Genomic DNA, 112659 nt, shown 5'->3' with positions numbered 1-112659 from the left:
CTTCGTCCAGACCTTCGGTCCGAGCGCCATGAACGGATTGAGCGAGGGCGCGGAGAATACGCCGAGCGGCCCGACATCAAGCCGGCAATCCTGCTCGAGCGCCCAGAGATCGAACACGTAGTTGCCGATCGCGACACCGACGCGCGGCGTCGGATTGGCCGAGGTCGAGAACACGCCATAGGGCAGGTTCTGGATCGGGAAGTCGGAGGCGGGATCGACCTCGATGAAGGATCGGAGGCTGGGGTCGTTGGGGTGGGGCATGTTTCCTGCCATACGAATTCTGGTGCTGAACTTCTGTCACCCTCCCCTGGAGGGGGAGGGTCGGCTCATATTGAGCGCAGCGAAATATGAGACGGGGAGGGGTGATCTCTCAACACGGGCAGTGTTCCTTGCGGAGAGACCATCACCCCACCCCGCTACGCATTCCGCTTCGCTGCATGCGTAGCGACCCTCCCCCTCCAGGGGAGGGTAAGCAAGACTACGGCTTGTTCGGATCGAATCGCTTCTCCAGGCCCGTCCAGCAGTCCGCGTAATTGTCCTGCAGCGTCGACGACTTCGCGGCATGCGCTGTCACGCGCTGCGGGTAGCGGGTCTCGAACATGAAGGCCATGGTGCCGGTCAGCTTGACCGGTTTCAGCTCGCCGTTGCTGGCGTGCTCGAAGGCATCGCGGTCGGGACCGTGCGGCAGCATGCAATTGTGGAGTGAGATGCCGCCCGGGACAAAACCCTGCGGCTTGGCGTCGTAGACGCCGTAGATCAGGCCCATGAACTCGCTCATGATGTTCATGTGGTACCACGGCGGACGGAAGGTGTTGTCGGCCACCATCCAGCGCTCGGGGAAGATCACGAAGTCGATGTTCGCGGTGCCCGCGGTCTCCGACGGCGAGGTCAGCACCGTGAAGATCGAGGGATCGGGGTGATCGAACCCGATCGCGCCTACGGGAGAGAAGGTGCGCAGATCGTATTTATAGGGCGCGTAATTGCCGTGCCAGGCGACAACGTCGATTGGCGAATGCGGCAGCGTGGTCTTGAACAGCGAGCCGCCCCATTTCACGTAGAGCTCGGTCGGCGTGTCCTTGTCCTCGTAATACGCGACCGGGGTGAGGAAGTCGCGCGCGTTGGCGAGGCAATTGGCGCCGATCGGCCCGCGCTCCGGCAGCGTGAAGGCGCCGCCGTAGTTTTCGCAGAGATAGCCGCGCGCAGGACCGTTCGGAATCTCGACGCGGAATTTGACGCCGCGCGGGATCACCACGATCTCGCCGGGCTCGGCGTCGATACGGCCGAATTCGGTGACGACGCGCAGATTGCCCTGCTGGAGCACGAACATCAGTTCGCCGTCGGCATTGTAGAAATGCTGATCCACCATCGACTTGGTGATGAGATAGACATGCGCGGCCATGCCGGCCTGCGTGTTGACATCACCAGCCGTCGTCATGGTCTGCACGCCCTGGAGGAAGGTCATGTCCTCCTTCGGGATCGGCGCCGGGTCCCAGCGCAGCTGCGCGATCGGCAGATCGTATTCATGGCAGGGCGCCGAGCGCCACAGGCCGGCATCGGCCTTCTCGAAGCGGCCGGAATGCTTCACCGAGGGGCGGATGCGATAGAGCCAGGAGCGCTCATTGGTGCCACGCGGCGCGGTGAAGGGTGAGCCGGAGAGCTGCTCGGCGTAGAGCCCGTAAGCGCAGCGCTGCGGCGAGTTGCGCCCGATCGGCAGCGCGCCCGGCAGCGCCTCGGTCTCGAAGCTGTTGCCGAAGCCGGACATGTAGCCCGGCGTGACCTGCGCCGAGCTCCGGATGATCTGATCAGGCGAGGTGTTGACGTTCATGACTATCCTCCTCCTTGCAGGGCGGCCCACATTTCCTGGTCGCGCTTGTCGGTCCAGATCACGGGGTCGTCGATCCCCGACGCCTCGTCATAGGCGCGCGACACGTTGAACGGCAGGCAGTGCTCGTAGATGGCGAAGCTGTGGAACTTCGGATCCATGACTTCGCGCGTCGCCGCCATCGATTCCTTCAGCGTACGCCCCCTGGCGACCGAAATTTCGGCCGCGCCATAGAGCGAGGTAACGAAGTCACGCGTCATCGCGATGGCTTCGCGCACCGTGGCCGTGCCCTTCAGCGCATCGCCGCGGCCCGGCGCGATCGCCTTGGGATTGAAGTTGCGGATCTCGTTCAGCGTCAGCGGCCATTCGCGCAAATGCGCGTCACCGCAATAGCAGGCCGAGTGATATTCGATGAGGTCGCCGGAGAACATCACTTCGGCATCCGGCACCCAGGCGACGATGTCGCCGGAGGTGTGGCCTGCGCCCAACTGCATCAGGCGCACCTCGCGCTTGCCCAGATAGATCGACATCTCGCCTTCGAACGTGAGCGTCGGCCAGGTCAGGCCTGGAATGCTCGCGGCATCCTGGAACAGCCGCGGGAAGCGGCCATATTCGGAATCCCAATCCTGCTGGCCGCGTTCCTCGATGAGGCGATAGGTCTCCTGCGAGGCCACGATGCCCTGCGCCTTGTAGGCGGAGGCGCCCAGCACGCGCACGGCGTGATAGTGCGACAGCACGACATATTCGATCGGCTTGTCGGTGACGGTGCGGACGCGCTCGATCACCTTGTTGGCCATCGCCGGCGTCGACTGCGCGTCGAACACCAGGCAGCCGTCGTCACCGACGATGATCGCGGTGTTCGGATCGCCCTCCGCGGTGAAGGCATAGAGATCGGTGCCGATCTCTGAGAAGGTGATCTTCTTCTCGGAGAGATCGCCGGTGGATGCGAAGTTCTTCGCCATCAATTCGTCCTCAGGTCTTGGGGTTATTGTTGTTGCTGTTGTTGCTGCTGGCCGTCGGTCATGCGCCGCTTCGCGAGCACGATCGCTTCCCGCAACACGTCGATGTCGCCGATATGGTTGGCGAGGATCAGGACCAGTGCCGCGTCGAAATCGGCGCTCTGCTCGTCCGTGAAGCCGCGGTGCGCCTCGACGATGGCACGAAAGGCATCGTCGGGCCGCGCGAAGTTGGAGCTGATTGAAAGCGGCATGCGAATCCTCAATTCAAGCCTTGGGCCCGCGACAACGCGGCCGCGATCGCCGCACGCGTCGGATGGCGGAAGCGGGCCGCAACGTAGCCGTCGGGCCTGAGCAGATAGGCTGTATCAGGCGCGGCGTCATAGCGCTTTGCGACAAGGCCCGAGGGATCGGCAAGCCCGCCCTCGCCACCAATGCGGATATCCTTGACACCATCGGGCGCATCGACCGCCGCGCCATTGCTGAACGACAGCAAGGTGAAGTCCGTTCCACCCTGGCGGAATGCATCGGTCAGATAGGCCTGCTCGCCAACGGGCGCGTCGAGCATGGAACAGCCGGGCAACGGTCCGCCGCGCCACGCCTCCGCGTCGGGCGATGACAGCGGCGAGTCGTAGCTGCACGGCACCGAGAGCCGCCCGCCATTGACCATGCGCTTGCCGAATTCGGTCTCCTTAGCCAGCGACAGCACTGCCTTGCGCAGCCGCGCCTCCTGGTGCGAGTTCGGCGCCATGAAATCGGTCGAGCGGGTCGATTCGCGGATGTTCTCGTCGGCCGCGAGACTCCGCTCGACATGGTAGCTCTCGAGCAGGCTCGCCGGCGAGGTGCCGCGCAACACACGATCGAGCTTCCAGGACAGATTCTCGGCGTCCTCTAGCCCGGAATTGGCACCGCGCGCACCGAAGGGCGAGACCTGATGCGCGGAATCGCCCGCAAAAATCACCCGGCCGTGGAGGAAGCGATCCATCCTCCGGCACTGGAATTTGTAGAGCGAGATCCACTCGAACTCGAACTTGTCGTGACCGAGCATGCGCGCGATCCGCGGCCGCACGTTCTCCGGCTTCTTCTCGACGACGGGATCGGCATAGCGATTGAGCTGGAGATCGATGCGCCAGACGTCGTCGGGCTGACGGTGCAGCAGCGCGGAGCGGCCGGCATGAAACGGCGGATCGAACCAGAACCAGCGCTCGGTCGGGAACTCCGCGGTCATCTTGACGTCGGCGATCAGGAACTGGTCCTCGAACACCTGTCCCGCGAACTCGGCGCCGACCATCTGCCGCAGCGACGAGCGCGCGCCGTCGCAGGCGACGACATATTGCGCGTGCAGGCGATAGGCGCCCTCCGGCGTCTCGATCGTCAGCGCGACGGAATCGTTGCGCTGTTCAAGCGCCGTCACCTTGTTGCGCCAGCGCAGATCGATCTCAGAGAGATCGCTGATGCGATCGACCAGATAGGCCTCGGCGTAATATTGCTGGAGATTGATGAAGGCCGGCCGCTTGTGACCGTCCTCGGGCAACAGGTTGAACTGGTAAAGCTGCGACTCGCCATGGAAGATGCGGCCGACGCTCCACACCACGCCCTTCTCGACCATGCGGTCGCCGACGCCGAGCCGATCCCAATATTCGAGCGACCGCTTGGAGAAGCAGATCGCGCGCGAGCCTTCGCCGATCCGGTCGGCATCATCCAGAAGGACGACGCGCTGGCCGCGCTGGGCAAGGTCGATCGCGAGCGACAGCCCCACCGGCCCCGCGCCGACGACCACCACGGGATGCTCGGCCGCACTCTGGCCGGGACGATCCTGGTCGGGATGGCGGCGATAGCCGAACTGGGTTTTGGCCTGCTGCGTATTGGCCTGCGCCATGCGCTAACCTCGGCTCTGGTCAAGAGAGGACTGATCTGCTAGATAGTCTCACGTGCAACTATTTTGGACCGGAGCCGGCCGGCCGTCAACTGGAATTCGGAGCGCAAGCCTTGGCGAGGACATCCAGCGACATCGCGCTGAAGGCACGTGAGGCCGACGAGGCTTCATTGCGGCCGAATGCGCGGCTCGATTTGTTCAAATTCGTGCCGTTCCGCCTCAACCGGCTGGCCGCCGAGGTGAGTTCCGCGCTTGCGGTCGAATATCAGGAGCGTCACGGCCTCGACATTCCGGCCTGGCGCGTGATCGCCACGCTCGGCTTCCGCAACGATGCCTGTAGCGCGCAGTACATCTCGCAATGCACCCGCACGCACAAATCCACCATCAGCCGCGCCGTGACCGCGCTGCTGCACCAGGGGCTGATCGAGCGGGTCGAGAACGAAGCCGACCGCCGCGAATTCCGCCTGCAACTGACGAAGAAGGGTCGCGCGCTGTACGAAGAGCTGTTCCCGCAATTGCTGCGGCGGGAAGACGAGATCCTCGCCTGCCTCTCTGCGCAGGAGCGCAAGCAACTGTCGGCCCTGCTCGGCAAGATCGAACAGAGCCTCGACCTGATCCAGACCAGCGAAGAGGCCGACGCGAAAGAGGCGTATTAGGGCGCGTACTCATAGAGGTGCAGACGTCGGCTTTTGGGAGGCCGATTGAGAAAGCTTGGCAGGTCCGTGACGGCACTGGCTTATATAACGGCGCTACTTGCGGCGTTTGCCGTAACTCGCGCATACGCCGCTGACATAGGTTATCTGGCTTCCCCCGGAGTCGCTGCAAACGAGTTTCCCTCACCACAGCGCCCTGTTGCACGGATCGTCAGCCCGCGCCGTGCCGCCGAAGAGCGCCGAGACGCCCTCAATGAGGCCGGTCAAATCGCACGTGCTCTTGAACTGAAACCAGGTATGACAGTGGGCGACATTGGAGCAGGCAGCGGCTACCACACGGTCAGGCTCTCGCACGTCGTCGGCCCCGCCGGTTCTGTCGTTGCCCAGGACGTCACGCGGGATTACCTCATCGAGCTCGCCAGGCGAACAGAACGTCTGAAGTTGACGAACGTGCAATTCGCGCTCGGCGAACCACACGACCCGCGTCTGCCCGCTTCCTCGCTGGATGCTGCAATCCTCGTGCACATGTATCACGAGATAGCCCAACCCTATGCCTTCCTCTACAATCTCGCGGCCGCTCTAAAGCAGGATGCGCGGGTCGGAATTGTCGATCTTGAGCTTCCGACGTCGAAGCATGGCACGCCAATTGAGCTCTTGCGCTGCGAATTGACCGCCGTCGGCTATCGCGACGTTGCCACATATGAGCTCGCAGGGGACGGAGGATACCTGGCGGTATTCTCTCCGCCGGAGGTAGCGGCTCGAAAATCTCCCCGCGACATCGTTGCTTGTGCGGATCCTGCCGGCACTCGCTGACACCACGCCCCGGATTCCGTCATTTCGCAAACGACCGCGACGGCGGCAAATGCAGCGCCCAGGCATCGACCTTGTCGCTGGCACGCGGATAGATCTCCGTCACGATCGGATCATGGCCGGGAATGAACCTGTCAGGATGTCCGGCGAGGCGTTCGATCGTCTCCCAGCCCTGCGCCATGTCACCGATATTGTAGACGATGGGGAACGGGCTCTTGCGCTGCAGATTGGCGTAGTAATGCGCGGCATCGGACGCCAGCACCACCGGCCCGCGCGCGGTCTCGACCTTGACCACCTGCAAGCCGTCGGAATGGCCGCCGACACGGTGCACGGTGACGCCGGGCGCGATCTCGCCGTCGCCGGAATAGAAATTGACGCGCTCGCCATAGACATGGCGCACCATCTGCGTGACGTGCTCGACCGAGAACGGATGTCGCAGCAGTCCGTTGCACATGCAGCGTCCCGTCGCGTAAGCCATCTCGCGCTCCTGGAGATGGAAGCGCGCGTTCGAGAAGCGATCGAGATTGCCGGCGTGGTCGTAATGCAGATGCGTCACGATAATGTCGCGAACGCTCGACGCCGCGACGCCAAAGCGCTCCAGCGCATCGACCGGATTGAGCGTCAGCTTGCGCGCCCGCGCGCTCGCCTCCTCGGCGTTGAAACCGGTGTCCACCAGGATCTCGCGGCCCTGCCCTCGGATCAGCCAGACGAAATAGTCGAGATCCTGCGCCGCGCTGTCATGCGGGTCGGGCTGAAGGAAGTTCATGTTGGGGGTGCGTGGCGACATCGTCGCATAACGCAGGGCGTAGATTTCGTAGGCGTTTCCCATGGTTTTCTTTTCTGAGTTGGACCTTCGGGGACGATCGAGCGCACCAAGCCATTGTCCGCAGCAAAGGTCAAACACCGGAGGGCTGCGACAGCGTCCAGCCTGCTATGTGAGACCCCTCACATCTTCTTTGTCGCGGCCGCTCCAGCATCCTGCCGCAGAGTCGAACCAGATGGCGCCGAGCACAACCGTGACAGTCCGTTTATTCCCCTCCCGGCGCGCCCATGCATCGCGGTCAATTGTCGCGATAATGCCGAATCTCCAAGCGGTTGACGCCCCCCTTCCGCGGTTTGATAATGCACATTGCGTAAGTTAAGGTCGCCGCGGCGCAAGCTGGTAACGGCGCCTTTTTGGCTGGACCGCGCTGATTATGAAAATTCGCTTCCTTTTTCTTCTGCCCTTGCTCGTTTCGCTCGTCCCGGTTGCGCCATCCCTGGCCGCCGGCGACCGTTATGCGTTGGTCATTGGCAACGCCAAATATCCAGACGCGGACGCCCCGCTGAAGGAACCGCTCAACGACGCGCGCGACGTCGCCGACGAGCTCAAGCGCGACGGCTTTTCCGTTGAAATCGGCGAGAACCTGACCGGCGACGGCATGCGCCGCGCGTTCGACAAGCTCTATGGCAAGATCAAGCCGGGCTCGGTGGCGCTGATCTTCTTCAGCGGTTTCGGCATCCAGTCGGCGCGCCAGAGCTACATGCTGCCGATCGACGCGCAGATCTGGACCGAATCCGACGTCCGCCGCGACGGTTTCAGCCTGGAGACCGTGCTCGGCGAGCTCAATACCCGTGGCGCGGGCGTCAAGATCGCGCTGGTCGACGCCTCCAGGCGCAATCCCTTCGAGCGCCGGTTCCGCAGCTTCTCGGCCGGCCTGACGCCGGTCATCGCGCCGAACGGCACGCTCGTGATGTACTCGGCGGCACTGGCCTCGGTGGTCTCGGACGCGGGCGGCGATCACAGCCTGTTCGTCCAGGAGCTCCTGAAGGAGATCCGCGTCCCCGACCTGATGGCCGAGGAGACGCTGAACCGCACCAAGATGGGCGTCACCCGCGCCTCGCGCGGCGAACAGGTGCCGTGGATCTCCTCTTCCCTCGCCGAGGATTTTTCGTTCATTCCAGGCGCCGGCGGATCGCGCCCGTCGATGACGGCACCGCCGCCATCGCCGCCGCCGGTCGTCGCCAACAATCCGCCGCCGGCTCCGCCCGCACCGCCTCCGCCGCCGAAGCCGGCGGACACGGCAGCGGCACCTGCTCCAGCACCTGCTCCTGCACCGGCGCCCTCACCGAAACCGCAGGTCGAGGCCGCCTTGCCGCCGGCGCCACCGCCGGTGAAACCAGCCGAGACCACCCCCGCACCGAGCATGGATAGCGGGCCGAGCGCGGCCGCGCTGGCGGAGGATCCGACCATCAAGGGCCTGACGGCCAAGATCGCCGCCAATCCTGATGACGTGAATGCGCTGTACCGGCGCGGTCAGGTCTATGCCAGCAAGGGCGCCTACAATTTGGCCATCAAGGATTTCGACGAGACGCTTCGGATCAACGCGAAGGACGTCGAGGCGCTGAACAACCGCTGCTGGACCCGCACCGTGGTCGGCGACCTCCAGGGCGCGCTGAAGGATTGCAACGAGGCGCTGCGGCTGCGGCCGAATTTCGTCGATGCGCTGGACAGCCGGGGGCTCGTCAATCTGAAATCGGGAGCGGTCAAGAACGCCATCGCCGATTTCGACGCAGCCCTGAAGATCAACCCGCGCCTGACCTCCTCGCTCTTTGGCCGCGGGATTGCCAAGCAGCGCAACGGCTCGGCGCAGGAAGGCGCGCTCGACATCGCCAATGCCAAGGCGATGGACCCGAACATTGTTCAGGAGTTCGCAAGCTACGGAGTACGCTAGTATTTTTTTGAGTTGAGGCGGCAGACGCCTCGAACCCTCGGCGGCTCAGGGAAGACTAACGGACGGATGCCGCAGGCGGCCTTTCCCGGGGGGCCATTGCAGGAATTTTGGAACCGCGCGGTCAGCTGCGCAGGAGGGACTGGCAATGAGATTGGCTGCAAAGGGATTTAGCGCGATGCTGTCCATCATCACGGTCGGCGTCGCTCTGTCGCTGACGACCCCGCTCGCATTCGCGGGCGACGACGGCAACAGCAAGAACGTCACCGAGGACGAGATCGTCCGCGCACTGGCGCCGCCGCCGAAGAAGCCGTTGACCCGCGGCCTCTCGATCGCCCCGCAGGCCGATCCCGCACCCAGTGCGACGGAAACCAAGCTGATCCAGTCCGTGCGCGGCCGCTCGACGCGCTCACTTTCGTCGACCGAGCGCGAAGAAATCGCCTCAGTGGCCAAGGACAAGCCGAACATCGATCTTGAAATCACGTTCGACTACAACTCGGCCAATATCAGCGCCAAGTCGCTCGCCTCGGTACAGGCGCTCGGTCGCGCGCTGACCAGCCCCGACCTGAAGGGCTCGACCTTCGTGGTGGCCGGCCACACCGACGCCGCCGGCGGCGAGGGCTATAATCAGGACCTGTCGGAGCGCCGCGCGGATTCGATCAAGCGCTACCTCGTCGACAAGTACAGCATCTCCGCGACCGATCTCGTCACCGTCGGCTACGGCAAGAGCAAGCTGAAGGACCCGGCCCAGCCGATGGCGGAGGTCAATCGTCGCGTCCAGGTCGTCAACATGGAAAACAAGACCACCGCATCGAAGTGAGAGCACGACGTAATCCTTTGAAGTGCCAAATCCTTTGAAGTGCCAAGTCGTGATGTGGTGTAAAGTCTTGCTTCAAAAGCGCGTCCCGCAGCCTTGTGGGACGCCGCTTTATTTCAGGGAAACGCTCTCAGCAGGCCTCGTGCGGATGGCCGTGAGCCAGGCCAGGACAATCCGGCGATGAACGCCTCCGAATATCTCAAGCCTGCCGGAACCGTGGTGTTCGTCGTTGCGCTCGGCGTCGGCTATTATCTGTTCGAGCATCGGCATCGCCCCGAGGCGAAGGAAACGCCGAGCGAGGCGCTCGTCATCGTGACGAAGTCGACCAACGCCTGCTTCTCCGACCTCGTGCGGGTGACCGGCTTCTTCGTGCCGCGCCGCGAGGCCGTGGTCGTCGCCGACCAGGAAGGCTCCAGGGTCACCGACCTCTTCGTCACCGAAGGCGCCATGGTCACCGACAATCAGGAGCTGGCGCGCCTGACGGCGCCGCCGCAGATCCCCGGCCAGCCGCAAAGACCCGGCCCGCAAGGCCCGATCTCGCTGAAGGCGCCCGCGCCGGGCCTCGTCACCGAAGTGCGTACCGTCGTCGGCGCGCCCGCCTCGCCGCAGGCCGGCCCGATGTTCCGCATCGCCGTCAACAACGAGATCGAGCTCGACGCCCAGGTCCCGGCGGTGCACATGCCCAAGCTCAATCCCGGCGCGACCGTGCGCATCAGCCGCGATGACGCGCCCGATTTGATCGGCCGGGTCCGGCTGGTCGCGCCCGAAATCGACCGCACCACGCAGCTCGGCCGCGTCCGCATCAGCGTCACCAACAATCCATCGCTCAAGGTCGGCGTGTTTGCCCGCGCCTCGATCGACGCCAAGCGAAGCTGCGGCGTCTCGATCCCCAAGACCGCGATCGACCATCTCACCATTCAGGTCGTCAAAAACAATATTGTCGAGACGCGCAAGGTACGGGTCGGGCTGTCGTCCGACAGCGCGACGGAAATCCTGGAAGGCCTCGAGGTCGGCGAAATCGTCGTGGCCGACGCCGGGTCTTCGCTCCATGACGGCGACCAGATCAAGACCATGTTCGCCGATGAACTCGATCGCACGCGGGTACGCTGATGGCTCTCAATATCTCGGCTTGGTCGATCCGCAATCCGCTGCCGTCGGTCGTCTTCTCGATCATCCTCCTGGTCCTCGGCTGGGTGTCCTTCACCAAGCTCGCCGTGACGCGGCTGCCTTCGGCCGACATTCCCGTGATCTCGGTCGTGGTGTCGCAGTTCGGCGCCGCACCCGCAGAACTCGAATCCCAGGTCACCAAGACGGTTGAAGACGCCGTCTCCGGCGTCGAGGGTGTCAGGCACATCACCTCCTCGATCACCGACGGCGTGTCAGTGACCACCATCCAGTTCGCGCTGGAAACCAACACCGACCGCGCGCTCAACGACGTCAAGGACGCGGTGACGCGGGTACGATCGAACCTGCCGCAGAACGTCACCGAGCCGCTGATCCAGCGCGTCGACGTCATCGGCCTGCCGATCGTCACCTATGCCGCGATCTCGCCCGGCAAGACGCCGGAGCAGCTCTCCTATTTCGTTGACGACGTGGTCAAGCGCGCGCTGCAGGGCGTGCGCGGCGTCGCCCAGGTCGAGCGCATCGGCGGTGTCGAGCGCGAGATCCTGGTCTCGCTCGATCCGGACCGGATGCAGGCGATGGGGCTGACCGCGGTCAATGTCAGCCAAAGCCTGCGCGGCACCAATGTCGACGTCGCCGGCGGCCGCGCCGAGATCGGCAAGAACGACCAGGCGATCCGCACGCTTGCGGGCGCGAAGACACTGGGCGATCTCGCCGGCACCATGATCCCGCTGTTCGGCGGCGGTGAGGTCCGGCTCGACGATCTCGGCACCGTCACCGACACCATCGCCGACCGCCGCACCTTCGCCCGCTTCAACGGCGAGCCGGTGGTCGCGCTCGGCATCAAGCGATCCAAGGGCGCCAGCGATGTGAAAGTGGCCGAGGCCGTGCAGAAGCGCATCGACGCGCTGAAGGCCGCCTATCCCGACGTCGACCTGAAGGTGATCGACACCTCGGTCGAATATACCAACGGCAATTACCACGCGGCGATCTCGACCCTGTTCGAAGGCGCCATCCTTGCCGTCATCATCGTGCTCCTGTTCCTGCGGGACTTGCGCGCCACCATCATTGCCGCGATCTCGCTCCCGCTGTCGATCTTCCCGGCGTTCTGGGCGATGGACCTTCTCGGCTTCTCGCTGAACCTCGTCAGCTTCCTCGCCATCACGCTGTCGACAGGTATTCTCGTCGACGACGCCATCGTCGAGATCGAGAACATCGTCCGGCACATGAACATGGGCAAATCGCCCTACCGTGCCGCGCTCGAGGCCGCCGACGAAATCGGCCTCGCGGTGATCGCGATCTCGCTGACGATCATTGCGATCTTCGCGCCAGCGAGCTTCATGTCGGGCATCGCCGGACAGTTCTTCAAGCAGTTCGGCATCACCGTCTCGGTGCAAGTGTTCTTCTCGCTGCTCGCGGCGCGCTTCGTCACGCCGGTGCTGGCCGCCTACTTCCTCAAGCACCATGCGCACGAAGAGCCGCCGCCCGGCCGCGTGCTGCGGGCCTATCACAGGATCGTGGCCTGGTCGGTGAAGCACCATTTCATCACCGTGCTGATCGGCTTCGGGGTGTTCGCCGCCTCAATCTGGAGCATCACGCTGCTGCCGCAGGGCTTCCTGCCGGCGCAGGACAGCGCGCGCTCGCTGCTGGCGCTCGAGCTGCCGCCGGGCACCCAGCTTGCCTACACCGAGAAGGTCACCGAGGACATCGTCGCACGCCTGCGCAAGCGGCCGGAGGTGAAGAGCATCTTCGTCGATGGCGGGCGCGTCCCGCCGGGCACCCAGGAAGTCCGGCGCGCCTCTCTGATCATCAACTACACGCCCAAGGACAGCCGCGACATCACCCAGCGCGAGCTCGAATTCTCGATCAGCCAGGAGCTGGAGAACGTTCCCGACATCCGCTTCTGGTTCCTCGACGAGAACGGCCTGCGCGCCATCTCGCTGGTCGTGACCGGCGTCGACGCCAACATCGTCAACAACGTCGCCAGCGAGCTCGCGACGCAGATGAAGCGGATTCCGACGATCTCCAACGTGATCTCGGAAACCACGCTCGAGCGGCCCGAGCTGCGCATCGAGCCGCGCGCAGATCTCGCCGCGCGCCTCGGCGTCTCCACGGAAAGCCTGTCGCAGACCATCCGCGTCGCCACCATCGGCGATGTCGGGCCCGCGCTCGCCAAGTTCGACGTCGGCGACCGCCTGGTGCCGATCCGCGTTCAGCTCGAGGACGCCGCGCGCGGTAATCTGAGGACGCTCGAACAGCTGCGCGTGCCGCTCGGCGAGCGCGGCGAGAAGGGCGGCGTGCCGCTCTCGGTCATCGCCGACGTCAAGCTCGACCAGGGTCCGACCAGCATCAACCGCTACGATCGTGAGCGGCAGGCAACCGTCGCCGCCGACCTCGTCGGCTCCGCCGCGCTCGGCGACGCGACCAAGAAGATCTACGACCTGCCGGTGATGAAGAGCCGGCCGAAGGGCGTGAAGGTCTCGCCCTCCGGCGACGCCGAAAGCCTGAACGAGCTGTCCGACGGCTTCGCCACTGCAATCACCGCGGGCCTGATGATGGTCTACGCCGTGCTGGTGCTGCTGTTCGGCACCTTCCTGCAGCCGATCACCATCCTGTTCTCGCTGCCGCTCTCGATCGGCGGCGCCATCGCCGCACTGCTCATCACCGGTAAGCAGCTCACCACGCCGGTCTGGATCGGCATCCTGATGCTGATGGGTATCGTCACCAAGAACGCGATCATGCTGGTGGAATTCGCCATCGAGGCGATCCGCGCCGGCAAGCCGCGCGAGGAAGCGATGATCGACGCCGGCATGAAGCGCGCGCGCCCGATCGTGATGACCACGATCGCGATGGCCGCGGGCATGACGCCGAGCGCGCTCGCGGTCGGCGCCGGCGGCGAGTTCCGCTCGCCGATGGCGCTCGCGGTGATCGGCGGCCTGATCTTCTCGACCATCCTGTCGCTGGTGTTCGTGCCCGCGATGTTCATGGTGATGGACGATCTCGGCGCCCTGATCTGGCGATTCGCAAAGCGCCTGATCGTGCACAGCGAGGATGCCGACACCGCCGATCATCACGGCACGGCGCCGGATAAAAAGGGCATGGTACACCCCGCGGCGGAGTAGCCGTGATACGGACGTCGACAGCTCAAGCTGGTTCAGCGAGCGGCGTCAGCGAACCCGACGTCGCAGGAGATCGTCTCCGCTACGAAGCGTTCAAGCGCACCGGTCGCGCCGTCCGAACGACGAAGCGGTTTAGCCGATCCCCTACTCGTTCCGCGCGATGGCCGTCAGCTTGGTCATGTTCCGCAGCAGGATGCGGCCGCGCTGGAGATCGAGGATCGCCTCCTTGCGCCACGCCTGAAGCTGGCGGTTGACGCTCTCGCGGGCCGCGCCGACGAAGATGCCGAGCTGCTCCTGCGAGATGTGGACCTCCGAGCCGAAATCGGCGGCGAGCGCGCAGAGCCGCCGCGCCAGCCGCACCGGCAGCGGTTGCAGCATGGATTCTTCCATGCGCTCGCTCTGCCAGCGGATGCGCTGGCACAGCAGCGCGATGATTTTGATTGCGACCTTCGGCTCGCGTTCGAGGAAGCTGAGAAAATCTTCGCGCCGCAGCACGAACAATTCACTGGCTTCGCCTGCGGTCGCATCCGCAGTCCGGCTCTGGCCGTCCAGCACCGCGACCTCGCCGAACAGGTCGCCCGACCCCATGAAGTTCAGGGTCAGACGGCTGCCGTCGGAGACGCCGGTCTCGATACGGACCTGGCCCCGGCGCACGCCGAACAGCGCGTCCCCCGCATCGCCCTTCTGGAACAGCACCTCGCCGTTCCCCAGATGCTGGGTGTGGCAGAGATTCGACAGCCGCTGGAGCTCGTCTGCGCCGAGATCGGCGAACATCGCGTTCATCTTCAGGATGACCGCAAATTCGGCCTGCTTGCTCATTTCAATGTCCTTGTGAATTTCCTTAGCCAGTTTCCCTGGCAAATCGCTTGGAACCATCAAATCAGGATCGCGTAATACCGCGCCGGGGAAGTGTGTCATAAGTCACATAACTTTGCAGCACCCCCTGACTATTTTTACGTGCTTGGAGCCGCTTCCCGTCCGGGGATAAACTCAGGCGCAAAGGACGGATGCATAGGACGGTCATCTGCGGGATTCGCCGCCGATTGTCCGTCGTTGGAAAGTCGACATGAGAGCAGTGAAATTCGCCGGCGCGGCGATAGCCGCCGTCATCATCGTGATCGGGCTTCTCCTCGTGATCGGGATTCCCTCGGGATTCCTGACCACGACGATTGCCTCGCGGGTCGAGAGCGCGACCGGCTACCGCCTGTCCATCGACGGCACCACGAAGATCAGCCTGTGGCCGACGCTGAACGTCACACTCAACGATCTCACGCTTCAGGACCCGAAGGACCGCAGCGGCATCACGCGCCTGACGGTCGACAGCGTGCAGGCCGACATGTCGCTCTCGAGCGTATGGTCGGGCAGCCCGAAGATCAGCGAACTCGTCGTCACCCATCCCGTGCTCCACCAGCCGCTGCTGCGTGAGCGACTGCCGAATGCCGGCACCGCGTCGAAGCCGCTGGCGCTCGACACCGGTGGTGCGACCATCGACCGCGTCAAGGTCGTCGACGGCGAAGTCGCGTTCGCGCGCGTGCGCGACCGTGTCGAGGGCCGCATCAGCGCCATCAACGCCGACGCCGTCGTTGGCCGCGACCGCAAGGTCGACATCGCCGGCACCGCGCGGGTCGGCGATCACCCGACCAAGTTCGACATCAAGGCGTCGACGCCGGCGCCGCCGGCCGACCGGCCGACCATTCCGGTGGATTTCGCCATCGACATGCCTGATGTGCTGAAGTCCCAGCTCACCGGTCATGCCGAGATGCGGCTGAGCGGCGATGTCGTGATGATCAACGGCGTGAACGGCAGGCTCGGCGACGGCGCCTTCAACGGCTGGGCCTCGGTCGATATTGCGAGCAAGCCCCTGGTCAAGGTCGATCTCGACTTCCAGCGGCTCGCGATTCCGGTGGCGAAATCGCCGGAGGGCACGTCGGGACAGCCCTGGAGCAATGCACCGATCGACGTGTCCGGGCTCAATTATGTCGACGCACAAATCAGGATCTCCGCGAACGAGGCCGTGATCGGCGATGCGCGCCTCGCGCCGCTGGCGCTCGATGCGAAGCTCGCCGGCGGCGTGCTGAAGGCCGGCACCGCCAATCTCGGCGCCTATGACGGCCAGGTCTCGGGCGAGGTGATCCTGGATGCCACAAGCGGCGCACCGAGCTTTGCCATGCATTCCGATCTCGTCGGCGTGCGCGCACTGCCGCTGCTCCAGGGCCTTGCCGAGTTCGACCGGATCGACGGCAAGCTGCAAGCCAAGCTCGCGCTGCGCAGCGCCGGCACCAGCCAGCGCGCGCTGATGGCGAACATGCAGGGCACGGCCTTCGTCAATTTCCAGGACGGCGCCATCCGCGGCATCAATATCGCGCAGATGATCCGCTCGCTGACGTCGGGCACGCTGTCGGGCTGGCAGGACAGTGAGGCCCAGAGCACGGATCTGTCGCAGCTCTCGGCGTCCTTCCGCATCGACAAGGGGCAGGCGGTGACGACCGATCTCAATCTGATCGGACCGCTGGTGCGCGTGACCGGCGCCGGCACCATCGCCCTCGACACCAAGATGATGGGTTTTCGCGTCGAGCCGAAGCTCGTGATGACGACCGAAGGCCAGGGCCGCACGTCGGAGCCGGTCGGCTTCGGCATTCCCGTGATGATCCAGGGCAGCTGGTCGCAGCCGCGGATCTACCCTGACATGGCCGGCATGCTGGACAATCCGGATGCCGCCTATGCCAAGCTGCGCGAGATGGGCAAGGGCCTGTTCGGCCCTGATGGCGCAGGGCTCGGCAATCTCCTGGGCAGCCTCGGGTTGGGCGGCGCCGCAGCGCCGGGCGGCGGCAACGCGGCCGGCAATGCCAATCCGCAAACCCAGCAGCCGGGACAGAACAACCCGCTCGGCGGCCCGCTGGGCGAGGCGATCGGCAATTTGATCCAGCAGGGGCTCTCCAGCGGTGCGGGGACCAGCACTGGCACCGGCCGCAGCCGCGGCCTGCCGGCGACACCGTCCACCCCCGCTCCGCAGGCCTCTCCCGCGCCCCCGGCCCAGGACGACCCGGCGGTGGTGCAGCAGGACAGCCAGCCGATGAACGACGTGCTGCGACAGCTCTTTAATCGATGATTGGCCGACCAACGCACTGGACTCCACGCCAATCCCTACATCGGCCTCCCCGTCCGCCGCTTCATCCAAAGGGATGAGGCCGCGACAATTCACGACCCCTTCGGCCGAGCCCCGGCCTCGACAGCGGTAACCACGCCGGCCGGTCCACAGGTCGCTGGACGGCCCGCTGGCCCGAATTGTGGTAGAAGGGCGCCTGGACCGGTACGGCCCGTAGCGTCGGCGTCGATGACGGCGCGAGAGGATCTGGATGGCGGGAGCGAAAGACAAGACACGGTTTCTGCGCGAGGGCCTGTTCGCCAAATACGTCGTCTCCCTCGTCGGCCTCGTCGTGTTTGTCCTCGCCGTCAACGGCGCGATGGAGACCTGGATCTCCTATCGCGCCACCAAGACCCAGCTGACCGACGGGCTCGACGACAAGGCGCAAGGAGCCGCCCGGCGGATCGAGCAGTCGATCTCCGAGCTCGAGCGCCAGATCAGCTGGGTGACGCGGGCAAGCCAGGACACGCTCGAGAAGCGCCGCGCCGACTACGCATCGCTCCCTGCACCAGGTCTCGGTCGTCAATCAGCTGTTCCAGCTCAACGGCGAGGGACGCGAGGTGCTGCGCGTCTCGCGCCAGTCGACCACGACCGGCGGCAATGCCGACCTCTCCCGCGACATGCGCTTCACCGACACGGTTGCCCGCGGCGTCAGCTACGCGCCGGCCTGGTTCTCCGACCGGACGCCGATGATGTCGATCTCGCTGGCGCATTCCGGTTTCAATGCCGGCGTCACCGTGGCCGAGATCGACCTCAGCTTCCTCTCCGACTTCCTGTCCGACGCCCAGGTCGGCAAGGCCGCGTTCGCCTATGTGGTCGATCCGCGCGGCCGCGTGCTGGCGACGTCGTCGAAAGGGCCCGATGTCGGCAAGGACCTGTCGAAGCTGCCGCAGGTGGCGGCGGCGATTGCGCCCGGCCGCGAGCCGGACACCTCGGGCACCGACTTCAACGGCCATGCGGTGATGAGCGCCGCGAGCACCGTACCGAAGCTCGGCTGGAACGTGATGTTCGAGCAGCCGACCACGCAGGCGTTGATGCCGATCCGCGACCAGCTCGTGCGCATCGCGCTCTTGATCGGCATGGGCCTGATGGTCGCGATCCTCGCCGGCACGCTGCTCGCCCGCCGCATGATCATCCCGATCACGGCGCTGCGCGACGGCGCGCACAAGCTCGGCGAAGGCGATTTCAGCCACCGCATCGACGTCCACACCTCCGACGAGCTGGAAGACCTCGCCGGCCAGTTCAACCGCATGGCCGGCCAGCTCCAGGAAACCTATTCGGACCTGGAGACCAAGGTCGAGGAGCGCACCCGCGATCTCGCGCAGTCGATCAACGAGCTCAAGGCGCTGGAAGAGGTCGGCCGTGCGGTCGCCTCCTCGCTCGATCTCAACGCCGTGCTGCCGACCATCGCGGCGCGCGCGATCGAGATCACCCATGCCGATGCGGTGCTGATCTATGGCTTCGATGCCGAGACTCGCCGCTTCAACCTGATCGAATCCAACGGCATCGACAAATCGGCCGACGGCGCGCATGTCACGATCCAGCAGGGCGCCAACATCCTGAGCGATGCCGCCGATAGCGGCGAGCCGATCGCGATCGCCGATCTCGACCGGGCCTCCGAGCAGCCGCTGCGCGACGTCGCGGTCGATGCCGGCTTCCACTCGGTGCTGGTGGTGCCGCTGGTGGACCAGCAGGGCACGCTCGGCTCGCTGGTGGTGCTGCGCCGGGCCGGCGGCGAGTTCGGCGGAAGCCTCACCGGCCTGATGCGCACCTTTGCCAACCAGGCCGTGCTGGCGATGCGCAACGCGCGGCTGTTCACCGAGGTCGATCACAAGGGCCGCGAGCTCGCCGCGGCACATAACACCGTGCAGCAGCAGGCGGCCAAGCTCCAGGAGCAGACCGAGCAGCTTCGCAACTGGAACCGCTCACTGGAAGAGCGCGTCGAGAAGCAGCTCGGCGAGATCAGCCGCATCAAACGGCTCGAACGATTTCTCGCGCCGCAGGTCGCCCAGCTCATCGCTTCGTCGGATGGTCATGACTCGCTGCTCGACAGCCATCGCCGCGAGGTCACCGTGCTGTTCTGCGATTTGCGCGGCTTCACCGCCTTCACCGAGGCGACCGAGCCGGAAGAGGCGATGAACGTGCTGCGCGAATATCACGCAGCGCTCGGCAAGCTGATCTTCAAATACGAGGGCACGCTCGACAAATATGCCGGCGATGGCGTGATGATCCTGTTCAACGCGCCGATCCAGTTCGAGGACCACACGCGGCGCGCGGTCCAGATGGCGGTGGAGATGCGCGACACGATCGGCCCGCTGACCGAGAAGTGGCGCAACCGCGGGCACACGCTCGGCTTCGGCATCGGCATCGCGCTCGGCTATGCCACGCTCGGCCAGGTCGGCTTCGAGCAGCGGCTGGAATATGCCGCGATCGGCAGCGTCACCAACCTCGCCTCGCGTCTCTGCGACGAAGCCAAGGCCAACCAGATTGTGGTCAGCCGCCGCGTCTACGGCATCGTCGAGCCCTGGGTCGAAGCCCGCGCGCTCGACGACCTCGTGCTCAAGGGGTTCAATCACCCGGTGCTGGCGATGGAGATTTTGTCCTGGCGCGAGCAGGTGGAGAACGTGGTGGATGCGTCCGCAGCGCGGCGGAGAGGGTAGCCAACAACAAAAAAGTCGAAAACAACCCCATGCACAGTAGACGGGGTCCGCAAGATCAATGACTTACGCGGGTGCGGGAGTGGTTTGACACGTCGGGCAAAACACCGGCGGAATGGTATCATCTCCCACACCCTCCCACGAACCACATCCCTCCTCCCTGCGACTAACGATCGCCTCGGGGTCGAGGCTCGATTTCGGATGGAGACGATCGTGGCGTTTGCCTTGCCTTCGCGCGCGTATGATTTGCAGATGCTGGACCGTCCCGCTGATCGTGCGCGCGATCACGGTTGGGTCTATGGCCTGCCGCCGGGCATCAGCAGCGAGCAATGGCCGCTCGATCTCGTCACCGGCTTTCCGCTGATGCACGGCTTCACCTTGAAGCTGCCGGAAGACTATCGCGTGCATGGCGAGGACATCGTTGCGGTCTCGTTCTTCGCCACCGCGCCCGACCACAATGACGGCGGTGCGCCCGATGATCCCGAGATTCGCGAGGCCGTGGCGGCGCGACCAGCGCATCCGCGGCTTTCGCGCATGACCGATATTCTCGACTACGAATATGCAGCGTTGCTGCTGACCAAGGCCGAATATGAGGGCGCATTCGCGGCGCCGCCGGCACCGCTTCCGCTTGCGACAGCCGATCGGCCGCGCTGGCTCGACGTCGGCGGCGCCAGTGCCTTCTTCGAGGCCGCCGCGCCTTACGCAAAAAAGATGTTTGCCGCGCAGCTGCGCGCCGATCTCAGCGAGACCCGCGCGATCGCGCTTGTGCCACGCGCGACCGATCCCAATGCCGGCAAGGGCCCGCAGGACGAGCACACCCGACAAAACCCGCCGACTGGTTATCAGCCCTACTATTACTATGTCGGCGGCGTGCCGAGCCGCGACAATTTCCGCCTGCATGACTGGGGCAAGGATCACGCGCACAACCATCTCGGCGGCACCATGCGGCCGTGCCAGGCGGTGCCGGAGATGAGCCCGTTCTACATCGAGTTCGAGGAATATTTCGGCGGCTACAATTTCGGCGGCGGCAACGCGCAGCTCGACTTCAAGGACATGAAGTTCGACTGGGCGTGCGGCTGATCACGCCCCGCGCTTCGGCCCGATCGCCTCGAAGCCGACCTTCTGCTCGTCGCTCAAGTCTGCCTCGAAATCGTCGAGCGCGTCGCCGACGCCCTTCACTGCCTGCAGCATCGTCTCCAGCCGCGCCTTCACGGCCGTGAGGCGGGCCTGCGGCGTTGCGGCCGCATGGGTCGGGCAGGCGCTGAGCGTCTCCATGGTGCGCAGCGTAGTGTCCTGGAGCACCTCAAGCCGGGCGCGAGCGGTGTCGTCGAGCCTCAGCGTGGACGCGATCTCGCCGGCGGGCCATTGCTGCTGCACGAGCTGCTCGTATTGCCGCTGCGCCTGCACATCATAGCGGGGATCGTAGCCGGCCTCGCACGCGGCTGGCGTCTGCGCATCCTTGCGCTGGCCGGCCGCAAGCGCGGCACGGCGCTCGTTGGCCAGCGCGTCGAGCTTTGCCTTCTGGCCGGCATCGAGGAGATCGACGAATTTTGCGAGCGGCGGCGCGATTGCGTCCGTCGCCTTGATCATGGCCGCGAGGCGCGTCTGCATCAGGCCGAGGCGCTCCGCGGCGGTCGCGGGGACCTGCGTCAGGCAGGCCGTGCGAATGGTGTCGCGCGCAGCGACCCAGGCGGTCGCGAGCTCATCGAGCGCTGTGCGCTGCAATTCGTTCGGCTGCACCAGGGCGACGATACGGTCGACCGGCAGGCCGCCGGTGTCGCTGGCATCGCAAACGGCCTCGACCGAAGGGACCTTTCGCGCGCGCCTGCCTTGCGGCGCTGTGTAGGCGGCGAACTCCGTGGCCGCATAGGGCGCGAAGATCGCGGCGTAGATGTCGCCATAGCCATAGAGCGAGAGGCTGGTCGTATCGCCCAGGATGATCGCGGTGGTGAGGTCGTCATGCGCGAACGGCCAGAACACCGGGCCCGCCCAGCCATAGCTGCCATCGGGGTGGCGCCACCAGCCCTGCGGGCGACGGCCACCGTGCCAGCCCGACAGCGCAGCTTGCGCCGTAAGCGCCGCACGCAGGATGTAGGGGTTGGCCGGCTGGCCGCGTTCGGCGCCGCGAGGATCCTGCGACCTCAGCGCGGCGGAGCGGTATCGGCCGCCCCGTACCGCCATGCGCGCATGGCGCAGGCGAGTCATGCCGATCACGTGGCCGACGGCAAAGCGCGCGACACCGAGCGGACCACCGCGCAATCCGAACTGTGCCTCGGCCTTATTCGGCAGCAGCACTGCCGCAATCACAAGAGTAGCGCCCGCCAGCGCCAGTCCCATGCGTCCGGACATGAAAGCGGACCTGACCACCTTGGCCTCCTCCCAGCGGCAAGCGCGCACTACGACGCATCACAATGACGCGCTGGGGAACCGAATGTTCCGGAGAGACGGAGGGCAAAGCGTCGCAACGCGCACCGGCGTTGCCGATGCGGTCTCACTCCGCCTTCCGCGGCACCACAAAAGTCTGGCCGGGATAGATCAGGTTGGGGTTGTGGATCTTGCCCCGGTTGGCGTTGTAGATCACCGCGTAGCGGGCGCCGTCACCGTAAGCGAGCCTGCTGAGCGCCCACAGGCTGTCGCCGCGGGAGATGACCCGGTTGCCGCCTGCTTCGGCCGGTGCGCCGCTGATGGCGTCCGCCGGCGACGCCGATGCAACGGTCGTGGCCGCGGGCGCTCGCGCCATCACCCTGGGTTTCGGTGCACCGATAAATCTCGGCTGAACCGTGGGCCTGTCATGCGCCGATGCCTGGCGCGCCGATGCCGACGGCAGGGATGCCACGACATCAGACTTGTCGTCGGACTTCTCGGCCTGCTTCAGCTCCAGCTTCGCGGCCGGTGCCGGGCGCGCGGGCGGCGGCGCGGCTTCGGCGATGGTCACCGGCATGCTGCGGCCCGACTGCGTCACGGTACCGTCAGGCGCTTTCGCCCGCAGGGTCAGCTCATAGGAGCCGGCGGGAAGCTGCGGCGGGGTCATCACGAACTGGCCCGAGGCATCGGCGACAACCGTATCGAGCGGCTTGCCGTCGCGCAGCAGCTCGACCTGTGCACCCGGCGCGGCCCGACCCGCGATCACCGCCGCCTCGCCGTGATCGTCGACGCGCGCGACGTCGAACCGCGGGCCGGCATCGGTCGTGGCCGCCGGCGGCTTGGCCGGCACGAGATCGGCCAGCGCCATGGCCTGCTTCTGCGTCTCGGCCAGCGCATCGACCTTCGGCGCGGAGGCTGGGGGCGCCGATGGTGCAGGCGGCGCGGCGGCGGCGAGCTTTGGCTCGTCCGGCTTCGGCTCTGGCTTGGTCTCGGCCTTGGCTTCGGGCGTTGCCTCCGGCTTGGCGGCGACGGCGATCTCGGTCTGCGCGCCGCCCGGCAGCAGGCGGCGCAGCTCGGTGGGACCGATCACCAGCAGGGTGCCGCCCACCGCGAGCAGGCAGAATGCAATGAAGGCCTTGGAAGCGGTGATCATCAGACAATGAACCCTTGGATCGCAAATCAACCGAAGCCGGCAAATTGCGCCGATTTGGCTGCGTCAGCAAGTCGATCATTGGGATGATGCACCTTTCGTTCCGGCACGCCCGGCATGAACCGGCGGGGCACCGACGGCGTCAAATCACCGAGGCCGCATCGCGGTCATTTCTTGAGGATTTTTTTCCGTGACCGCATTTTGCCGTCCTGCACCATGGCTGGCGCTTGTCTTGACACTGGCCGCCTCTCCGGCGCTCGCCGCATCCGGCCCGCCGCCGGACTACATCCTCACCAACAATGCCGGCCTCGCCTTCACCTCGCCCGATGGCGCCACCAGGATCGAGCAGTACATGAAGGACGGCGGGGATTGGGACGTCAAATGGCAGGTCTGGGCTCGCCGCGGCGAGCAGATGACGGAGCTGAAGCCCGAGCAGGGCTACGGGGCCGGCTTCCGCTTCACCGGCGACTCGCAATGGCTGGTGCGGATGCAGAAGACCGGCTCGGGCGAGCAGGACCTCTATCTCTACCATGTCGAGAAGGGCGCCTTCGCGAGCGCGACGAAGAAGCCGCTCAGCGATCTCGCCTGGGCCTATTTCTACGGCCGGCCGGAGACGAAGAGGTTCGCCAAGCTCGACTTCCACATCTCGGCCAATCTCATGGAGGGTACGGAAGAGGCCTATCGCTCGCTCGGCATGGACTGGCCCAACAACCGCTACCTCGTGATCTCGCTGTCGGGCGAATATGACAATCATCCCAAGAACGTCGCCATGAAGGGACTGGGCGGCTGGCATTGCCGCTATGATCTCGAGACCGGAAAGTTCGACGTGCCCGAGACGTTCGCCAAGAAGAATGCGGAAGCCTTGAGGTGGGAAATCCGCCGGTGATCCCCCGGAATCGCGTCACCGTAAATCCAGCCAGCGGAGCTCCCGCCGATCGAGGGAAATCAACCCTCTGATTCCGTTCCGATTCATGTTTTCCTAACCCTTACTGGTAACGGGCTCTTGTCGGTTTTGCTGCATCTTGCATCCCACGGGAGGGCTGGATGGGCACATCAATCCGATGGACCACGCGCATGCGCGCGTTGCTCCGCCGTTGGCAGGGCGCGCCGCTGACGTGGCTGATCGCCGGCGGCTTCGTGCTGATGGTCGCGATGGCCATCGGCACCGCGCTCACCGTCGATCGTTTCCGGCAAAATGCAATCGAGAGCGGCCGCGACAGCCTGGAAAACTCCGTGCGCATGCTCGCCCGGCATTTCGACCGCGAATTCGCCGACTTTGCGGTGCTCCAGAAGAGCGTCATCGCCGAGCTTGAAAGTCACGGCATCGCATCCGCCGATCTCTTCCGCAGCGAGATGGCCACGCTGGCCATGCACGAGGTGCTGCGCGCAAAGGCCAGCGGCTGGTCCGACGTCGCCGGCGCCAACGTGTTCGATTCCAACGGCGTGCTGATCAACTCGTCGCGGCGCTGGCCGGTCGCCGATATTTCGGTCGCCGACCGCGGCTACTTCAATCGCCTCAGGAACGATCCGGCCTCGCAGGAAGAGATCGAGGTCGTGCCCGGCCGGCTCGGCAACGGAGCTGCGATCGTGTTCGCGCGGCGTGTCTCCGGTCCCCACGGCGAATTCCTCGGCATGGTGTCGCGGGCCATTTCGCCGGAGCAGCTCGAATCCTTCTTCGCCTCGGCCGGGCTCGGCGAGGAATCCTCGATCGCGATGCACCACCAGAATGGCCAGCTGCTCGCGCGCGTTCCGCATGTCGACACGATGATCGGACAGAATTTTCGCAACGGCACGCGCGAGCAGATGGCGGTGTTCGAGCGCACCTTCGTCACGACGCAGCTCGCCAGCCCGATCGACGGCAAGGACCGCATCGTCGCCGCGCGCCTCCTGACCGGTGAGCCGCTGGTCGTGGTCGCGACCAAATCGCTGGACGCGACGCTGGCCACCTGGCGGACGCAGACAAAATTCTTCGTCGCCGTCGCCGTGCTGTCGATCGGCCTGCTCGTGCTCACGCTGTTCCTGATCTTCCGCCAGATGACGCGCAGGCTCGCCGCGGAGAAGCAGCAGCTCGACACCGCGATGAACACCATGACGCAAGGCCTGTTGATGTTCGACCAGGACGAGCGCCTGATCGTCTGCAACCGGCGCTACATCGAGATGTACGGACTGTCGGCCGACGTGGTGAAGCCCGGTGCCTATTTCCGCGACGTGATCCAGCATCGCTATGACACCGGATCGTTCCACGGTGACGTCGCGTCCTATTGCGACGACATTCTGAGCAATACCGGGCGAACCCAGAGCGCCGTCGTCGAGACCGCGGACGGCCGCCTGATCGAGATCAAGAACCAGCCCGGCGCCGCCGGCGGCTGGCTCGCGACCCACGACGACGTCACCGAACGCATCCGCGCCGACGAGCGCATCGCGCATATGGCGCATTACGACGCGCTGACCGACTTGCCCAACCGCGTGCTGATGCGCGGCCATCTGGAGCGCCGCATCGCGGAGCTTGCCCAGGGCCAGCCGTTCGCGATCCTCTACATCGACGTCGACGAATTCAAGGGCGTTAACGATTCGCTCGGCCACGAGGTCGGCGACGAGCTGCTCCGCCAGGTCGCCAACCGCCTGCGCGCCTGCGTCAGCGGCAACGACCTCGTTGCGCGCCTGGGCGGTGACGAATTCGCCATCGTCAAGGCCGGCACCAGCGACCGGACCGAGCTGACGGCGCTGGCGGAAAATATCCTGAAAGCGCTGCGTACGCCCGTGGACTGCAAGGGCCAGGAGATCCCGACCGATGCCAGCATCGGCATCGCGATCGCGCCCGATCACGGCGACAATCTCGACGATCTGCTCAAGCGCGCCGATCTCGCGATGTATGCCGCGAAGTCCGAGGGCCGCCGCACCTTCCGCCTCTTCGTGCCCGAATACGACGCCAAGGCGCGGCTGCGCCGCCAGCTCGAGCTCGACCTGCGCCAGGCCCTCGCCCGCGGCGAGTTCGAGGTGCATTACCAGCCGCTGGTCGATCTCGCGGCCAATGTGGTCAACGGCTGCGAGGCGCTGCTGCGCTGGCGCCATCCCGAGCGCGGCATGATCTCGCCCGTCGATTTCATTCCGGTCGCGGAAGAGACCGGACTGATCGGCGAGATCGGCGAATGGGTGCTGAAGCAGGCCTGCACCGAGGCCGCGAGCTGGCCCGGCGATATCCACATCGCGGTCAACGTCTCGCCAGTGCAGTTCCGCGCCAGGACGCTGGCGCTCAAGGTTGCAGCCGCGCTCGCGGAGTCAGGACTTGCGCCCGGACGGCTCGAGCTCGAGGTCACCGAGACCGTGCTCATCCGCGACGACGAGGAGGCGCTGACGATCCTCCAGCAACTGCGCGAGCTCGGCGTACGCATCGCGCTCGACGATTTCGGCACCGGCTATTCGTCGCTGAGCTATCTGCACCGCTTCCCGTTCGACAAGATCAAGATCGACCGCAGCTTCATCAGCGACATCGGCCAGTCCGAGGATTCCTCTCCGATCGTGCAGGCGGTGGTGCACATGGCGGCCGCCCGCCACATGGCGACGACGGCCGAAGGCGTCGAGACCGAAGCCCAGCGCGAGGTGCTGCGGCAGCTCGGATGCAGCCAGATGCAGGGCTGGCTGTTCAGCCCCGCCGTGCCGGCGGCGAAGCTGAGGCAGCTGTTGTCGGCGCAGGCGGTGGCGGCTTAGATCGGCGATATTGTTCGGGTGCGGCACGATTTCGCAACAAACCCTGTCGTGCCTGAAGCGATCCGCCAACCCACCTCAGCCTCGACGTAACACCGAGCAAACACACCAGAGAGCGCGGCGCATCAACATCTCTCGGCTGCCCCTTGCGCACGATTGCGTGCACAAATCCTTCAAGACGCAATTTAAGGTTCAGTCACGAGGCAGACCAAATTGATCCTCGTCATGTCGGCGTCAACCGACAGGCTTCTTATGCAAAGGGGACGACAGTATAGGAGCAAAACGATGAAGCAGACAGCTTTCAGAACTTTTGCAATTGCAACTTCGACTATCGCCTTTGCAGCACTGTTCACCGTTGACTGGTCTGAGCAGCGCGGGATTTCGCTCTCAGTTGAGAGTGCCCAGGCGAGGCGACTCTATGTCAGCCCGTATCCCTACAGTCACTACATACCCGATCAAACCGGTCTGCCCTGGTACGCAGTGCGAACCTACTATGCTGGCGGCCCCTGGTGTGGGGCCGGCGGCGGGACCGGGTACGGCACGACGGTTGGAGTCTTTGGCCGTGCTTCCTATACCTGCTACGACGGTTGGGATAGCTATGCGAGGCTCAACGGCATTGGTTGCACGCCCGGCACATTGATCAAGGGCGGTGACGGAATCATGTACGTCTGCCAGTAAGCACGCGGACTGCAACGAGAGGCGGCGCGAGCGCCGCCTCTTTCAATTCGAAAACGCTGTGCGTTCTTGCCGTCACGGGCTCGCGCACCATCGAAGAAAAGTCGTTGGTAGCGTCAGAGTCTCTGCCTCATCCGAGGCTCGCAAGCTCCCTCGTCCAACTTTGATCTAGCGCAATGCCGACCCGACGGTGAGGCAGCATCTTTTCAGCATGGGGCAAGCCAGTAATGGAGCAAGTTCATGAGACAGATGCTTCTAACAAAACTTGCAATTGCGGGCTCAACTGTCGCATGCGCGGCACTGTTCTCGTTTAGCTGGTCTGAACAACACGGCGTCTCCTTGTCGATGGAGAGTGCCCAAGCACGGGTCGGTCGACCGCTGACCCCAATGAGCGTTGCAGGTGTTGCTCGCCGGCAAAATCGGCGGGCTGCGTACGGGTATGGTGCCGGGGTGGTCGGCGCCGGCGTCGCCGGCGCGGCCGCCGTAGGCACAGCCGCTGCAGTGGCGGCCACATCCCCCAACTGGGGATGGGGAGGCAGCCCTTACGACACAGGTGTCGACAACTATGGAGTTACGGGCGTGAGTCCCGCCAGAGGTGGGCCTTCCTACGGTGGTGGAGCCTTGGGAGCTAATGCCTACTATCCTGCGTCCACAGCCGGCGACAGCAGTGGCTGGTACATAACGCCCGCCGGCATGGCCTGCACATCGGGGACTTTGGTCACAGGCGCCAACGGCTTGCCGTTCCGCTGTCCGTAAAACACAGACGAAGGCCGGTGAAGCGGACAAGGACTTCGGCCCGTCAGGGTATCAGCGACGTTATGGCATCCTGATCTAAAGGGTCGCGCTAACAAGTGATTGTGCGCAAAGCAACGGAATTTGTTGCACGCCCGGCACACTGATCAAGGGCGGCGACGGAACCATGTACGTCGGCCAGCAAGGAAACACGCAGCGACCAGGAGGCGGTCCAAACGGCCGCCTCCAGATAAAACTCTTCCTGGTCCTGCATGCGGATTGATGTTGCCTTCGAAGGGCACCAACCTTGCTTTGCGTGATTTCAAAAGGAGAGTGACGATGATCAGGCTATTTGCTGTTGCAGGTTTTGCGTTGGCCATCGCGTCATCGACGCAGGCAATGCCACGCGCGCCGATTCAGTCGGACGATCTCATCACGCAAGTCGCTGCCGGCTGCGGGCCGGGTAGGACGATGGTCAACGGCGTGTGCGTAGCCAGAACCACAATCCGCCAGACCCGCCGGGACGTCCGCAGATGCGTACGATGGAATGCAGGCGTTTGCGCGCTGTACCAGTGAACCACCATCGAGCTAGCATCTGATCGGCCTCGCGCAGTTCAATCGCGAGAAAACGTACTTCCCCGCGCCTGCTTCGCGTCGGGAGAGCTAACACTTGCGAAGCTACGCAGGCATCGCCTGTTACCGCTGCTTCCCTTTCGGACAATGGTGCGAGCGGCAATTTCAAGCTCCAAATCAGCGGCCGACCTCAGGAGCAAGTGTGCACCCGTAGGTCAGCTTGGAGCGCTCCAGAGCGGTACAAGGTCAATCATGCTTGTCCGGGGATGGCGACAATTGTGTTCTCTGCGGGGTGAGCGTCCGCGCACCAGTGTGCGCGCGTGGCTCACGGCGGACCAGCGATCTCGTTCGTCAAAGGAGTGTTCTCTTGATCCGCTCACGTCCCCAATCGTCATGGGTTGGATGAAGAGCAGTTTGCATCCGCCTGAGGACGATCGGCACGGCGTCAAGGCTGTTCTCAAAACAACGATCGGTCTTGATGGAGAGGCGATGCTGTAAGCCAGTCATGCCTGGCATCTGCAGGCTTCGAGCCCGCCCTTGAGGCTCGCGAAGGGCTGAGATGGCGACGGCATCGTCACTCCACTGTAATTAGAAAGGAGGTGACGGCAATTTGGTACGTGACCTTTGAAGTTCGCAGAAGTGGCCTGCTTCCGAAACCGCGAAGTCCCCATGAAACGAGGACGTTTGCAACCGAGGCCGAGGCCAAGGCGTTCGCTCGCTCAAAGCTTGAGGACGGCTTGGTGCTGTTGGCTGGCACCATCAATCCGCATTCTCCCAAGCAACTCATTCCGGCGTCCCGCATCCAGTCCTGGCTGGCTGACGATCAGGAAGGAGGCCCCACTAATGCCGCCTGTCCCGACTAGGCGCGCAAACGGCTCGCACAGCATTCTGCCGGGGAAAGCCATTAAGACGATGTATCGCACCGGCAGAGCCGAAGGCCATGCGAGCGTTAAGCCATGAGATGCTTGCCCACGAAGTTCATGAGCAACATGACGATTATCAGGACACCCATCACCACCACCGCGACGTTTGCGACTCGTCGCAACGGCCCGCCAAGGGGGTTCAACTCGATCAGGAAGCGCAATAGCCAGATCACGAGACCGACGACAACGACGTTGATGACTAGATAGATCAGACCTTCGAGCATGGCAGGCGCTCTCAAATCTCGGGCGGCATGCGCCGTTTCTCCGCCTTCTGTCGAGAACGCACCCGCCTCGGAGAAGGCTTCGCTGCGTCGATAGCGCAGCATAGCTCCGAGAGCACGAAGGCTCGGGATTGTATCGTGCACTATGCAGCTTTTGCCAAAGTTCCGAATAGCAACCTCGTCCAAGATAGCTCCTCGCCATTGACGTGGATCAAGCGACGCGTTCGCCATCGGGGAAGTATCGACAGGCAAGGTACACACTGACCACAAGGAGGCTCATGATGAAGCGGATTGGCGGAATGCAGCTCGCATTCGTAGCAATCGGGCTGGCGTGTGGATTTGGCACGATTAATTGGTCGGAGAGCGACGGCCTGTCGCTTGTACAAGGCGCAGAAGCCAGGGTCGGACGACCGGCGACGCCGATGAGCGTCGCAGGCGTTGCGCGCAGACAGACGCGACGGGCAGTCGTAGGGGGGGCTGCGGTCGGCGCGGCGGCCGCCGGTACAGCCTGTGTGCGCGTACTGGTGAATGGTTCCTACGTGTGTCGTTGAGTCTGGACCTCAGCTTCGATGTCGCGGTCCCCAACAGGTGGCTGGTTGCGGCCCTAGTCACCTTGTGATCTTGGGAAACGGAATCGCAGCGGCGGTCGTTGGTCGCGCATGCTGCCTGGGGATGTCGGCCCTACCAAAGGGGACATCGCCCAGGCTTAAAGTTAGTTTGCCGCGCAGGTTCAGACCATCACGCGGCCGGTATGAATCAACACCCTGCTTCAGTCCTCGTCCTCGGCCTGCGCACGACGTCGTTCCACGACATCACTCATATCGTGAAGGACAAGGACCGCGAGGGCTCCCATGCGCTGCCTCTGTTCGGGACTGAGGGTCTTGTAGAGTGGCTGCCACGCCTCGGCGAGTTTATCCAAATCGGCTGATCGTTGAGCCAATGCCTCCGAGCGTCGTTGCAAGAAGGCGATGGGGTCACGATTGCGCATGGTTTCGACGGCATTTTGGTCGGCCCGTCTACCCACTGTTTCCGAGATTTTTGCAACACGGGCCTTCCGATCTTCCGCCCTGGCACGAATGGCGCTCTCGACAGGCGGCCAGAGTTTTTCCTGGTCAGGTGTAAGCTGCAACGCGGCCTTGGTCAGATCGATCCGCATGTCCATCAGTGTACTCCGGTCCACTGTGTTCAGCCGTTCTGGCGTCGCAGGGGACGGAGATTGCGCGTTGGCAATCGACGGTGCGGCAAGAAGGAGCGCAGCTGTTCCGATCACTACTGCTTTCATCATCGGGAACCTCCAAGGTGAGCGGCCCCCAGGCACCGCGCAGACAATGGTCGGCAGCGCGATGCCGCATTGATTCAAATCAAGGGAATTGGAGAAAGAATTGTGGCGCGCGGGCCGAGCGAGACCTGCGACATGTCCGTTCTTGCGCCGCCATTCTGACGAGCGGACGTCAACCCTTGATCGCAGCACAGCGCGACGCGGCGTTCGTCAGACCAGCAACAAATAGACCGCCCCGGGCGGCTTCCCCGGGGCCAGGTTGCTGGGGACCGAGATTGAACTAATAGCGCGCCGTGATCGGCGTCGTGTAGCAGCCGAAGCCGTAGTTGAAGCGCAGGGTGATCATGTCGATTCCGCGAGCTCGGCGTGCGCATCGCGCTCGACGATTTCGGCACCGGCTATTCGTCGCTGAGCTATCTGCACCGCTTCCCGTTCGACAAGATCAAGATCGACCGCAGCTTCATCAGCGACATCGGCCGGTCCGAGGATTCCTCTCCGATCGTGCAGGCGGTGGTGCACATGGCGGCCGCCCGCCACATGGCGACGACGGCCGAAGGCGTCGAGACCGAAGCCCAGCGCGAGGTGCTGCGGCAGCTCGGATGCAGCCAGATGCAGGGCTGGCTGTTCAGCCCCGCCGTGCCGGCGGCGAAGCTGAGGCAGCTGTTGTCGGCGCAGGCGGTGGCGGCTTAGCGCGGCCAGTCACCCCATCCCTCGCCGACGCCTCGCTACTTCTTCTTCGCCGGTCCGAAATCCGGTTGCCAGGCGGCTTCCTTGCGGCTCGGCGCCGCCGCGATCACCTTGGATTTTTCCTTCTTCGGCTTCTTGGTTTCGCGATTACCGCGTTGCTGACCCTTTGCCATGTCGCTCTCCGTTGGTTCGAGCTCGTCGAGCTCATCCGATTGCAGCAGCCGTCCACGAGGGGTGCAGACCCTGACGTCCATGTAGCCTTCGCGCAGCAGTTTTCGAGCGAGGCGCAGCGCGAACGTCGCCTTGCCGCGACCGAGATTGGAGCTGCCGTATTCGTTGGTCCCGCTGACCAGATACGGCACAATTGTTGCCCTAGCCATTGAAGATGGCGGCCGCGCCGACGAGAAGCAGAAGAAACCGCGGAACCATCACCGGCGGCACGATCCGATCCGCGAAGCGAACGCACGCCATCGAACGCTCCTGCGAAGCCTTCGGCGGGAGCACACGTGCCCCTCAGTCACCGGTCGAAGCCGTTGAGACGTGCGGTGATGGCAGCGACCCTACGCCCGCACCGAGCCAATAGCGAGGGTTAAAATGCTGCGGAAACAATGGCTGCTGTGACATCGTCGCTTGCCGGCCCGGCGACGATAGTACTGGCTATTGCCGCGGCGAGCGCGCATGGTCGTGACGGCCGGCACCGGTTGGGGCTTCACTTGCGAAAGGCAGGCGTGCATGACCATCCGCTCGCGGCGTGAAACCGTCACCTTCAGGCATCCGTTCCGCATCCGCGGCGTCGAGCGCATGTTGCCGGCCGGCGCCTATGAGGTCGTCACTGACGAGGAGGCGATCGAGGGCCTGACCTTCGCGGCCTATCGCCGCGTTGCCACGATGATCACCGTGCCCGCCGAAGGCCCCCGCGGAACCTTGGAGATGCTGTCGATCGGCTCGGTTGATCTTGCGAACGCGCAGGCCGCAGACGCGAGCGTGGCGAATGACTGACCGCACCGTCGATCTCGACAAGCACCGGGGCATGGCCGCGCAGAAGGCGACCGACCTGCGCCGCGCGCTGGCGGAGGTCGAGGCAAATGTCAGGGAACTGCGCGAGCGCGAGGCCGATCTCGAGAACCGTATGATGACGGTGCCCGCCACGTCCTGGCCGGAAGCGGCGGTGAAGGCGCGCCATCTGCTCAACCTCTATGCTGCGAGCCTGCCCGCCGAGGACACACGCCACCGCGCGCTGGTGGCGGCGCTGTTGGACGATTTCGTCCGGCTGTCGGGTGATGACTGAGACAAACGACGGCCGCCTGCAGTCTCGACGTGCGCCACGTTCCGGCCAGCCGGGAATCGGCGGCGATGATTTGAGGGGCATCGTGCCAAGCAGCAATCAGGTGACGGAGTAAGCCATGACATTGACCAGCGGCCGCTTTATCGGCCACGAATACGATCGGATGATCGTCCGGTTCTCGATGCATGACGGTGCCAGGGAGATTCCTTGCGCAATCTCGACCTCGGCGATGGACTACCTCGAGCCCAGCCCGCAGGTCAGGCCCGAGCAACGTGAGGCCCAGTTCACTCGCCTGCGGGATCGCATCGAAGCACGCGCGGCGAGCAAATATCGCGCGACGGAGTTCGAAGGCACGCCGCCCGGCATCGTGCTGCGAGGCATCGACTTCAGGCTATAGGGACCCGAGCCTTGACATCCGGCAGGGGCGGCTTGCGCTCAAAAGGCTTCTTCTTCGGCGGCGCGGGCAGCAATCCTTCGCGGATTGCCTGCTTCCGCGCGAGCTTGCGGGCGCGTCGAACGGCCTCGGATTTCTCGCGAGTCTTTCTCTCCGAGGGCTTTTCGTAGGAACGCCGCTGTTTCATTTCGCGGAAGACGCCCTCGCGTTGCATCTTCTTCTTGAGAACACGGAGTGCCTGCTCGATATTGTTGTCTCTGACGAGTACCTGCAATCGATCCTCCTCCTCGCTTGGGGCTGCAAATGCGACACGCCCTGCATGGCAGCCAATTGCGCAGGAGCTTCATTGCGAATTTTGAGGATAGCGCTGCGACATTCGTCGCCAGCTTCGGACAAGTCGATGCGCTTGTCACAGCGATGCAACTTCGCGCTGGCACGTGACCACTCCAGTGCAGCCCTGTCAATCGATAAAGCCTTGGCTGCACGTCGGCCGGATCGCGTGAAGCCTCTCGATCGAGGCGCCGGAGCTGCCTGGCTGAGCCAAATCGGCCTTGCCGTCCTTGCAGAAAATCGAACGAGACATATATCGGGGGCGTTCGATCAGCCGCTGTGCCTCGTTGAATGCGCCCGCGGGCACCTTTTCCAAAGACATCGACCGAGTTGAAAGCGTTCGCGCGATTGTCGCGCGCCAGCCCGTTCGATCCCCGGATCGAGCGGGTTTTGCCGGTTGCACAACGGAGTGAAGCATGAGCGCCAGGAAATCCGCCGAGCTGTCACCCGAAAGCATCGCGCGCTCCAATCGCAGGCGCCTCGCCGCCGAAGAGGGAGCACTTGCACTGGCAGACGTCGAAAGGCAGTCCATCGAGATTCGCAAGAACATGGCGCGGCTTCGAGAGGCGCGCGAAGCCAAGCAAGCGGCTGACGCAGCCCTTCAAGCGGCGTTGCCGGCACCCGCGGTCAAGAAGCGCTCGAGCAGAGCGGCGCGAAAGCCGTCTTCAACGCCGCCGACGGAGCAGCCATCGCTACCCGCGAACGGTTCATAGCCCCGGAGATCGGGCCTCAGGCGCGCGGGCTCACTTCGCCTGCTTTGCCGCCCGGATCTCGGCGAACTCGGCGTCGGGATGGGTGACGATGGTGGTGAACATGATGCCGCTGATGATGAGCGACCAAGCGGTGTTCCAATAGATCCAAAACACGTGCCAGCCTCCGGTTCGACCTCGTCCGCTTGCGGGATCAGCATAACGGCAAGGCGAGGCTGATGTTCCCGGCGCGAAATACAGCGCTATTTTTGTTTGGTCGGCGGCAGCGTGCGATCGGTTTGGCCGGTGTGGCGCTTTGCCACGACGTCCTCATCGTGCGGACCCTCGCGCGGGCGCGGCGGCGGCTTGGGCTGGCCTTTCTGGCCGCCATGCTTGCCGCCCATGTCGGGCTTGCCTTCGAGGTCATTTTCACGCGGCATATGGGTCAATGCACTCCCGCGGCATTGGTTCGCAATGCCGATGCGATGTTGTGCCTGTGAACGAGTTCATAGGATCGTCGCCGTTTGCAGTGCACGATCATGTGCGGGCCCCGGGGTTTCAAACAACGGATGGACTTGGCTTGATGCGGAAACGATTGGTCGCCTGGACCATTTTGACCTGCGCGCTGCTGGCGGTGGCCGTGTGGGGCCTGCTCGGGGCACCCAACACTGCGTCCGGCCCGCATCTGCCCTCCCGCAGCCAGACGGCCGCAGTGCGGTAGCCACCGCGCGACCGATACAATTTCGGCATCGATCGATCTTCAACCGGAACTTGGTAAGGCGGCACGGCTCCCGCTATCCTCCGGACAAAACGACAAGGCCGTAACGCTGTAAGGAGGAGCCCCATGCCGAGACCGACACGCCGCATCGCGCCACGCGCTGCGATCGCCACCACCCTCGCCTTCCTCACCCTCGTTTCTGGAGTCCGCCCCGGCATGGCCGAGACCTTCGCCTATGTCGGCAACGCCGACAGCAACGACATCAGCGTGTTCAAGCTGGCCGAGAGCGGCGAGATGACACCGGTGCAGACCGCCGCCTTCACCGGCGTCGACAAGCCCGGCTCGTCGACACCGCTCGCGATCACACCCGACCACCGCGTGCTGATTGCCGGCGTGCGCTCGCAACCATTCCTCGCGGTGAGCTTTGCGATCGATCCCAAGACGGGCCAGCTCAGCCCTCTCGGCAATGGTCCGCTTGCCGACAGCATGGCGAACATCGCCGTCGACAGCACTGGCAAATTCCTGTTCAGCGCCTCCTATGGCGGCAACAGGGTCGCGCTGAATCCGCTCAGCCCGAACGGCGTCGCCGGCGAGCCGAAGCAGGTGATTCCGACCGGGCTGAATGCGCACGCCTTCCTGCCCTCGCCCGACAACCGCTTCGTGTTCGCGACCAATCTCGGTTCGGATCAGGTGCTGACCTTCGCGTTCGATGCAGTCGCGGGCACGCTGGCGCCGAGCGATCCGCCGGTGACCAAGGTGCCGGAGAAATCGGGACCGCGGCACTTCGTGTTTCATCCCAACGGCAAGTTCGTCTATCTCGTCCATGAGCTGAACGGCGACGTCGCGGCGTTCAGCTATGAGGCCAAGAGCGGCGCATGGGACGAGATCCAGCGCACCACCGCGCTGCCGGAAGGCTTTACTGGCAAGCCCTGGGCCGCGGACATCCACATCACCCCGGACGGCCGCTTCCTCTACGCCTCCGAGCGCACCACCAACACGCTCGCCGGCTACAAGGTCGACGCAACAAGCGGCAAGCTGACCACGATCGGCAGCGTGCCGACGGAGAAGCAGCCGCGCGGCTTCCACATCGATCCGTCGGGGCGTTACCTCGCCGCAGTCGGCGAGCTCTCCGACAGCATGACGGTCTATGCGATCGACCAGAGCAGCGGCGCGCTCGCCAAGCTGAAATCCTATCCCACCGGCAAGAAGCCGAACTGGGTGGAGTTCTTGACGCTGCAGTGAGGCTACTTTCCTACCCTCCCCTGGAGGGGTCCGAGACGAGCGTAGCTCGCTCGTGGGTCGCTAGGCATTGAGCGAAGCGAAATGCGTAGCGGGGTGGGGTGACGGCCTCTCCGCCTCGCACACTGCCCGAGTGGAGAGATCACCCCACCCCGCTCGCGCTGCGCGCGATCGACCCTCCCCCTCCAGGGGAGGGTAAGAGACGGCGAACCTCTTCGTCCTTGCCACGACTAATCCAACAAGCGGCATCGCGCCGCCTGCGCTGCGGCATTCTCATCCGGCCGGCCCATGGTCCGCCGCGGTTGCTTCTGCTAACGATGAGGCCGTCAAGGCCCCAACCGGAATGACCGATGCGTTCATTGCCTGCGCGTTCCTTTCCTAAAAAACTCGTTGCTCTCGCCGGACTGGTTCTGCTGTCCGCCCAGCCCGCGCGCGCCGCCGATGACGACGCGCCCAAGGGGCCCGCGGTCACAGTGCTGAAGGTCGCAAAATCCTGCTTCTCCGACATCGTCGAGGCCACCGGCACGATCATCGCGCGCGAGGAGACCTCCGTGCGGCCGGAACGTCCCGGCCTGAAGGTCACGGACGTGCTGGCGGAAGCCGGCGACACCACCACGGCCGGCCAGGTGCTGGCGCGGCTGGCGCTGCCCGAAGGCGGCACGCTTCAGGTCACCGCCCCCGTGGCGGGCGTGATCGCGACGTCGACCGCGCAGATCGGCAACCTCGCCTCGGCCAAGGGCGAGGCGCTGTTCACGATCGTGGCGCGCAGCGAATATGATCTGGTCGGCCTGGTCGCGACCACCGATATTCGGAAGCTCGCGGTCGGCCAGCAGGCGACGGTGCGCATTGCCGGCGCGGGCGATCTCGACGGCAAGGTGCGCCGCATCGGACCGACCGTCGAGCCGAACATCCAGCAGGGAATGGTCTATATCGGCATCTCCTCGCAGAAGCGGCTGCTGCTGAACGCGAGCGGGCGCGCGCTGATCAAGACCGGGCAGAGCTGCAACGTCGCGGTGCCGCTGACCTCGGTGCAGTATTCCACCGCCGGCACCGTGGTGCAGGTGATCCGCCGCAACCGCGTCGAGACCAAGCGGGTTGAGATCGGGCTGATGTCGGGCGGCAATATCGAGGTTCGCGACGGCCTCAACGAAGGCGATATCGTCGTCGCCCGCGCCGGCGCGATCCTGCGCGAAGGCGATCCGGTGCGCCCGGTGATGGCCACGGAAGCCGCGAAGTAGGGCTCGCCTCAACCGTCATTGCGAGCGAAGCGAAGCAATCCAGAATCTTTCCGCGGAGAGACCCTGGATTGCTTCGCTTCGCTCGCAATGACGATGTGGGGGCAGTGGTGCGTTACACACGCAGACCGTAGGGTGGGCAAAGCGACTTGTCCGCCGTAGCTCGGCGAGCGAAGGCGGAAGCGTGCCCACGTCTTCTATTGAAATCTCGAAAAGATGGTGGGCACGGCGCTTTGCGCTTTTGCCCACCCTACAATTTGCGGCTAGCCGCCGGCTGCTTCGCCGAAATGGACGTCCTCGAGCAGCGAGGAGGAGATGGTCGGGACCTGGTCGCCTTCGGAGGCGCGGGAGATGGCGACGCGGGTCTTGTTGAAGACGCTTTCGGCGCTGCCCTGCGCATTGAGGTTGGTGAGGAACTCGCCGACCAGCACGCTGTACTCGCCCTTGCCGTCGTCGACGACCTTGCCGGGCGAAGCCGAGGAAAGGATCAACGCGTTGTCCGTCGCGCTGATCGGTGCAAGACCATGGCTGTAGGAGCGGAAGCGGCGCTCGTAGGGGTTACGGCGGGAGGCGTCGACGACGACGAGCTTGGCCTTGGCGCCCTGCTCCTTCATCATGTCGAGCACGCCGTCGATGGACACGCCCTGGCGGCGGACGTCGCTTTCCTTCCAGATCACCGCATCGACCGGCAGCATGTAGCTCTCGCGGCCGGCCTGCACGCCGTAGCCGCCGAAGAACAGCATGACGACGGTGTCGCGCTTGATCCGGGACTTCAGGCGGTTGACGGCGCGGACCATGTCGTCCTTGGTCGCGTCTTCCACCATATCGACGTCAAAGCCGTTCTTACGGAGCGACGAGGACAGCGCGCGGGCGTCGTTGATCGACTGCGTCAGCGGCGCGCTGGCGTCGGGATAATGTCCATTGCCGATGACGAGGGCGAGGCGGGACGACTGGCCGATCGAGCCGGTGACCTCGTCGGTCGCCACGGCCTTGGCGGCATCGATCGCGCGCATGTTGAGGGCAGCATGGGCGCCGATCACGAGCGACACCGTGCCGATGAGGGCTGCGGCCACCGCGATCGTGCGTCTGGAAAGCTCGAGCTGCCTTACATTCATCTCGGTTCGTTCCTGTGCCAAAGACCAGCCAAGCGCGCGCACAATGTTTGAGTAGCGCGATGGTGGCTTCAGGTTTGAGGGATTGGCCGGGGATGTGCCCCCGAACTGCGCGCAATTTGCGGCGCCGCACCAAACAAAGCCTTAACCGGATATCTCCTCCCCGGCAATAGATCGCCCAAAATTTGAGCTAAGTGACTGAAGATATTGGTTAATCCTCCGAGCAGAATTTGCACGTCTTTTCGTCGCGAGCCCCTTGTAACGGCCTTAATCATGCAGCTCCCGTGCCGGATTTTTCCGTGACCGCCATCACATTTGAATTTCCCGCGAATCCGGGTAGCTTTTTCAAAGACTTGCAGGGGGTGGCGCGCAGATGGGAGCGTGCCGGCCGGCCCCTGGCCAAGACCCCGCGACCAGGTATTTCATGAGCTTTCATTATTTTGCCGGCGCTGCCTGCCGGGCGCTGACGGCGCGAAAAGACGGCCCGTCGCTTTATGACGTCTGCGATCCCGTATTGTCGGGCCCAGCCAGCGGCGATCCGCATCTGGCCAAGTTCTACAAGACCGCGCTCGGCAATCCCGCATTGCGGATCCTGCTCGGTCGCGCCGGGCTGCCCGAGTTGCGCGACGAGGCGAAGCTGACCCGGCTTCGCACGGCACTGGTGCGGGCACGCGACGACGCCGAGCCCGACTGGGCGGCGATCGGCCAGCCCGTCGCCGATCTCGTCGACAGCATCGCGCTCGACCATCCAAAGCCGCCGCCGGCGATATTCACGGGCCTAGCGCCGCAACAAGCGCAGATCGACGGCGTGATCCGCGACTGCGCGCAGCATCTGCTCGGCTCGTACCGCAAGAACGGCTTCCTGCCGACCTATGCCGCCTTCAACCTGATCGGCGACCCCGATGTCCGCGGGCGCGAGCTGACCATGGCGCTGACGGGGCTGAACGCGCGCGGCTACAAGAACTCCTCGCTGCTGTTCAACCTCGCCCGCGTCTTCATCGCGCGTTCACAGGCAGCAGCCGTCGTCAATCCGCCCTGGAGCGGCATTGCCGAGCCGATGTGGGAGCCGGTGCAGATCCGACACCGCTCGGCCTATTACGACGCGTTCTTCATCGAGGCGCTGCTGAGCTATGTCGAGACCGGGCTCGCTTCGCCGGCCGACAAGATTGCAGCCGAGCGTGCGATCGCCGACATGGTCGATTTCTGCGTCAACATCAGCCGCGAAGAGGTCGAGGGTATCGACGGCACACGCTTCAACGTCATCACCGCGCTCGCGCCGGCGCCGCATCCGCGCTTCTCCCGCTTCTTCGCCCAGATCAAGCAGGACCTCGGCTTCGGCGTCTACGTGCCGGATTGCGACACCACGGCGTGCTCGATCTCGGCAGCGACGCAAGCCGGCTGCACCGATCCGATCATCGACCAGCCGCTGCTGGACTTCTATTCGGGCTATCAGGTGCTCGCCGGCGTCAACGAACCGCGCGTGACCGTGCCGCTCAACGACAACATCGACTACGAGGGCGGCGTCGCGACCTGGATCGATAACCTCAAAGGCGAGCGGCCCTACGGCAACGATCTCGATCCGACGCTCAATCTCGACATTCTCGAGGTCAGCTTTCGCAACCTCGCGCGCTGGAAGATTTTGGAGACGCCGGCGCGGCTGGCGACCGTGCATCGCATCATCGGCTTCCAGAAGCGGCTCGCCGCCAACGGCGCCTTCGCCAATCCGCGCTCGCACATCTATTATCTGCCCGAGCTCTACAGCGCCTATTTCGGCCGCTGCTATGCGGCCTTCCTCGCACTGCCGCTGGCAGCACAGGCCGCGATCGACCCCGACGGCGATTTCGATTTCATCCGCCATCGCGTGCTCTCCTACGTCAAGGGCGAGCTGATGGCCGCGGAGATGAACGTGTTCGACGCGGCGCTGGCGCTGATCGCGCTCGGCCATCTCGGCGCCGACCCGCGCGCCTTCGCGCCGGCGCTGAACGTGATCGTCGCGAGCCTCGGCGAAGGCGGTCGCCGCGGCCCGTTCCGCGCCTATGAATGGAACAAGATGAAGACGCCGACGCGGATTCTGGTCGGTGGTCCCGAGGTGACGTCGGCCTTCGTGCTGATGGGGCTGGCCGTGGCGAAGCGGGCGATGGCGGGGCGGGGGTAGGTCTCGTAGGGTGGGCAAAGGCGCGCTCTTCGCGCGCCGTGCCCACCATCCGCCACCGCGCTGGACATGGTGGGCACGCTTCGTTTTGCCCACCCTACGAGACCGTCGTGCAATGACGGGAAGTTGAAAGCTCAATCGTTGGGCAGGCGCTGGCCGGGCGGCCAAAAGCCGACCACAATTGCGACGTCTATCGAGATTTTCCTCACACGCGGACCGGCATGTTGCGAAAATTCCTGATTGCGCTGTCTTTGCTCGCCATCCCCTCGCTGGCCCAGGCCGCCGACATCACCGGCACCGCAAAGGTCCGCTCCGGCGATTCCGTCCTGATCGGGAACACGCGGGTCCGGCTTGGCGGCATCGACGCGCCCGCGGTCGACCAGCTCTGCCTCAATACAAAAACCGAACGCTGGACCTGCGGCATCGCGGCGCGCGACGAGCTCGCCAAATACACCGAAGGCAAGAGCTGGGTCTGCCACGCCCGCGCGATCGACCGGCGCGGCCGCACCGTGGCGCGCTGCGAGGTCGGCGGCGAGGACATCCAGAAATGGCTGGTGCGCAGCGGCTGGGCACTCGCCTACACCCGCGTCTCTCACGACTACGAACCCGATGAGGCCGCCGCGCGCGAGGCCAAAGCCGGCATGTGGCAGGGCGCCTTCATCGCGCCGTGGGACTGGCGCGTCCGCAACAAGAAAACCACGATCCTGGGCGCCACCAAGCCGCCCGAGGGCGCGCATGCGGTGCTGCTCGCCTCGGCCTCCGGGCCGGTCGCGCCCTCGCCGGACTGCACCATCAAGGGCAACGTCAACACCGCCGGCGAGTGCATCTATCACCAGCCGACCAGCCGCTGGTACACCCAGATCAAGATGAAGATCAGCAAGGGCACCCGCTGGTTCTGCTCGGTGGAAGAGGCCGAAGCCGCCGGCTGCCGCGAGACCAAGAGATGAGTGCATGGTCCTGAAAAGTGTGAGGCGGTTTTCCGACAAGACCATGCTCGAAACAAAAACCACCCCAGACCTGCGTTTTGCGTGCTTTTCTTGGGCTTCCACGGCGCGTAGAACGTGAGTCAGCGACCCACCAGCCTGTTCTCAAGCAACAAGGACCAACAGCAATGACCGTTCGCGCGGGCCGGGAATTTCTGGCCATCCCCGGGCCCACCACGATGCCCGACGAGGTGCTGCAGGCGATGCATCGTCCGGCGATCGACATCTACTCCAAAGAGATGCACGAGCTGACCGATACACTTCTCGCAGACATCTCGAAGCTGTTCGCGACCAAGGGCAAGTCCTACATCTACATCGCCAACGGCCATGGCGCCTGGGAAGCCGCGCTGAGCAACGTGCTGTCGCGCGGCGACAAGGTGCTGGTGCTGGAGAGCGGGCGCTTCGCGATCGGCTGGGGCAACGCCGCCGCCCTGATGGGCGCCGAGGTCGAGGTGCTCAAGGGCGACTGGCGCCGCGCGGTGCGGCCGCACGAGGTCGAAGAGCGCCTGCGCCGCGACAAGGAGCACACCATCAAGGCCGTCGTCGTCGTCCAGGTCGACACGGCATCGGGCGTGCAGAACGACATCGAGGCGATCGGCAAGGCGATCAAGGCCAGCGGCCATCCCGCGCTGTACATGGTGGACACTGTCGCCTCGCTCGGCTGCATGCCGTTCGAAATGGACAAATGGGGCATCGACGTCGCGATGTCCGGCTCGCAGAAGGGCCTGATGACGCCGCCCGGCCTCGGCTTCGTCGCGGCGAACGCGCGCGCACTCGAGGTGCAGAAGAAGGCCAACATGTCGACGCCCTATTGGAGCTGGAGCGAGCGCGAGGGCAGCGAGAATTATCGCAAATATGCCGGCACCGCGCCGGTGCATCTGTTGTTCGCGCTGCGCAAGGCGATCGACCTGCTGCACGAGGAAGGGCTCGAAAACGCGTTCCGCCGCCACAGCCTGCTCGGCGAAGCCGCGCGCCGCGCCGTCTCCGCCTGGTCGGAAGGCCAGGTGCTCGGCTTCAACGTCGCGGAGGCGAGCGAGCGCTCCAACACCGTGACCACGGTGACCATGAGCAATGGCCACGATCCGGCGCTGCTGCAGCGCTATTGCAAAGACAAGTGCGGCGTCGTGCTCGGCACCGGCATCGGCGATCTCTCCGGACAAGCCTTCCGCATCGCCCATATGGGCCACGTTAATGCGCCGATGCTGCTCGGCACGTTGGGGGTGGTCGAGATCGGGCTGAATGCGCTGAAGATCCCGCACGGCAAGGGCGGGCTGGAAGCCGCGGTCGCGTATCTCGGCGAGCAGGTGGCGGTCTAGACGCGCTTTCTTCCTTCTCCCCTTGTGGGAGAAGGTGGCGTAGGCGGCCTTCGGCCGCCGTTCTTAGGAACGCCGAAGCGAAGCTTCGGCTATGGCGCCGGATGAGGGGTTGTCTCGGCGAACTCAATTGCGAGATGGACTCGCGGATAGATACCCCTCACCCGTCTCGCCGCTACGCGGCGAGCCACCCTCTCCCACAGGGGGCCTGTTGCGTAATTCGTCAATTGTGATTCCCTAGGGCAAAGCCTTGGAGGGTAGCGATGGCGGTCAAGCGGACGGGACAGCCGAGCTTTGTGGAAGCGCTGATGCCGAAGGGGGCCGGCGCCAATGCGGCGCTGGATCGGCTGGCTGGCCTGGTCAAGTGGTACCGGTTCGAGAAGCTGATCGGCCATTTGCGGGATGAAGGGAGCCCCGGTCGACCAGGCTATCCGGTGCTGGTGCTGTTTCGTGCTGTGCTGTTGCAGTCGCTGTATGGTCTTTCGGAGCGCGAACTCGAGGAAGCGCTGGGCGACCGGTTGTCGTTCAAGCGCTTCGTCGGTTTGAGCCTTGAGGATGCGACGCCCGACCATACGGTCCTGAACCGCTTTCGGAACCAGCTTGTCGAACAAGGCCTGCTGGAGAAGCTGTTTGGTGAGCTGGATCGTCAGCTTGAGAATGCCGGCGTCATCCTCAAGCGCGGCACGATGCTGGATGCGACCTTGATCCAGGCGGTGTCGGCTCCTCCGAAGGAGGATCGCCCCTCAAACGATCCCGACGCCCGCTTCACCAAGCGGCAAGGCAAGAGCGGCACGACGTTCGGTTACAAGGCCCATGTGGGTGTGGACGAAGGATCCGGCTTGATCCGCACGGTACTGACCACACCGGCCAACATCAACGACACGACACCGGCGGACGCTTTGATCCGCGGCGATGAAGCTGCGGTGTGGGCCGATGCGGCTTACGACACCCATGCCCGACGGGCCCGGCTGAAGGCGGAGGGCAAGAAACCCCGCATTGCTCGTCGGCCCAACCGGCATCACCCGGAGTTGCCGCCGAGGCTCAAACGCTACAACCTCCTCATCGCGCGCCGCCGAGCCCAGGTCGAGACCACCTTCGCTACTCTCAAACGCCGCATGCGGCTGACCTGCATCCGCTACGTCGGTCTGATCAAGGCGACCGGGCAAGTTCTGCTCGCCTCAATCGCCTTCAACATGAGGCGGTGGGCCACGATCGCCGCGTGAGCTGCCCGCTGAGGGCAACAACTACAGATCTTCGCAGGCATTGCCAGGACCAAGGCCTTCTCTCCTGACGTCTTCAGCCTCAAAAGCCGATAACGCAACAGGCCCACAGGGGGAGAGGGGGAAAGGTCAGCGCTCCACGCGATAGGCCTCGACCTGAGCTTTCAGCGCATCCAGCGACGCGAGCGGCGCCTCAGGATCGACGCGATACTCTCCACGCGCCAGCCAATTCAGCACCTTCGCATCGACCGCCGGCGAATGGTGGATGACGTCGCTGTAGTTATCGAGATCGTGCGTCACCGCCCTGATCGCGCGGAAATCGTACAGACGCACATTCGGAAGCTGCGTCAGCCGCTCGGCGATGCGCGCGGTGAGGTCGGTGACGATCTTCAGCGTCGCAGGCGAGGCATCACGCATCGCCACGAACTGCAGGATCGAATAGGGCGGCAAGTAGATGTCGAAGGTCACGTCCGGATGACGCGTGATCAAGCCGACGGCGTCGCGTTCGAAATGCCGGAGCATGGCGTCGTAGCCATAGCCTTCGCCAAGGAAGCGGCTGCGCACGGGGCTCGTGATGTAAGCGAACGAGGCAAGCGTCTTCTTCGCATTGTAGTCACGCGCGACGTCGAAATCGCGCGGCAGCGCGTAGATGTCGTCGACGTCGGACAGCGCGAACTTGACGGGGAGAAACGGCGCCGCCTGGGTCAGCTTCTGCTGCAGCGGCGGGATCGACCGCAGCAGCACGAACAAGGATTCCTTCGCCATCGCGGCGCTGAACAGATAGGACGCGATGCCCTTCGTTGTCTGGCGATAGAGATCGACGGACAGAAAGGGATCGGCCTCGATATCCGCCGCATCGACAAAGATGAAATCGTCCATCGCCCAGATCACGCGCCGGGCGCCGCGCTCGATCGCCCGCTCCAGCACAAAGCCCTGCTGGCGCGAATTGGACCCGGTCATCGCCAGCTTGAGCGAGTGGACGCCGAGCGCGCGATCGATGTCGCTCTGGCGGAAACGGATCGCGAGCGAGGTGCCCATGAAGGCGGTGTCGAACGACTGGCTGCGGATCAGCCCGGCATTCTGCACGCGCGTGTCGTCGGAATAGAAGGCCAGTCGCGACGGGCGAAACAGTTGCAAGGGATCGACGAGATAGGTGAGTACCGCCGCGCCCAGCACGCAGGCGATGCTGGCGAGCAGAAGACGTCTCAGATGTATGAAATTGCCTCGCATCAGAACCGGAAATAGATGAATTCGCTGTGGCTCTGGATGCCGAGAATCCCGAGAGCGAGCACCAGCGCCGCGCCGTAAAGGAACAGCGGTCGCATCCGTCCTGCCGGCAGGGCCTCGCCGACCCTGCGATTGTCGTGATCGTATCCCATGATCGCTTGCGTGTTCGGCGACATCCACACCAGCGCGGCGTAGATCGACACCAGAACCAATGCGGCGATCTCCTCGCGGCCGAGGACGATATTCGACGGATCGGCCATCGCGTGGAGGACACGCAGCGCCCAAGTAACGCTCTCGGCGCGAAAAAAACCCAAGCCACGACGACGGCGAGGAACGTCAGCACGGCTCCGACGATGCGGACCGGACGCACGAGCAACGTCGGGACGTTGGGCACCAGCGCGTTGAAGGCATGATTGACGCAGAGATAAGCGCCATGCAGCGCGCCCCAGGCGACAAAAGTCCAGGCCGCGCCGTGCCAGAGCCCGCCGAGCAGCATCGTGATCATCAGATTGACGTAGCGCAGCACGCGGCCGCGGCGATTGCCGCCGAGCGAGATGTAGAGATAGTCGCGCAGGAACTGCGACAAGGTCATGTGCCAGCGGCGCCAGAACTCGACGATGCTGGTGGCCTTGTAGGGTGAGTTGAAATTCACGGGCAGGAAGATGCCGAACATCAGCGATATCCCGATCGCCATGTCGGAATAGCCGGAGAAGTCGAAATAGAGCTGGAACGTGTAGGCGAGCGCACCACACCAGGCCTGATCAAAGCTCGGCGAGCGCGCCTCGAAGGCGAGCGCCACCAGGGGCTGGATGCCATCGGCAAGGCAGGTCTTCTTGAACAGGCCGATCGCGAAGATGACGATTCCGCACAGGATCAGGTGTGCGTCCGGATACTTGGTCTCCTTCCGCTCGAATTGCGGGATCATGTCCTTGTGGTGGAGGATCGGCCCCGCGATCAGGTGCGGAAAGTAGGTCACGAACAGCGCGTAGTGCGGCAAGGCGTAACGCGCGACCTGGCCACGATACGCATCCACCAGGAACGCGATCTGGGTGAAGGTGTAGAAGGAGATGCCGACCGGCAGCAGGATGTGGACCGCAACATGCGTACCGGCCAGCGCATTGATGTTCTCGGCGACGAAGCCGGCATATTTGAAGATGCCGAGCACCAGGAGGTCGCCGACGACGCCGAGCGCGAGCGCCGCCTTTCGTTGCATTGGGGCGAGCTTCGCCGCGATCAGGAGATAGCCGACGCCGTAGTTGAAGGCGATCGAGACCAGCAGCAGGCCCACGAACTGCCAGCTGCCGAAGGCGTAGAAGGCGAGCGAGGCCAGCGCCAGCCAGATCACCGGCGCCAGATTGCTGCGCCGCCCGAGCCAGAAATAGCCGGCCAGCACGGCCGGCAGGAACAGCAGGATGAACGGGTAGGAATTGAACAGCATCAGGCTGGACCGGCGGCGGGGGGTATCGCCCCTAAAGCATACAAGGGGGCGATCAACAACCCGGCGACTTGGCGCAGTCCTTGGCGCAGCGGCGCTGGCAATTCGCGGAATCGGGACGATATAAGGTGGAATACGGCGAGCGATGCGGCGCGCCTTTCTTCTCCCTCTCCCCGTTCTTACGGGGAGAGGTAAAGAGGGAACGCAGCGCGAGTACGAGATGATGAGGACCGAGTGACACAAGCCAAGACACCTTCCCAGCCCCCCGTCGCCCCGCGCCGGCCGCATTCCTTCACGCGGCACGGGATCACCGTGGCCGACGACTATGCCTGGCTGAAGGACGAGAAATGGCAGGAGGTGCTGCGCGATCCCGCCGTGCTCGATCCCGACATCCGCAAATATCTCGATGAAGAGAACGGCTACACCGAGAGCCTGCTCGGCCACACCTCGTCGCTTCAGAAGACGCTGGTGCGCGAGATGCGCGGGCGGATCAAGGAGGACGATTCCAGCGTGCCCTCGCCCGACGGACCGTTCGCCTATTTCCGGAGGTTTCGCGAGGGTGGGCAGCACGAATTGTTCGGCCGCATGCCGCGCGACGGCGGCGAGGGCCAGATCGTGCTCGACGGCGACGCGCTCGCCAAAGACCACAAATACTTCAAGTTCGGCGGCAGCCGCCACTCGAACGATCACAAGCTGCAAGCCTGGAGCGCCGACACCAAGGGCTCGGAATATTTCTCCATCCGCGTCCGCGACTGGGCCACGGGCAAGGATCTTGACGATTTGGTCGAGGAGACCGACGGCGGCATCGTCTGGAGCAAGGACTGCAAGAGCTTCTTCTATGTGAAGCTCGACGACAACCATCGCCCGATGCAGGTGTGGCTGCACAGGCTCGGCACCAGGCAGGCCGACGACTCGCTCGTCTACGAGGAGCAGGATTCCGGCTGGTTCACCCATCTGCATGAGAGCACCAGCGGCCGCTTCTGCGTGATCGCGGGCGGCGATCACGAGACCTCGGAGCAGCGGCTGATCGATCTCGCCCACCCCGAAGCGCCGCCGCGCCTGGTCGCGGCGCGCGAGGACGGCGTGCAATATTCGCTGGCCGACCGCGGCGACGAGCTCTTCATCCTCACCAATGCCGATGACGCCATCGATTTCAAGATCGTCACCGCGCCGCTTGGCGCACCCGAGCGCAAGAACTGGCGCGACCTGATCCCGTATCGTCCCGGCGTCTACATCATCGACCTCGATCTCTATGCCGGCCATCTGGTGCGGCTGGAGCGCGCCAATGCGCTGCCGTCGGTCGTGATCCGCGATCTCGCGACCAGGGACGAGCACGCCATCGCCTTCGACGAGGCGGCCTATTCGCTCGACACGATGGGCTCCTACGAATTCGACACCACGAACTTGCGCTTCGCCTATTCGTCGATGACGACGCCGTCGGAAGTCTACGATTACGACATGGTCAAGCGCACGCGGACCTTGCGCAAGCGCCAGGAGATTCCGTCCGGTCACGATGCGGCCGACTATGTCACGACGCGCATCATGGCCAAGGCGCATGACGGCGCCGAGGTGCCGGTGTCGATCCTCTATCGCCTCGGGCTGAAGCTCGATGGCTCGGCGCCGCTGCTGCTCTACGGCTACGGCTCCTACGGCATGGCGATGCCGGCCTCCTTCAACGCCAACCGCCTCTCGCTGGTCGACCGCGGTTTTGTTTACGCCATCGCCCATATCCGCGGCGGCGCCGACAAGGGCTGGGGCTGGTATCTCGACGGCAAGCGCGAGAAAAAGACGAACAGCTTTGACGATTTTGCGGCCAGCGCGCGGGCGCTGATCGATGCGAAATACACCAGCGCAAAACGCATCGTCGGCCATGGCGGCTCGGCCGGCGGCATGCTGATGAGCGCCGTCGCGAACCGCGCCGGCGAATTGTTCGCAGGCATCGTCGCCGAAGTGCCGTTCGTCGACGTGCTCAACACCATGCTTGACGACACGCTGCCGCTGACGCCGCCGGAATGGCCCGAATGGGGCAACCCGATCGAGAGCGAAAAGGATTTTCGCACCATCCTGTCCTACTCCCCGTACGACAATGTCGCGGCGAAGGACTATCCGGCGATCCTCGCGATGGGCGGCTTGACCGATCCGCGCGTGACCTATTGGGAGCCGGCCAAATGGATCGCGCGCCTGCGCGCGACCATGAGCGGCGGCGGCCCGGTGTTGCTCCGCACCAACATGGGTGCCGGCCACGGCGGCGCATCGGGGCGGTTCGACCGGCTGGACGAAGTCGCGATCGTCTATGCGTTCGCGCTTTGGGCAGCGGGGATGCCGGAGGCGTGACCTTGTAGCCCGGATGGAGCGCAGCGAAATCCGGGATTCGTGCAGACGGCAAGACCGCCCCGGATTGCGCTGTGCTCCATCCGGGCTACGGGCCTCTCCCCGCACGCGGGGAGAGGCGAAGGAATTCGGCAGCTCTGTAGGGTGGGCAAAGGCGCATCGCGCCGTGCCCACCATTTTTCAGCAATTGCGACGAGAGCGGTGGGCACGCTTCGCTTTGCCCACCCTACGGCAGCTTAGCTGGTCAGCTCTGCCTCACACCGCCCCATGCGCCTCGACGTACAGCGCATACACCGAGTGGCTGCTCGCCATATAAAGCCGGTTGTTCTTCGGGCCGCCGAAGCAGAGGTTGGCGCAACGTTCGGGCAGCTTGATGAAGGCGAGCGGCTTGCCGTCCGCGTTGAACACCATCACGCCGTCGAGATCTTCCGACTTGCCCCTGAGCTGAAAGACCTTGCGGCCGCCGATGTCGGTGGGTTCGGATTGCAGCGCGCCGTTGGAGCCCCAGCCGCACCAGAGATTGCCGTCGCGATCGACGCGAAAACCATCGAGCGAGGCCTGGTCGGCGGCATCGATCAGCTTGGTCTTGCCGCTCAAGCTGCCGTCGTCGCCGACATTGTAGCTCCAGATGCTGCGGTTGGGCGTGCCCTTCCATTCGACGATGTAGAGCTTCTTCTCGTCCGGCGAGAAGGCGAGGCCGTTGGGATTGACGAGGTCGGTGAGGACGGCGCTGATCTTGCCGTCCTTGGCGATGCGATAGACGTTGGTGGTGGCCTGCTCGGACTTCTCCTTGTTGCCTTCCCACTCGCCGTTGATGCCGAACAAGGGATCGGTGAACCAGATGCTGTCGTCGGACTTCACCACGATGTCGTTCGGCGCGTTCAGCCGCTTGCCCTCGAACTTGTCGGCGAGAACCGTGATTTTGCCGTCCTTCTCGGTGCGGGTGATGCGGCGGGTGACGGAGTGCTCGCAAGTGACGAGGCGGCCCTGGCGGTCGCGCGCATTGCCGTTAGCGTAATTGGCGTTGGCGCGGAACACGCTGGTCTGCCCGGTCTTCTCGTCGAACTTCATGATCCGGTTGTTGGGAATGTCCGAGAACAGGAGATAACCGCCCTCGGGGAAATAAGCGGGGCCTTCGGCCCAGCGCATGCCAGTCGCGACCTGCTCGACCGTTGAGGAATAGAGCCGGTATTTTCCAAAGCTCGGATCGAGGATCTGGACGGCGGGATCGGGGTAGCGCTGGTTGGGCGTGAACGGAAACGACTGGGCACCGGCGGTGCGGGCGAGAAGTGCGGACGCCGCCGCCGCACCGGCGCCGGCCATGAGACTACGTCGCGTGAGATTCATAAGTATCCTCCCTGCTCGATAAAAGGCCGGCGCTTGATGCGCCGGCTCGTTTCTTGACGTGACTTAGCTTCGACCTAGCGGCCGTTCTTCTTCCGCCATTCCGCGAAGTCGGTGAGCGTCTGCGGATCGGTGGCGGGATAGAGCCCAAAAATGCCGCGGCCGTTGCCGACTTCCTCGGTGACGAAATCCTCGAACGCCGTCATCTCAAAGGTTTCGTTCGCGATCTCGTCGGCGAGATGCGCGGGGATCACGATGACGCCGTCGCTGTCGCCGAGAATGACGTCGCCCGGAAATACCGGCGCATCGCCACAACCGATCGGTACGTTGATCTCGATCGCCTGGTGCAGCGTGAGATTCGTCGGCGCCGAGGGGCGATGGTGATAGGCGGGGATGCCGAGCTTGGCGATCTCGGCGGAATCGCGAAAGCCGCCGTCGGTGACGACGCCGGCGACGCCGCGCTTCATCAATCGCGTCACCAGGATCGCACCGGCCGAGGCCGCGCGCGCGTCCTTGCGGCTGTCCATCACCAGCACGCTGCCGGGCGGACAATCCTCGATCGCCTTGCGCTGCGGGTGGGAGCGGTCCTTGAAGACGTCGATGGTGTTGAGATCCTCGCGCGCCGGCATGTAGCGCAGCGTGAAGGCCTCGCCGACCATGGTCGGCTGGTCGGCGCCGAGCGGGTGCACGTCCTGGATCATCTGGATGCGCAGCCCGCGCTTGAACAGCGCGGTGGCGACGGTGGCGGTGGAGACGGATTTGAGTTTTGTGCGGGTGGCTTCGGTGAGTTTTGTCATGTGTATCCTCTTGTCATTCCGGGGCGCCGCGCAGCGGCGAGCCCGGAATCCATCGGGCCGCACGCAACGCGGTGAAATGGGTTCCGGGTTCGCGCTACGCGTGCCCCGGAACGACGGTCAGTAAATCGACGGCTCGCCGATCGGCGCGCCGAAATCGGTCTCCAGGAAGTCGAAGTCGCAGCCGTCATTGGCCTGCTTGATGTGTTTGGTGAACATCCAGCCATAGCCGCGCTCGAAGCGGCGCTCGGGCTGCTTCCAGGCGGCGCGACGCTTTTCGAGCTCGGCTTCGGACACATCGAGGTTGATAGTGCGCGCGGCGACGTCGAGCGTGATGCGGTCGCCATTCCGCACCAGCGCCAGCGGGCCGCCGACATAGGATTCGGGCGCAACGTGCAAAATGCAGGCGCCATAGCTGGTGCCGCTCATGCGCGCGTCCGAGATCCGCACCATGTCGCGCAGGCCCTGCTTCACGAGCTTGGTCGGGATCGGCAGCATGCCCCACTCCGGCATGCCCGGCCCGCCCTGCGGCCCTGCATTGCGCAGGATGAGGATGTGATCCTCGGTGACATCGAGGTTGGGATCGTCGACCGCCTTCTTCATCGACGGATAGTCGTCGAACACCAGCGCAGGCCCGGTGTGCTTGAGGAAGCGCGGCGCACAGGCACTCGGCTTGATGACGCAGCCATCGGGCGCGAGATTGCCCTTGAGCACGGCGAGCGCGCCTTCCTTGTAGATGGGGTTATCGACGCCGCGGATGACATCGGCATTGTGCACTTCGGCGCCTTCGATGTTTTCGCCGACCGTCTGGCCGGTGACGGTGATGCAGTCGAGATGCAGATGCGGCTTGATCTGGCTCATCAGCGCCGGCAGGCCGCCGGCATAGAAGAAGTCTTCCATCAGATAGGCATCGCCGCTCGGTCGGACGTTGGCGATCACGGGCACCTTGCGGCTCGCCTTCTCGAAATCGTCGAGGCCGATGTCGAGGCCGGCGCGGCGGGCCTGCGCGATCAGATGGATGATCGCGTTGGTCGAGCAGCCCATCGCCATGGCGACCGCAATCGCGTTCTCGAACGCCTTGCGGGTCTGGATCGTCTTCGGCGTCAAATCCTCCCACACCATCTCGACGATGCGCCGGCCGCATTCCGACGCCATGCGGATGTGGTTGGCGTCGGCGGCCGGAATCGAGGAGGCGCCGGGCAGCGTCATGCCGATCGCCTCGGCAATCGCGGTCATGGTCGAGGCGGTGCCCATGGTCATGCAGGTGCCGTAGCTCCGCGCGATGCCGGCTTCGATATCGAGCCAGTCCTTGTCGGAGATCTTGCCGGCGCGCCGCTCGTCCCAGTATTTCCAACCGTCGGAGCCCGAGCCGAGCGTCTTGCCCTTCCAATTGCCGCGCAGCATCGGACCCGCGGGCAGATAGATCGCGGGAATGTTCATCGAGGTCGCGCCCAAGAGCAGCGCCGGCGTGGTCTTGTCGCAGCCGCCCATCAGCACCACGCCGTCCACGGGATGGCTGCGCAACAGCTCCTCGGCATCCATCGCCAGAAGGTTGCGGTAGAGCATCGTGGTCGGCTTCAAGAGCGATTCCGACAGTGACAGCGCCGGCAGCTCCAGCGGGAGGCCGCCGGCCATCAGGATGCCGCGCTTGACGTCGTCGACGCGCGACTTGAAGTGCATGTGGCAGGGCTGCGCGTCCGACCAGGTGTTGAGGATCGCGATGATCGGGCGGTCCTTCCACTCCTCCGGGGCGTAGCCCATCTGCATCGTGCGGGAGCGGTGGCCGAACGAGCGGAGGTCGTCGGGCGCGAACCAGCGCGCGCTGCGGAGCTGGTCGGGCGTGATTTTCTTCTTGGTCATGATTGGGTGCCCCATTTCTGGACGGTATTCCGCTCGATGGCGCGGAAGATCAGGTTCTCGACAAAAAGCCCGATGATAATCACCGTCAAGAGGCCCGCGAACACTGCGGGTATGTCGAGGAGATTGCGGTTCTCGAAGATGAACCAGCCGAGCCCGCCCTGCCCCGAGGACACGCCGAACACCAGCTCGGCCGCGATCAGCGTGCGCCATGCAAAGGCCCAGCCGATCTTGAGGCCGGTGAGGATCGAGCCGAACGCCGCCGGGATCAGGATTTTCGCGACATAAGGCAGCCCGCGCAGGCCGTAATTGCGCCCGACCATGCGCAGCGTGTTGGACACGCTCTTGAAGCCGGAATGGGTGTTGAGCGCGACCGGCCACAGCACCGAATGGATTAGCACGAAGACGAGGCTGCCATTGCCGAGCCCGAACCAGATCAAGGCGAGCGGCAACAGCGCGATCGCCGGCAACGGGTTGAACATCGCCGTAACAGTCTCGAGGAAATCGGTGCCGATCCGCGTCGAGATGGCGAGCACGGTGAAGATCGCGGCGAGCACGATGCCGGCCGAATAGCCCATGAAAAGGACTTTCAGCGAAGCCCAGGCGCGCATCGGAATGGTGCCGTCTTTCACGCGGTCCCAAAGCGTCACGATGGTGTCGTGCAGCGTTGGAAACAGCAGCGGATTGTCGAGGGCGACGCCATAGGCTTCCCAGACCGCTGCCAGAAACAGGATGATGACGGTCTTGCGGACAAAACCGTCGTTCCACAACAGCTCCGGCACGCTCAGCTTGCGCTCGACCTCGCCCGCACCGCCGGTCGCGGCAACCGACGCGTCGCGCAGCAATATTCTCGCCTCGCCCATGACAGGCTCCCTCAATGCGCCACAGCTTCGGCCGCGAACAGGAGATCGTGGATCTCCTTCTCCAGCCGGCCGGCGCTGCCGTCTCCATTCGAGACCTTGTCGACGTCGACCACCTCGGCCTTGACCCGGCCGGGATGCGGCGACAGCAGCAGGATGCGGTTGCCGATGCGGATCGCTTCCGCGATCGAATGCGTCACGAACAGCACCGTGAATTTGGTCTCGCTCCAGAGCTGAAGCAGCTCGTCCTGGCAGGTGCGCCGTGTCAGCGCGTCGAGCGCGGCGAACGGCTCGTCCATCAGCAGGATATCGGGCTCCATCGCCATGCCGCGCGCAATCGCGACGCGCTGCTTCATGCCGCCGGACAGCGTGTGCGGATAGGCGTCGACGACGCGGGTGAGGCCGACCTTCTCGATATAGGCCCGTGCGCGGGCCTCGGCGTCCTTGCGCGACAGCTTTCGCGCGGGCAGCAGCGGGAACATCACGTTGGCAAGCACGCTCTTCCAGGGCAGCAGCTGGTCGAACTCCTGAAAGATCATCATGCGGTCCGCGCCCGGACCATGAATCTCGCGATCGTTGATGGTCATGCGGCCCTCGCTCGGCGTCATATAGCCGCCGACGGCCTTGAGCAGGGTCGACTTACCGCAGCCGGACGGCCCGAGCAGCACGAAGCGGTCGGACCTGTCGACCGTGAAGCTGACCCTTTCGGTGGCGGTAACGACGGCGCTGGAGGTCTTGTAGCGCAGCGTCACCCCGTTGACGTCGAGCAGCGCCATCAGTTGCCTTTCAGGTCGTGCGCGACGGGGAGGTAATAGTCGGTCCAGGCCTTGGGCTGCATCTTCAGTGTGCCGGTCTTGAACAGATGGGCTGCGAATTTCATCGTGCCCTGCGGCTCGAGATTCCATTCCATCATGCCGGGCTCCTTGAGGAGATCGAGCAGCTCTTCCACCGAGGTCTTGTCGCCGGTGATCTCCTTGTAGATCTCGACCGCCTGCTTGGTGTCGCTGCGGATCAGATCCTGCGCTTCCTTGGTGGCATCGCGCACCGCCTGGATGATCTTCGGATTGGCGTCGGCGAATTTCGTCGTGGTGAAGAACTGGGCCTGGCTCAGCGGGCCGCCCATTACGTCCGGCGAGTTCAGCACGACATGCGCGCCCGGCACGTTCTTCAGCTCGAGGAAGGTGAAAGGCGGGATCGAGAAGTGGGTGTGGACCTCGTGCTTCGAATTGGACAGCGCCGCATAGGCGTCGGGATGGCCAAGCTGCACGGTGTTGGCGTCCAGCTTCGACCATTGGTCGGCACCGAAGGCCTCGGCGGCCGCGATCTGAAGCACGATCGCCTGGGTCGAGACTTTTACGGTCGGCACCGCGATCTTGTCGCTCGGACCAAGATCCTTGATCGACTTGATGTTGGCATCGCGGCTGATCAGCGTCATCGGCTGCGCCGAGGTCGCGACGATGCCCTTCACGCCGCCGCGGGTGCGGTCCCACAGCAACAGAAGATTGCCGGTGCCGGTGTTGAGGATGTCGACGCCGCCGGCGAGCAGCGCATCGGTCTGCGCGCCGCCGCCGGAAAAGGTCACCCATTTGGTGGTGACGCCGGGTACGCCGAGCGAAGCTGCGTGCTTCTCGATCAGCTTCTGCTTTTCCATGATGTGGCTCGGCATGTAGAAAATGCCGGGCTGGCGCGACAGCGAGATCTCGGATTTCTGCTGCGCATGCGCCGCGGATACCGGCAGGACGGTTGCGGCGATCAGGGCGGCAGCCGCAAGCTTGCTACGAAGATGCTTGATCATTGTTGTGTGTTTCCTCCGGCCAGCGTCGAGCTGCGTTGACCCTGCTGATGCACTAATATATTAGTGCATCAAAGGCAAGCCCGCGGGACCCGACATGGAAGCAACCCATACCGCGCTGCGCGCGGCACGACCCGCCCGGCTCGATCGCGCCCGCCAGGCCGCGCCGCAGGTGTTCGAGCGGCTGCGCAATGCGATCATCGCCCTGGAACTGCCGCCGGGCGCCCCCCTGTCACGCGCCGAGCTCGCCGGCCAGTTCGGCGTCAGCTCGACACCGGTGCGCGATGCGCTGATGCGGCTGGAGGAGGAAGGGCTCGTCGACGTATTTCCGCAGCACGCGACCGTGGTCAGCCGAGTCGACGTCGGCCGCGCCGAGCAGGCCCATTTCCTGCGCCAGGCGCTGGAGCTCGAAATCGTCCGGATGCTCGCGGAACAACATGACCAGGCCCTGGTCATCCGTCTTGACCACGCGATCGCGCTCCAGCAGCAATTCGCCAAGGCCGGGGACTTCGAGAGCTTCATCGCCGCCGACAATGATTTTCACGCCCAGCTCTACGCCGCCGCCGGAAAGCAAGACCTGTGGACGCTGGTGCGCAGCCGCAGCGGGCATATCGACCGGCTGCGCCGGCTGCATCTGCCCTCGCCCGGCAAGGCCCAGAACATCGTCCGCCACCACAAGCTGATCACGCGCGCGATCGAGGCCGGAGAGGCCGATGCCGCGCAACAGCATCTGCGCAAGCACCTGTCGGGCACGCTCAGCGAGCTCGACAAGATCCGGAGCCACCATCCCGAATACCTGACCGATTAGGCCCGCGACACGATCCGGGCGTGCGTCAGGGACCGCATGTGCACGTAAGCATGCATATGACCGACCTCGCCGAAATCGCGCGAGGCGGACAAGGTGTCGGCCGCGAAGTGCTTGCAGGCCGGACGGAAACCGCGCAACAATTTCGCATTTGATGCTTTGATTTGGGGTCGCTGGAACGTCCCATCCGGCCCGGAGGGTTTCAGACGTGGCCAACATCCTGATTGTGGATGACGACCCGGCCGTGCAGATCACGATCCGGCTGATCCTGGAGAGGGCCGGCCATCACGTCACCGCCGCCGGCGACGGCCACACGGGGCTTGCGCTGTTCGAGGCGAGCCGGTTCGACCTCCTGTTCCTCGACATATTCATGCCCGGCATGGACGGACTGGAGACGATGCGCCACATCCGGGTGCTGCAGCCGACCCTTCCGATCATCGTCATTTCCGGCCGCGCCGTCGCGCCAGACGCCTATGCCGAGCCGGACTTTCTGAAGATGGCGACCAAGCTCGGCGCGGTCGCAAGTCTGCAGAAGCCGTTCCGGCCGGACGCCCTGCTCGCCGCTGTCGACGGCTGCCTCACATCCGCGCCGCTAGCCAATGCCGCCTCCGGCAGCCGATGACGGGGCGATCCATGTTGCAGCGTAGCAGGACATTCGGGACCGCTCGCGACGCAGCGCGAAGGCCGAAATGACCCTCGCGACCCGGCTGGCCATCGCAATGATCCTGCTGGTCGCGGCTGCGGTCGCCGCTGTCGGATGGCTGAGCCATTACAGCCTGGAGCAAGCCTTCCTGCCGCGCGTGCTCGACCGTATCGAGGGCCACTCACGGCTCCTGGCCTCGCAACTCGAAGCGCATGTGAACGGCGCCCGCGCCGACGTTGCGACGTTCCGCTCCCGTGCCGCCGCGCGCGGCATGATCGATGCCCATTTCAACGACGGGGTCGATCCGGTCGATCACCTCTCGGAGAAGACCTGGCGCGACCGCTTGCTGACGCGCCTCGTGGCCGACGTCGGCGCCAACCCGGCCTACGCAAAATTCCGTATCATCGGTGCCGACGGCGTCGAGTATCTGCGCGTCGACCGCTCCGGCCCGAACGGAGCGGTGCGAGCAGTTCCCGACGATGCCTTGCAGAACAAGGGCGAGCGCTCCTTCTTCCAGGCGGCGATCAAGCTGGCAGAAGACCAGGTCAGCGTCTCCCCGGTCGAACTGGACGTCGACGACGGCGTGGTTCAGATGCCCTATGTTCCGACCTTGCGCGTCGCGGCGCCCCTGTTTGGGTCCGATCACCGGCTGTTCGGCATCGTCGTCGTCAATGTCGACATGCGCCAGGTGTTCGACCGGATCAGGATATCGATCCGGAACGGTGAAGCGGTCTATGTGGTCGGCCGCAACGGCGATTATCTCGTGCATCCGGATCGCACCCGCGAGTTCGGTTCGCAACTGGGGACACCAACACGCTGGCAGGACGACTTCCCCTATTTCGCAGCCATCACCGGATCGACGCTGGGTGCGACCCAGGTCGTGCCGGGCAGTGACGGCAAGCCGAGCGGCACCGCGATCGCGCCCGCAATCCTGGCCGAGGACCAGTGGGTCGGTGTCATCCGCGTCGTGCCCAACGCCGTCTTCATGGCGCCGGCCGTCACCATCGAGAAATCGACCATCACGATCGGCCTCATCGCGGTGCTGGTCGCCGCCATACTGGCCGTGCTGCTGGCGCGGTCGTTGACCCGGCCGATCGGGCAGCTCACTGCGGCGGTCGAGTGGCTCGGTCGGGACAATTCCATCAGAATTCCAACCGACGCCCCCGGCGAGACCGGTGTGCTGGCGCGGGCATTTGCCCGTCTGATCGATGAAATGCGGGCGAAGACGGCAGCGCTGGAGCATGAGGTCGAAGAGCGGCGGCGCACCGAGGCCGCGCGCGACCAGCTTGCCGTCCGCGAACGCCTGTTCAGCGCGGCCGTCGAATCCTCCGACGATTCGATCGTGATGCAGACGCTCGACGGCATCGTCATCGGCTGGAATGCGGCGGCCGAGCGCCTCTACGGCTATACGGCCGAGGAAGCGGTCGGACAGCCGACCTTGATCCTCCTGCCACCCGATCGCCGCGAAGAGGGCAAGGACTATCTGCGGCGGATTGCGACGGGCGAGCGGATCGAGCACTTCGAAACGGTGCGCCTGCGCAAAGACGGCAGTCCGGTCGAAATCTCGGTGAGCCTGTCACCGATCAGGGACGATTCGGGCGAGATCATCGGCGCGTCCGGCACGGCGCGCCGCCTGACCGATGCGCGACGGACCGAGCGCGCGCTGCAACAGCAGATCGAGGAACGGCGGCAGCTGTTCGACGCCTCGGAAGATCTGATCATGATCATGGATTCGCGGGGCCATATCGTGCAGGTCAGCCCGAGCAGCCAAGCCGTGCTCGGCTACCCGCCGGACGAGATGATCGGCCGCAGCGGCGTCGATTTCATCCATCCCGCGCATCTCGAGCAATCCCGCGAGGAGATGCGCGCGCTGCGGCGCGGCGGGCACCCCAGGCTCGCCGACACCCGCTGCATCCACAAGGACGGACGCGAGGTCTGGCTGTCCTGGCTCGGCAACTGGTCAGATCAGGCCAAACGCTTCTTCTTCGTCGGACGCGACATGACCGAGGCGCGGCGCGCGGAAGAGTCCTTGCGCGAAAGCGAGCTGCTCGCGCGCAATATCGTTGAGACCGCGCTCGACGCCTTCGTCCAGACCGACGAGCGCAGCACCATCCTGAACTGGAGCTCGCGGGCCGAGGAGCTGTTCGGCTGGCGGCGCGACGAAGCGCTGGGCAGGAATGGGGTCGACCTCATCGTCGCCGAGAGCGAGCGGGAGCGGGTCAAGGCCGGCCTCGCGCGCTTCCTCGAGTCCCAGGACGGCCAGACGCTCAACCGCCGCCGCGAGCTCACGGTTCGCCGTCGCGACGGCAAAGAATTCAGGGCCGAGCTGAGCGTCACGGCGCTGAAACGCCGCGAAGGCATTCTGTTCAACGTGTTCTACCGCGACCTCACCGACAAGATCGCGTCCGAGGAGCGCATCCGCCACGCCGACAAGATGGAGGCTGTCGGCCAGCTCACCGGCGGCGTGGCGCACGACTTCAACAACATCCTCACCGTCATCACCGGGACGATCGAGATCCTGGCCGACGCGGTGGCGAAGGAGCCGGAGCTTGCGGCGATCACGAAGATGATCGACGAGGCCGCCGGGCGCGGCGCCGAGCTGACCCAGCACCTGCTCGCCTTCGCGCGCAAGCAGCCGCTGCAGCCACGCGAGGTCGACATCAACGCGCTGATCATCGACACCGCAAAGCTGTTACGCCCGACGCTGGGCGAGCAGATCCAGATCGAATCGGTGTTCGAGGACGAGAGCTGCGTCGCGATCGTCGACCCCAACCAGCTCACCACCGCGATCCTCAACCTCGCGCTCAATGCCCGTGACGCCATGCCCGGCGGCGGCAAGCTGATCGTGGAGACCGGCGCCGCCTATCTCGACGAGGTCTATGCCAGCGTCAACGACGTCAGGCCCGGACACTATGTGCTGATCGCCGTGAGCGACACCGGCACCGGCATTCCTGCGCACATGCTGGCCCGGGTGTTCGATCCGTTCTTCACCTCGAAGGGACCGGGCAAGGGCACCGGGCTCGGGCTTTCGATGGTCTACGGCTTCATCAAGCAGTCCACGGGCCACATCAAGATCTACAGCGAGGAAGGCCACGGTACCACGATCAAGATGTATCTGCCGCCCGGCAAGACGGCCGCGGCCGTGGGCGAAGGCGTGACGCCGTCGACGATCGAGGGCGGACACGAGACGATCCTCGTGGTCGAGGACGACCGGCTGGTGCGCGACTACGTGCTGGCGCAGCTGCATTCGCTCGGCTACGTCACCTTGCAGGCCGCGAACGCCGCGGAGGCGCTCGCGATCGTCGCCACCGGCAAGCCGTTCGACCTGCTGTTCACCGACGTCATCATGCCCGGCAAGTTGAACGGACGGCAGCTTGCCGACGAGGTGTCGAAGACGCGTCCGGACCTCAGGGTGGTCTACACCTCAGGCTATACGGAGAACGCGATCATCCATCACGGCCGGCTGGATTTAGGCGTGCTGCTGCTGGCGAAGCCGTATCGCAAATCCGATCTGGCGCGGATCATCCGCAAGGCGCTGAGCAGTTGAGGAACCGTGTCCCGGACAAGGCGCAGCGTGCAACGCTGCGGCGCAGAGCCGGGACCCAGAACTGTCAGCCGTGAAATTGGAGAGATATGGGCCCCGGCTCAGCAGCGCATCATTGCATGACGCGCTGCGTCCGGAGCACGAGAGGATGGCGAGCGTTACGATGCGCGCTGGGCCGCAGTCATCACGATGCGGATCAGATCGGCGGCGTTGCGCGCCCCGAGCTTCTTCATGATGTTGGCGCGATGGTCCTCGATGGTGCGCGGGCTGATGCCGAGCGTGCGGCCGGCTTCCTTGTTGGACGCACCGGAAGCGAACTGCTCGAGCACCTCGCGTTCGCGCCGCGTCAACGGCTCGCGTCCGGGGAAGTGCAGCGAAGAGAATTTCGGCGATACGCTCTCTGCCTGCCTGCGTGCATAGGCTCCGATCGCCTCGTCCAGCCGGCCGACGATCTCGCTACCGCGGAACGGCTTTTCGATGAAATCGAGCGCGCCGCTCTTGATGGCGCCCACCGCCATCGAGATGTCGCCCTGCCCGGAGATCATGAAGATCGGCGCCGGATAATCTTCGCCCTGCAGTTCGTTCAGAATGTCGAGGCCCGACTTTCCGGGAATGTGCACGTCGAGCAGGATCGCAGCCGGCGTACGGTTCCGCGCGACGGAGAGCAGCGCTGCGCCGTCCGCAAAACAGATCACCTCATAACCCGCCGCCTTCAACACCATCGACAAGGTGTCGCGAACCGCAGGGTCGTCGTCGACCACGAAGATTTCACCACGAGAGGTTTGCTCGGCCATGTGCCACATCCAGTTGGCATTACGGACTCGCGTCCGCGCCAACCGTTATGGCGTTCGGCGCGGATTCGGCCCACCCGTATTTGTACGGGACATAGACTTAACGCACAAGTAGCGGCATTGCGCCTAATTGCAGGAGACGGAGAATATCCATGCTAAATTTGGCCGATACGCCGCCGCTGGTCGCGACATCCGAGGCCGACAGCCAACGATTGATCGCCGCAGACCTTCGCTTGCTGATCGCACAGATCGAGACCAGTATGCGCCGGATCGCCGCAGCCATGGATCAAGAACACAGCAACGATCCGGAAGGTTCCGCCGACGTCTTCATACTCGACGACGTCACGCCGCGTTATGCCACCGCGAACGCCGCTCTCAACGCCTGCCGGGCAGGCCTCGGCCACGCCCTGCAATACCTGTCTGAATCCGGCAATCCGGCTTGAATTGCGACCGACGCGGCGCAGTGCCCGCGTCCGATCGCATGGCAGCTCCGCGCCTCAGGCGCGGTGCCGTTCCACGATCGCGTCGGTGGCGACGCCACCCCAGGTGTGGATCGCCGGCAGCCCCATTGCGGTCTTGCCGAGATTGGCGAGGCTGATGCGCAGCGCCGCGAGATCGAGCGGCTTCGGCAGGCCCTGGAGCTGAATCCCGACGGAACGGGCGAAGCTGCGGGCGGCGCTGCGGCGCTTGCCGTCCATACCGCTGATGACGATCACATGGCCTGCGAATTTCGCCGCCGCCATCTCGCGCAGCACGTCGATGCCGTCGCCATCCTCCAGCACGAGATCGAGCGTCACGCAGTCGAAGCGGGCGGCGCGGAGCTTCTCGATCGCCTCGGCGACGGACGGCGCCACCGTGACTTCATGGCCGGCCTGCTTTGCGGCGACCGTGATCAGGCTGCGCTGCGTAGCGTCGTCGTCGACCACCAGGAGCTGAAGCGCACGCCGCTCGGCGACGTCGGGCAGATTTGACGGGATGGGGGAGAGGGAACTTCGGGGCATTGCCGTATCCTGAGATTGAGACGGGCAATTGCTACACGGCTCGCGCTTAGGCCACGTAAAGCCGGTGCGGCGAATTCGTCCGGATGTTTTAGCAAATATGAACCAACGTCTCGGAAAGCGGCGACGGGGCGCGCGGGACGAGGCCTATTTGGCGATCACGCTGCCTCGTCACGGCCGCCGGCGGCGCCGCGCTTCTTGCGGTTCTTGCCGCGCAGGAACTGGATGTCCATTTCGGCGCCGTTGACGCGCACCAGCTCGCAACGGCGATAGGCGAGCCCGGTCGACGACAGCAGCAGGAAGAATTCCTTCAGGTTCAATCCCTGGATCGAGCCGTCCACCGTGAGGATGGCGTCGGTGTCGGAAATCGCATTGAGCTTGCAGTCGCGCCGCCACGTGCCATCGATCGCCATGATGCAGACATCATAGCCACGACTGAACGTGACGCGCTCCGCGCCCTTGCCATCCTCTGCCATGCCTATCGTCCTGCCAACACCGCCATGCGCGGCGGCGCGGCGCCGGCGAGAGCCGGTTTGGTTGCCGCTGCACGCGGATCGTTCGGCTTGTAGAGGCCGCGACGATCCGGGATCGGCCTGAACGTGTCGGTCAGTCCGACCACGGTTTCGGCTGCACCCAGCACCAGGAAGCCGTCTCCCTCGATCTGGCGGGCGAGGCGGTTGAAGATGTTGATCTTGGTGTCCTGGTCGAAATAGATCAGCACGTTGCGGCAGAAGATGACGTCGAAGGTGCCGAGCTGGGCAAAATCATGCAGCAGGTTGAGCTGCCGGTGCTGGATCATCGCGCGCAGCTCGGGATTGATCTGCCACGTCTCCCCGGTCTGCTTGAAATATTTCATCAGCATCTGGATCGGCAGGCCGCGCTGCACCTCGAACTGGCTGTAGATGCCGGCCTTGGCCTTCTCGAGCACCTCCTGCGACAGGTCGGTCGCGATGATCTCGACGCGCCAGCCGGTCAGGGCCGCGCCCATCTCCTTCAGGCACATCGCGAGCGAATAGGGCTCCTGCCCGGTCGAGCCGGCGGCGCACCAGATGCGCACGCTCCGTCGGCCGGCGCGCGCCTTGATGACCTCAGGCATGATGGTGTCGCGGAAATGATCGAACGGGACCTTGTCGCGGAAGAAGAAGGTCTCGTTGGTGGTCATGGCTTCGACCACGCTGGTGACGAGCGCGCTCGAGCCGCCCTGCAGCTTCTGCACGAGCTCGCCGATCCCGGAGAGCCCGGCCTTGCGGGCGAGCGGCAACAACCGGCTTTCGATCAGATATTGCTTGTCTGCGGACAGGTCGAGTCCGGAATGATCCCTCAGGAACTTACGCAGATACTCATACTCGGTCGGGGTCACGGATAGCCTCTCGGAAGCTGTACTGGGGACACTCTGGCTGAAACGCTCGGGCCAGATACTCAGACCATGGCTTGTCCGACCGGGATCAAGCCGACTTCAGCGAATTTGTCGGCGATGATGTCTTTATCGAAGGGCTTCATAATGTACTCGTTGGCGCCGCCGCTGAGCGCCTGGGCGATATGAGCCACGTTGTTCTCGGTGGTGCAGAACACCACCTTCGGCTGGTCGCCGCCGGGCAGGCGGCGCATGTGGCCCATGAACTCGAAGCCGTCCATCACGGGCATGTTCCAGTCGAGCAGCACCGCATCGGGCAGCTGCCGCTGGCAGATCTCCAGCGCCTTCGAGCCGTCCTCGGCCTCGGTGACTTCGAATTCCAGGCCTTCCAGGATCCGGCGCGCGATCTTTCGCACGACGCTGGAATCATCGACCACCAAACATGTCTTCATTTTGGTTCTCCGGCTTCGATGTTTCGGTTAGCTCAGGCAGCCATTTGTACTTCGGTTTTAAGCTCGAGGACGCGATCGACGTCGAGGACGACCATGAGCTGCCCGTCGAGGCGGTGGACGCCGCCGGCGAGCTTGGCCATGCGGGGATCGAGGTTGACGGGGTTTTCTTCCTTGTTGTCCTCGGCGAGCCGCAGCACCTCGCCGATCTGGTCGATCAGGAGGCCGTAGGATTCACCGCGCAGGTCGACGCCGACCGCCATCGGGGTCTTGCCGTCCTCGGGCTTGGGCAGGCCGAGCCGGGCACGCATGTCGACCACGGTGACGATGCGGCCGCGCAGGTTCAGCACGCCCGCGATCTCGCGCGAGGACAAGGGAACGCGGGTGACGCGCTCGGGCATGAACACGTCCTGCACGCGGGAGATCGGCAGGCCGAACAGCTGGCCGCCGATCATCGCGGTGACGTATTCGACCATGGCGCCTTCGCCGATCTGCGTCTTCTTGTTGCTCATAGCGGTATCTCCTGATCCCCAGTGCCGTTACGCCGCTGCTCGGCTCAGCTCGGAGGCGCCGGCGGCGCCCGCGGTCTGTTCCTTCAGCGCCGCGATCAGACCGGGACGGTCGAACTTGGCGACATAGTCGTGGAAGCCGGCCTGACGGCCGCGCTCGATCGCCGCCGGCGACACCAGCGCGGACAGGCCGATGATCGGCATCGCGCCCAGATTGGTGTCGGAGCGGATCACTTCGGCGAACTCGAACCCGTTCATGTCGGGCATCTCGATGTCGGTCAGGACCACGTCGAAGCTCTGCGCACGCAGCGCAGCCAGGCCCTCCTGCGCAGTCGGCGCGGTGCGGACGCGGTAGCCGGCCGCCTTCAGCACGGGTGCCAGCATGTTGCGGAAGAAGGCCGAGTCGTCGACCAGCAGCACCGACTGCGAGTGCTGCGACGGCTTCATCTCCTTGCGGGTGAACCAGTCGGCGAACGCCATCGGCAGGAAGTGGCCGACGTCGATCACCTCGGTGGCCTGGCCCTTGATCACGGCCGAACCGAGAATGCCGGAGGCGGAGCCGCCGACCTCGATGTTGAGCCGTTCCTCGACGATGTCGATGATCTCGTCGACGACGAGGCCCATGGAGCGGCCGTCATCCGCAAACACCAGAATCGGCTGGGCGCCCTGGCTCGCAATGGTGACGCTCTCCATGGCGACCAGCGGCATCAGCTGCTCGCGGTACTGCACCATGTAGCGGCCGTTGCTGAACTCGATCTTGTCGGCCGGGAGCTCTTCCAGGCGGGTGACGAGCCCGAGCGGGACCGCCTTGGGCTGGCTGGAGCCGGCGCGGAACACCAGCAGCGAGGTGGTCTGCTCGCCACTTCCGATGTGATGGGCGCCGTTCTCGTCGCCCATGTCATGGGCCGAGGAGCCGGCGGCGCCGAGCGCCTTGGCAATGCCGTTGGGATCGATGATCATGATAACAGCGCCATCGCCCAGAATGGTGTTGCCGGAGAACATGTCGATGTGACGCAGCTTCGTCGACATCGGCTTCACCACGATCTCTTCGGTGTGGAACACGCCGTCGACCACGATGCCGAAGGTCTGGCTGCCGACCTGGGTCACCACGATAAAACCGTTCTCGGGATCGCTGGCCGCGCCGTCGTCGATCTTGAGCAGCTTCTTGAGGTGGATCAGCGGCAAGAGCTTGTTGCGCAACCTGAGCACCGCGGTGTCCTTGATGCGCTCGATGCGGTGCTCGCTGTTGGCGCGGGCACGGACAAGCTCGACGACCGAGAGCTGCGGGATTGCAAAACGGTCGCCGGCGGCCTCGACGATCAGCGCCGAGACGATGGCCAAGGTCAGCGGGATCTTGATGGTGACGGAGGAACCCTCGCCGGCCACCGACTTGATGTCGATGGTGCCGCCGATCTGGTCGATATTGGTGCGCACCACGTCCATGCCGACGCCGCGGCCGGAGACCGAGGTGATCGCAGCTGCGGTCGAGAAGCCCGGCGCGAAGATGAACTTGTGGATCTGGGCTTCGCTCATCTTCTCGAGCTCGGCCTCGGTGACGAGACCGGAGGAGATCGCCTTGGCCTTGATCCTCTCGGTGTTGAGGCCGCGGCCGTTGTCGGCGATGCAGATGATGATGTGGCCGCCCTCGTGATAGGCGGACAGGCGGATGGTGCCCTGCTCGCCCTTGCCGGACGCGAGCCGCTCGGCGGGGGTCTCCAGGCCGTGGTCGGCGGAGTTGCGCACCATGTGGGTGAGCGGGTCCTTGATCAGGTCGAGCACCTGGCGGTCGAGCTCGGTGTCGGCGCCGTGCATCTCCAGCTCGATCTGCTTGCCGAGTTCGCTCGAGAGATCGCGGACGATGCGGGGCAGCTTCTGCCAGGCATTGCCGATCGGCTGCATGCGCGTCTTCATGACGCCTTCCTGCAGCTCGGCGGTGACGTTGGACAGGCGCTGCAACGGCACCTTGAACTCGGTGTCCTCGTTGCGGCGGGAGATCTCCAGCAGCTGGTTGCGGGTCAGGACCAGCTCGGAGACCATGGTCATCAGATGCTCCAGCGTATCCACGTTGACGCGGATCGACTGGTTGGCGATGCTGGCGCCTTCGCCTGCATTCTCGTCGGCCGTCGACTTCTTCGGCGCGGCCTTTTCCTTGGCGGGCTTCGCAGCTTCCTTGGCGGCGAGCGCCGGAGCTTCAGCAGCCGGCGCGGGCTCGGCCTTGGCGACAGGAGCCGGCGCTTCGATCGCGGTCTCGCGGAAGGCGCGCTCGAGCTCGTCGAGCGAGACTTCGCCCGGACGTAAGGGGCGCTCCAGGGTCTGGTCGATCAGCGTGCCCTCGGTCATTTCTTTTTCTTTCGACGGTGCAACCTTTGCTTCGACGGGAGTGGGAGCTTCCGGGACGAGCGGCGGTGCATCAGCAACAGCACCTGCGGCCATCGCGGCCATGCCCTGCTCGACCATCGCTTCCAGCTTGTCGATGAGATCGCGGTCGTTGCCTTCGGGCTCGGCTTCGGTCGCCTCGAGGCCGGCGAGGATCTCCTTGATGCGGTCGATCGAGGACAGGATCACCGTCACCGCGCCGGCCGTCACCGGCATGCCGTCGCGGAATTTGCTCATCAGGGTCTCGCCGGCATGCGCCAGCGCTTCAAGCCGCGGCAGTCCGAGGAAGCCGCACGTGCCCTTGATGGTGTGGACCAGGCGGAAGATGTTATCCAGGATCTTGGCGTTATTCGGCTCCTGCTCGAACTTCACGATTGTCGACGGTGTCCAGGCTCTCGCTGGTCTCCGTCAAAAACTCCCGCAACAGATCATCCATGAGCTACGCCTTACTGAGCCGGACTTCGACGCCTGGGCCGCACCTGGAGTTCGGCGGAGGTCCGCGCCTGGATCGTTAGACAACCCCTTTCACGGTCCCGTTAATTTCAGCCTCCGTGCTAATACGGATATTGAAGACAAGTTTGCGCTTCGAGGCCTGCGATAGCGTCTTGCGACAAAAGCGGCGCCGCATCTCACGCGACAGACGCGATAGGTAAACGCTCCGATAACAACACTGCGACGTATGCGAAAAATCCTGCTCGCGAAGGACGATATGCACGGGCCGCGCGAATTGAATCAAATCACGCGCAATCAGAATCGCTCACACCGCCGCCCGCTGCTCGCCTGCTCAATCCGCAACAGCTGCGCTTGCGGTAAACGGACGCTTATTTCGCGGCCGCCGCGATTGCTACCGCGCTAACCCAATTGCGGAGACAGCACGATGCTCCGCGAGACAATCCTCGATGGCCGCGAATAGCGCATCCGGTCTAAACGGCTTGCGAAGGCAACGCGCAGCGCCGAGCTCCGGCGCCATCCGGAGGAAGTCGGGTGCGGGCGCGTTCAAATTTGCGAAGGCGTAGCCGGACATCGCAATCAGCGGAATGGCCGGCGCGTGCTCGTGGAAGATCCGGATCGACTCGAACCTCGCGTGTGCGGCATGAAGATGTCGATCATCATCAGATCGACCTGTTCGTTCTCGAGAGCGCGGAGGCGGCTTCTCCTCCGTCGGCAATCGTCACCCGGAAATGATTCCGCTGCAGATAGATCTCGATGGCCATGCACACCATCGGGTCGTCGTCGACGAGAGTATGGTGCAGGTCTGCCGTCCCCGTTTGAGTTTCCCGTTTCGGCGATTCAAACGTCAAACCGTGGGGCACGCCGTTCTCCTCTGGCTGGTCGAAACATTGATGCAAGCGTCAACGGTCCTGTCGGGAAATCAGGGGCAAGGGGTGCGACAGTCGCGGCGTTGCGAAGCCGCGCGGACCAGTCCCGGATGGATAGAAAATGCGCGCTTGAGGGGAAGCCGCAGGTGTCGGTCGGGTCCGATGACGGCGCAGATGCGATCCTAGCGGCTCATGATGGCCCCCTTGCCGCTTTTTCCTGCCGCCCGGCGCAAGACGGACGCCCCTAATTAACGCGCGAATCAGTGCGTTTCTCAATTTCCGCCGCAAATGCCGCAGCCTGTCTGCCCCCCAACGGGTATATGGACGGCCACACAACCTTTACAATATGTTTTGGTCGCCGTGCAACTGAATGACGCACAGGGCGCGGCGGCCGATCGTCCTAATGAACGCGCCGGATTGACCTGCATGACCGCGAGCGGCCACCCGTCCAACCAGTTGCTGCAAATGCTCGGCGTGGCGGATTTCGATCTGCTGCGCCCCCATCTCGCGACAGTCGAAATGGTCAGGGAATCTGTCTTGGCCGAGGCAGGCGCCGCGCTGCGACATGTCTACTTCCCGCACGGCGGGTCCGTTTCGATCACGGTGGGTCTCTCCGAGGGACAGATGATCGAGGTCGCGATGCTGGGCCGCGACAGCGCCGTCGGCGCCGGCGCCGCGCTTGCAGACGGCATCGCTCCGACGGATGCCGCTGTGCTCTTCCCCGGGACTGCGTCCGTGCTCGAAATCGCGGCCTTCCGGGCGGTGGCGGCCGCAAGCGCGCAGTTTCGCGGCCTGATGATCCGCCACGAGCAGGCGCTGCTCGCGCATGCGCAGCAATCGGTGCTGTGCAATACGGTGCACCCGGTCGAAGCGCGGCTGGCGCGCTGGCTCCTGCGTGCCCGCGACCTGTCCGACAGCAAGTTCCTTCCGCTGACACAGGAGACGCTGGCGCAGATGATGGGCGTACGGCGCAACGCGATTTCCCTCGTCGCAAATGCGCTCCAGCGCGCCGGCATCATTCACTACACCCGCGGCCAGATCGAGATCGTCGACGAGCGCGCATTGGAGACGAGGTCCTGCGACTGCTATGCGGCGGTGAAGGGCTGCCACGCCCGCCTGCTGGGAGCCCCGCGATGAAGATAGCCCGGCGCAACCGGCCTGCTGCATGCCGGTGTGCACACAGTGCAGCGGGGGCGCCATCGCAACCGGACATCTTGTCCCAATTGCCAATATATCCCGACGAGAACATGATCAAACTTATCCGTACAGCGAGCAGCCCATTCGCTTCGAGTTCGGGGGCTGACGAGACGGAGGCAGTCTTGGAAACGATGGCGCGCCCATCCAACGGTTTCCTGTCCGCACTGTCGGCGGAGGATTACGAATTGATCCGCCCGCATTTGCGCATGATCGATCTGCCGCACGAAGCGATCCTGGTGGAGACCGGCGAGACGCTCAAGCGCGCCTACTTTCCCCACCGCGGCGTCATCTCGCTGGTGGTGAAACTCGCCAAGGGCGAGCATGTGCAGGTCGCCATGGTCGGCCGCGACAGCCTGCTCGGAACGCTCTCGACCATGGGCGATGCCTGCGCGCTGAACACGGCAATCGTGCTGGTCCCCGGTGCCGCCTCCGTGATGGACCTCGACCGGCTGCGCGACGCGGCCGACCAGAGCAGCACCTTGCGGACGCTGCTCACCCGTCACGGGCTGGCCGTCTACGCACAGGTCCAGCAGACCGCGGGCTGCAACGCCGCCCATCCGGTGGAGTCGCGGCTGTCGCGTTGCCTGCTGCACACCCATGACCTGTCGGGCGATTACCGGCTGCTGCTGACCCAGGAGGCGATGGCGCAGATGATCGGGGCGCGCCGCAACAGCGTGTCGCTGGTCGCCAATACGTTGCAGCACGCCAATTTCATCCACTACAGCCGCGGGCACATCCAGATCCTCAACCTGGACGGCCTGCGCCAGACGGCGTGCGAATGCTACGCCACCGTGAAGGCCCAGTACGACCGGCTGCTCGGCCCGCGCTGACCGGCGCCTTGGTAAACCGGCGGCTAACGCCGGCCTGCAAACACGGATCGTCCTGCTACCGGAACTGAAATTCGGATGCCCTAGACACGGGGCATGCCTCGCGCCGTACAGGCCGCGCGGCAGACGAACCGTGACCAGGACGGGCCAAAGCCATGTTTGAAGTGACCGCCGCGCCGATGCCAAAAGCGCTCGATGCTGCGCCCGCGCGCGAGCCGGGTGCGTACGAAGCGCTGGTGCGGGAGATCGGCGAGGACGGGGCCTGTGAAGTCCGTGACGTGTTCTGGAGCGAGACCTGCGCGCGTCTGCAGCTGTTCCGCACGCTCTCGCTCGCGCGGCACCTCGCCAGGATCACCCGCGAAGCGCATTCGCTGAAGAGCGCGGCCGGAACGTTCGGCTATGTCAGGCTTGCGGCGCTGGCGCTGCGGCTGGAGCAGACCGCGGAGACGCTTGGCGAGGCCGAATTCCACGGTCTCCTCGACCTGATGGATGCCGCCTACGCCGCCGCGCGCGCGCAGGAGCCGCAGGGCTAGAGCCATTTTCGTTTCGATGAATCGGAGCGGGGCTTGCGCAAACCGTATCCACTTCGCTCGAAAACGCTCTGACGAAAACCGCGCCAGGCCCGCCGTACTTCTACGGTTTGGGATTTTCACAGATGGCTAATCATAGGTGGCGATAGTCGCCGGAAACCAGGAGGGTTTCCATGTTCACCTATGAGACTGCGGATCAGAAAGAGGTCCGTCGCTTCCGCATCGCACAGTTCAACGGCAGGACGGCGACGGTGAAGGCTGGCGAGGCGACGGTGACTGGTTTCGTTCGCTCGGTGCTGGAGCAGGAATCGAGCATGCCGCCGCGCTGGACCATCACGATCATTCCGAGCGCGCCGAAGGAAGAGCCCAAGTCGCTGCGGCCGCCGTCGCGGGTACGCCCTTTCGCCGAGGATTATCTCTGAACCCATCGGGTCCCCAGGCCATTCTCAGGCTTGATCGCCCGCCTGGCGGCGCAGGACAGAACCTCAATCGATCGAATGCAGCAGCGCCGCACGGACGAGGTCCGCGGTGTTGCGCGCGCCGAGCTTGCGCATCGCCTCGGCGCGATGGCTCTCGAACGTGCGCGGGCTGATCTGCATCCGCAGCGCGCCCTGCTTGTTCGAGTAGCCCTCGCTGATCAGCCTCAGCACCTCGCGTTCGCGCTTGGTCAGCCGCTTCTGGCCCGACAGGCCCAGCAACTCGGTGCTCGGCACACGCTGCGCTTGCTGTGCGCGGGCGGCGTTCAATTCGGCGCCCTCGGTCCTGGACTGGATCGGCAGGGCATCCCTATGAGGGCCGGCAAGCTGCTTGACCACGCCGCAAACACGTTCGGTCTGCGCCAGCGCATTCTCCACCACGCGCTGCAAATAGGCCCGATCGGCCGTAACCGGCGCGAGCTGGTCGCTGTGGTGCTTGATCTCGCCCATGTAGAGCAGGAGCGCGGTCAGGGGGCCGTTGAGCTCGCGGGCGATGGCGCTGGCCATCTCGTCGGCGGCCTTGGCGCGGACCGCGTTCAGGCGGGCGAAATCGAGCTCTTCGGTCGGAGCAGAGCTGCTTTCGAACCATTCCGACGGCCGCGAATCGGTGGCCGTATCGTTCTGTGACCCCATGTGACTCGTTTAGCGGAACCGAGGCCGGTCTGTAGTTAACTTTTTGCTCCGTAAGACTACGGTAATTTTGGCAGTTTTGTGCTGAAATACCGGCGCAGGCACAATTTATGCTTGAGTACCCACGCAATCGACCACGCGTAGGTTGAGGTTTCGCCCAAAACTTGAGCAGGCGACGAAATGCCTCCTTAACCAACGCTCCCCAGCGGGCGCCCGCGCCTCCCGGTTTTTACGGATAAATTAACAATGACTTGCTTCTCTTGGTCACGATTGAGAGCGCGCAAATGCCTCCACGCATGAGGCCGGTAGGCCTGCGGGAAACGCTGCGGAAGATTGCGTGCCATGAACGAGATCGATCGGCTGTCCGAGTTCTTGCAGAGGCTGACGCCGCTCTCGCGCAGCTGTCTGCTCAGCGAGCTCGAGCGGCTCGAACTGTGCGGCATCGACATGCCGGGCTCGTCCGACATCCAGGCGAAGTTGCGCGCCGAGTTCCGCAAGGACGGATCGACCCAGGCACGCGCCACCAGTCCCTCGCGCTATTTCTTCGCGCCGCTCGAACTGCTCCTGATCGACGGCGCACCCGAGCATGCCAATGCGGGGCGGATTTCACGTAACACGCTCACGCCGATCTGGGAGTGGATCTGCCGCGACCTGCTGCCGACCATGGCGCGCGACTACATCAAGGCGATCAACGACCAGGTCACCGCCAACAACCCGAAGGAAGTGCTGAAAACCGCGTCGATCTTCCAGACCAAGGTCCTCAAGGTCCTCGAGAACACCCTCGCATCGGCGGAAAGCACCGAGTTCGCACGCGCCAAGCTCACGCAATACACGGCCTCGCGCACCGCCTTCGACGACGTGAGGAAAATGCAGCAGGTGCTGCGCGCCGGCGACGCGCTGCCGAAGTTCAACGAAAAGCTGCCTGAGAAGATCGCGAAATTCGACGACGGCCAGGTTGCCCAGATCACTGCGCAACTCGATGTCTTCAAGAAGTCCCACCCGGACGCGCTGCCCTTTGCGCTGGCGCTGGTGGCGAGGCGGCTGAAGACGTCCTGGGAGCTGGTGCGCCTTGCCACCAGGATCGCCGCGAGCAAGAGCGTGGCCGACGTCGCCGCCACGCCCTATGCCTGCGTCGTTCCCATGGTGCTCGACCGGCTCGACGACAAGCGGCTCGCCCTGCGGGTCGCGCTCAAGCACAACCGCGTGCTGGTCGCCCGCGACCTGCTCGCCGACATCTACGACACCGAATATGCGCTCAAGGTCCGCATCGACGGCATCGAGGGTTGCGAATGGGGTATCCGGCTCCAGCAATTGATGGATGCGATCGCGGCGCTGGTGTCCGCCGAGGTGAGCCGCTTCCCCTCCAATGTCGGCCACATTCTCGGCTCGCGCCGGCTGCGCAGCCACGACACGCTCGGTGGCAAGCTGTCCTATCTGGCCTGGAAGGGACGCGACGCCGTGCAGGACGGCGCGGCGGCGTTTCGAAAATTGATTGGGCAGACCTGATACTGCGGCGCGGCTACTCCGCCCGCGGCAGGCACAGGAAGCGATCGGTAAATCGTCCTGACAGAACGAATCTGAACCACCAATACATCAATCGCCGCGTCGTCATTGCTGTAATCCTCGACAGCCCACCACCGGCTGCGCACAGCAATAGCGCAGGTGCAGCAAGACACATGTGATGTGCTTCACATTTGCGCCGCCGCAGCCGGCCACGTTGTCGCAGAACTGTCACGCGTAAACCATGGAACATGCGCGCATCGCGTGAAAATGAACTCTCCCATCGCTGCCATCGTGTCGATCCTGCGATGCACCGCAAGAGCGACGGGAAGGAGGTTGCGATGAGATCGAACCGGCGGACATCGACGATGGCGGCATTGCACGCGCGCGCCAGCGCCGCGCGAAACGCGAGCGGTTCGTAGCGCGTTGAACGAGCTGAATGCGCAGCTCGACAAGCACGGATTCTACAAGGCGTTTCCCGTCCTGAGTCGCGGTCGCGAGCTGGTACTGCATGACCCGGCACGCCACGGCCACAAGCAATTGAGGCGTCCATTATTCAATTGGGCGAAGTGCGCGCGACCTCGTCCGATTACAGGACAGCGCGCGTGTCCGCAGCCAAGCCGCGTCTTGCAAAAATTGCGCGGGATTGCCGCACGCTCGCGCGCGACGCGCGGGCAGACGTAAAAACTTCTGGAAGAAGATCCAGACAATTTTAGACGTGATGCGGGCTTTAACGTTACCCAGATAATTCAACAATCGACTGAAGCTCTCCATATTTGAAACTGCTCCCATCGCTAACACCTGTCGCGGAACGGGAGTGGTTTGCGATGAACGATGAACTTGTTGAGCTCGCCGGACGGAGGCCTAAAACCTTCGGACGGCGAAAGGTAACGCCGCGCGCATGCGTCGCCGACGGCAAGCGCCATCTGCGCGCATTCCTCGCCGAGGTGCTGGAGGATCTTGGTTTCGTCACCAGCGAATGCGCCAGCGCGGACGAGCTGCAGACCGTGCTGACCCGCGAGTTGCCGGACCTGATCCTGCTCGGCATCGCCGCCGACGGCATCGAGCCCGGCACGTTTCTGGAGACACTGGTGCGCGAGGCCTTCGACGGCAAGGTTCTCGCCGTCGGCGCCCGCGAGTCCACCATCGTCAGGGCTGTGCAGCAGGTCGGCGAGGAGTATGGCCTCGCGATGCTGCCGCCACTGACCACGCCCTTTGCCGCCGAGACGCTGCGCGAGCGCGTCGCGATGCTGCTGCCGGACGAGCCGGCGCCGAGCCCGGCCGTGTATGTCGGCGAGGCGCTGCATGCCGGCTGGCTCGAGCTCTGGTACCAGCCCAAGATCGACGCGCGCACCTTGGTCCGCAGCGGCGCCGAGGCGCTGGTGCGGATGCGGCATCCGACCTGGGGCGTGGTGCCGCCCGCCTACTTCATCCCCGAAGAGCACGATCCGCATTTGCGCGAGCTCTCGGAGTTCGTGATCGAGCGCGCCTTGCAGGACTGGCACTATCTCCTGGAGCAGCAGAGCCCGGTCGATCTCTCGATCAACCTGCCGACGTCGTATCTGAAGGAGCCGCAGGCGGTGCGCGATCTCTGCCGCCGCATGCCGACGCATCCGGCCTTCGGCGGGCTGACGATCGAGATCGACAGCGAGGAGGCGATCCGCGATCTCGAATTCCTCGTCGAGGTCGCCCGCGAGGTGCGCCTGCACAATATCGGCCTGTCGATCGACAATCTTGGCGCCAACTGGCCGTCACTGATGGATCTGGACAAGATTCCCTTCATCAAGCTGAAGGCCGATCGGCACTTCGTCACCGGCAGCGGCAGCGATCGGCTGAAGCGCACGGTGTGCCGTCACATCGTCGAGCTCGCGCACGCCTACGGCGCGCGCACCGTGGCCGAAGGCGTCGAGAGCCGCGCCGACCTCGTCGCCGCCAACGAGCTCGGCTTCGACCTCGTGCAGGGTTTTCTGTTCGGCAAGCCGATGCCGCTGAAGAAGTTTGCCCGGAGTGCGCTGACGCGGACGGTGATGGGGCAGGCGTGAGGCACAGGCCTCACGCCAACCGCCGCGCGAAGAAGAAGACGCACACGACCACGAGCGCGATCGCTGCGATCACCCCCATGAAGGACAGAGCTTTCCTAGCGACAGACCCACGCGCCATTGACCAGCACGCGGGCGCACGTTGGTGCCGCGACAGCGGCGCCTACGGCCGCTCCACCGACTACGGCGCGGCGCGTCGTTCGCCGCGCGACGCCGGCGACACTCACTGGGGTCGCTGGTCGCCCTACGCGGGCCTGTGCGCTCTGAACCGAGAATGAAAGACCATCCTCCTCCGACCACTGCACCGAGCCCATGGCTGCGCAGGCAATAACGGCGTCGGCTAGCCAAAATTTGGTTCCGTGTCGCATGACGTGCTCCTTCCCTTGCTTTCTGCGGATTTCTGTCAGTCGCGTGAGGATGCCGATCACCGTCCCATCAGCGAAACGAGCAGACCAGCCAGGCGGATGCTGTCACTGTGATCGCGAAACAGGGCACGCGATGCACCGGGGAGATAACTCTCCCATCCAGTGCGGCACTGCGTGCAAGAACAGACGTTGATCTAGATCAACGTTGGCAGTCGCATAACGACCGCGCCAAGGTGTGGTCGCGAGCCAATGACCAGAATGGAAGCGCGTTCGATCAAGGTCATCAACTTCAGACCCTGGTCGGGAACTGCGATCACCGCCTCAGGCATATCGCCGCGCGAAGAACACGCAGACGACGACGAGTGCGGTCGCGGCGATCATGCTCCATGCGACCGGCTCGTGCAGCAGGAAGCCGGCAAGCGCGAGGCCGAAGAACGGCTGGAGCTGCTGCAATTGACCGACGCGGGCAATGCCGCCGACCGCAAGGCCCCGGTACCAGAAGATGAAGCCGACGAACATGCTGAAGACGGAGACGTAGGCGAGCCCGATCCAGGCGGGCACGCCGACGCCGCTCCACGTCGACGGCCATGTCAGGATCGCGACCGACACCATCAGCGGCAGCGCGAGCAGCAGCGCCCAGGAGATCACCTGCCAGCCGCCGAGGCGGCGCGACAGCGCCGCGCCTTCGGCATAACCGAGCCCGCACAGCACGATGGCGGCGACCATCAGGAGATCGCCGGTGACTGATGCCGAGCCGTCGTTGGACAAAGCAAAGCCTGCCACCGTGGTGCTGCCGAGGACAGCGAACAGCCAGAACAGCGGCTGCGGTCGCTCGCCACCGCGCAGCACCGCGAAGATCGCCGTCGACAGCGGCAAGAGCCCGATGAAGACGATCGAATGCGCGGAGGTGATGTGCTGGAGCGCGAGCGCCGTCAGCAGGGGAAGCCGACCACGACGCCGATGGAGACGATGGTGAGCGAGACGAGATCCTTCCGCTGCGGCCGCGCCTGGCGGAGCAGGAAGAGCACGGCCATACCGATCAGGGCCGCGATGACCGCGCGGGCGGACGTCAGGAACAGCGCGGAGAAACCACCGACCGCCACGCGCGTCGCCGGCAAGGAGCCGCTGAAGATGATGACGCCGAGAAGCCCGTTGCCCCAGCCACTGCCTGTAGATTGCATGTCCGTCTCGCTTTTTGGGTCACGATCATCGGCCGTCGCCGGTGGCGAAACCAGCAACAATCCAGTACAATCCGGCAGAACTGTATGGATATGGAAGGTAATACACCTTGGGCGGCGAGCTACAAACGAAGGGACGGGGCGGGACGCGGACCAGCGACGTGATGGGCGCGATCCGCGCCAAGGTCGCCGCCCGCGCGCTCAGTGCCGGCGACCGCCTGCCGTCGATCCGCAGCCTTGCCGCGACAATGGGTGTTTCGCCGTCCACCGTCGTCGAAGCCTATGATCGGCTGGCCGCCGATGGCCTGATCCGCGCCCGGCGCGGCTCGGGCTTCTATGTCTCATCGGCCGTCACCCCGCCGCTGGCGCTGACCGAAGTCGAGCCCCGCCGCGACCGGGAAGTTGATCCGTTCTGGGTTTCCCGACAATCGCTCGACACGGATGATGGCGTGCCAAAACCCGGCTGCGGCTGGCTGCCGCCGGAGTGGATGCCGGAGGCGGCGTTGCGCCGCGCCACCCGCGCGCTTGCCCGCACCGACGCGAGCGTTTTGACCAACTACGGCAGCACGAGCGGCTCCCCTGCCCTGCGCCGGCTGCTGCTCGCGCGCCTCGCCGAAGACGCGATCGAGGCCTCGATCAACCAGTTGATGCTGACCGGTTCAGGCACGCAGGCGACCGACCTGATCTGCCGCTTCCTGCTCCGTCCCGGCGACACCGTGCTGGTCGACGATCCCTGCTACTTCAATTTTCGCGCGCTGCTGCGAGCGCATCAGGCGAAGATCGTCAGCGTGCCCTACACGCCGTCGGGCCCCGATGTCGCGCGCTTCGAGCAGATCCTCGCGGCTGAGCGGCCGCGGCTCTACATCACCAATTCAGCGCTGCACAATCCGACCGGCGCGACGATCTCGCTTCAGACCGCGCACCGGCTTCTGACTGCGGCCACGACGCACGACCTCACCATCATCGAGGACGACATCTTCGGCGACTTCGAACCGGAGCGCTCGCCGCGCCTTGCCGCGCTCGACGGATTGAACCGCGTGATCCGCATCGGCAGCTTCTCCAAGACGCTGTCGGCCTCGGTGCGCTGCGGCTACATCGCAGGGCGAGCCGACTGGATCGAGCACCTCGTCGACCTCCAGGTCGCGACCAGTTTTGGCGGCCCGAGCCCGGTGGCGACCGAAATCATCGCAAGGGTCCTGGCCGGCGGCAGCTATCGCAAGCACATGGACGAGCTCAGGCAGAAGCTCACGCGCACGCGCCGCGACGTCGCGCGAAAACTTCAGGCGCTGGGCATCGAGCCCTGGCTGATGCCGCGCGGTGGCTTCTTCCTCTGGTGCCGCCTCGCGGGCGGACAGGATGCCACCGCCGTCGCGCGCGCCGCGCTCGAGGAGGATGTGGTGCTCGCACCGGGCAACGTCTTCAGCGTATCGCAGACGGCATCGGACTTCCTGCGCTTCAACGTGGCGCATATGAGCGATCCGCGAATGTGGGACGTGCTGCGGCGGGCGCTGAAGGCCAAATGATCAGCGCCTAGTATAACGGCTCCTCATAGACCGGCTCGCCGTCGAGCAGCAGCCGCTTGATGGCGGCGCGGCCTGAGGGGAGTACGGCGGCGACGACCCGGAGTTTCTGCTGGTTGCGGGCCTGCTCGAGCTTCTTGCCCTCGCCTTCGGGCACGAAATAGCTTTCGAGACCGTATTTGATCGCCAGTTTCTCGCAGAAGACGCGCGAGCCGGAGCCGCAGGTTCCGCCGTAAGAGGAGACGCGGCCGCGGATCAGCACTTCGGGAGCCGTGACCGTGACGGGCTCGGCATGCACCGAGACGGCCTCGTAGAGACCATTGGCATTCGGCGCGAGCTTGACGAACACGACGGGCTTGCGCTCGGCCGCCGGCTGTCCAGCGAGCGTGCCCGCCGGCAGTTGCGAGATGTCGTAGCGGAGCACGACATAGTCGCCGCGTAGCAGATCGCGGGGATCGACCGGCTGCGTCTGCAACGTCACCTCACGGCCCTCGCGCAGGATCTGCATGCGATCGGCGACCATCAGCACCAGCAGCACGCATTGAAGCAGGACGGCGACACCGAACAGCACGGCTTTCGGGATGCGTTGCCACAGTTTTGTCACGGACGCGGTCAACTCCATCATCGCTGGGCCCTCGGCAGCGCGCGATTGAGCGCGGTGGCAAATACGACGGCAACAACACCGGCCGCGGCAAGGAAAGCCGAGCGGCGCAGCAGCGATCCCTTCACCGCCCAGGTGATGCCCGCGATCACGCCGGCAATCCCGAGCCAGCCGGCAACGATCCGCGGACGCACATCATCGAGCACACCGGAGACAACAAGGCACAGCATGGCGCAGAGCAGCGCGGCATAGGCGAACCAGGGCTCGCCGGCCGTGGATGCCGGCCAGATCGGCGCCGCGAGCAGGACGAGTCCGATCGAACATGCCGCAAGGATTTCACCTGCACGCCTGGTGACGCCGGCAGACGCAAGCGCGAGGATCACGCCCGCGGCCCCGCACAGGATCGCCCAAAGTGGCTGGGCCGGCACCGTGCTGTTCCGGAAGCGGATGATGTCGTCCACCGTTGTCACCTCCAGGCAAGCGACGGCCGCCAGCGAAAACGCTCCGTAGATCGATAAAACGGTCCCGAGACGCCGCGCCCTCGGCGACGGCACAGCGGCGATTGCGAGTCCGGCGCCGAACAGCAAGGCGGCGCCGTTCGCGAGCACGAACGACGGCTGGGCACCGTCGAGTTCGAAGCGGAGCGAAGTCGCGATCCACCACGGAAGCAGCGCGACCGCGACGAGATGGGCCGCCACACGGGAATTCCATGCAAGCGCGAGCGCGGCGGCGATCAGCCAGACCGCCACGAACGGAAGATGCAGGACATCATGCGCATCATAGTTGCGCATGCAGGTCCAGATGCAGGCCGCGACGAGGGCGACCGCAAGCGCGCCGCGCGATCCGGTCAGCAGTGCGGCGGCAAATGCTCCGATCGACCACAGCAGCATGCCGCCGGCGAAATCCTCGCCGAGATGATACATCTGGCCGACCAGCGCGATGCCCGCGCCGAAGATGATCGCACCGATGCTCGCACAGAGATCGGCGAGAACATTGCGGCCCGTCGCGGCAAACCACGCTCCGAGGCCGCCGGCGACGACCATGCCGGCGATCAGGATCGCGAACCGCAGCAGCCGCGCGATCTCGGTCCAGTGCGCCGCGACGAAGGCGAGGAAGGCGGCTGCGATCAAGAGGCCGCCGACGATGGCAACGACGACGGCGATGTTGATGCCGGGCGAGAGCGGCGGCAGCGCGCTGCGGATGGAGGTGGCCGCCGCCGGCGCGATCACGCCGTCGGCTTCCCATTGCGCAAGATCAGCCTCGAGGCGCTGCCGATAGGTTTTGTCGAACATCGTCGTGAAACACCTCGCTCCCTGCCGGTTGGCGGGATGCTGTTGGTCGGGCCGCGACGGTAGCAGGTTCAACCTGTCACCGCTCTGGTTGCGGGGGGACCGGGCGCGTGCCCCCGCGCGACAGCGGCTTCGCGTTCACGGTCGAACCGAGTGAGTAACCGGCCGTCATGATGATGACCCGTCATGCAGAAACTGACGAACTCGAGGCAGGACGAGATCGACCGCACTCAGTTCGGCTTCATGGGTCAGGCCGTCCAGGATCACGAGCTGTACTTTGGTCGACTGCAACGCAGTCCCGATGGTCTGCGCGTTCCCGAGCGCGGGAACTTCCATTTCGCGGGCCACGCCCAGCGTCGCCGCCTCGATATCCAGCGTGCGTAGAATATGACGTCCGGCGATTCATTGGTCAGATCGTTCAAGCGTAACCGCGCGCGAATTTTGATTTCACGCAACAATTCATCGCACGTGCTTGGGAATTCGAGCATCGCAGCGCCCGACGAGAATACGGTGTTCATGACAACCCCGATGAGGCGTCCGACACTCCCGCTATTGCCGAACAAAGGGCTCGTCATCGTTGGCCTTCCCGGATGCCGATCGAAGGATCGTATCGCCGGAAGAAAACGGACAACCTCTCGAAGGGTGAGAGCCTCTTGTGCGGGAAGGCGCCCCTTCGGCACCTGCGCGAGGTTATAAGGTCGTCTTCAAAAGGACGCAAGCTGGTCGGGACGGCGGGCCGTGACGACTTTGAACCTTCCGTCCCCACGTATCGGCAGTCTACTGCAAAGGGATTCGCATGACGCCAACTCACGCACTGACGTCCATCCTTCCCTGCAACGACCTCGACGCCTCGGAGAAATTCTACGCCCGGCTCGGTTTTACGCGCGCGGACGGCGACAAGCCGGAGGACGGTGAGGACAGCTATCGCATCCTCTCCGATGGAAAGGGCGGCCATCTCCATCTCACCGATGCCGTCGAAGGCTGGCTGATCAGAGGCCGCAACCCGTTCGGTCTCTATCTCTACACCGAGGCCGTCGACGAACTCGCGCGAGAGTTTTCGGGCGAGTTGGCCAACGGACGGGGGCCGGAGGACACGCCGTGGGGAATGTACGAGTTTGCGCTGTCGGACCCGGACGAGACCCTGGTCAGGATCGGCTGGCCGTCACGGCTCCGTCAGAACAAGCAAGCTTGAGCGGCGGAGAGGAAGGCCTAGTCACGTGAATCTAAAGTTCGCCACATAAAGTCCGCTGAGCTTTATAGCAGAAGCGTTTGACGGAAGCCAAAATCTGGTCTGCGGACTTGGTCCATTTGAATGGCTTCGGTTTTCTGTTGTGCAGGTCGATGAAGGTACGGATGTCGGCCTCGAGCTGCCTGACGGAGGTGTGAACACCTCGCTGGATCTGTTTTCTGGTGAGTTCAGCGAACCAGCGCTCGACCTGATTGATCCATGACGCGGAAGTCGGCGTGAAGTGGACATGATAGTGCGGCCGACGGGCGAGCCACGCTTTGATCTTAGGTGTTTTGTGGGTGGCGTAGTTGTCCATGACGAGATGGACATCGAGGCCTTCAGGAACTTGAGCATCGATCCCTTTTAAAAACTTCAAGAACTCGACTGCCCGGTGCCGCTTATAGCATTTGCCGATGACGAACCCCGAGGCGACATCGAGCGCGGCAAACAGCGAGGTCGTACCATGCCGCACATAACTGTGCGTGCGCCGTTCCGGTACGCCCGGCATCATCGGCAGGACCGGCTGCTCGCGATCCAGGGCCTGGATCTGGCTTTTCTCATCGATACTGAGGACAAGGGCTCGGTTCGGTGGGGACAGGTAAAGGCCGACGATATCGCGGACCTTGTCGACGAACAGCGGGTCGCTCGACAGCTTGAATGTCTGGCTGCGGTGCGGCTGCAGGCCGAACGCCATCCACATTCGGCGGATCGTGGTGTGGGAAAAGCCAGTTTCCCCAGCCATTGAGCGGATCGACCAGTGCGTCGCGTCGGGTGGCGTTGTACGCAATGTCCGCTCAATTACCTCAGCAACCTGATCGTCGTTGATGGTTCGAGGGCGGCCAGGGCGGGCCTCGTCAAGCAGGCCATCACAGCGATCCTTCAAAAATCGGCGACGCCACTTGCCAACGGTGTGTTCGTGGAGGCCGAGTTCGGCAGCCACGGACTTGCTTGGCAAGCCATCCGCACACCGCAGGATCGCGCGGCAGCGCTCAGATAGCGATCGGGCAACGCGATGACGACGAACTTGCCTCTCCAAGTACGCCCGCTCCTGCGGACTAAGCACCAACGGCGCGATCGGCCGGCCTCGTTCACCTGCATTCGCCACGAGCTCTCTCCTCTGTAGAGATTCGAGCTATCAACTAATGTGGCGAACTTGCGTTCCAGATGACTAGGACGTGGACTCATTAGCGCCAAGCCATAGCCTGATTGAAGCGAGTTGGACGAAGGCGAGATAGTTGGCGGCAAGCTTGTCATAACGCGTCGCCACACGACGGCATTGCTTGATCCTGTTGAAGAAGCGCTCAGTGCTGATGCACGCGGACAATCGACGTGTCGCAGACGCTCTTCTTACGTGGAGTAGCAAGCACCCAGCGTGTCGATGATGCGGCCCCAGAGACCAGCCCGTCACCAACGGACGATTCTCCTCTTCTGCGCCCGGATTTATTCCGACTTCGTCGTTGCCCTCTTTATGGTGCTGTCGCGAAGCGATCGGTGGCGCGCACCAGTTGATCGAGGATACCTGGCTCCGACCAAGCATGACCTGCACCCTCGACCAGATGGAATGCGGCATCAGGCCACGCCCTATGCAGCGCGTACGCATATCGGGCTGGACAGGGCATGTCGTAGCGGCCGTGAACAATGGCTCCCGGGATACCGCGGAGGCGGTGAGCGTTGCGCAGAAGTTGCCCATCCTCCAGCCAGCAATCGTGAACGAAATAGTGGTTCTCCAATCGCGCAAACGCGAGCGCAAATTGGTCGTCGCCAAACGATGTCGAGAATGCTGGATTAGGCAGCAGCGTGATCGTTTCGCCCTCCCAAATAGCCCAAGCCTTGGCTGCCTCGAGCTGGGTGGCTCGATCGTCGCCCGTCAGCCGGCTGCGATACGCCGCAATCATGTCGCCTCGCTCGCTCAGGGGTATCGGTGCCTGGAACTTTTCCCACTTCTCCGGAAAGATCTCTGAAACGCCGAACTGATAGTACCATTGCAGCTCCGCCTTGGTGACGGTGTAGACGCCACGGAGAACAAGCTCGCTGACGCGGTCGGGATGCGTTTCTGCATAGGCTAACGCGAGAGTCGATCCCCACGAGCCACCGAACACGAGCCATTTGTCGACGCCTGCAAGTGCACGCAAGCGCTCGATGTCCGATACCAAATGCCAAGTCGTATTCGCTTCGAGCCCCGCATACGGAGTTGATTGCCCACATCCTCGCTGATCGAAGAGCATGACATCATATCGATTGGGATCAAACAGACGCCTATGTTCAGGGGACAAACCTCCGCCCGGTCCGCCGTGCAGGAAGACCGCCGGCTTCGCGCCCGGCGTCCCCACCCGTTCGTAATAAACCCGGTAACCTTCTCCAACGTCGAGGGTACCAGCGCTATAGGGCTCGATGGGTGGGTACATCGACCTCAACTGACTCATACGGCCTCCGTTTGGCACCACGAGGTTCGATTAGCACGCCGCGATCATGGTGGTTTCGGTTATAGGAGCAAAGCGGACGAAGCCACCAGTCACATGACGCACCGGGTTTATGGGTACGCGGCCTAATTCGCCTTGATGCCGGCCTCGCTGATGAGCTTGCCCCATTTCGTGCTCTCGCTCTGAATGAAGCGGCCGAACTGCTCCGGCGAGGTCGGCGCGGGCTCTGCGCCGAGGGTCCGGATTTTCTCGGCCACCACCGGGTCTTTCAGGGCTTTTGTGAAAGCCTCGTTCAGCCTGCTGATGACGTCCGCGGGCGTGCCTGAGGGAGCAACGAGCCCGAACCAGCCTACGGATTCAAAGCCCGCAATACCGCTCTCGGCAAGGGTTGGCACATCGGGCAAGGATGGGAGGCGACGTACCGAGGAGACGCCGACGGCGTTGAGCTTGCCTTCGAGAATCAGTTGCCTCGATGCGGGGATATCCAGCACCGCGAAGGGGACGTGTCCCGCAAGGACATCAACCGCTGCCGGCGCCGTCCCGCGATACGGAACGAGCTCCATGCTGATCCCCGCCTTCTGCGTGAACAGCGCGGCCGTCAGATGCATCGCGGTCGAATTGCCGCCATGCCCGATCGACAGCGCGCCCGGCTTCGCCTTGGCGAGCGCGATCGTCTCTGCGGCATTGCGCGCGGGCACGTCCGCGGACGCGACCAGCACAAAGGGAATTTCCGCCAGCAGGGTGATCGGCGCGAGATCCTTTGGGTCGAACGGCATCGACGAATTGAGGTGCGGGTTCACCGTCAGTGCGCCCGCCGGCGCAACGCCGAGCGTGTAGCCGTCGGGCCTGGCCTGGGCCACCGCGGCCATGCCGATATTGCCCCCTGCCCCGGCGCGGTTCTCGATCACCAGGCTCTGCTTGAGCTCCGCGGTGACCAGCGGCTCGAGCGCACGGATGACGGTGTCGGCGCTGCCGCCGGGCGGGAAGGTCACGATGATCTTGATCAACTGGTCCGGATAGGCTGCTTCACCGGCCTCCAGCGGCAGCACGGCGAAAGTCGCGGCCGTCAGCGCGGCCAGAATGCGGCGCCTTGCAACGTGAAACAATTTCTCCTCCCCCATTACGTATTCTTGTTTGTAGGCCAACCAGGCTGCCGTGCCGTTGGCAGGCAGCCTGCTATTCGATCACGCCGCAGCGCCTGTGATGCGCGCCAGCAGGCCTTGCGGATCTTCGGGCGCGGCCTGCCCGCGCCAGGCGATGTGCTGGTCGGGTCGTGCCAACACGAGCTTCTCGGCATAGGCCCCGTTCGCCTCATCCGGCGCGATGTCGATGAGCGCGAGCGGCATGCCGCGCTGTTCTGCGGCTGAGAGCAGCCGCGCCACATCGATTGCCGGGTCGAACCGCAGCAACGTGTAGCCGGCTCCGAAGGCGTCGTAGAGCGATCGTCCGTCGCGGAGAAACACATGCGGCGCGCGGGCGCCCGGCACGGTGGAGGGCGTAAAGCTTCCCATCGCGTAGGCCGGCGGGGTTTCGCCGTCATAAGCGATGATCGGCGAGGCATCGTAGTAGTAGCCGAAGTTGAGGCCCGCGCAGCAATATTGCTGCACGTTGAGATCGTAGGCCGCTCTCGCAAGCGAAGCGCGCGCCGCGTGGCCGCGCGGCGTGTCATCCTCGATCTCCGTGGACACGCCGCCGCGCTGCGCCATCATCTTCATCGCATGATCCATGGCAAAGCGCGACACCTGGTCGGTGATGGGCTGGCGCTCCGCCTCATAGGCATCAAGGATCGCAGCCGACGCCCATCCGTTCAGACGCGCGGCCAATTGCCAGCAGAGATCGACGGCATCAGCAATGCCCGCGTTCATGCCGTAGCCCGCATAGGGCATCCACAGATGCGCGGCGTCGCCGCAGATGAAGACCCTGCGGTCGCGGAAGCGATCGGCCACCAACCGGCGCCCGACCCAGTCCTCCTTGCTGAGGATTTTGTACTCGAACCGCTCGTCGACGCCGAGGATGGCACGGATCGACCAGTCGCGATCGACCGAGTCGAACTCAGGTTCGTCGGGCCTCAGATGATTATGGATCAGCCAGCGGTCGTGGCCGTCGATCGCAACGGTGGTGCCGGAACGTCGCGGGTTGAGCGAGAGCACCATCCAGGCCGGCTTGTGCGCGCCCATCAACTCCTTCAGTTGCGGCGCTTCGATGAAGGTTGATTGCACCCGCTGGATCACCGGCGTGCCGGACAGGCTGGCGCCGATCGATTTGCGGACGAGGGAGCGGCTGCCATCGCAGCCGACCACGAAGTCGGCCTCGATGCGGAGCGCGTCTCCACTGTCGAGGTCGCGACCTAGCGCGACCACACGATCGTCGTCCTGCTCGATATCGGTGATTTCCGTGCGCGCCAAAATGGTGATGCGCGGTTGAGCGGCGGCGTGGCTGAACAGGATCGGCTCGAGATAGACCTGGTTGATACGGTGCGGCGGCTCGGGCGTCGGCCACCAGGTGTCGGGGCCGCCGGTGGCGCTGTAGCGGCGCGCGCGCGAGGGAATGTCGATACGGCACAGCTCGATACCGGTCGCCGTGGTCCGATAGGAGCAATCGTTCGGGAAGTCCGCGGGCAGGCCCGCGTCGCGCAGCTTTGCGGCGACGCCCAGCCGGCGGAAGATTTCCATCGATCGCGCCGAGACGTGATTGCATTTGACGCTGGGCGGATCGCCGGCGTGGCGGATCTCCGCGACGACGACGTCGATCCCGCGCGAGGCCAGATCCATGGCCGCGGTCAATCCCACGGGCCCGGCGCCCACGACCAGCACCTGTGTCCTCATGCTCGTTTCCATCCCCTTGCATCATCGCGGATTCGTTGCCCGCGCAGTATGCATTTTATTGCAAGGCCTCTTATGCGATAAGTCGGAAAGAACTCATCAATTCATGAGAATTAGCTATGAATGTCACCTTGCGACAATTGCGGGCCTTCACCGGCGTGTATCGCACGCGCAGCATCACGCGGGCCGCCCGCGAGCTGGGCATCACGCAATCGGCGGCGAGCCTCCTGATCCAGCAGCTCGAAGTGCAGCTCGGCGTGAAGCTGTTCGATCGCTCCACGCGTTCGGTGCAGCCGACGCTGGCCGCCGACGAGGCCTTTCACGCCGCCGAACGCATGCTGAGCGATGCGCTGGGCCTGTCACGGCGCATGCATGACCTCGCGCAGGCGCGCGCAGGCCGCGTCGCGTTCGTCGCGTCGGCGGGTGCCGCTTCGGCACTGCTGCCGCAGGTTCTCGCGAAATTCCGCGCAGGCCATCCCGAGATCGACATCGACATGCGCGACGTCGCCGCCGACGATCTCGTTCCGCGCCTGATCGCAACCGATGCCGAGTTCGCGATCGGCAGCGTCGAAGGTGAGTTCGCGGAGATGACGATCGAGACGCTGACCCGCGGGCGGCTGAGCGCGATCGGCCGTCGCACCGCCGACTTCGCCGCGCGGCGCGCACTGACATGGGACGAACTGGCGCAGCTTCCGACCATCGCGATGCGGCGCGAGACGCGGATCCGCATGCAGATCGATCACGCCCTCGGTGCGCAGGGCAAGCACCTTTCTCCAACCTATGAGGTCACGCTGATCAACACCGCGCTCGCCATGACAGCACAAGGCCTCGGCCTCGCCATCCTCCCCGCAACGATGCTGCCCGCCGATCAATTCCCGACGCTGATCGCAAGACCGCTGATACGCCCGGCGATCATCCGCCCGGTGTCGCTGCTGCAGCGTCAGGGACGCACGCTGTCGCCGGCGGCGCAGGCGTTTGTGACGACGGCTCGGACGGTGCTGGCGGGGTCGTAATCCGCAGGCCGCTGCTCGGGCTACTCCGCGAGATTATGCTGCTGCCAGCGCAGCAGATAGGCCTGCAATCGCCAGATCAACGCGGACAGCGCGACGCCGACCAGCATCAGCACGACGACGGCGACCATCATTCCCGATGCCTCCGCCCGCGCCTCGGATTCGATGATCAGGCGGCCGATTCCTCGTTCCGCGCCGATGAACTCGCCGACGATCACGCCGATCAGGGCGAAGGAGATCGCAGGCGTCAGCGAGGCGAAGACCCAGGCCATGGTCGAGGGGATGACCACCGTGCGGGTGATCTGCCACTCGCTGGCGCCGAGCAGCCGCGCTGCGTTGACGAAGCCCTCGTCGATCGAGCGCGCCCCTTCGAACGTATTGAAGAACACCAGGAAGACGACCACGATCCACGACGTGACGATCTTCGAGGTATCGCCGATGCCGAAGGCCAGCACGATGATCGGCGCCAGCGCGATGCGGGGGATCGAATTCACCGCCGTGATGAACGGCTGGAAGATCGCGCTGAGCCGGTCCGAACGGCCGAGCACGAGGCCCGCGGCAAAGCCGCTGCTGACGCCGGTGACGAAACCGAAGAACGTGTTCTTCAGGGTGACGGCGGTCGCGATCCAGAGATTGTTCTCGGATCGCGCCATGCAGCGGGTGAATTCGCCATTGAACCAGCCGTTGAACACGCCGAGCTTGGACTTGAGGCAGCTCAGGATCAGGAAGTGCTCGAAGATGTCGGACGGCTTGGACACGAAATAGGGGTCGAGCAGATCCGGCACCAGCCAGGGAAGGCGGCCGTGCAGATCGTACCCCCACTGCCAGATCGACAGGAAGCCGATGCAGATCAACATCTGCCATGCGAACGTTCTGCCGGGGCGGCGCGCGCGCCTCATGGCTTGCGGCCCTTGATGAATTCCTCGCCGAGCGAGTGCCAGATCAGCTGAAACAGCTCGGCGTAACGCGGCGTCTCCCGGATCTTCACGGCATTGCGCGGGCGGGCGAAATCCACCTCGAAACTCTCCTTGATCCGGCCCGGCCGCGCGGAAAACAGAATGATGCGGTCTGCCAGCGTCAGGGCCTCGCCGAGATCATGGGTCACGAACAGCACGGTCTGCTGCTCGCGTTCCCAGATGCGAAGCAGCACATCGTGCATGTCGATCTTGGTGTGGGTGTCGAGTGCGCCGAACGGCTCGTCCATCAGCAGAACCTGCGGCTCGACGACCAGCGTTCGCATCAAGGCGGCGCGCTGGCGCATGCCGCCCGACAGCGCCGAGGGATAGGCATTGTCGAAATCCTGCAGCCCGGCTTGCGCCAGGCAGGCACGGACACGATCCTTTCGCTCCGCCGCCGGGACACCCGCCAGTTCGAGGCCGTAGCCGATGTTGTCGGCGACGGTGCGCCAGGGAAACAGGGTGTCGCGCTGGAACACATAGCCGACATTGGGCGTCGCCTGTCCGGGGACGACGGGCGTACCATCAATCAGGATCTGACCGCTGGTCGGCTTGACCAGGGTTGCGATCATGTTGAGGACGGTGCTCTTGCCCGAGCCGGATGGCCCCAGCAGGGCGACGAATTCGCCGCGCCGGACATTGAAGGAGACGTCGCGCACGGCCTCGATGGCCGTACCCGCCAGCTGGAACGTCTTGCACAAACCGCGCACGTCGATGCGCCGCGTCTCAGGCGGCGCATCGACGTGCGGCGTGTGTAAGGCCTGGATCGTCAAGCGGGATAGGCCTTGCGTGCCGCTTCGATGAAGCTGGTGTTGACAACGTCGGCCATCGCGAGCGGCTTGATGCCGGTCATTTCACGAAACCAGACCTTCTGACCGCGCGCGAAGCTGGCGGCATCGATGATGCCTTCGTAATCGGTGACCTTCTTCATGACGCCGCTGTCGAAGATATTCGCATCGCGCGACGTGCTTCCGACGTAAGGCTCGATCATATCATAGATCTCTTCGGGAGAGTGCCCCTTGATCCACAGGGTGGCGCGCCACAGCGCCGTGACGAACGCCTGCATCTTCTGCGGGTCCTTGTCGATGGTCGCCTGCAGCGTGAAATGAGACGTCACCGGGACCTTGCCGCCGATATACTTGGCCCAGACTGCCTCGTCCGTTCCATCGAACAACAGCGCACCCCAGCCCTGCTCCACTGAATCCTTCAGGATCGATGGCGAGTTGATGAGAACATCGACCTGCTTCGTCTTCAACGTGCCCATCATGGTGTCGACATTGCCGGTGCCGATCCAGGTCACCTTGTCGTCCAGCCCCATGGTTTCCATGTAGTAGGACGCCCAGACGTGGTTGGTGCCGCCCAGCGACGACACCGAGACGATCGGCTTTCGTCCGTCAGGCCGCTTCCACTTCGCCAGCGCCTCCAGGGTGGTGATGCCCTGATCGAACAGATCCTTGCGGATGATGAAGATCGCCGCGTTGCTTCTTGTATCGACCGGCATCAGGACCCGCGCGCTGCGGCCGTGATTGCTGAGCTGCATCGGGTGGGTGATGTCGCCGATACCGATATCGCCCTGGGACGAAGCGATGATCTCGCGCGTCTTCACGCCGCTGCCGCCCTGGATCAGCTTGCAGTCGAGGCCGGCCTCTTTGAAGAATCCGGCCCGGTCGGCGACGAATTGAGACTGATAGACCGGAATGGCCACCGGATAGATCACGCGGCCCGACGGGGTATCCGCCCACGCCCGTCCTGCCGCCATGGACGCACCGGCGCCGGCGACGATCGTCAACGCGGCCCGTCTGGTGACCCGAGTCCTCATCACGCGTGCTCCCTCTCCTTGCCGACCACCTTGTCGAGCGCGTTCAGAACCGCATCGCCCATCTCCTGGGTCGAAAGTCTTTTTGCGCCGGGTTCGGCGATATCGGCCGTTCTTGCGCCGGCAGCCAGCGCCGTATCCACGGCCTTCTCCAGCAGCGTGGCATCATCGGGCCGATTGAGGGTGATGCGCAACATCATTGCGACGCTGAGGATCGAGCCGAGCGGATTGGCGATGCCCTTGCCCGCAATATCAGGCGCGCTGCCGTGAACCGGTTCATAGAGCGCCTTGCGGCGGCCCAGCCGGTCCGGCGGCCCGAGCGAGACCGACGGCAGCATGCCCAGCGAGCCCGAGGCCATCGCGGCGCAATCGGAGAGAATGTCGCCGAAGATATTGCAAGTCACCATGACGTCGAACTGCGACGGCGCCCGCACGATCTGCATCGCAGCGTTGTCGACATAGAGGTGTGTCAGCTCCACATCGGAGAATTCCGCCTGATGCAGCGCGGTGACCTCCTCGCGCCACAGCACGCTGGTTTCCAGCACATTGGCCTTGTCGACGGAGCAGACCCGGCCTTTGCGCGTCCGCGCCAGTTCGAACGCGGTTCGCGCCACCCGGCGAATCTGGCTGGTGGTGTATTGCTGGGTGTTGAAACCGCGGCGCTGGCCGTCCGGCAGCGTTTCGATGCCGCGCGGTTCGCCGAAATAGATGCCGCTGGTGAGCTCGCGGATGATGATGAAGTCGACATCCTTCAGCACCGGGGCCTTGAGCGGCGCGGAGTCCGCCAGCGCCGGATTGGCGACGATGGGCCGGAGATTCGCATAAAGGTCGTACTTGCTGCGCAACGACAGCAGGCTTCCCGCCTTGCGCGCTGCCGGAGGGACCTCAGTGGTTTCAGGACCACCCGTCGCGCCCCAGAGTATCGCGTCGGCCTCCTCCATCGCCTCGACGGTGTCGTCCGGCAACACCTTGCCCGTCGCGAGATAGGGGATGAGACCGTATTGCGCTTCGCGCAGCGCCACGGGAATGCTGCGCCTCGCCGAAAACCATTTGAGAATGCGGTGAGACTGGTCGGTCACTTCAGGACCGATGCCTTCACCGCCGACCACGGCGACCTTGATCATGTTCGAGAGCGTGTTCATGCCAATTGTCCTGCCTGATGTCCTGCAAAGTGAATCCACGGCCGCGCGTCGCGGTCGGATGCCTGGAATGCGCGGATCTCGTGGTCGCGCCGCAACGTCAGCGAAATCTCATCGAGGCCTTCGAGCAAACCCGCACGCCGGCGCGGATCGATCTCGAAGACGTGCCGTACGCCCGATGGCGAGGTAACCGTCTGCTCCTGCAGATCGACGCTGACACGTCCCGCGCCCTGGCTCGCTTCGATCTCCGCGGCGAGGCCGTCGATGACGGCCTTGTCCAGCACCACCGGCAGGATGCCGTTCTGGAAGCAATTGGCGAAGAAGATGTCGCCGAAACCGGATCCGATGATGGCGCGGATGCCCATCTCCTGCAGCGACCACACCGCCGCCTCCCGCGACGAGCCGCAGCCGAAGTTCGGTCCCGTCACCAGAATTTCCGCTGCGCGATAGGGCTCGCGATTGAGGATGAACTCCGGATTATCCGAGCCATCAGGCAAATAGCGGAGCGAACCGAACGCCCATTTTCCGAGACTGCCGCGGACGGAATTTCCGATCATGCGGTTGATGCTGATGATGACGTCCGTATCGACATTGGTGCGCATGATCGGCGCCGCAGTCGCGGTCAGCTTGGTGAAGGCTTGCGGCATCTAGCGCTCCATCGTTCGGACGTCGGCGATGGCGCCGGACACCGCCGCCGCCACGGCCATGGCCGGGCTTGCCAGATGGGTGCGGGCACGCGGCCCCTGCCGGCCGATGAAATTCCGGTTCGACGTCGACACCGAGCGCTGGCCGGGCGGCACGGTCTCGCCGTTCGCGGCGAGGCACATCGAGCATCCGGGCTCGCGCCATTCAAAGCCCGCGTCGATGAAGATCTTGTCGAGCCCCTCGGCCATCGCATCGCGCCTGACGGTCTCCGACCCCGGCACGACCCAGGCCCGCACGCCTGGCGCAACCTTGCGGCCGCGCGCGACTTCGGCCGCGGCACGCAGATCGCTGAGGCGGCTGTTGGTGCAGGAGCCGATGAAGACCCAATCCACCGGCGTGCCGGCGATCGGCGCACCGGGCTTCAGGCCCATATAGTCGAGCGCGATCTCGATCGCGCCGCGGCGCGCGGGATCGGCGATATCAGCGGGATCCGGGATGCGGCCATCGACACCAAGGACGTGTTCGGGACTGGTGCCCCAGGTGATCTGGGGGATGATGGTTCCGACGTCGATCGACACCTCGCGATCGAACATTGCGTCGCTGTCGCTCCGCAGCGTCCGCCACGCCGCGACGGCCCGCTCCCACATCTCGCCTTGCGGCGCATAGGGACGGCCGCGGATATAATCGAACGTCGTTTCATCCGGCGCGATCAGCCCCATCTTGGCGCCGAGCTCGACCGACAGATTGCAGATGGTGAGCCGCCCTTCGATCGGCATGTCCCTGATCGCACTGCCGGCATATTCGACGGCATAGCCGGTGCCGCCGGCGGCTCCGACATGGCCGATCAAGGCGAGGATGAGGTCCTTCGCCGTCACGCCGAACGGCAACCGGCCGTCGAACGTCACCCGCATGGTTTTCGGCCGGCGCTGGATGATGGTCTGGGTCGCCAGCACATGCGTGAGCTCGCTGGAGCCGATGCCGAAGGCGAGCGCGCCAAGCCCGCCATGGGTGCAGGTGTGGCTGTCGCCGCAAACGATCAGGCAGCCGGGCAGGCTGAGACCGAGCTCCGGCCCGATGACATGGACGATGCCCTGCCCCGGCTGGTCGAGGTCGAACAGCCGGATGCCGCTGGCGGACGTCTCGGTCCGCAACGCCGCCAGCAGCTCCCACCCGGTCTTGATCGTGCCGGCACGTCCGGACGCCGTCGAAATCGCATGATCGGGCGTCGCGAAGGTCAGTTCGGGATTGTGGACCGGAATGTTGCGGCTTTTGAGATTGATCAGGCCGCTGGAGCCGCCGAGGTCATGCAGCAGATGGCGATCCACGTGAAGCAGATCGGTGTCATCGCTGACATGGGCGATGACATGCTGGTCCCAGATTTTGGCCAGCAGCGTGCGGCCACGCGTGTCCACGATCCGTCCTCCCCTGTTCGGCATCTGATGTGCCGTGTTGCCGCCGATCATGCCGACCGACAGCGAGCTTGAGAAGCAGGATAGAAGTCCGTCGCGGAAATGTGCAGTGACGGTTGGGCAGGGAGCCATCGCGGCCGGCGATGGCAGGCCGTCGGCAGGAGCGATGTCAGCTTCGGCCGCGCACGACCGTCAGCCGGTCGGAGACGCCGCCCATGGTGAGACGCGCATCATCATGGGTCCGCAAATGCTCCACCAGCAGCTTCGTCACCGAAGGCAACGACTTGTAATCGCGCACGCCGATGACCAGGTCGCGTCGCGCCCAGGACTCGTCGAGCGGGACGGTGACGAGACTGTCGACGCCGTAGCGGTCGCGAACGATCTCGAGCGGCACGATTCCGACCCCCATCCTGGCATCGACGACGCGGAACAGCGCATCGAAACTGCTGACGCGGATGCGCACCTTGAGGTGCTGCCCGAGTGCCGCGGCGGCCCTGACACACAGCGTCTCGATCGAGCTGCCCTTCTCCAGGCTGACGAAGTCGAAATCGACCAGCTCGCAGAAGCGAACGCTATCGCGGCCCGCCAGCGGGTGGTCGCGCGTGACCAGCGCGACCAGGCTGTCGCTGCGATAGGACAGCAGCTCCAGATCCTGCCCGTCGATGTTGCCGCCAAAAATGCCGATGTCGGCCCGGTTCTCCACCACCGCACGCACGATCGCGGGGCTGAGATCCTCCTCGATGTCGATGTGGACCAGCGGATGCCGTTCCAGGAACAGGCTGAGCTCGTCGGCGAGCGCTTCGAGGATCGCGGATTTGTTGGCACAGATCCGGATCAGCCCGCGCTTGCCCTGCCGGTATCCCGTCAGCTCGCTCTCGAGCTTGCTGAGATTTCCCAGGATGATGCGGGCGTGCTCGAGCAGGGCGAAGCCAGCCGGTGTCGGCTCGATCCCCTTCGAATGACGATGCAGCAGCTCGACCTGAAACAGGTCCTCGATATCCGAGACGCGCCGGCTGACCGCGGACGCGGCAATGTTCTTCTTCTCCGCCGCCTTCGCGATGCTCTGCTCCTCGACGATCGCCACGAACAATTGCAGCGTCAGCAGATCGATTTTAGCCGTCATCCGGAATGATCCTCGGGCGGGTCGTCACGAGGGGCATTGTGGAGAAGCTTGGCAGCCAGTCGCAAGTGCGGCGTCAGATTGCGGTCCCCGGGGGGACGACAGCAGAGGCTGCTGGGACGCAGAGAGACTGTCCTTGGTGGGAGTTCTCAAAGTCGCTTTAATATGGCGGAGAGGGAGGGATTCGAACCCCCGATAGGCTTGCACCTATGCCGCATTTCGAGTGCGGTGCATTCAACCACTCTGCCACCTCTCCTGAAGGCGCCAAGTAAGGAGCAGGGCCCCTGTGGTTGGGGGCGTTAATAGGCGAGGATGGCGGGCCAGACAAGGCGCGAAAGGGGAAAATCCGCTGCCTCTTTCAGCCCTGCCCTGGAGCCGTCTACGGTCCGATGAATCGGAACGGGGCTCCAGATTCTTGTTTTGACGCGTTTTCTTGAGGCGAACCGGTGTCCGCTTCGCTCGAAAACGCTCTCACCGCCGGGAGGAACTGCCGTGGAGCACCTGACGATCAAGGCCAATGGCGCCGATTTCCACCTGGTCCGCGCTGGCAGCGGCAAACCGCTGCTTTTGCTGCATGGTTGGCCGGAATTCTGGCTGACTTGGGAGCCGGTGATATCAAGGCTTTCGGACCGTTTCATGCTGATCGCGCCCGATCTGCGCGGCTTCGGCGACAGCGACAAGCCGGACGGGCCTTTTGGGCCGGACGGCCATGCCGCCGACATGCTGGCGCTGATGGAGGGGCTCGGCATCGAGCGATTCGCCGTGGTCGGCCATGACGTCGGCGGCGCCGTGATGCAGCCGCTGGCCCGGCAGGCGCCCGAGCGGCTCGCGGGGCTGTTCTTCTTCGATTTCGTCTATCCCGGCATCGGGCCGCGCATGGCGGCGCCCGATAGGCTCAACCACATCTGGTATCAATCTTTCCACCAGATGGAGATGGCGCCCGCGCTCGTCGGCATGAGCCGCGAGAGCTGCCGGCTCTATATCAGCCACTTCCTCAAGGGTTGGGCGCACCGGGAGAGCGCCTTCGACGATGTTCTCGACGCCTTCGCCGACAATTTCTTCAGAGAAGGCAATCTCGCCGGGGGCTTTGCGCATTATCGCGCCTCGCATGCCGGGCGGGTCGCGATGATGAAGGGCGAAGCCCTATCGCTTCCGCCGATCAACGCGCCGACCTGCGTGCGCTGGGCCGAGCACGATCCGCTGTTTCCCTATGCCTGGACCGATCGTCTGGGCGAGACGTTTGGCGATCTCGATCTTGCGATGTTTCCGGGCGTCGGCCACTTCCCGCATCGGGAAGATCCGGATCGCGCGGCCGCGGAGATCGCGGCGTTCTTTCAGCGGATCGGCTGGAGCTGAAGACAGGGGTGGGACCGCCAGACGCGGTAAACACTGGCGGTCCCGTGCCGCTCATTGAAATACTGGCTGGGAAGGGCGGCTTCGCCGGCCAGGGTGAGGCGACGATTCGACCCTAGCGAGTGTCCTGTGCGCCGCAACGCAATCCGGTCCTTAACCTAACCAGTCAAGGTTACTCCTTGTCCGCCTTACTCTTTTTCTTGCCGTTCTCAGTAGAATCCCGGTCTTTTCCGTTGCCGTTGTCCTTGCGGCGGTTGGTGAAGCGGGCATTGCCGAGCCCGGTGCCGATGGTGAGCACACCCCAGCGATCGACGTCCTGCATGAACGGCACCTCGGAGAGGCCCTGAACCACGCCGTCATTGTGCATCAGGATCGCGGTGTCGTGGTCGCCGATCACGGGGATGCCCTCGATCAGGCTCGCCGGCAGGTTGAACTTGCTGCTCTCCCAATTGCCCGGCAGGTTCTGTGCGCCCTTCTCGATCGAGCCATCCTCGTTGATCACGCCGGGGCAGGCGATGCCGATGAAGGGAGCGAGCTTGTAGCCATCTTTCTCGGCCTCGGTGATCAGCCCCTTCAGCATCTTGGTGAGCCGCTTCACCGCACCCTCGCGGGTCGGCTCGTCATCCGCATGACGCCACAGCTCGGATTTCACGACCTTGGCCTTCGAGAGGTCCTTGGCCTTCTTCCAGCCGGTCTCCACCAGGCCACAGCGGATGTTGGTGCCGCCGATGTCGACGGCGAGGATGCTGTCATGAGCCTCGAAAATCCATGATGGCGCCAGATGCAGCGCGCCTATCAGGCCCGCTTCATCGGGATGGGCGCGGATCGGCACCATGTCGATCTTGAAATCCTCGGCCTTGAGGATGATCCCGGTGCGCGCGATCGCGAGCTCACCGAGCCGTGAATCGCGGAAGCCGCCGCCGACGACGATGCGCGCGGTCTTCGCCCAGGCCTTGCTCTTGAGGAAGCGACGGGTGACGTAAGCGAGCTCCTGGGCAAAGTCCTCGATGGCGCTATGCACCACGGCCCAGGCCTCGGTGTCATCGCCGATCAGGATGGCGTCCAGCGTCTTCTTGCTGATCTCATCCGATGGCTCCTTGCCGAACGGATCCTCGCCGGACTTGCGCAGCGGCTTGCGCCAGCGCTCGAGGATTTCGCGGAACGCGCCCTTGCTGGCGCGGTCGCCGAGGAAACCGTCCTCGTCCTTCATCTCGATGTTGAAACTGTCGATGTCCACTGACGGCAGCCGCGCCGCACCGTGGGCGGCGATGCCCGTCGTCGTCTTGACCAGTTCGTCCGTTGCCATGAAAGCCCTGCCCGATTGCAAAAATCCGGCGGGACAACAAACGGGAACCCGTTTGGTTGCGTTGCCCATGGCACAGTTCTGGCCACGTCCGGGGATATATGGTATATTGTTCGCCCTCAGATTGTGGGGAGGATCGAATGGGAATTGCCTTCGACCTGGCCACCGTCAACTGGTTGGCCCATTTGCTTCAGCCTGGCGGACACATTCCCCGGCGTGCCGCGCCTGATGAGCACGAATCGCTGGAAATGTTCCTAAGCCAATTGCCGGAGCGTTTTGTCTCCTCTCGCGGGAACAAGGACAAGGTGCGCGAGGTCGCTGAGGCGGCACGTGCGCAATTGAGCCAGATTCCCTACGGGCAGGAGATTCCCCTTGAGATCCTCGAGTCGCTGCAACAACTGTTTTCGCACTACCCTTGGATCGGCATGATCGTGCCATCGATGAAGAATATGGAGCTGGATCGTTTTCTGGCCTCTCCGGAATTTCTTTACGATCTCGTCCATAAGGTGAACTGGCAAGACGACGGCCTGATCATGCAGCCCCGGGATCTCGACGATCACCCGCAAGCGCTGCTGGACGTCTTCCCCCCACTTCAGACTGCGTTGAACGCAATGACGCGGTGGCCCGGGCTGCTGTTCTGGAGACCCAACGAGGATTCCGTGTTTCTGCCCTTTGCAGGCAAGACGCCGGCTGCTGTCCGCGAATGCGCGGGATGGGCGTTGTCCAATCTCAAGATATCCAGGTTTCGCGGATTAAAGACATTCGAAGCCGAATATTTCAGGAGATTTCCAGAGGCCAGAGCTACTGCAGCATCAACCACGACGCTGCTGCATATCAGCGACCTTCACATCGGAAGCACCGAGGCAGCGACGAGCTTGCCCCGTCTGCAACAATTGTTGCGGAATCAAATCCACGAGATACCGAATGGGCAAAAGGTCGTTTTGGTCATCAGCGGCGATCTGATCGACGATCCCAAAGACGAGTACTACAATTCGGCGCGACAGTTCCTCGACACAGCGCAAAACCTCACGGAGGAACCACCGATCCTCGTTTTGGGCAACCACGACGTCCGAACAGATGGCTATCTGAGCGAGAACCTGAGAAACGCGATCAAGCTCCCGACAAATCGCGTGCGATGGTTCGATGATCGGCCTCTTGGTCTGGTCTGCTTCAATTCAGTGGCCGGCGGCCGTCTCGCCGCGGGCAAGATTGGGCCGGAGCAATTTGCCGACGTTGGCAACGAAATCGACCACAAACGCGATTGGCGGGATCACACGCTGGTTGGCGTACTCCATCATCATCCGCTCCCGGTCGATAATCCCGCCTGGTATGCAAGGCCGTTCTACGAGCGGATACTGGGACGATTTTTCGAGAAGACCGACCAGCTTGAGGACGCCGCCGAATTCGGGGACTTCGTCCGCCAGCGGCGATTTGCCGCCGTGCTTCACGGGCACAAGCATATCCCTCGCGTTGCGTCGATACCGGGACCACCTCCGATCGCGGTTTTGGGATGCGGAAGTTCCGTCGGAAAGGTTCCGACCAATGATGGGAGGATCTTCCTGTCCATCAACCGCATCGACGTCAATCACCAGACCGGGTCCTTGTCGTGCCGGCTGATGGCCGAGCGCACCCTGGGGGCGGGCATGAGCCAATGGGACCGATGGGAGAGCCACGAGATCCTCCATGCGCAGGCCTTGTAGCCTCCTGGATTACGGGTGAATTGCCCTAAACTCTTCGGTTTTCGGCGCTTTTCCTTGACTCTCCGCGTCCGGCGGCTATAAGTCCCGCAACCGGCGCGGGGCGTTTCTCGCGCTGTTTGTTTTTGCGTGGGTTTTCAAAGGGATAACTCCCGCCCGCACAAAACGCGCATAAACCCATAGCGACTGACAAAAAGCCGGCCCGGACGATTCTCGTCGCGAGGCCGGGATTTGAACACGGAGAAAAAACGATGTTCGCAGTCATCAAAACCGGCGGCAAGCAATACCGCGTCGTGCCGGATGATGTTCTCGAAGTAGGCAAGATCGAAGGCGAAGTCGGCTCGATCATACAGCTGAATGAAGTGCTGGTGCTCGGCGGTGACACGCCGGTCCTGGGCGTCCCGACGGTCGCAGGCGCGTCCGTTGCGGTCGAGGTGCTCGACCACAAGCGCGGGCCGAAGGTCATCGCGTTCAAGAAGCGCCGCCGCAAAAATTCGCGCCGCAAGCGCGGCTATCGCGACGAGATCACGGTCCTCCGTATCTCCGAGATCCTGACGGACGGCGCCAAGCCCACCAAGGGCCCGCGTCCGAAGCGGGAGAAGGTCGCCAAGGAAGCGACCACCGAAGAAGCCGCCGCATAATTTGATCACGCGCAATCACGAATTGATGCGTGAGAAATTGTGAAATGATTCCGTCAAGGAATTGATCTAGAAGTACGCAGGATTTTGGAGACGAGCCATGGCTCATAAAAAAGCAGGCGGTTCATCGCGCAACGGTCGCGATTCGAAGGGCAAGCGCCTCGGCATCAAGGCGTTCGGCGGCGAAGTCGTGATTCCCGGCAACATCATTGCGCGTCAGCGCGGCACCACCTGGCATCCCGGCCTTAATGTCGGCATGGGCACGGACCACACTCTGTTCGCCAAGATCGAGGGTCGCGTCACGTTCCAAGCCAAAGCCAACGGCCGCACATTCGTATCGGTACTCCCGATCGCCGAGGCGGCTGAATAGACGGTGGACCAAATTTGGAGTCCGCCGGGTCCTTGACCGAACCGGCGGAGTCCACAAGACGGCTCCAGGGGAGGCAGGGAAACCGGCCTCCCCTTTCGTTTGACTTGCTCACTTTTCACTTAGTGACTTTGACGGAGCCGGACATGTTGCAGGATTTCTCGAGCGTGACCTTGCGGGAGGCGAGACCGAGCGTCGTCGCCACCGAGCGGCTGACGTTGCGGCGCCCGACTCTCGCCGACGTCAGGACCATCGCCCACCTCGCCAACGACCGCCGTGTCGCGGAAAACACCCGCCGCCTTCCACACCCCTATTCGCAGGACGACGCCGTCGAATTCGTCCGCGCCACCGCCGCGCTCGGCAGCGAGACCGTGTTCCTGATCGAGCACGACACCGGGCCGGTCGGCATGGTCGGCATCGACCGCTCCACGCCCGACAATGCCGAGCTCGGCTACTGGCTCGGCGTCGAGCATTGGGGCCAGGGCTTTGCCACCGAGGCGGCGCGCGGCGCGATCGACTTCTTCTTCGAGGAATTCGAGGACGATCATCTCCATGCGGGCGCGCGCGTCACCAATCCGGCCTCGCGCAACGTGCTGGAGAAGTGCGGCTTCCAGTGGAGCGGCGTCCAGCTGCATCGCTTCCTCGCGCTGGGCTCGTCCACGCCGGTCGATTGCTTCCGCCTGTCACGCGGCGTGTGGTCGTCGCTGAAGAACTGGAGCAGTGCGAGACGGATGAGGTAGGGCGGAGAACTGCTCCATTCTCCGCTGTCGTCCCGGGGCGCGACAAAGTCGCGAGCCCGGGACCCATAATCCCAGGGAGAAGTGGGGGACAAAAACTCCCGCTCCGAGTTATCGCAAAACGGCGTCCTGTGGGTATGGGTCCCGGGCTCGCGCTACGCGCGCCCCGGGACGACGGTGTGACCGCAGCTACGCCGGCGGATTCACCTCGTTGCTCGGGCGGCCGAGATCGCGTTCGCGCAAGTAGATGTAGAACCCGGCGCCGATGATGATGGCGGCGCCGATGATGGTGGCAATCGACGGCACGTCGCCGAACACGACGAAGCCGAAGATCACGGCCCAGACGATCATCGAATATTGATAGGGCACCACGACGCTCGCCGGCGCCAGCTTGAGCGAGCGGTTGACGCAGAACAGCGCCGTCACCGAGACGCACCCCGCCATTGCGAAGATCGCGAGGCTGCCCGGTGTCGGCGGCACCCAGTGGAATGCCGACAGCACAGCACCCAGCGAGAACGTGCCGATGAATTGCGACGACGCCATCACGATGTCGGGCGTCTTCCGCAGGCTGCGCGTGATCAGCATCAGGGTCGCAAACGACAGACTGCCGCCGAGCGCGATCAGCGCCGGCAGGCTGACCGTCTGGGCCGACGGCCGTAACGCGATCAGCACGCCGCAGAAGCCGATCAGGATCGCCGTCCAGCGCCGCCAGCCGACCTTCTCGCCGAGGAAGATCGCCGACATCGCGGTGACGAAGATGGGGCCGGCGAGATAATAAGTGATGACGTCGGCGAGCGGCAGATAGACCGTCGCGAGGAAGAAAGCGGCCACTTCCAGCGTCGACAGCACGACGCGAAACAGCTGCAGGCGCGGCCGCTCCAGATGCAGGAACTGGTGACGCTGCCGCCAGACCAGCGGCGACAGCAGCAGCAGCGCCGCGCAGGCGCGCAGGAACAAGAGCTGCCCCACCGAATACGTCCCGACCAGGAACTTGCCCATGGCGTCGCCGAACGAGAACATGAAGATCGACAGCACCATCAACGCAATGCCGGCCAGGCGTGCGGAGCGGTCGTCATAGGCGGAGAGATTCTTGAAGAAGGGCATTGGCGCCGTTTTAATCACGTGGGCGCGCCGGACAAGCCCGCATCTGCCGATTGAACGGATTGTCGCACTCTTCGCGGCGCGATAGCGATAGGCGCCTCCCCAACTAGAGAGCATGGACATGACCGACTTCGACCCGACGCGGCATCGCATGATCCCCGCGCAACGCTGGTTTGAGGATTTCGTGGTCGGCGAGCGCTTCGTGCTGCCGAGCCGCACCCAGACCTCGGCGGTGTTCGCCGCCTTCCAGACCGCGAGCGGCGACACTCATCCCGTGCATTACGACGTGGAATATTGCCGCAGCCGCGGCATGCCGCATCTGCTCGCCCACGGCTTCCAGACCTTGATCCACACGGCGCCCGGCGCAGGCCTGTTTCCGTTCATGGTCGAGGACTCCCTGGTCGGCTTCCTCGAGCAATCGAGCCGGTTCCTCAAACCGGTGTTCGCCGACGACACCATCTATCCCGCGCTCGAGGTCACGGAGCTGGTGCCGGGTCGCACGACCGGCGCGGTGACGCTCAAAAGCACCGTATTCAACCAGCGCAAGGAGCTGGTGCTGGAGGGGATGCAGAAATTCCTGATCCGGAGACGGCCTGCGGGTTAAGCACGGGGTCAAATTCGCGGAAATTCGGCCGATTCAGGGATAAGTCCGGGTTGCCGCGCGGGACCACCTGCCCTACCTATGGCCCATGAAATTCCTCGACGAAGCAAAGGTCTATATCCGCTCCGGTGACGGCGGGAACGGCTGCGTGGCGTTCCGCCGCGAGAAGTTCATCGAATTCGGCGGTCCTTCCGGCGGCAATGGCGGCCGCGGCGGCAACGTGGTCATCGAGGTCGCCGACGGCCTCAACACGCTGATCGACTACCGCTACCAGCAGCATTTCAAGGCCCAGAAGGGCGAGAACGGCTCGGGCTCGGACCGCCATGGCGCCAACGGCAAGGCGATCGTGCTGAAGGTCCCCGTGGGCACGCAGATCTTCGACGAGGATCGCGAGACCCTGATCCACGACTTCACTGATGTCGGCGAGAAGTTCGTGCTGGCCGAGGGCGGCAATGGCGGCTTCGGCAACGCGCATTTCAAATCGTCGACCAATCGCGCGCCGCGCAACGCCAATCCCGGCCAGCCCGGCGAGGAGCGCTGGATCTGGCTGCGGCTGAAACTGATCGCGGATGCCGGCCTGGTCGGCCTGCCCAATGCCGGCAAATCGACCTTCCTCTCCAAGGTCAGCGCGGCGAAGCCGAAGATCGCCGACTATCCCTTCACCACGCTGCATCCGCAGCTCGGCGTCGTGAATTCCGACGGCCGCGAATTCGTGCTGGCGGACATTCCCGGTCTGATCGAAGGCGCGCATGAAGGCGCCGGCCTCGGCGACCGCTTCCTCGGCCATGTCGAGCGCTGCCGCGTGCTGCTGCATCTCGTCGACGCGACCTGCGAGCACGCGGGCAAGGCGTATAAGACGGTTCGCAACGAACTCAATGCCTATGGCGGCCTGCTCACCGACAAGATCGAGATCGTCGCGCTGAACAAGATCGACGCGGTCGGGCCGGACGAGTTGAAGAAGCAGAAGGACCGGCTGAAGCGCGCCGCCAAGAAGACACCGCTGCTGCTCTCCGGCATCACCGGCGACGGCGTGAAGGAAGCGTTGCGCGCGCTTGTCGAAGTGATCGGCGAGGCCCCGGTATCGGCCAAGGCGAAGAGCGCGGCCGAAGCGGAGCCGTGGTCGGCTTGAACTCTCTCCCCACGGTCGTCCCCGCCTAGTGCGCAATTGCGCACGGGGAGCGGGGACCCATACCGCGTGATCTTTCGATTGCGGACGGTTGTAGTACCGAACAACGAGCCTTCGCAAAACTACGTCTTGGGGTTATGGGTCCCTGCTTTCGCAGGGACGACAGCGGAATGCGCGGCCGCGGGCACGCGTATCGCTGGCTTGTCATCGCGCCCGCGATAGCGCAGCATTAAAAAATCAAGAAACGGCAGGGGCGAAGCATGGCGCGCGCGAAGAACGTTCTCTGGATCATGTGCGACCAGCTTCGCTACGACTATCTCGGCTGCACCGGCCATCCCACGCTGAAAACGCCCAACATCGACGCCATGGCCAAGCGTGGCGTGCTGTTCAGCAAGGCGTATGTGCAGTCGCCGATCTGCGGCCCGTCGCGGATGTCGTTCTACACCGGGCGCTACATGCGCTCGCACGGCTCGCACTGGAACGGCTGGCCGCTGCGCGTCGGCGAGCCCACGCTCGGCGACCACCTCAAAAAGATCGGCGTGCGCAACGTGCTGGTCGGCAAGACCCACATGGCGCCCGATCTCGAGGGCATGAAGGCGCTCGGCATCCCGCCGGAATCGATGATCGGCGTTCACGTTGCCGAATGCGGGTTCGAGCCTTATGAGCGTGACGACGGCCTGCATCCAACGGGACGGCCGCGCCCGAAATACGATGAGTACCTGCGCAGCCAGGGATTCGAGGCGACCAATCCCTGGGAGCATTGGGCGAATTCCGGCGAAGCTGGCGACGGCTCCCTGCAGAACGGCTGGCTCCTGGTGCATGCCGACAAGGCCGCGCGCGTGCCGGACGAGCACTCTGAGACGCCCTACATGACGCGGCGCGCGATGGACTTCATCAGCGAGGCCGAGACCGACGGCAGGCCGTGGTGCCTGCATCTGTCCTACATCAAGCCGCACTGGCCCTACATCGCGCCCGAGCCCTATGCGAGCATGTATTCGACCGATGACATGATCCCGGCGATCCGCTCCGAGCGCGAACGCCAGAATCCGCATCCGGTGTTCGGCGCTTACATGGACATGCGCTACTCCCGCAACATGGCGCGCGACGAGGCTCGCGAGAAGGTGATCCCGACCTATATGGGCCTGATCACCCAGATCGACGACCAGATGGGCGTGCTGATGAAGTTTTTGGAGGCGCGCGGCCTGCTGGACACCACCATGATCGTGTTTACCTCCGATCATGGTGATTATCTCGGCGATCACTGGATGGGCGAGAAGGATCTGTTCCACGAACAGTCGGCGAAGATTCCGTTGATCATCATCGATCCGTCGAAGGAAGCCGACGCCACGCGTGGCGCGCGCAGCGACGCGCTGGTGGAAGGCATCGATCTCGCGCCGACCTTCGTCGATTATTTCGGCGGCAAGGTGCCGGGCCACATCCTCGAAGGACGCTCGCTGCTGCCGCTGCTGCGCGGCGAGAGGCCGTCCGACTGGCGCAAGGTCGCGTTCTCTGAATACGACTACGCCATGCAGGATGTGCGGCTGAAGCTGAACCAGCCGATCGAACGCTGCCGCCTGTTCATGGTGTTCGACGGCCGCTGGAAATACATCCACGCCTCCGGCTTCCGCCCGATGCTGTATGATCTCGAAACCGATCCGGAGGAATACGTCGATCGCGGCGACGATCCGGAATGCGCCGCGATCATCGCGAGGCTACAGGCCGAGCTGTTCGACTGGGCCCTGCATCCCAACGACCACATCACCACGCCGCGCGAGAAGATCGCGAACTATGCCGACAACCAGCTCCAGGTGAAGGGCGGCATTTTGATCGGCGTCTGGGATGAGGCGGAGCTTGCGTCGATCAAGGACGGGATCGCGCAACGCGCGAAGCTCTAAAACCCTCATGGTGAGGAGGCGCGAAGCGCCGTCTCGAACCATGCAGGCCCCCGCTGCTACAGCCGGGCCTTTCATCCTTCGAGACGCCGCTCCGCGGCTCCTCAGGATGAGGGGATAGAGTAGCGCGCGGCATTCAATTCTCGATCTTGTACCCCGTCGCCTTCACGATCGGCTGCCAGAACGCCGTGTTGGCGGCGAGCTCCTTGGTCAGGCCATCCGCGGTGCTGCCGACCGGGATCAGCCCGATCGCGGTGAGCTTCTCCTTCACCTCGGGCCTGGCGAGCGCCGCACTCGCGGCGGCGCCGAGCTTGCTGGCGAAGTCCGGCGGGCTGCCGGCGGGAAGCCACATGCCGTACCAGGCATCCGCGACGAGATCGATGCCGCTCTCCTTCAGCGTCGGAACCTCAGGTGCGAACGGCGAACGTTCCGCGCTCGCGACCGCGATGATCTTCACGCCCTTGGCGCGGTGCTGCGGCAGCGCATCGGCCAATGTCACGATGCCGAACGACAGATGGCCGCCGATGAGATCGTTGAGGATGGGCGCGCTCCCGCGATAGGGCACGCGGGTCAAGGGAATGCCGAGATCCTTCTCGAGCTTGGAGCCCATGAAATGCGGAATGGTGCCGTTGCTCGGCACCCCGAACGACGTCTTGTCCGGATGCGCCTTCAGCCACGCCACGAATGACTTGAAATCGGCAGCGTCAATCGCCGGGCCGATCACGACTGCGAATTCGAACCGCGCCAACAGCGACACCGGCATGAAATCCCTGGCCGTGTCGAAGCTCGGCGTCGTCTCCACCATCGGCAGCAGGTACATGGTGGGGCCCGTCGTCACCAGCACCATGCTGCCGTCGGCACTCGCGCCCTTCACCGCCTTGATGCCGATCAGGCCGTCGCCGCCGGTACGGTTCTCGACGACGATGGTCCGTTGCAGCGCCGGCGCCATCTCCTGCGCGATCAGCCGGCACAGCGTGTCGCCGCCCGCTCCCGCCGCGAACGGGAAGATCATCTTTGTCAGCCCGGCCTGCGCTTGCGATCCGCCCGCCTGCGCCAACAGCGGCAACCCGAGACATCCGGCGATGAAGTTGCGGCGATCCATCGGTTTCCTCTTTGAGCCCATTATGGTTGGCGACAATTAGAGCCAGACGCGTGTCCCGGACAAGCGCCGTTTACCATTTTAGCCGCCTTGCGCCGGCCATCGTCCTGCTGCAAAAGCAGGCCTTAACCGGCGCCGCCTGTCGCTCCGCCGTTTCCGATGCAGAGCAATCCGTCACACGCGCCAACGCATACACACATGGCCAGCCCCGAACTCAGTCAATTCCGCCGCATCGTCGTCAAGGTCGGCTCCGCCCTGCTGGTCGATTCCGACAAGGGCGAGGTGCGCGCCTCCTGGCTCGCCGCGCTCGCCGACGACATGGCCAAGCTGCATCGCGAGGGCCGCGATGTGCTCGTGGTGTCCTCGGGCTCGATCGCACTCGGCCGCAGCCGCCTCAAGCTGCCGCGCGGCCCGCTGAAGCTGGAGGAGAGCCAGGCGGCCGCCGCCGTCGGCCAGATCGCGCTGGCGCGGATCTGGTCGGAGGTGCTCGGCGCCCACGGCATCGGCGCGGGGCAGATCCTGGTGACGCTCCAGGACACCGAGGAGCGCCGCCGCTATCTCAACGCTCGCTCCACCATCGGCAAGCTGCTGGAATGGCGCGCGATCCCCGTCATCAACGAGAACGATACGGTCGCCACCAACGAGATCCGCTACGGCGACAATGACCGCCTCGCCGCGCGCGTCGCCACCATGGCGAGCGCCGATTTGCTGGTGCTGCTGTCCGATATCGACGGGCTCTACGACGCCCCGCCGAAGAACAATCCGAACGCAAAACTCATTCCCGTGGTCGACAGCATCTCCTCCGAGATCGAGGCCGTGGCAGGCGACGCCGAGTCCGAGCTGTCGCGCGGCGGCATGCGCACCAAGGTCGAGGCAGCCAAGATCGCGACCACAGGCGGCACGCATATGCTGATCGCCTCGGGCAAGATCGAGCATCCCCTGCAGGCGATCGCCGACGGCGGCCGCTGCACCTGGTTCCTGACGCCGGCCAACCCCATCACCTCGCGCAAGCGGTGGATCGCGGGCACGCTGGAGCCGAAGGGCACGCTGACCATCGATGCCGGTGCCGTGACGGCGCTGCGTGCCGGCGCCAGCCTGCTGCCGGCCGGTGTGATCAAGGTCGAAGGCCAGTTCGCCCGCGGCGATGCCGTGATCGTGCGCGGTCCTGATACCAGCGAGGTCGGCCGCGGCCTGATCGCCTACGATGCCGAGGTCGCCGAGCGGATCAAGGGCCGCTCGTCCCCGGACGTGATGGCCATCCTGGGCATCAGCGGGAGGTCCGAGATGATCCACCGCGACGATCTGGTGGTGGGTGGGTAAGGACGAGCAAGTCCGCCAACTATTGCATGTCGTCAGAGCCGATATCCTGGCGGCCGTGCATCACGCGGACGATCTCGACTCCATCGGGCAGCGGGACATAGAAGATCACGTAATTGCCAACGGGGAAGCTGCGCAGGCTGTCGCGCAATTCTCGCCGTTCGCGGCCAGCCAAGGGATTTTCCACGAGCATCTCGAAAATCTCGCCGATGCGCGCGATCTGCTTGTCGGCCGCCCGAACGCTGTCCGACGCGATGAAATCCCAGATCGAATCTAGATCTTGGTCGGCTTGTGGGGCCTTGCGGAATCTATTCGCCACGTTTGCGCGCGGCCAGTCGCTGCCGTCCCCGCGCCTTGATGTCGTTCATCCATTCCTGGACATCGACCTCTTCCATTGGTCCGCTGTCAAACCCCTTCTGGATTTCCTCCCGCAGCGCCTCCAGCTTGACCCTGCGCCGCTCTTCACGCTCCTCGACTAGGCGAAGGCCTTCGCGCATGACCTCGCTCGCGGTGGCATAGCGGCCGCTCTCGACCAGATCGTCGATCAGGTCCTCGAAATGCTTTCCAATGCTGTAGCTGCTCGCCATGGAACGGCTCCGTTATCAAGTAATGATATTTATTGATATTTGAGCGCCTCGCAAGGATCCGTCCGGCCTCGGGGGCAACCAGGCCATTGGCCGACCGGGCGGCGCGAACCGGGCCCCAGCCATACCCTCCCGACCCTTCGCAGACGCGGGATTTCCGTGCTAGGACACTGCCTTAGCAGAAGGTTGAACTCTCCATGGCCGCCTCCCTCAAAGCCGTCGACGGCAATGCCGATCTCCAGGCGCTGATGTCCGATCTCGCCGCCCGTGCCCGCGCTGCCGCGCGCGTGCTGGCGCTGGCGCCGCCGGAGCAGAAGAACAGGGCGCTCGGGGCCATGGAGCGGGCGATCCGCGCGAACTCTGCCGCGATCCTTGCCGCCAATGCCGAGGACGTCGCGGAGGCCCGGGCCTCGGGCACCATGATCGCCTCATTCATCGACCGCCTGACGCTGACACCTGCGCGCGTCGAGTCGATGGCCGAGGGCATCGGTATCGTGCGCGGCATCGCCGATCCGATCGGCATCGTCACCGAGAGCTGGCAGCGGCCGAACGGCATGACCATCGAGCGCGTGCGCGTTCCGCTCGGCGTCGTCGGCGTGATCTTCGAGAGCCGGCCGAACGTTGCGGCGGATGCCGGCGTGCTGTGCCTGAAATCCGGCAATGCCGTGATCCTGCGCGGCGGCTCCGACAGTTTTCGTTCGTGCCGCGCGATCCATGAATGTCTCGTCCAGGGCCTGCGTGACGCCGGGCTCCCCGAAGCTGCGATCACGCTGGTGCCGACGCGCGACCGCGCGGCGGTCGGCATGATGCTGTCGGGGTTGAACGGCGCCATCGACGTGATCGTTCCGCGCGGAGGCAAGAGCCTCGTCGCGCGCGTCGAGCAGGAGGCCCGCGTGCCCGTGTTCGCGCATCTCGAAGGCGTCAACCACGTCTATATCGATGCCAGCGCCGACCTCGCCATGGCGAAGTCGATCGTGCTCAACGCCAAGATGCGCCGCACCGGCGTCTGCGGCGCGGCCGAGACGCTGCTGGTCGATCGCGCCGCGGCCGCCAAGAACCTGAGGCCGCTGGTCGAGATGCTGATCGAGGCCGGCTGCGAAGTGCGCGGCGACGACGCCGTGCAGAAGACCGATGCGCGCGTCAAGGCTGCCAGCGAAGACGATTGGGACACCGAATATCTCGACGCGATCATCGCGGCGAAGGTGGTGGACGGTGTCGACGGCGCAATCGCGCATATCCAGAACCACGGCTCGCACCACACCGATGCGATCGTGAGCGCGGATGAGGCTGCTGCGAAGAAATTCCTGAGCGAGGTCGATTCCGCGATCGTGCTGCACAATGCCTCGACGCAATTCGCCGACGGCGGCGAGTTCGGTTTCGGCGCCGAGATCGGCATCGCCACTGGCCGATTCCACGCCCGTGGTCCTGTCGGCGCCGAGCAGCTCACGAGCTTCAAATATCGCGTCCACGGCACAGGTCAGACGCGGCCGTAAGTCATGTCGCGAGGCGTGGGGCATTGAGTAACAATTTCGTCGCGCCACGTTTCTTCGCGCAGGCCATTCCGCCCTACACCGAAGGCATGCGCGTCGGCCTGCTCGGCGGCTCGTTCAATCCACCGCACGAGGCCCATCGCGCCATCAGCCAGTTCGCGCTGAAACGCCTCCGACTCGACCGCGTGTGGTGGCTGGTGACGCCGGGCAATCCGCTGAAGGAGAACGGCACGCTGCATGAGCTCGGCGCGCGCATGCAAGCCGCGCGCGACGTCGCCGACGATCCCAGGATCGAGGTGACCTGTCTCGAATCCGTCATTCGTACCCGCTATACTATCGACACGATCAACACCTTGCGCCGCCGCCTCAGCGGCCTGCGCTTTGTCTGGATCATGGGCGCCGACAATCTCGCTCAATTCCATCGTTGGCAGCACTGGCGGCGCATCGCCGACCAGGTGCCGATTGCGGTCATCGATCGCCCGCCGCAGAGTTTTCGCGCCCTCGCCTCGCCCGCTGCCCAGGCCCTTGCACGCTACCGCGTGCCCGAGACGGACGCGGCATTGCTTCCGGATCGGCCAGCGCCGGCCTGGGTCTTTCTGACGGGGTTGAAACTGAACCTGTCCTCGACCGGCTTGCGGAACCCGGACGGGAGCTGGAAAGGTCCGAAGTGAGACGGAGTGTGTGGACGTTGTGGGGATTTCAGACTCTCTGGCATATTGAAACCCTTAACCCCACATGATGTAGTGTAACCAGTGAGCGTCGGATTCGGCGTTCGCGATACAGTGAAAGGAATGGTCCCTGACCACATCTGTATTGTCCAAGTCTGTTTTACCCAAGGTAGCGAAACCGGCGCGTAAAACATCGACCAAAGCTGCGGCCTTGAAGGCGCAACCCGACGCCGACAAGACGCTGAGCCTGATCCTCTCCCGCCTCGACGACATGAAGGCGGAAGAGACGGTCACCATCGACCTTCGCGGCAAATCGGCGTACTCCGACTACATGATCGTCACCACCGGCCGGGTGAACCGGCACGTCGGCGCGATCGCGGACAACGTCGCCAAGGGCCTCAAGGAAAACGGCATCAGGAACATCCACGTCGAGGGCTTGCCCAATTGCGACTGGGTGCTGATCGATTCCGGCGATGTGATCGTGCACGTGTTCAGACCCGAGGTCCGTGAGTTCTACAATCTCGAGAGATTGTACACGCAGGGCCCAGGGGCGGCGAAGGCGATCTAGGCTCATCGAGCCGATTTCGAATCGGCTGACGCGCATGCTAGCGTCGTGCGCGCGCATATTGCGCGCGGTCTCGAAACACGACCTGAAGATATCATGCGCGTTGCTGTCATTGCGGTGGGCCGGCTGAAGCAGGGCCCCGAACGGGAGCTTGCCGACCGCTATTTCGAGCGGTTCGACGAAGCCGGCCGCAAGCTCGGATTCCGCGAGCTCACCATCCACGAAATCCCCGAAAGCCGCGCGCGCGACACCGCGACACGGATGGCCGAAGAGGCCGCGGCGATTGGTGCGCACATCCCGGAAAAATCG

At 64.4% G+C, this 112659-nt stretch carries 102 protein-coding genes, 1 tRNA gene and 7 pseudogenes (2 of these 110 running past the window's edge); 55 read left to right on the top strand and 55 right to left on the bottom strand.

The window, feature by feature from the left end; translation table 11 throughout:
- The 5 genes from fahA to ACVJ5M_RS05850 all read right to left on the bottom strand — a co-directional run.
- A protein-coding gene (fahA, locus tag ACVJ5M_RS05870; protein WP_231143778.1) for a fumarylacetoacetase crosses the window boundary here: on the bottom strand, positions 1-261 show its start. It extends 1011 nt beyond the left edge of the window; the window shows 261 of its 1272 coding nt (coding positions 1-261); the start codon lies at positions 259-261; the stop codon falls past the left edge of the window.
- Between the two features lie 217 nt (positions 262-478).
- Positions 479-1825 (bottom strand): homogentisate 1,2-dioxygenase, encoded by a 1347-nt coding sequence (hmgA, locus tag ACVJ5M_RS05865; RefSeq protein ID WP_063980501.1) that lies wholly within the window; start codon positions 1823-1825, stop codon positions 479-481.
- A 2-nt stretch (positions 1826-1827) separates the two neighbouring features.
- Complete coding sequence (locus ACVJ5M_RS05860) at positions 1828-2784, bottom strand: MBL fold metallo-hydrolase (protein ID WP_354100028.1); 957 nt, start codon at positions 2782-2784, stop codon at positions 1828-1830.
- 23 nt (positions 2785-2807) lie between these two features.
- Entirely contained in the window at positions 2808-3032 is a 225-nt protein-coding gene (locus ACVJ5M_RS05855) for a DUF2783 domain-containing protein (RefSeq protein ID WP_354100029.1), read from the bottom strand.
- 8 nt (positions 3033-3040) lie between these two features.
- Positions 3041-4657 (bottom strand): FAD-dependent oxidoreductase, encoded by a 1617-nt coding sequence (locus tag ACVJ5M_RS05850; RefSeq protein WP_354097879.1) that lies wholly within the window; start codon positions 4655-4657, stop codon positions 3041-3043.
- Positions 4658-4767: 110 nt separating this feature from the next.
- On the opposite strand from ACVJ5M_RS05850, the gene ACVJ5M_RS05845 reads away from it, so the two are divergent.
- Together ACVJ5M_RS05845 and ACVJ5M_RS05840 are read left to right on the top strand one after the other, a co-directional pair.
- Complete coding sequence (locus ACVJ5M_RS05845; RefSeq protein ID WP_063980499.1) at positions 4768-5310, top strand: MarR family winged helix-turn-helix transcriptional regulator; 543 nt, start codon at positions 4768-4770, stop codon at positions 5308-5310.
- 45 nt (positions 5311-5355) lie between these two features.
- The gene (locus ACVJ5M_RS05840; RefSeq protein WP_231143777.1) at positions 5356-6120 is read left to right on the top strand and encodes a class I SAM-dependent methyltransferase; all 765 of its coding nucleotides are present in this window, start codon (positions 5356-5358) and stop codon (positions 6118-6120) included.
- Between the two features lie 19 nt (positions 6121-6139).
- On the opposite strand, the gene ACVJ5M_RS05835 is transcribed toward ACVJ5M_RS05840, so the two are convergent.
- Complete coding sequence (locus ACVJ5M_RS05835; protein WP_063980498.1) at positions 6140-6946, bottom strand: N-acyl homoserine lactonase family protein; 807 nt, start codon at positions 6944-6946, stop codon at positions 6140-6142.
- A gap of 367 nt (positions 6947-7313) precedes the next feature.
- Between ACVJ5M_RS05835 and ACVJ5M_RS05830 the strand changes: the two genes are divergently transcribed.
- The 4 genes from ACVJ5M_RS05830 (at position 7314) to ACVJ5M_RS05815 (ending at position 13889) form a co-directional block, all read left to right on the top strand.
- On the top strand, positions 7314-8831 hold the full coding sequence (locus ACVJ5M_RS05830; RefSeq protein ID WP_283017922.1) for a caspase family protein: 1518 nt from the start codon (positions 7314-7316) through the stop codon (positions 8829-8831).
- Positions 8832-8976: 145 nt separating this feature from the next.
- Positions 8977-9648 carry an OmpA family protein gene (locus ACVJ5M_RS05825; protein WP_063980496.1) on the top strand — a complete coding sequence of 224 codons (672 nt, stop codon included), beginning with the start codon at positions 8977-8979 and terminating at the stop codon, positions 9646-9648.
- Between the two features lie 177 nt (positions 9649-9825).
- Positions 9826-10755: an efflux RND transporter periplasmic adaptor subunit gene (locus tag ACVJ5M_RS05820; protein WP_063980495.1), complete on the top strand. Its 930-nt coding sequence runs from the start codon at positions 9826-9828 to the stop codon at positions 10753-10755.
- On the top strand, positions 10755-13889 hold the full coding sequence (locus tag ACVJ5M_RS05815) for an efflux RND transporter permease subunit (protein WP_063980494.1): 3135 nt from the start codon (positions 10755-10757) through the stop codon (positions 13887-13889). Before ACVJ5M_RS05820 ends, ACVJ5M_RS05815 begins: the two co-directional genes overlap by 1 nt.
- A 141-nt stretch (positions 13890-14030) precedes the next feature.
- Here the strand turns inward: ACVJ5M_RS05815 and ACVJ5M_RS05810 are convergent, their stop codons facing one another.
- Positions 14031-14705 (bottom strand): Crp/Fnr family transcriptional regulator, encoded by a 675-nt coding sequence (locus ACVJ5M_RS05810; RefSeq protein WP_063980493.1) that lies wholly within the window; start codon positions 14703-14705, stop codon positions 14031-14033.
- 247 nt (positions 14706-14952) lie between these two features.
- On the opposite strand from ACVJ5M_RS05810, the gene ACVJ5M_RS05805 reads away from it, so the two are divergent.
- The 3 genes and pseudogenes from ACVJ5M_RS05805 (at position 14953) to ACVJ5M_RS05795 (ending at position 20768) form a co-directional block, all read left to right on the top strand.
- On the top strand, positions 14953-16995 hold the full coding sequence (locus tag ACVJ5M_RS05805; protein ID WP_231143776.1) for an AsmA family protein: 2043 nt from the start codon (positions 14953-14955) through the stop codon (positions 16993-16995).
- Positions 16996-17242: 247 nt separating this feature from the next.
- Positions 17243-19691, top strand: a pseudogene (locus tag ACVJ5M_RS05800) (adenylate/guanylate cyclase domain-containing protein).
- A 210-nt stretch (positions 19692-19901) separates the two neighbouring features.
- Positions 19902-20768 (top strand): hypothetical protein, encoded by an 867-nt coding sequence (locus ACVJ5M_RS05795; RefSeq protein WP_063986003.1) that lies wholly within the window; start codon positions 19902-19904, stop codon positions 20766-20768.
- On the opposite strand, the gene ACVJ5M_RS05790 is transcribed toward ACVJ5M_RS05795, so the two are convergent.
- Positions 20769-22037 (bottom strand): Spy/CpxP family protein refolding chaperone, encoded by a 1269-nt coding sequence (locus ACVJ5M_RS05790; RefSeq protein WP_063986002.1) that lies wholly within the window; start codon positions 22035-22037, stop codon positions 20769-20771. It lies immediately after the preceding gene.
- A 142-nt stretch (positions 22038-22179) separates the two neighbouring features.
- Positions 22180-23205, bottom strand: a complete 1026-nt coding sequence (locus ACVJ5M_RS05785; protein ID WP_063980490.1) for a LysM peptidoglycan-binding domain-containing protein — start codon at positions 23203-23205, stop codon at positions 22180-22182.
- A 187-nt stretch (positions 23206-23392) separates the two neighbouring features.
- Between ACVJ5M_RS05785 and ACVJ5M_RS05780 the strand changes: the two genes are divergently transcribed.
- The 3 genes from ACVJ5M_RS05780 (at position 23393) to ACVJ5M_RS05770 (ending at position 27585) form a co-directional block, all read left to right on the top strand.
- Positions 23393-24088 carry a hypothetical protein gene (locus ACVJ5M_RS05780; RefSeq protein ID WP_231143775.1) on the top strand — a complete coding sequence of 232 codons (696 nt, stop codon included), beginning with the start codon at positions 23393-23395 and terminating at the stop codon, positions 24086-24088.
- 158 nt (positions 24089-24246) lie between these two features.
- Complete coding sequence (locus ACVJ5M_RS05775; RefSeq protein ID WP_283017921.1) at positions 24247-26910, top strand: bifunctional diguanylate cyclase/phosphodiesterase; 2664 nt, start codon at positions 24247-24249, stop codon at positions 26908-26910.
- Between the two features lie 282 nt (positions 26911-27192).
- A complete protein-coding gene (locus ACVJ5M_RS05770; protein WP_283017920.1) occupies positions 27193-27585 on the top strand; it encodes a hypothetical protein in 393 nt (130 codons plus the stop codon).
- A gap of 2251 nt (positions 27586-29836) precedes the next feature.
- Here ACVJ5M_RS05770 and ACVJ5M_RS05765 read toward each other — a convergent pair.
- On the bottom strand, positions 29837-30136 hold the full coding sequence (locus tag ACVJ5M_RS05765; protein ID WP_354095961.1) for a hypothetical protein: 300 nt from the start codon (positions 30134-30136) through the stop codon (positions 29837-29839).
- 176 nt (positions 30137-30312) lie between these two features.
- On the opposite strand from ACVJ5M_RS05765, the gene ACVJ5M_RS05760 reads away from it, so the two are divergent.
- Positions 30313-30582, top strand: a complete 270-nt coding sequence (locus tag ACVJ5M_RS05760; RefSeq protein ID WP_283017917.1) for a hypothetical protein — start codon at positions 30313-30315, stop codon at positions 30580-30582.
- A gap of 218 nt (positions 30583-30800) precedes the next feature.
- Here the strand turns inward: ACVJ5M_RS05760 and ACVJ5M_RS05755 are convergent, their stop codons facing one another.
- Positions 30801-31316, bottom strand: coding sequence for a Spy/CpxP family protein refolding chaperone (locus ACVJ5M_RS05755; protein ID WP_354095960.1), 516 nt, complete (start codon positions 31314-31316; stop codon positions 30801-30803).
- A 342-nt stretch (positions 31317-31658) separates the two neighbouring features.
- On the opposite strand from ACVJ5M_RS05755, the pseudogene ACVJ5M_RS05750 reads away from it, so the two are divergent.
- Positions 31659-32000, top strand: a pseudogene (locus tag ACVJ5M_RS05750) (EAL domain-containing protein); the annotation flags it as partial.
- 35 nt (positions 32001-32035) lie between these two features.
- On the opposite strand, the gene ACVJ5M_RS05745 reads toward ACVJ5M_RS05750, so the two are convergent.
- Positions 32036-32359 carry a hypothetical protein gene (locus tag ACVJ5M_RS05745; protein WP_049807642.1) on the bottom strand — a complete coding sequence of 108 codons (324 nt, stop codon included), beginning with the start codon at positions 32357-32359 and terminating at the stop codon, positions 32036-32038.
- A gap of 370 nt (positions 32360-32729) precedes the next feature.
- On the opposite strand from ACVJ5M_RS05745, the gene ACVJ5M_RS05740 reads away from it, so the two are divergent.
- The 3 genes from ACVJ5M_RS05740 (at position 32730) to ACVJ5M_RS05730 (ending at position 33679) form a co-directional block, all read left to right on the top strand.
- Positions 32730-32996 (top strand): hypothetical protein, encoded by a 267-nt coding sequence (locus ACVJ5M_RS05740; RefSeq protein ID WP_063986001.1) that lies wholly within the window; start codon positions 32730-32732, stop codon positions 32994-32996.
- Positions 32989-33285 carry a hypothetical protein gene (locus ACVJ5M_RS05735; RefSeq protein WP_028149307.1) on the top strand — a complete coding sequence of 99 codons (297 nt, stop codon included), beginning with the start codon at positions 32989-32991 and terminating at the stop codon, positions 33283-33285. Before ACVJ5M_RS05740 ends, ACVJ5M_RS05735 begins: the two co-directional genes overlap by 8 nt.
- Positions 33286-33400: 115 nt before the next feature.
- On the top strand, positions 33401-33679 hold the full coding sequence (locus tag ACVJ5M_RS05730; protein WP_028149308.1) for a DUF1488 family protein: 279 nt from the start codon (positions 33401-33403) through the stop codon (positions 33677-33679).
- Here ACVJ5M_RS05730 and rpsU read toward each other — a convergent pair.
- A complete protein-coding gene (gene rpsU / locus ACVJ5M_RS05725; protein ID WP_063980487.1) occupies positions 33669-33950 on the bottom strand; it encodes a 30S ribosomal protein S21 in 282 nt (93 codons plus the stop codon). The genes ACVJ5M_RS05730 and rpsU overlap by 11 nt on opposite strands.
- Positions 33951-34136: 186 nt before the next feature.
- Positions 34137-34463, bottom strand: coding sequence for a hypothetical protein (locus ACVJ5M_RS05720; RefSeq protein WP_187387869.1), 327 nt, complete (start codon positions 34461-34463; stop codon positions 34137-34139).
- Here ACVJ5M_RS05720 and ACVJ5M_RS05715 point away from each other — a divergent pair.
- Positions 34423-34719 carry a transcriptional regulator gene (locus ACVJ5M_RS05715; RefSeq protein WP_084794926.1) on the top strand — a complete coding sequence of 99 codons (297 nt, stop codon included), beginning with the start codon at positions 34423-34425 and terminating at the stop codon, positions 34717-34719. The genes ACVJ5M_RS05720 and ACVJ5M_RS05715 overlap by 41 nt on opposite strands.
- A 30-nt stretch (positions 34720-34749) precedes the next feature.
- On the opposite strand, the gene ACVJ5M_RS05710 is transcribed toward ACVJ5M_RS05715, so the two are convergent.
- Complete coding sequence (locus ACVJ5M_RS05710; protein ID WP_256376446.1) at positions 34750-34872, bottom strand: hypothetical protein; 123 nt, start codon at positions 34870-34872, stop codon at positions 34750-34752.
- Between the two features lie 62 nt (positions 34873-34934).
- Here ACVJ5M_RS05710 and ACVJ5M_RS05705 point away from each other — a divergent pair, with 62 nt between their 5' ends.
- From ACVJ5M_RS05705 to ACVJ5M_RS05690, 4 genes are all read left to right on the top strand, one after another.
- On the top strand, positions 34935-35195 hold the full coding sequence (locus ACVJ5M_RS05705) for a hypothetical protein (RefSeq protein WP_187387868.1): 261 nt from the start codon (positions 34935-34937) through the stop codon (positions 35193-35195).
- Positions 35196-35278: 83 nt separating this feature from the next.
- The gene (locus ACVJ5M_RS05700; RefSeq protein WP_175627410.1) at positions 35279-35416 is read left to right on the top strand and encodes a hypothetical protein; all 138 of its coding nucleotides are present in this window, start codon (positions 35279-35281) and stop codon (positions 35414-35416) included.
- A 123-nt stretch (positions 35417-35539) separates the two neighbouring features.
- Complete coding sequence (locus ACVJ5M_RS05695; RefSeq protein WP_063980485.1) at positions 35540-36655, top strand: lactonase family protein; 1116 nt, start codon at positions 35540-35542, stop codon at positions 36653-36655.
- 347 nt (positions 36656-37002) lie between these two features.
- Positions 37003-37890, top strand: a complete 888-nt coding sequence (locus ACVJ5M_RS05690) for an efflux RND transporter periplasmic adaptor subunit (protein ID WP_063980484.1) — start codon at positions 37003-37005, stop codon at positions 37888-37890.
- 260 nt (positions 37891-38150) lie between these two features.
- Here the strand turns inward: ACVJ5M_RS05690 and ACVJ5M_RS05685 are convergent, their stop codons facing one another.
- Positions 38151-39002 carry a caspase family protein gene (locus ACVJ5M_RS05685; RefSeq protein ID WP_063980483.1) on the bottom strand — a complete coding sequence of 284 codons (852 nt, stop codon included), beginning with the start codon at positions 39000-39002 and terminating at the stop codon, positions 38151-38153.
- A gap of 421 nt (positions 39003-39423) precedes the next feature.
- Between ACVJ5M_RS05685 and ACVJ5M_RS05680 the strand changes: the two genes are divergently transcribed.
- The 4 genes from ACVJ5M_RS05680 (at position 39424) to ACVJ5M_RS05665 (ending at position 44670) form a co-directional block, all read left to right on the top strand.
- Positions 39424-41154 (top strand): hypothetical protein, encoded by a 1731-nt coding sequence (locus ACVJ5M_RS05680; protein WP_063980482.1) that lies wholly within the window; start codon positions 39424-39426, stop codon positions 41152-41154.
- 218 nt (positions 41155-41372) lie between these two features.
- Positions 41373-42098: a thermonuclease family protein gene (locus ACVJ5M_RS05675; RefSeq protein ID WP_063980481.1), complete on the top strand. Its 726-nt coding sequence runs from the start codon at positions 41373-41375 to the stop codon at positions 42096-42098.
- A gap of 164 nt (positions 42099-42262) precedes the next feature.
- On the top strand, positions 42263-43450 hold the full coding sequence (locus tag ACVJ5M_RS05670) for a pyridoxal-phosphate-dependent aminotransferase family protein (protein ID WP_063980480.1): 1188 nt from the start codon (positions 42263-42265) through the stop codon (positions 43448-43450).
- A gap of 260 nt (positions 43451-43710) precedes the next feature.
- The gene (locus tag ACVJ5M_RS05665) at positions 43711-44670 is read left to right on the top strand and encodes an IS5 family transposase (protein WP_166348444.1); all 960 of its coding nucleotides are present in this window, start codon (positions 43711-43713) and stop codon (positions 44668-44670) included.
- A 126-nt stretch (positions 44671-44796) separates the two neighbouring features.
- Here ACVJ5M_RS05665 and ACVJ5M_RS05660 read toward each other — a convergent pair whose 3' ends face one another.
- From ACVJ5M_RS05660 to ACVJ5M_RS05650, 3 genes and pseudogenes are all read right to left on the bottom strand, one after another.
- Positions 44797-45897: a hypothetical protein gene (locus ACVJ5M_RS05660; RefSeq protein WP_283017915.1), complete on the bottom strand. Its 1101-nt coding sequence runs from the start codon at positions 45895-45897 to the stop codon at positions 44797-44799.
- Positions 45897-46154, bottom strand: coding sequence for a hypothetical protein (locus ACVJ5M_RS05655; protein WP_354132412.1), 258 nt, complete (start codon positions 46152-46154; stop codon positions 45897-45899). The genes ACVJ5M_RS05660 and ACVJ5M_RS05655 overlap by 1 nt, the downstream gene beginning before the upstream one ends.
- Before the next feature lie 173 nt (positions 46155-46327).
- Positions 46328-46870 (bottom strand): annotated as a pseudogene (locus ACVJ5M_RS05650) (MBOAT family O-acyltransferase); the annotation flags it as partial.
- Between ACVJ5M_RS05650 and ACVJ5M_RS05645 the strand changes: the two are divergent.
- Together ACVJ5M_RS05645 and ACVJ5M_RS05640 are read left to right on the top strand one after the other, a co-directional pair.
- A complete protein-coding gene (locus ACVJ5M_RS05645; protein WP_354132411.1) occupies positions 46826-47524 on the top strand; it encodes a hypothetical protein in 699 nt (232 codons plus the stop codon). The pseudogene ACVJ5M_RS05650 and the gene ACVJ5M_RS05645 overlap by 45 nt on opposite strands.
- Before the next feature lie 39 nt (positions 47525-47563).
- Positions 47564-49663, top strand: coding sequence for a S9 family peptidase (locus ACVJ5M_RS05640; protein ID WP_354100570.1), 2100 nt, complete (start codon positions 47564-47566; stop codon positions 49661-49663).
- Positions 49664-49915: 252 nt separating this feature from the next.
- Here ACVJ5M_RS05640 and ACVJ5M_RS05635 read toward each other — a convergent pair whose 3' ends face one another.
- The 6 genes from ACVJ5M_RS05635 to ACVJ5M_RS05610 form a co-directional block, all read right to left on the bottom strand.
- Positions 49916-51007, bottom strand: coding sequence for an SMP-30/gluconolactonase/LRE family protein (locus tag ACVJ5M_RS05635; RefSeq protein WP_063980475.1), 1092 nt, complete (start codon positions 51005-51007; stop codon positions 49916-49918).
- 74 nt (positions 51008-51081) lie between these two features.
- Complete coding sequence (locus ACVJ5M_RS05630) at positions 51082-51801, bottom strand: ribonuclease activity regulator RraA (RefSeq protein WP_063980474.1); 720 nt, start codon at positions 51799-51801, stop codon at positions 51082-51084.
- A gap of 117 nt (positions 51802-51918) precedes the next feature.
- Positions 51919-53658: an L-arabinonate dehydratase gene (gene araD / locus ACVJ5M_RS05625; RefSeq protein WP_354100569.1), complete on the bottom strand. Its 1740-nt coding sequence runs from the start codon at positions 53656-53658 to the stop codon at positions 51919-51921.
- Complete coding sequence (locus ACVJ5M_RS05620; protein ID WP_063980472.1) at positions 53655-54518, bottom strand: ABC transporter permease; 864 nt, start codon at positions 54516-54518, stop codon at positions 53655-53657. Before ACVJ5M_RS05620 ends, araD begins: the two co-directional genes overlap by 4 nt.
- An 11-nt stretch (positions 54519-54529) precedes the next feature.
- Complete coding sequence (locus tag ACVJ5M_RS05615; protein WP_354100568.1) at positions 54530-55291, bottom strand: ABC transporter ATP-binding protein; 762 nt, start codon at positions 55289-55291, stop codon at positions 54530-54532.
- The gene (locus tag ACVJ5M_RS05610) at positions 55291-56310 is read right to left on the bottom strand and encodes an ABC transporter substrate-binding protein (protein ID WP_063980470.1); all 1020 of its coding nucleotides are present in this window, start codon (positions 56308-56310) and stop codon (positions 55291-55293) included. Before ACVJ5M_RS05610 ends, ACVJ5M_RS05615 begins: the two co-directional genes overlap by 1 nt.
- A gap of 94 nt (positions 56311-56404) precedes the next feature.
- Here ACVJ5M_RS05610 and ACVJ5M_RS05605 point away from each other — a divergent pair, with 94 nt between their 5' ends.
- The 3 genes from ACVJ5M_RS05605 to ACVJ5M_RS05595 all read left to right on the top strand — a co-directional run bounded on the left by ACVJ5M_RS05605 (position 56405) and on the right by ACVJ5M_RS05595 (position 61302).
- Positions 56405-57115 carry a GntR family transcriptional regulator gene (locus ACVJ5M_RS05605; protein ID WP_063980469.1) on the top strand — a complete coding sequence of 237 codons (711 nt, stop codon included), beginning with the start codon at positions 56405-56407 and terminating at the stop codon, positions 57113-57115.
- A gap of 205 nt (positions 57116-57320) precedes the next feature.
- Entirely contained in the window at positions 57321-57734 is a 414-nt protein-coding gene (locus ACVJ5M_RS05600) for a response regulator (RefSeq protein ID WP_063980468.1), read from the top strand.
- Positions 57735-57801: 67 nt separating this feature from the next.
- Positions 57802-61302, top strand: coding sequence for a PAS domain S-box protein (locus tag ACVJ5M_RS05595; protein ID WP_063980467.1), 3501 nt, complete (start codon positions 57802-57804; stop codon positions 61300-61302).
- Between the two features lie 155 nt (positions 61303-61457).
- Here the strand turns inward: ACVJ5M_RS05595 and ACVJ5M_RS05590 are convergent, their stop codons facing one another.
- Positions 61458-62093, bottom strand: coding sequence for a response regulator transcription factor (locus ACVJ5M_RS05590; RefSeq protein WP_063980466.1), 636 nt, complete (start codon positions 62091-62093; stop codon positions 61458-61460).
- Between the two features lie 149 nt (positions 62094-62242).
- Here ACVJ5M_RS05590 and ACVJ5M_RS05585 point away from each other — a divergent pair, with 149 nt between their 5' ends.
- Positions 62243-62533, top strand: coding sequence for a hypothetical protein (locus ACVJ5M_RS05585; RefSeq protein WP_063980465.1), 291 nt, complete (start codon positions 62243-62245; stop codon positions 62531-62533).
- A gap of 54 nt (positions 62534-62587) precedes the next feature.
- Here ACVJ5M_RS05585 and ACVJ5M_RS05580 read toward each other — a convergent pair whose 3' ends face one another.
- From ACVJ5M_RS05580 to ACVJ5M_RS05550, 7 genes and pseudogenes are all read right to left on the bottom strand, one after another.
- Positions 62588-63091, bottom strand: coding sequence for a response regulator (locus ACVJ5M_RS05580; RefSeq protein WP_063980464.1), 504 nt, complete (start codon positions 63089-63091; stop codon positions 62588-62590).
- 155 nt (positions 63092-63246) lie between these two features.
- Complete coding sequence (locus ACVJ5M_RS05575; protein ID WP_014490546.1) at positions 63247-63564, bottom strand: hypothetical protein; 318 nt, start codon at positions 63562-63564, stop codon at positions 63247-63249.
- A gap of 2 nt (positions 63565-63566) precedes the next feature.
- Positions 63567-64448: a CheR family methyltransferase gene (locus tag ACVJ5M_RS05570; protein ID WP_071908599.1), complete on the bottom strand. Its 882-nt coding sequence runs from the start codon at positions 64446-64448 to the stop codon at positions 63567-63569.
- A gap of 59 nt (positions 64449-64507) precedes the next feature.
- A complete protein-coding gene (locus ACVJ5M_RS05565) occupies positions 64508-64894 on the bottom strand; it encodes a response regulator (protein ID WP_018321619.1) in 387 nt (128 codons plus the stop codon).
- A 32-nt stretch (positions 64895-64926) separates the two neighbouring features.
- Positions 64927-65403, bottom strand: coding sequence for a chemotaxis protein CheW (locus ACVJ5M_RS05560; RefSeq protein WP_231143772.1), 477 nt, complete (start codon positions 65401-65403; stop codon positions 64927-64929).
- A 27-nt stretch (positions 65404-65430) separates the two neighbouring features.
- Positions 65431-68212 (bottom strand): annotated as a pseudogene (locus tag ACVJ5M_RS05555) (hybrid sensor histidine kinase/response regulator).
- 408 nt (positions 68213-68620) lie between these two features.
- Positions 68621-69089 (bottom strand): annotated as a pseudogene (locus ACVJ5M_RS05550) (response regulator).
- A 432-nt stretch (positions 69090-69521) separates the two neighbouring features.
- Between ACVJ5M_RS05550 and ACVJ5M_RS05545 the strand changes: the two are divergent.
- The 4 genes from ACVJ5M_RS05545 (at position 69522) to ACVJ5M_RS05530 (ending at position 72071) form a co-directional block, all read left to right on the top strand.
- Complete coding sequence (locus ACVJ5M_RS05545) at positions 69522-70232, top strand: Crp/Fnr family transcriptional regulator (protein ID WP_063980461.1); 711 nt, start codon at positions 69522-69524, stop codon at positions 70230-70232.
- 191 nt (positions 70233-70423) lie between these two features.
- Positions 70424-71122 carry a Crp/Fnr family transcriptional regulator gene (locus ACVJ5M_RS05540; protein WP_038943206.1) on the top strand — a complete coding sequence of 233 codons (699 nt, stop codon included), beginning with the start codon at positions 70424-70426 and terminating at the stop codon, positions 71120-71122.
- A 152-nt stretch (positions 71123-71274) separates the two neighbouring features.
- Positions 71275-71652, top strand: a complete 378-nt coding sequence (locus ACVJ5M_RS05535) for an Hpt domain-containing protein (RefSeq protein WP_063980460.1) — start codon at positions 71275-71277, stop codon at positions 71650-71652.
- A 170-nt stretch (positions 71653-71822) separates the two neighbouring features.
- Positions 71823-72071 (top strand): hypothetical protein, encoded by a 249-nt coding sequence (locus ACVJ5M_RS05530; protein ID WP_063980459.1) that lies wholly within the window; start codon positions 71823-71825, stop codon positions 72069-72071.
- 63 nt (positions 72072-72134) lie between these two features.
- On the opposite strand, the gene ACVJ5M_RS05525 is transcribed toward ACVJ5M_RS05530, so the two are convergent.
- Positions 72135-72758, bottom strand: a complete 624-nt coding sequence (locus tag ACVJ5M_RS05525; protein ID WP_063980458.1) for a helix-turn-helix domain-containing protein — start codon at positions 72756-72758, stop codon at positions 72135-72137.
- Positions 72759-73097: 339 nt separating this feature from the next.
- Between ACVJ5M_RS05525 and ACVJ5M_RS05520 the strand changes: the two genes are divergently transcribed.
- Positions 73098-74261: a hypothetical protein gene (locus tag ACVJ5M_RS05520; protein WP_063980457.1), complete on the top strand. Its 1164-nt coding sequence runs from the start codon at positions 73098-73100 to the stop codon at positions 74259-74261.
- A gap of 821 nt (positions 74262-75082) precedes the next feature.
- Positions 75083-76297 (top strand): EAL domain-containing response regulator, encoded by a 1215-nt coding sequence (locus ACVJ5M_RS05515; protein WP_354100566.1) that lies wholly within the window; start codon positions 75083-75085, stop codon positions 76295-76297.
- Positions 76298-76980: 683 nt separating this feature from the next.
- Here ACVJ5M_RS05515 and ACVJ5M_RS05510 read toward each other — a convergent pair.
- Positions 76981-77840, bottom strand: a pseudogene (locus tag ACVJ5M_RS05510) (DMT family transporter).
- Between the two features lie 161 nt (positions 77841-78001).
- On the opposite strand from ACVJ5M_RS05510, the gene ACVJ5M_RS05505 reads away from it, so the two are divergent.
- On the top strand, positions 78002-79360 hold the full coding sequence (locus tag ACVJ5M_RS05505) for an aminotransferase-like domain-containing protein (protein ID WP_063986000.1): 1359 nt from the start codon (positions 78002-78004) through the stop codon (positions 79358-79360).
- A gap of 7 nt (positions 79361-79367) precedes the next feature.
- Here the strand turns inward: ACVJ5M_RS05505 and ACVJ5M_RS05500 are convergent, their stop codons facing one another.
- A complete protein-coding gene (locus tag ACVJ5M_RS05500) occupies positions 79368-79982 on the bottom strand; it encodes a GDYXXLXY domain-containing protein (protein WP_063980454.1) in 615 nt (204 codons plus the stop codon).
- On the bottom strand, positions 79979-81250 hold the full coding sequence (locus ACVJ5M_RS05495) for a DUF2157 domain-containing protein (protein ID WP_063980453.1): 1272 nt from the start codon (positions 81248-81250) through the stop codon (positions 79979-79981). The genes ACVJ5M_RS05500 and ACVJ5M_RS05495 overlap by 4 nt, the downstream gene beginning before the upstream one ends.
- Before the next feature lie 183 nt (positions 81251-81433).
- On the opposite strand from ACVJ5M_RS05495, the gene ACVJ5M_RS05490 reads away from it, so the two are divergent.
- Positions 81434-81631, top strand: a complete 198-nt coding sequence (locus ACVJ5M_RS05490) for a hypothetical protein (RefSeq protein WP_063980452.1) — start codon at positions 81434-81436, stop codon at positions 81629-81631.
- Positions 81632-82043: 412 nt separating this feature from the next.
- Positions 82044-82439: a VOC family protein gene (locus tag ACVJ5M_RS05485; RefSeq protein WP_063980451.1), complete on the top strand. Its 396-nt coding sequence runs from the start codon at positions 82044-82046 to the stop codon at positions 82437-82439.
- A 31-nt stretch (positions 82440-82470) separates the two neighbouring features.
- Here the strand turns inward: ACVJ5M_RS05485 and ACVJ5M_RS05480 are convergent, their stop codons facing one another.
- From ACVJ5M_RS05480 to ACVJ5M_RS05460, 5 genes and pseudogenes are all read right to left on the bottom strand, one after another.
- Positions 82471-83580, bottom strand: coding sequence for an IS630 family transposase (locus tag ACVJ5M_RS05480; protein ID WP_135216181.1), 1110 nt, complete (start codon positions 83578-83580; stop codon positions 82471-82473).
- Between the two features lie 63 nt (positions 83581-83643).
- Positions 83644-83778: pseudogene (locus tag ACVJ5M_RS05475) on the bottom strand (IS5/IS1182 family transposase); the annotation flags it as partial.
- Between the two features lie 163 nt (positions 83779-83941).
- The gene (gene pip, locus ACVJ5M_RS05470) at positions 83942-84898 is read right to left on the bottom strand and encodes a prolyl aminopeptidase (protein WP_063980450.1); all 957 of its coding nucleotides are present in this window, start codon (positions 84896-84898) and stop codon (positions 83942-83944) included.
- A gap of 122 nt (positions 84899-85020) precedes the next feature.
- Positions 85021-86001: a Bug family tripartite tricarboxylate transporter substrate binding protein gene (locus ACVJ5M_RS05465; protein WP_063985999.1), complete on the bottom strand. Its 981-nt coding sequence runs from the start codon at positions 85999-86001 to the stop codon at positions 85021-85023.
- 78 nt (positions 86002-86079) lie between these two features.
- Complete coding sequence (locus ACVJ5M_RS05460) at positions 86080-87720, bottom strand: FAD-dependent oxidoreductase (RefSeq protein ID WP_084795325.1); 1641 nt, start codon at positions 87718-87720, stop codon at positions 86080-86082.
- A gap of 116 nt (positions 87721-87836) precedes the next feature.
- On the opposite strand from ACVJ5M_RS05460, the gene ACVJ5M_RS05455 reads away from it, so the two are divergent.
- The gene (locus ACVJ5M_RS05455) at positions 87837-88730 is read left to right on the top strand and encodes a LysR family transcriptional regulator (protein ID WP_063980448.1); all 894 of its coding nucleotides are present in this window, start codon (positions 87837-87839) and stop codon (positions 88728-88730) included.
- Positions 88731-88750: 20 nt separating this feature from the next.
- Here ACVJ5M_RS05455 and ACVJ5M_RS05450 read toward each other — a convergent pair whose 3' ends face one another.
- From ACVJ5M_RS05450 to ACVJ5M_RS05415, 8 genes are all read right to left on the bottom strand, one after another.
- On the bottom strand, positions 88751-89626 hold the full coding sequence (locus ACVJ5M_RS05450; protein ID WP_063980447.1) for an ABC transporter permease: 876 nt from the start codon (positions 89624-89626) through the stop codon (positions 88751-88753).
- The gene (locus ACVJ5M_RS05445; protein WP_187387865.1) at positions 89623-90456 is read right to left on the bottom strand and encodes an ABC transporter ATP-binding protein; all 834 of its coding nucleotides are present in this window, start codon (positions 90454-90456) and stop codon (positions 89623-89625) included. Before ACVJ5M_RS05445 ends, ACVJ5M_RS05450 begins: the two co-directional genes overlap by 4 nt.
- Positions 90453-91502: an ABC transporter substrate-binding protein gene (locus tag ACVJ5M_RS05440; protein WP_063980446.1), complete on the bottom strand. Its 1050-nt coding sequence runs from the start codon at positions 91500-91502 to the stop codon at positions 90453-90455. Before ACVJ5M_RS05440 ends, ACVJ5M_RS05445 begins: the two co-directional genes overlap by 4 nt.
- Positions 91502-92641 carry a 3-isopropylmalate dehydrogenase gene (gene leuB / locus ACVJ5M_RS05435; RefSeq protein ID WP_063980445.1) on the bottom strand — a complete coding sequence of 380 codons (1140 nt, stop codon included), beginning with the start codon at positions 92639-92641 and terminating at the stop codon, positions 91502-91504. The genes ACVJ5M_RS05440 and leuB overlap by 1 nt, the downstream gene beginning before the upstream one ends.
- Positions 92638-93285, bottom strand: a complete 648-nt coding sequence (gene leuD / locus ACVJ5M_RS05430; protein WP_014490573.1) for a 3-isopropylmalate dehydratase small subunit — start codon at positions 93283-93285, stop codon at positions 92638-92640. The genes leuB and leuD overlap by 4 nt, the downstream gene beginning before the upstream one ends.
- A complete protein-coding gene (leuC, locus tag ACVJ5M_RS05425; RefSeq protein WP_425364319.1) occupies positions 93286-94719 on the bottom strand; it encodes a 3-isopropylmalate dehydratase large subunit in 1434 nt (477 codons plus the stop codon).
- A 142-nt stretch (positions 94720-94861) separates the two neighbouring features.
- Entirely contained in the window at positions 94862-95815 is a 954-nt protein-coding gene (locus ACVJ5M_RS05420; protein WP_354098240.1) for a LysR family transcriptional regulator, read from the bottom strand.
- A 163-nt stretch (positions 95816-95978) separates the two neighbouring features.
- Positions 95979-96068 (bottom strand) — tRNA-Ser (locus ACVJ5M_RS05415).
- 236 nt (positions 96069-96304) lie between these two features.
- Here ACVJ5M_RS05415 and ACVJ5M_RS05410 point away from each other — a divergent pair.
- On the top strand, positions 96305-97168 hold the full coding sequence (locus tag ACVJ5M_RS05410) for an alpha/beta fold hydrolase (protein WP_063980443.1): 864 nt from the start codon (positions 96305-96307) through the stop codon (positions 97166-97168).
- Positions 97169-97337: 169 nt separating this feature from the next.
- Here ACVJ5M_RS05410 and ACVJ5M_RS05405 read toward each other — a convergent pair whose 3' ends face one another.
- A complete protein-coding gene (locus ACVJ5M_RS05405) occupies positions 97338-98471 on the bottom strand; it encodes an ROK family protein (RefSeq protein ID WP_063980442.1) in 1134 nt (377 codons plus the stop codon).
- 137 nt (positions 98472-98608) lie between these two features.
- Between ACVJ5M_RS05405 and ACVJ5M_RS05400 the strand changes: the two genes are divergently transcribed.
- From ACVJ5M_RS05400 to ACVJ5M_RS05385, 4 genes are all read left to right on the top strand, one after another.
- A complete protein-coding gene (locus ACVJ5M_RS05400) occupies positions 98609-100168 on the top strand; it encodes a metallophosphoesterase family protein (protein WP_354099931.1) in 1560 nt (519 codons plus the stop codon).
- A gap of 248 nt (positions 100169-100416) precedes the next feature.
- The gene (rplU, locus tag ACVJ5M_RS05395) at positions 100417-100806 is read left to right on the top strand and encodes a 50S ribosomal protein L21 (RefSeq protein ID WP_063980440.1); all 390 of its coding nucleotides are present in this window, start codon (positions 100417-100419) and stop codon (positions 100804-100806) included.
- Positions 100807-100903: 97 nt separating this feature from the next.
- Positions 100904-101173, top strand: coding sequence for a 50S ribosomal protein L27 (gene rpmA / locus ACVJ5M_RS05390; RefSeq protein ID WP_011083253.1), 270 nt, complete (start codon positions 100904-100906; stop codon positions 101171-101173).
- A gap of 143 nt (positions 101174-101316) precedes the next feature.
- The gene (locus tag ACVJ5M_RS05385) at positions 101317-101910 is read left to right on the top strand and encodes a GNAT family N-acetyltransferase (protein WP_063980439.1); all 594 of its coding nucleotides are present in this window, start codon (positions 101317-101319) and stop codon (positions 101908-101910) included.
- Positions 101911-102096: 186 nt separating this feature from the next.
- Here the strand turns inward: ACVJ5M_RS05385 and ACVJ5M_RS05380 are convergent, their stop codons facing one another.
- Positions 102097-103011: a DMT family transporter gene (locus tag ACVJ5M_RS05380; protein ID WP_063980438.1), complete on the bottom strand. Its 915-nt coding sequence runs from the start codon at positions 103009-103011 to the stop codon at positions 102097-102099.
- Between the two features lie 118 nt (positions 103012-103129).
- Here ACVJ5M_RS05380 and ACVJ5M_RS05375 point away from each other — a divergent pair, with 118 nt between their 5' ends.
- The 3 genes from ACVJ5M_RS05375 to ACVJ5M_RS05365 all read left to right on the top strand — a co-directional run bounded on the left by ACVJ5M_RS05375 (position 103130) and on the right by ACVJ5M_RS05365 (position 106630).
- Entirely contained in the window at positions 103130-103612 is a 483-nt protein-coding gene (locus ACVJ5M_RS05375) for a MaoC family dehydratase (protein ID WP_014490587.1), read from the top strand.
- Between the two features lie 85 nt (positions 103613-103697).
- Positions 103698-104738: a GTPase ObgE gene (obgE, locus tag ACVJ5M_RS05370; RefSeq protein WP_063980437.1), complete on the top strand. Its 1041-nt coding sequence runs from the start codon at positions 103698-103700 to the stop codon at positions 104736-104738.
- A gap of 257 nt (positions 104739-104995) precedes the next feature.
- A complete protein-coding gene (locus ACVJ5M_RS05365; protein WP_063980436.1) occupies positions 104996-106630 on the top strand; it encodes an alkaline phosphatase family protein in 1635 nt (544 codons plus the stop codon).
- Positions 106631-106763: 133 nt separating this feature from the next.
- Here ACVJ5M_RS05365 and ACVJ5M_RS05360 read toward each other — a convergent pair whose 3' ends face one another.
- A complete protein-coding gene (locus ACVJ5M_RS05360; protein WP_063980435.1) occupies positions 106764-107729 on the bottom strand; it encodes a Bug family tripartite tricarboxylate transporter substrate binding protein in 966 nt (321 codons plus the stop codon).
- A gap of 195 nt (positions 107730-107924) precedes the next feature.
- On the opposite strand from ACVJ5M_RS05360, the gene proB reads away from it, so the two are divergent.
- Positions 107925-109046, top strand: coding sequence for a glutamate 5-kinase (gene proB, locus ACVJ5M_RS05355; protein ID WP_028149988.1), 1122 nt, complete (start codon positions 107925-107927; stop codon positions 109044-109046).
- Between the two features lie 19 nt (positions 109047-109065).
- Here the strand turns inward: proB and ACVJ5M_RS05350 are convergent, their stop codons facing one another.
- Both ACVJ5M_RS05350 and ACVJ5M_RS05345 read right to left on the bottom strand, forming a co-directional pair.
- Entirely contained in the window at positions 109066-109362 is a 297-nt protein-coding gene (locus tag ACVJ5M_RS05350; RefSeq protein ID WP_063980434.1) for a type II toxin-antitoxin system RelE/ParE family toxin, read from the bottom strand.
- Positions 109352-109630, bottom strand: coding sequence for a type II toxin-antitoxin system ParD family antitoxin (locus ACVJ5M_RS05345; protein ID WP_063980433.1), 279 nt, complete (start codon positions 109628-109630; stop codon positions 109352-109354). Before ACVJ5M_RS05345 ends, ACVJ5M_RS05350 begins: the two co-directional genes overlap by 11 nt.
- A gap of 194 nt (positions 109631-109824) precedes the next feature.
- On the opposite strand from ACVJ5M_RS05345, the gene ACVJ5M_RS05340 reads away from it, so the two are divergent.
- The 4 genes from ACVJ5M_RS05340 to rlmH all read left to right on the top strand — a co-directional run.
- Positions 109825-111120, top strand: a complete 1296-nt coding sequence (locus ACVJ5M_RS05340) for a glutamate-5-semialdehyde dehydrogenase (protein WP_354099930.1) — start codon at positions 109825-109827, stop codon at positions 111118-111120.
- Between the two features lie 23 nt (positions 111121-111143).
- Entirely contained in the window at positions 111144-111788 is a 645-nt protein-coding gene (locus ACVJ5M_RS05335; protein ID WP_063980431.1) for a nicotinate-nucleotide adenylyltransferase, read from the top strand.
- 208 nt (positions 111789-111996) lie between these two features.
- Positions 111997-112353, top strand: coding sequence for a ribosome silencing factor (gene rsfS / locus ACVJ5M_RS05330; RefSeq protein WP_014490594.1), 357 nt, complete (start codon positions 111997-111999; stop codon positions 112351-112353).
- 93 nt (positions 112354-112446) lie between these two features.
- Positions 112447-112659: the 5' portion of a 23S rRNA (pseudouridine(1915)-N(3))-methyltransferase RlmH gene (gene rlmH, locus ACVJ5M_RS05325; RefSeq protein WP_014490595.1), read on the top strand. The gene runs 270 nt beyond the window's last position; only the first 213 of its 483 coding nucleotides appear in the window; the start codon lies at positions 112447-112449; its stop codon lies off the right edge, out of view.

The organism is Bradyrhizobium sp. S3.7.6 (assembly GCF_054061875.1).
Note: the sequence above shows the minus strand (reverse complement) of the source record. Positions and strands in the feature narration are given on the sequence as shown.

Excerpts from the sequence above, each read along its gene's own strand:
- ACVJ5M_RS05770 (WP_283017920.1), top strand. The coding sequence starts at position 27,193 with ATGAAGCAGACAGCTTTCAGAACTTTTGCAATTGCAACTTCGACTATC.
- ACVJ5M_RS05615 (WP_354100568.1), bottom strand. The coding sequence starts at position 55,291 with ATGGCGCTGCTCGACGTCAACGGGGTGACGCTGCGCTACAAGACCTCC.
- ACVJ5M_RS05530 (WP_063980459.1), top strand. The coding sequence starts at position 71,823 with ATGTTCACCTATGAGACTGCGGATCAGAAAGAGGTCCGTCGCTTCCGC.
- ACVJ5M_RS05385 (WP_063980439.1), top strand. The coding sequence starts at position 101,317 with ATGTTGCAGGATTTCTCGAGCGTGACCTTGCGGGAGGCGAGACCGAGC.
- ACVJ5M_RS05850 (WP_354097879.1), bottom strand. The coding sequence starts at position 4,657 with ATGGCGCAGGCCAATACGCAGCAGGCCAAAACCCAGTTCGGCTATCGC.
- ACVJ5M_RS05835 (WP_063980498.1), bottom strand. The coding sequence starts at position 6,946 with ATGGGAAACGCCTACGAAATCTACGCCCTGCGTTATGCGACGATGTCG.
- ACVJ5M_RS05540 (WP_038943206.1), top strand. The coding sequence starts at position 70,424 with ATGGCGCGCCCATCCAACGGTTTCCTGTCCGCACTGTCGGCGGAGGAT.
- ACVJ5M_RS05730 (WP_028149308.1), top strand. The coding sequence starts at position 33,401 with ATGACATTGACCAGCGGCCGCTTTATCGGCCACGAATACGATCGGATG.
- ACVJ5M_RS05765 (WP_354095961.1), bottom strand. The coding sequence starts at position 30,136 with ATGCTGCGCTATCGACGCAGCGAAGCCTTCTCCGAGGCGGGTGCGTTC.
- ACVJ5M_RS05375 (WP_014490587.1), top strand. The coding sequence starts at position 103,130 with ATGACCGACTTCGACCCGACGCGGCATCGCATGATCCCCGCGCAACGC.
- ACVJ5M_RS05525 (WP_063980458.1), bottom strand. The coding sequence starts at position 72,758 with ATGGGGTCACAGAACGATACGGCCACCGATTCGCGGCCGTCGGAATGG.
- ACVJ5M_RS05680 (WP_063980482.1), top strand. The coding sequence starts at position 39,424 with ATGAGCTTTCATTATTTTGCCGGCGCTGCCTGCCGGGCGCTGACGGCG.
- ACVJ5M_RS05635 (WP_063980475.1), bottom strand. The coding sequence starts at position 51,007 with ATGAATCTCACGCGACGTAGTCTCATGGCCGGCGCCGGTGCGGCGGCG.
- ACVJ5M_RS05810 (WP_063980493.1), bottom strand. The coding sequence starts at position 14,705 with ATGAGCAAGCAGGCCGAATTTGCGGTCATCCTGAAGATGAACGCGATG.
- ACVJ5M_RS05345 (WP_063980433.1), bottom strand. The coding sequence starts at position 109,630 with ATGGCGAGCAGCTACAGCATTGGAAAGCATTTCGAGGACCTGATCGAC.
- ACVJ5M_RS05620 (WP_063980472.1), bottom strand. The coding sequence starts at position 54,518 with ATGGGCGAGGCGAGAATATTGCTGCGCGACGCGTCGGTTGCCGCGACC.
- ACVJ5M_RS05495 (WP_063980453.1), bottom strand. The coding sequence starts at position 81,250 with ATGTTCGACAAAACCTATCGGCAGCGCCTCGAGGCTGATCTTGCGCAA.
- hmgA (WP_063980501.1), bottom strand. The coding sequence starts at position 1,825 with ATGAACGTCAACACCTCGCCTGATCAGATCATCCGGAGCTCGGCGCAG.
- ACVJ5M_RS05825 (WP_063980496.1), top strand. The coding sequence starts at position 8,977 with ATGAGATTGGCTGCAAAGGGATTTAGCGCGATGCTGTCCATCATCACG.
- leuC (WP_425364319.1), bottom strand. The coding sequence starts at position 94,719 with ATGCCGAACAGGGGAGGACGGATCGTGGACACGCGTGGCCGCACGCTG.
- ACVJ5M_RS05720 (WP_187387869.1), bottom strand. The coding sequence starts at position 34,463 with ATGCTTTCGGGTGACAGCTCGGCGGATTTCCTGGCGCTCATGCTTCAC.
- ACVJ5M_RS05455 (WP_063980448.1), top strand. The coding sequence starts at position 87,837 with ATGAATGTCACCTTGCGACAATTGCGGGCCTTCACCGGCGTGTATCGC.
- ACVJ5M_RS05830 (WP_283017922.1), top strand. The coding sequence starts at position 7,314 with ATGAAAATTCGCTTCCTTTTTCTTCTGCCCTTGCTCGTTTCGCTCGTC.
- ACVJ5M_RS05755 (WP_354095960.1), bottom strand. The coding sequence starts at position 31,316 with ATGATGAAAGCAGTAGTGATCGGAACAGCTGCGCTCCTTCTTGCCGCA.
- ACVJ5M_RS05520 (WP_063980457.1), top strand. The coding sequence starts at position 73,098 with ATGAACGAGATCGATCGGCTGTCCGAGTTCTTGCAGAGGCTGACGCCG.
- ACVJ5M_RS05860 (WP_354100028.1), bottom strand. The coding sequence starts at position 2,784 with ATGGCGAAGAACTTCGCATCCACCGGCGATCTCTCCGAGAAGAAGATC.
- leuD (WP_014490573.1), bottom strand. The coding sequence starts at position 93,285 with ATGCCGCAAGCCTTCACCAAGCTGACCGCGACTGCGGCGCCGATCATG.
- ACVJ5M_RS05560 (WP_231143772.1), bottom strand. The coding sequence starts at position 65,403 with ATGAGCAACAAGAAGACGCAGATCGGCGAAGGCGCCATGGTCGAATAC.
- ACVJ5M_RS05420 (WP_354098240.1), bottom strand. The coding sequence starts at position 95,815 with ATGACGGCTAAAATCGATCTGCTGACGCTGCAATTGTTCGTGGCGATC.
- ACVJ5M_RS05685 (WP_063980483.1), bottom strand. The coding sequence starts at position 39,002 with ATGAATGTAAGGCAGCTCGAGCTTTCCAGACGCACGATCGCGGTGGCC.
- ACVJ5M_RS05515 (WP_354100566.1), top strand. The coding sequence starts at position 75,083 with ATGAACGATGAACTTGTTGAGCTCGCCGGACGGAGGCCTAAAACCTTC.
- ACVJ5M_RS05440 (WP_063980446.1), bottom strand. The coding sequence starts at position 91,502 with ATGAGGACTCGGGTCACCAGACGGGCCGCGTTGACGATCGTCGCCGGC.
- ACVJ5M_RS05775 (WP_283017921.1), top strand. The coding sequence starts at position 24,247 with ATGGGCACATCAATCCGATGGACCACGCGCATGCGCGCGTTGCTCCGC.
- leuB (WP_063980445.1), bottom strand. The coding sequence starts at position 92,641 with ATGAACACGCTCTCGAACATGATCAAGGTCGCCGTGGTCGGCGGTGAA.
- ACVJ5M_RS05760 (WP_283017917.1), top strand. The coding sequence starts at position 30,313 with ATGAAGCGGATTGGCGGAATGCAGCTCGCATTCGTAGCAATCGGGCTG.
- rpmA (WP_011083253.1), top strand. The coding sequence starts at position 100,904 with ATGGCTCATAAAAAAGCAGGCGGTTCATCGCGCAACGGTCGCGATTCG.
- ACVJ5M_RS05630 (WP_063980474.1), bottom strand. The coding sequence starts at position 51,801 with ATGACAAAACTCACCGAAGCCACCCGCACAAAACTCAAATCCGTCTCC.
- ACVJ5M_RS05595 (WP_063980467.1), top strand. The coding sequence starts at position 57,802 with ATGACCCTCGCGACCCGGCTGGCCATCGCAATGATCCTGCTGGTCGCG.
- ACVJ5M_RS05670 (WP_063980480.1), top strand. The coding sequence starts at position 42,263 with ATGACCGTTCGCGCGGGCCGGGAATTTCTGGCCATCCCCGGGCCCACC.
- ACVJ5M_RS05380 (WP_063980438.1), bottom strand. The coding sequence starts at position 103,011 with ATGCCCTTCTTCAAGAATCTCTCCGCCTATGACGACCGCTCCGCACGC.
- ACVJ5M_RS05660 (WP_283017915.1), bottom strand. The coding sequence starts at position 45,897 with ATGCGAGGCAATTTCATACATCTGAGACGTCTTCTGCTCGCCAGCATC.
- ACVJ5M_RS05610 (WP_063980470.1), bottom strand. The coding sequence starts at position 56,310 with ATGATCAAGCATCTTCGTAGCAAGCTTGCGGCTGCCGCCCTGATCGCC.
- ACVJ5M_RS05785 (WP_063980490.1), bottom strand. The coding sequence starts at position 23,205 with ATGATCACCGCTTCCAAGGCCTTCATTGCATTCTGCCTGCTCGCGGTG.
- ACVJ5M_RS05665 (WP_166348444.1), top strand. The coding sequence starts at position 43,711 with ATGGCGGTCAAGCGGACGGGACAGCCGAGCTTTGTGGAAGCGCTGATG.
- ACVJ5M_RS05585 (WP_063980465.1), top strand. The coding sequence starts at position 62,243 with ATGCTAAATTTGGCCGATACGCCGCCGCTGGTCGCGACATCCGAGGCC.
- ACVJ5M_RS05805 (WP_231143776.1), top strand. The coding sequence starts at position 14,953 with ATGAGAGCAGTGAAATTCGCCGGCGCGGCGATAGCCGCCGTCATCATC.
- ACVJ5M_RS05460 (WP_084795325.1), bottom strand. The coding sequence starts at position 87,720 with ATGAGGACACAGGTGCTGGTCGTGGGCGCCGGGCCCGTGGGATTGACC.
- obgE (WP_063980437.1), top strand. The coding sequence starts at position 103,698 with ATGAAATTCCTCGACGAAGCAAAGGTCTATATCCGCTCCGGTGACGGC.
- ACVJ5M_RS05740 (WP_063986001.1), top strand. The coding sequence starts at position 32,730 with ATGACCATCCGCTCGCGGCGTGAAACCGTCACCTTCAGGCATCCGTTC.
- ACVJ5M_RS05605 (WP_063980469.1), top strand. The coding sequence starts at position 56,405 with ATGGAAGCAACCCATACCGCGCTGCGCGCGGCACGACCCGCCCGGCTC.
- ACVJ5M_RS05485 (WP_063980451.1), top strand. The coding sequence starts at position 82,044 with ATGACGCCAACTCACGCACTGACGTCCATCCTTCCCTGCAACGACCTC.
- ACVJ5M_RS05590 (WP_063980466.1), bottom strand. The coding sequence starts at position 62,093 with ATGGCCGAGCAAACCTCTCGTGGTGAAATCTTCGTGGTCGACGACGAC.
- ACVJ5M_RS05695 (WP_063980485.1), top strand. The coding sequence starts at position 35,540 with ATGCCGAGACCGACACGCCGCATCGCGCCACGCGCTGCGATCGCCACC.
- ACVJ5M_RS05790 (WP_063986002.1), bottom strand. The coding sequence starts at position 22,037 with ATGTCCGGACGCATGGGACTGGCGCTGGCGGGCGCTACTCTTGTGATT.
- ACVJ5M_RS05400 (WP_354099931.1), top strand. The coding sequence starts at position 98,609 with ATGGGAATTGCCTTCGACCTGGCCACCGTCAACTGGTTGGCCCATTTG.
- proB (WP_028149988.1), top strand. The coding sequence starts at position 107,925 with ATGGCCAGCCCCGAACTCAGTCAATTCCGCCGCATCGTCGTCAAGGTC.
- ACVJ5M_RS05690 (WP_063980484.1), top strand. The coding sequence starts at position 37,003 with ATGCGTTCATTGCCTGCGCGTTCCTTTCCTAAAAAACTCGTTGCTCTC.
- rplU (WP_063980440.1), top strand. The coding sequence starts at position 100,417 with ATGTTCGCAGTCATCAAAACCGGCGGCAAGCAATACCGCGTCGTGCCG.
- ACVJ5M_RS05655 (WP_354132412.1), bottom strand. The coding sequence starts at position 46,154 with ATGGCCGATCCGTCGAATATCGTCCTCGGCCGCGAGGAGATCGCCGCA.
- ACVJ5M_RS05360 (WP_063980435.1), bottom strand. The coding sequence starts at position 107,729 with ATGGATCGCCGCAACTTCATCGCCGGATGTCTCGGGTTGCCGCTGTTG.
- ACVJ5M_RS05675 (WP_063980481.1), top strand. The coding sequence starts at position 41,373 with ATGTTGCGAAAATTCCTGATTGCGCTGTCTTTGCTCGCCATCCCCTCG.
- ACVJ5M_RS05580 (WP_063980464.1), bottom strand. The coding sequence starts at position 63,091 with ATGCCCCGAAGTTCCCTCTCCCCCATCCCGTCAAATCTGCCCGACGTC.
- ACVJ5M_RS05575 (WP_014490546.1), bottom strand. The coding sequence starts at position 63,564 with ATGGCAGAGGATGGCAAGGGCGCGGAGCGCGTCACGTTCAGTCGTGGC.
- ACVJ5M_RS05500 (WP_063980454.1), bottom strand. The coding sequence starts at position 79,982 with ATGATGGAGTTGACCGCGTCCGTGACAAAACTGTGGCAACGCATCCCG.
- ACVJ5M_RS05450 (WP_063980447.1), bottom strand. The coding sequence starts at position 89,626 with ATGAGGCGCGCGCGCCGCCCCGGCAGAACGTTCGCATGGCAGATGTTG.
- ACVJ5M_RS05545 (WP_063980461.1), top strand. The coding sequence starts at position 69,522 with ATGACCGCGAGCGGCCACCCGTCCAACCAGTTGCTGCAAATGCTCGGC.
- pip (WP_063980450.1), bottom strand. The coding sequence starts at position 84,898 with ATGAGTCAGTTGAGGTCGATGTACCCACCCATCGAGCCCTATAGCGCT.
- ACVJ5M_RS05535 (WP_063980460.1), top strand. The coding sequence starts at position 71,275 with ATGTTTGAAGTGACCGCCGCGCCGATGCCAAAAGCGCTCGATGCTGCG.
- ACVJ5M_RS05365 (WP_063980436.1), top strand. The coding sequence starts at position 104,996 with ATGGCGCGCGCGAAGAACGTTCTCTGGATCATGTGCGACCAGCTTCGC.
- ACVJ5M_RS05735 (WP_028149307.1), top strand. The coding sequence starts at position 32,989 with ATGACTGACCGCACCGTCGATCTCGACAAGCACCGGGGCATGGCCGCG.
- ACVJ5M_RS05705 (WP_187387868.1), top strand. The coding sequence starts at position 34,935 with ATGTTCCCGGCGCGAAATACAGCGCTATTTTTGTTTGGTCGGCGGCAG.
- ACVJ5M_RS05505 (WP_063986000.1), top strand. The coding sequence starts at position 78,002 with ATGGGCGCGATCCGCGCCAAGGTCGCCGCCCGCGCGCTCAGTGCCGGC.
- ACVJ5M_RS05565 (WP_018321619.1), bottom strand. The coding sequence starts at position 64,894 with ATGAAGACATGTTTGGTGGTCGATGATTCCAGCGTCGTGCGAAAGATC.
- ACVJ5M_RS05490 (WP_063980452.1), top strand. The coding sequence starts at position 81,434 with ATGCAGAAACTGACGAACTCGAGGCAGGACGAGATCGACCGCACTCAG.
- ACVJ5M_RS05405 (WP_063980442.1), bottom strand. The coding sequence starts at position 98,471 with ATGGCAACGGACGAACTGGTCAAGACGACGACGGGCATCGCCGCCCAC.
- ACVJ5M_RS05340 (WP_354099930.1), top strand. The coding sequence starts at position 109,825 with ATGGCCGCCTCCCTCAAAGCCGTCGACGGCAATGCCGATCTCCAGGCG.
- ACVJ5M_RS05855 (WP_354100029.1), bottom strand. The coding sequence starts at position 3,032 with ATGCCGCTTTCAATCAGCTCCAACTTCGCGCGGCCCGACGATGCCTTT.
- ACVJ5M_RS05700 (WP_175627410.1), top strand. The coding sequence starts at position 35,279 with ATGCGGAAACGATTGGTCGCCTGGACCATTTTGACCTGCGCGCTGCTG.
- araD (WP_354100569.1), bottom strand. The coding sequence starts at position 53,658 with ATGACCAAGAAGAAAATCACGCCCGACCAGCTCCGCAGCGCGCGCTGG.
- ACVJ5M_RS05815 (WP_063980494.1), top strand. The coding sequence starts at position 10,755 with ATGGCTCTCAATATCTCGGCTTGGTCGATCCGCAATCCGCTGCCGTCG.
- ACVJ5M_RS05715 (WP_084794926.1), top strand. The coding sequence starts at position 34,423 with ATGAGCGCCAGGAAATCCGCCGAGCTGTCACCCGAAAGCATCGCGCGC.
- ACVJ5M_RS05820 (WP_063980495.1), top strand. The coding sequence starts at position 9,826 with ATGAACGCCTCCGAATATCTCAAGCCTGCCGGAACCGTGGTGTTCGTC.